The following is a 107,783-nucleotide window of genomic DNA, read 5'->3' as shown; positions in this document are numbered from 1 at the left end:
ACGTGCTGGTAACTAAGGACAAGGGTTGCGCTCGTTACGGGACTTAACCCAACATCTCACGACACGAGCTGACGACAGCCATGCAGCACCTGTCTCAATGTTCCCGAAGGCACCAATCCATCTCTGGAAAGTTCATTGGATGTCAAGGCCTGGTAAGGTTCTTCGCGTTGCTTCGAATTAAACCACATGCTCCACCGCTTGTGCGGGCCCCCGTCAATTCATTTGAGTTTTAACCTTGCGGCCGTACTCCCCAGGCGGTCAACTTAATGCGTTAGCTGCGCCACTAAGAGCTCAAGGCTCCCAACGGCTAGTTGACATCGTTTACGGCGTGGACTACCAGGGTATCTAATCCTGTTTGCTCCCCACGCTTTCGCACCTCAGTGTCAGTATCAGTCCAGGTGGTCGCCTTCGCCACTGGTGTTCCTTCCTATATCTACGCATTTCACCGCTACACAGGAAATTCCACCACCCTCTACCATACTCTAGCTTGTCAGTTTTGAATGCAGTTCCCAGGTTGAGCCCGGGGCTTTCACATCCAACTTAACAAACCACCTACGCGCGCTTTACGCCCAGTAATTCCGATTAACGCTTGCACCCTCTGTATTACCGCGGCTGCTGGCACAGAGTTAGCCGGTGCTTATTCTGTCGGTAACGTCAAAACAGCAACGTATTAAGTTACTGCCCTTCCTCCCAACTTAAAGTGCTTTACAATCCGAAGACCTTCTTCACACACGCGGCATGGCTGGATCAGGCTTTCGCCCATTGTCCAATATTCCCCACTGCTGCCTCCCGTAGGAGTCTGGACCGTGTCTCAGTTCCAGTGTGACTGATCATCCTCTCAGACCAGTTACGGATCGTCGCCTTGGTGAGCCATTACCTCACCAACTAGCTAATCCGACCTAGGCTCATCTGATAGCGCAAGGCCCGAAGGTCCCCTGCTTTCTCCCGTAGGACGTATGCGGTATTAGCGTTCCTTTCGAAACGTTGTCCCCCACTACCAGGCAGATTCCTAGGCATTACTCACCCGTCCGCCGCTGAATTCAGGAGCAAGCTCCTGTCATCCGCTCGACTTGCATGTGTTAGGCCTGCCGCCAGCGTTCAATCTGAGCCATGATCAAACTCTTCAGTTCAAACATCTTTGGGTTTTGAGAAAACCCTAAACTTGGCTCAGCAATCGTTGGTTACATCTTTGATTTCTCGCGGAGTAACTTGTGATGCTGATAATCTGTTGACTAGCAGTCTAACTCCACAAGCACCCACACGAATTGCTTGATTCAGTTGTTAAAGAGCGGTTGGTTAAGATCTTTCGTCTCAACCGAGGCGCGCATTCTACAGCAGCCTCATTTGCTGTCAAGTGATTATTTTCAGAAGCTTTCAAAGTTTCCTTTGTAACTTCAACCACTTGCGCTTCAGATCTCTCGTCAGCGGGAGGCGAATTCTACAGCGTTACACGCTGCTGTCAACACCTCTTTTTCAACTCCCTTTGTGCTTCGATGAACTGAAGCAACCTGCTGCCGAAAACTGCGTAACTCTTTGTTTACCAAGGAGTTTTCCGTTTCGACTGCGCCGGAAGTGGGGCGAATTATAGACACCTGGAATCTGCCGTCAAGCATTGATTTAGGTTTTCTATCGACATGTGCAAAAACACTGCTTATATATAGACGCGCCTGCAAGGAATGCGCAGTATATTGCCCAACACAAATAGAAACGCCCTGATTCCTATATTTCGGACGATGCCACGTAATGAATGACCAGCCTCGCAGCCTAGCCTCTACCCTGTTCTCGGTTGGGCTGCTGCTCATAGCCATGGCATCGATCCAGTCCGGAGCCTCCCTGGCCAAAAGCATGTTCTCCGTTGTGGGCCCCCAGGGGACGACAACATTACGACTGATTTTTGCCAGTGTGATCATGATGCTGATACTGCGTCCATGGCGGGCAAAATTCACTGCAAAGTCCCTGCGCACTGTCATCGTCTACGGAATGGCGCTGGGCGGCATGAACTTCCTCTTCTATATGTCGTTGCAAACCGTCCCGCTGGGCATCGCGGTGGCGCTTGAATTCACCGGCCCACTGGCGGTGGCGATCTACGCCTCGCGTCGCGCGATCGACTTTTTGTGGATTGCCCTGGCTGCCGCAGGCTTACTGTTACTGATACCGACGGGAGAAACGACCACCGGCATCGATCTTGTAGGCGCCGGTTATGCCTTGGGCGCAGGGGTCTGCTGGGCACTGTACATTTTGTTCGGTCAAAAAGCCGGGGCCGACAATGGCGTGCAAACCGCCGCGCTGGGAGTAATGATCGCTGCGCTCTTCGTAGCCCCCATCGGTATTGTCCATGCAGGCTCGGCTCTGCTGAGCCCGTCGTTGATCCCTATAGCTCTTGGCGTCGCCATCCTGTCCACAGCCCTCCCCTACACCCTGGAGATGGTCGCGCTGACCCGCATGCCGGCCAGAACCTTCGGCACACTGATGAGTATCGAGCCAGCCTTCGGCGCGCTATCTGGCTTGCTGTTCCTTCATGAATACCTCTCGCTGTCACAATGGATGGCAATCATGTGCATCATTCTGGCATCCGTCGGTGCCACCATGACCATGAGCACTAGCACCAGACCAGCCGTAGCGGCGGATTGAAAGCAGATATGAAACGGCTCTGGTATTTGCCGTTCAATTAGGCCATGTTTAGCCCCGCACCCCAGCGTCATGACATGGACCATTTCAGATAGGGATATCGGTACGCGTCAAGCGAAAGTGAAAGCGGCCAAACCCGGGCACAAGATCCGGGGACGCTATAAGGACAGTAATGAAACGATTTTTGATGCTGATCGCCGTACTTGCAATTGCGGGCTGCGCAGCGACTTCGGAAACACAGATCAAGCACGGTAAGAAAGGGCTGCACATCAACTGTTCCGGACTGTCTTCGTCCTGGGACAAGTGCTACGCCAGCGCCGCCAACTCCTGTGCCCCCAAGGGATACAAGGTCATTGCCAAGTCGGGAGATGCAGTGGAAGAGCCCGGCGATTACCCGTTTGGCCTCAATCCTGCAGGCTATACCAGCCGCAGCATGATTGTCATCTGCAAATAGGCAGGGCCGTCGGGTCAGGTTCTCGGGCTTGCGATCTGACGGCCAATTTCCTCGTAGCTGGAGTTCAGCACTGTGCGCTGGATATCCGGGCTAGCCAGCATGCGCGCTACGACCAGCGCGCCAATACATTGCGACAGAATCGCCCACGCCAGGCTGTCGCTTTGCAGAATACCCGCCCAACTTTCCTGAAGCCGACAAATCCAGTGCTCTGCCTGTTGACGGACAGTCAGGTCGGAACGGGCAATTTCCGCCCCCAATGCCGGCAATGCACAACCGGTTTCCGGATTCTCGACGTGAGACATACTCAGGTACTGCTTCAAGCAGCGCTCAAGCTTGTCACGGTCCTGTCCCTCCCCCAATCGCGCCAGGCTTTGCCCCAACTCGCGCTCGACAATGCTGGCGAACAACTCGTCTTTCGACGAGAAATGGCTGTAGAAGGCGCCGCCACTCAAGCCAATCGCTTTCATCAGGCCGTCCACGCCCACCGTTGAAAATCCGGACTTCTTGGCCGATACCGCACTGCTTTCCAGCAGCCTTTGCCTGGTTTCCAGCTTGTGACTGGCCGAATAACGCATTGCCTTTCTCCCTAGCTTGCTCGCCTTGACGTCTGTCGAATCATAGCATAACGTTCGTTTAGTTAACGATCGTTTACCAAAAGGGATCTACCCATGAATAACAAGAAGGTCGTTCTTATCGTCGGTGCAGGTGATGCCACGGGTGGCGCCATTGCCAAGCGTTTTGCCCGGGAAGGTTTTGTCACCTGCGTTACCCGCCGCAGTGCGGACAAGCTCCAGCCATTGGTGGATGCCATAAAGGCCGATGGTGGCGAGGCCCACGGTTTCGCCTGCGACGCCCGCAAGGAAGACGACGTGGTCGCACTGGTCGAGCAGATAGAAAGCGAGATCGGCCCTATCGAGGCATTCGTGTTCAACATCGGCGCGAACGTGCCGTGCAGCATTCTCGAAGAAACCGCCCGCAAGTATTTCAAGATCTGGGAAATGGCCTGTTTTTCCGGTTTTCTCAATGCGCGTGAAGTGGCCAAACGCATGGCCAAGCGCCAACGGGGCACGATCCTGTTCACCGGCGCCACTGCAGGCCTGCGTGGCGCAGCCGGGTTCGCCGCATTTGCCGGTGCCAAGCACGGCATTCGTGCGCTGGCGCAAAGCATGGCCCGAGAGCTCGGCCCCATGAATATTCACGTTGCCCATGTCGTCGTCGACGGCGCCATCGATACCGATTTCATCCGCGACAGCTTCCCCGAGAAATACGCGACCAAGGATCAGGACGGCATCCTTAACCCCGAACACATTGCCGAGAATTACTGGTACCTGCACAGCCAGCCCCGCGACGCCTGGACTTTCGAACTGGACCTGCGCCCCTGGAGCGAACGCTGGTAATTCCCCCCACACACAACAATAAGACGAGCGCCTTGAACATGAGCAAAACCGTGGAGTTCTACTTCGACCTCGGCAGCCCCGCCACCTATCTGGCCTACACCCAGCTACCGAAGATCTGCGCGCAAACCGACACCCGGTTGATCTACATTCCGCTCTTGTTGGGCGGAGTGTTCAAAGCCACCGGTAACGCCTCTCCGGCGACTGTCCCGGCCAAAGGCCGCTACATGTTTGAGGATCTGGACCGCTACGCCAAACGCTACGGCGTGCCTCTGAAATTCAATCCCCACTTCCCGATCAACACCTTGATGCTCATGCGCGCCGTAACAGGCATGCAGTTGCGCCACCCTGAACGCTTTGCAGCTTTCATCGATTGCCTGTTCAAGGCCATATGGGTCGAGGGTCGCAGCCTGGATGAACCGGCAACCGTCGCGGCAGTGCTCAGCGAAAACGCTTTCGATCCGCAAGAGGTGCTGGCCCTGACCGCCGATGAAGAAGTAAAAGCCCTGCTCAAGGACAACACCGAAAAAGCCGTACAGCGAGGCGTATTCGGAGCCCCAAGCATGTTTGTCGACAATCAGTTGTACTTCGGCCAGGATCGACTGGACTTCGTGCTCGAAGCCTTGAGCTGAATCTCGACCACCAACCGCCCCTTCGCCGCCCTATGGCTCAGGCGCTGGATAAAGCGCCTGAGCTGCACATAAACAAATAGCTACGCCGGAACCAATAGCAGCACCCGATCAGATAGCCGCCGTGCGGGTATTGAGCCACTCCAGCGCGGCACCGTCGACCAACGGACTCAGGCGCTCGCGCACTTCGGCGTGGTAGGCGTTAAACCACTGCTTTTCCTCGTCCGACAGCAGCGAGGTTTCCAGGCAGCGCGTATCAATCGGGCACAGGGTCAGCGTTTCGAACTTGAGGAACTCGCCGAATTCGCTTTTGCCTGCCTCACGGTTCATCGCCAGGTTTTCGATACGCACACCCCAACGACCCGGACGATAGGTACCCGGTTCAATGGACGTGATCATGCCGGGTTGCATCGCGGTTTGCGGGGCAGGCGAGGCCTGATAAGCAATGACTTGCGGACCTTCGTGGACGTTCAGGAAGTAACCGACGCCATGACCGGTGCCGTGACCGTAGTCGACACTTTCCGCCCAGATGGGCGCACGGGCGATGGCATCGAGCAGCGGCGACAGAATGCCTTTCGGGAACTGCGCGCGGGACAAGGCAATCACCCCCTTGAGCACGCGGGTGCAATCGCGTTTTTGCTCATCGGTCGGTGTGCCCACAGCAACCATGCGCGTGATGTCGGTGGTGCCGCCCAGATACTGGCCGCCGGAGTCGATCAGCAGCAGGCCGTCCCCTTCGATCACCGCGTGTTCTTCTTCGGTGGCATGGTAATGCGGCATCGCGCCATTGGCGTTGAACGCGGCAATGGTGTTGAAACTCAGAGACACATAATCCGGACGACGTTCACGGGCCGCGGTGAGTTTTTCGTCGATGGTCAGTTCGGTGATGCGCTCGCGCCCCAGCGCCGAATCCAGCCAGGCAAAGAATTCGCACAGTGCTGCGCCGTCCTGTTCCATGGCCTGACGGATGTGTTCGGCATCGGCCAGGCTTTTTTGCGATTTGGCCAGGGTGGTCGGGTTCAGGCCTTCGATCAGGTTCACCCCGCTGTCGAGGTTGTCCAGCAACCCTGCCGTGACCCGCGCCGGATCGACTTGCAGGCTCGCGCCGCTCGGTACGGCACGCAATGCAGTAGCGACTTCGCTGTAATCGCGCAAGGTCACCCCGTCCCGTTCGAGGATGGCGCGCAGTTCGGCGCTGACTTTGCTCAAGGCGACAAACAGCGTGGCCTGTTGCTGATTGATCAAGGCGAAAGAAACAAACACCGGGTTGAACGACACGTCGCCGCCACGCAGGTTGAACAGCCAGGCGATATCATCCAGGGTGGCGATAAAATGCCAGTCGGCACCCCGCGCCTGCAGGGTTTCACGCAGTTTGGCGAGTTTTTCGCCACGGCTGACGGTCGCCTGTGGTGGCAAGTGCTGATAGATCGGTTCGTTCGGCAGGCCTGGGCGGTCGCTCCAGACGCCGCTCAGCAGGTCGATGTCGGTGCGCAGGCGAGCGCCACGCTCTTCCAGTTTACCGCCCAGGGTCCGTGCCGAAGCCACGGCCATGACCGCGCCATCGACCGCGACAACGCCACCCTCGGGGGTTTGCTCGGCCAGCCATTCCAGTGGTCCGGGTTGACCCGGTTGCAGCTTGACCAGATCAATGCCGCTGCCGTTGAGCTCCTTGGTCGCCTGCTCCCAATAACGGCTGTCGGCCCAGACGCCTGCAAAATCCGGAGTCACGATCAGGGTGCCGACCGAACCATGGAAACCCGACAACCACTGGCGCCCCTGCCAGTAACCCGGCAGGTATTCGGACAGGTGCGGGTCGGCCGACGGCACCAGCAAGGCGTGAATGCCCTCCCGGCTCATCAGTTCACGGGTTTGCGCCAGGCGCTGGGGCACCGATCCATTGATCGAAAGCTGCGTATTCATCGTGTCTCCTGCTAACCACTTCATCATTATTGTTGAGTGCCGATCAATGTCGGCGCTTCGTCGCCCTATTGCCAGAATGCCGGAGCACTGGCGCAGGCTGCCTTGATCAGTTGAACCGCCTGGTCGATGTCCTGCTCGGTGGTGAAACGCCCGAGGCTCAAGCGGATGGTGCGACCGGCCGAGCGGGCATCGTGCCCCAGGGCCAGCAGTACATGGGATGGGGTATTGCTCGCGGAATTGCAGGCCGAGGTCGCGGAAAAAGCGATCGAGGCCAGCAACGCCGCCGGGTTGAACTCGCCTTCGTCGAAGGTCAGGCTCAGGGTATGGGGAATGCGCCGGGTCGGGCTGCCGTTGAGACGCACGCCGGGAACGCTCTGCAATTGCTCGAGCAAGCGTTCACGCAAACGCACGATGGTGGCTTTCTCTTCATCGAACGCAGCCGCCGCCAGTGCAAAGGCCGCGCCCATGGCCGCGATCTGATGGGTCGCCAGTGTGCCGGAGCGCAAACCGCCCTCATGCCCGCCGCCATGGATCTGCGCCTGCAAACGCTGTTGTGCACGCGGACCGACGTACAACGCGCCGATGCCCTTGGGGCCGTAGAGCTTGTGCGCGGAAAACGACATCAGGTCCACCGGCCACAGTGCGAGGTCGATCGCCACTTTGCCCGCGCCCTGTGCGGCGTCGACATGGAACAACGCCCCGCGATCACGCACGACCTGACCGATGGAGGGAATGTCGTTGAGGGTGCCCAGTTCGTTGTTGACCAGCATCAGCGACACCAGGAAGGTGTCTTCACGCATGGCTTCGCTGACTGCTTGCGCCGTGATCAGGCCCTCGGCGTCCGGCACCAGGTAGGTCACCGCGACACCGGCATCCTCCAGTTGCCTGGCGGTATCGAGAATGGCCTTGTGTTCGATCTGGCTGGTGATGATATGGCCCCCGCCAATGCGGCGGGCCTGGGCCACGCCTTTGAGCGCGAGGTTGTTGGATTCGGTGGCGCCGGAGGTCCAGACGATCTGCCCGGGCGTCGCGCCGACCAGCTCGGCGACCTGGCGTCGCGCCTGTTCGACCGATTGCCGGGCCTGCTGGCCGAAAACGTGGGAACTGGAGGCAGGGTTGCCGAAATTGCCGGTAAAGCCCAGACACTCGATCATCACCTTGATGACCCGCTCATCCACCGGCGTGGTGGCGGCGTAATCGAAATACAACGGACGTTTATTCATAAAAGACTCGCAGAGCGTGTTCCGGGATCAGGAAGCTCGTGACTGCAAACGGCAAAGCGCAGCCTTGTGAGCTGCGCGCGGTTTTCAGAACGTTACCAATACCTGATCGGATGCCGTTAAAGAAGAATTACTTCATTTAAAAGTGCGTAGGAACGCTCCTGAAAAGTCAGCTTAACAGGCATCGGGCAACCGGTTGAAGCAATGCGTCAGCTAAAGCTTTCGAGTATCAGCGGATACAGCGAACCCACAAGCAGCGCGGCCATGCCCCAATTGAACAGGCGCAGCCAGCGGCGATCCTTCAGAACATTGCGCAACAGCGTGCCGCAAGCGGCCCAGACACCCACGCTCGGCAGGTTGATGATCGCAAAGACGGCCGCGATCACGATCACATTCGTGAAGTACCCCTGCATCGGCGTGTAAGTGCTGATAGCGCCGATGGCCATGATCCAGGCCTTGGGATTGACCCACTGGAACGCGGCGGCCCCCAGATAGCTGATCGGTTTCGCCTCGCCCTGCTGGCTTTCCGACATTGGCCCGGAATGGGCGATTTTCCACGCCAGATACAGCAAATACGCCGCCCCCACATAACGCAGCACGGTGTAGAGCAAAGGGTAGGTCTGGAACACCGCGCCAAGGCCAAAGCCGACCGCCACCACCAGTACGAAGAAGCCACAAGTGATGCCGAGCATGTGCGGAATCGTGCGGTTGAAGCCGAAGTTCACCCCGGAGGCCAGCAACATGGTGTTGTTCGGGCCGGGCGTGATCGAGGTGACGAGGGCAAACAGGGCGAAGCCCAGCAGCAGGTCGAGTGAGAGCGTCATGGGTGGCAGTCCGTCAGGGTCGGTCAGGTGTTGACCCTATCGCACACCTTCGGCGAAACCCATGGACAGTTACGCGAAACTTGGAGCAGTACAGTTTCGCCTCAGCTCGGACGACCGTGAAGCTGTACAGATCGCCCGACGTTCATTTCACCCTGGTTGTCGAAACCGAACAACTTTTGCGGCTGACCGAGCAGCTCGGCTTTTTTCGCGTGGTACTCGTCGAAGGACAGTCCGCGGCGGTTCAGCGCTTCCAGCGCCAGTTCCTTGCTTTCTTCCGCCGTGTAAGGCCGAAGCTCAGGGGAAACATGGCTGGCACATCCGGCGAGTACGGAGACGGCGAGCATCAGCAAAGTGGCGATCATCGGTTTCATTTCTGGCGTCCTGGCAACTGGGTTCGAGGCAATGAACACAGGCTACCCGCGCCTCCCGGGCAGCAGAAATCAACGCTTTCAATAGTGGCTATCAAGAAATGGCGATCATTGCCCTTGTCAGCGCCAGCCCACCAGGCTGCAGTGCAATGCATTGTCGTGGCTGCGCTCCAGGCTGTGCAGGACCTGGAACGAGCCGAAGGTCACGGCCTTCGCCTGATGGGCGCGGATCAACTGCCAGAAATCCTCTTCGCCGTTTTCAAAGGACCGGAACGCAGCCTCCCCGGCTTCGCGGGTTTGCCATTGCAGATAATTGAGTACCCGCCGGCCATCATCGCTGGCCTGGATGCTGGCACTGAGAAAGCCGCGGTGCTGCCGGGCCAGATGTTCGGTCTGTGCCGACAATGCCAATACCAGCGCGGGTAGTTGATGCGGCTCGATCTGGAATTCGATCAGTTGGGTAAAGCTGCGATTCTTCTCTGAGGCTTGCATGAAATGTCCCCACTCACATGTAAGGCGAATCTTGCGATCCGAAGGTGTGCAGGGTAAAACCTCTAGTTAAATAGAGGTCAAGAGGCAATTTTTAAATGATCACCCCGGAAAACCTGCACAAGGAACTTACCGTCGGCCAAGTCGCGGCACGTAGCGGTGTGGCGGTCACGGCGCTGCACTTCTATGAGTCCAAGGGGCTGATCAAGAGCAACCGCAATCAAGGCAACCAGCGCCGCTATCCCAGGGAAGTGCTGCGACGGGTGGCCTTGATCAAGGTTGCCCAGCGCCTGGGAATTCCTTTGGCGGAAATCGGCGAAGCCCTCAAGTCACTGCCCGACAACCGGGCGCCGACGGCGGCGGACTGGAAAATGCTGTCGGCGCAATGGAGCCGGGAACTGGATGAGCGCATCAACCAACTGACCCTGCTGCGCGATCGCCTCAACGGCTGCATCGGGTGTGGTTGCCTGTCGATGGAGGCTTGTCCGTTGCGCAACGCAGGCGATGTGCTGGGAGAGCGCGGGCCGGGAGCGCACTGGTTAGAGCCGACCTGATAGCACTTGAATGGCGCTGCTGCTCGTCGGGCACTCGGTGAGGCGAAAGAGGCTGGCCTATATTTATTCGGTCGTACAACGGCACAGGTACTTTCCATTCACAAAACAACAACAGGGAGTTCCATCATGAGCGTCAAACCCATTCCAGAGGGGTATCACAGCGTCACCCCCTATCTGGGCATCAACAAAGCCGCCGAAGCCATCGCCTTCTACAAAAAAGCCTTCGGCGCCATTGAAATCATGCGCCTGGACATGCCCGATGGCGGTGTCGGCCACGCGGAACTGCGCATCGGCGATTGCCCGATCATGCTGGGCACACCATGCGATCAAGGACCGTTGAGCAACCCGGACAATTCGCCGTCCGTGGGTCTGCATTTGTACGTGACGGATGTCGACAAGTCCTACAAACAGGCGATCGATGCCGGCGCAACCGTCGTATCGGAGGTCAAGGATCAGTTTTACGGCGACCGTTCAGGGACCTTGAAGGATCCCTACGGGCACCTGTGGTTCCTGGCCACGCACAAGGAAGACCTGACTCAGGAACAGATCGAACAACGGGCCAAGGAGATGTTTGCCCAGGGTTGATATCTTTGGTGCTGGAGCGGGCCTCTTCGCGAGCAGGCTCGCTCCCACAAGGGTCCCGTCTTCAGCAGCACCGCCGACATGCCAATCACTTGCGCAAGCAAGCCCGCCCGCGACCTGTCGACAATGAGAAACATTTTCTTTCATTTCCCCTTTCGGGATTTCCCCTGCTCATCCGTCCTACTTAGATGCAGTCCTTTCGCGTAGGCAAAAGCCACGACCGGACCTTCTGGGCGCTCATCCCTGCGAAGCCCGCAGCCGAGCTGCCCCTCATCCAGGCAAGACCTCCAACATGTCAAAGAAGTCCCGTTCAAAAATCTGGTTTCTGGTCCATAGCTGGCTGGCATTGCCGATCTGGTTTTTCGTGCTGATCGTCTGTGTAACCGGAACCCTGGCCGTCATCAGTCAGGAGATCGTCTGGCTGACCAACCCGCCAATGCGCGCCAGCCAGCCCTCGGACGACTCCCCGCTACTCAGTTATCAGCAGGTCATCGAGGCCATCAACAAGGCCGAACCGCAGACCGTGGTGCAGAGCATCAGCCGCCCCGACGAGTCGCATTTCGCCCTGGATGTCGAAGTCAGCTACCCCGACGGGCGCTCGGTGGTGATTTATGTCAATCCGTACAGCGGCGTGATCCAGGGTGTCGCGCCGGAGTTCAACTTCCGCGCCTTCACCCGGGCGCTGCACGGCTGGTGGCTGGTGCCGTTCACCAACGGTTACAGCTGGGGCTGGTACCTGGTGTCGTTTCTCGGCTTGCCGCTACTGGCGTCGCTGGTCACGGGGCTGGTGGTCTACAAACGCTTCTGGAAAGGCTTTTTTCGGCCAACCCTGCGTATTCGCCACGGCGCGCGGATTTTCTGGGGCGACTTTCACCGCTTGAGCGGCATCTGGTCGATCTGGTTCATCGCGGTGATTTCCATCACCGGCACCTGGTTCCTGATCCAGGCATTGCTGTTCGATAACCAGATTTCCATTTCCACGGAAAAGATCATCCCGGCGATGTCCCGCGAAGCGGTGCCGCTGTCAGCCGATGGCTCGCCCCCGCCGCGTATCGACCTCGACCGCGCGATTGAAATCGCCACGCAGAAAATCTCCGGGCTGGAGGCCAGCTTTGTCAGTTTGCCGGGCAATGCCTACAGCCACCTGGATGTCGGCGGACGCGGTTGGTATCCGTTGATGTTCCAGACCGCCACGATCAACCCGTACAACGGCGAAATCGCCGCCTCGCGCCTGATCTCGGACCGTTCGACCCTGGAGTTCGTCACCGAGTCCATGCGCCCGTTGCACACCGGCGATTTCGGTGGCCTGTGGATCAAGCTGATCTGGGCGTTCTTCGGCCTGTTGCTGAGCATGATGGTGCTCAGCGGTCTGCTGATCTGGACCAAACGCACGGCACTGGCCACGGCCAATGCCTTCAAGCGCAGCAACAAAAAACAGCGTGGCACCGCCGCGCAACCGGTCACGAACAACGAACCGTCGGAGGCCCACCTGTGAGCAAAGTCACTGCGGTCTCGCAACCCTCGCGCCTGCACGTGTTCTGGCACAAATGGCGCTTTCATCTGAACGTCCTGTTACTGCTGATTCCCCTGGGTTTCATGCCCAAGTACTTCGCCGACGAGGCATTGATGCGCGGCGACAGTGGCCTTGGCGAACGGGAGGTCGGCGAAGTCCGGGTCGGTCCCTGGAGCCTGCTCCTGGCGGAATTGCGCAACGCCGCGCCCATGCTCGACGGCCCAGCCGGTTACATGAAAGGTTTCAACGCCGCGTTGTGCGAGGCCTGTATCGGCCAGGTCAAGGCCACTTACCTGCGTATCGGCAAGCCCCGCAGCCTGCGCGCCGCCGGGGTGATTTTCTTCGGCACCCCGTACCGCATGGGTGCCTCGCTGCCCGTCCCGGAAAAGACCACGGCCGACGCCGAACTGTGGATCACCATGGAAGGCTGGGACGGCGCCATGCATCAGGCATCCATTCCTTTGAGCCAGGCCTCCCCCGCCACCATCGCCTGGCTGAACAAACAAGGAGGCAAACCATGATCACCCCTCTTCGCCCGCTCAACGCCGTGTTGCTGGTGCTCTGCGCCGGCTTCAGCGCCGCCGCCCTGGCCCACAATCCGATGTGCGAATGCAAGGCCATCGACGCGGAGCAGATCAAGTGCACCGGCGGTTTTTCCGACGGCAGCGGCGCTCCTGGCGTGACCCTCGATGTGATCGGCTACGACGAAACCATCCTGGTGCCGGGCAAGCTCGGGCCTGATTCGACCCTGACCTTCAAGAAGCCCGGCGCCGAGTTCTATGTGCTGTTCGATGCCGGCCCCGGTCACGTCGTGGAAATCGACCAAGCGGACATCGAGGCACCATGAGCACTCCAACGACCCAAGTCGTGCGCCCGGCCGGGGCCGGTCACGAAACCCTCTATGTTCTGCTGCTGTGCCTGATGATCCTCGCGGTGGCCGGCTCGGTGGTGCTCTGGCGCGGTGAATCCCATGAGGTGAGCAGCGTCAGCAGCCATCAACTGGATGCGCGCCGTGACCTCAGTGCATCCGAGCAAGGTATCTACGCCGATTTGCGGGTGACGCTGGACGAGATCCATTTGCTGCGCCAGGAACAGCAAGCGCTGCCGACACCCGAGTTGCTGGCCGAGGAAGGGTTTGCCCCGTTTGCCCGGGACGCCAGCTCCGTCAGCCGGGGTGGCCATGCCTGGCAAATGCTCGACGCCAAGGCCTATTTCGGCCGGAGCCAGATGCCGACGGTCGCCGGTTCGTTTCTGCTGCGTCTGAGCGCAACCGCCGACGCTGCACCGGACATCTGGCTCAACCGCACCAGCACGCTCACGGCACCGACCGACCTCAGCGATGCCGCGCTCGAAAGCGCCGGCTGGCAGCAGGTCATCGCGCAATTCGATGCCGGTGTGACCCGCCAGCACCGGCACTGAACCCTCGCCTTTTTCCGAGAGAAGACCGCTTTCCCATGCCCAATTCATCTCAATGTTCTTTTTTGCGCCTGCTGCTGGTCGGCTTGCTCGCCTGCCTGCTGCCATCCCTGGCCAGCGCCGACGAAGCCAAGCGCCTGCGCATCGGCATCACCCTGCATCCCTACTACAGCTACGTGGCGAACATCGTCGGCGACAAGGCCGAGGTGGTGCCGCTGATTCCAGCCGGTTTCAACCCGCATGCCTACGAGCCCCGCGCCGAAGACATCAAGCGCATCAGCGGGCTGGACGTGATTGTGCTCAACGGTGTCGGCCATGACGACTTCGCCGACCGCATGATCGCCGCCAGCGAAACCCCGAACGTGCCGGTAATCGAAGCCAACGAGAACGTACCGCTACTGGCCGCCACCGGCGTGGCCGCACGCGGTGCCGGCAAGGTGGTGAACCCGCACACCTTCCTGTCGATCAGCGCCTCGATTGCCCAGGTCAACAACATTGCCCGGGAGCTAGGCAAGCTCGATCCCGCCAATGCCAAAACCTACACCGAGAACGCCCGCGCCTACGGCAAGCGCCTGCGCAAGATGCGCGCCGACGCCCTGGCCAAACTGACCCAGGCACCGAACGCGGAACTGCGGGTGGCCACGGTACACGCGGCCTACGACTATCTGCTGCGCGAATTCGGCCTCGAAGTGACGGCCGTGGTCGAGCCGGCCCACGGTATCGAGCCAAGCCCGAGCCAGCTGAAAAAAACCATCGATCAACTGCGTGAACTGGACGTGAAGGTGATCTTCTCGGAGATGGACTTTCCTTCCACTTACGTCGACACCATCCAGCGCGAATCCGGCGTGAAGCTGTATCCGCTGTCGCATATTTCCTACGGCGAATACACCGCCGACAAGTACGAAAAGGAAATGACCGGCAACCTCGACACCGTGGTGCGGGCAATTCAGGAGTCGGGGGCATGACATCGAAAGAAACCATCCTGGCCGATGCAGAATCCCCTGTGGGAGCGAGCTTGCTCGCGAAGGCGTCGTGTCAGTCGACCACCATGTTGCCTGATACACCGCCATCGCGAGCAAGCTCGCTCCCACAGGTTTCGGGGCCGACATTGGATTTTGCAGGTGTCAGCCTGACCCTCGGGCGCACGACGATCCTCGACAACGTGACATTTCAAGTCCGACCCGGCAGCGTGCACGCATTGGTCGGCCCCAATGGCGGCGGCAAGAGTTCGCTGATCAAGACCCTGCTCGGGCAAATGCCTCACCAGGGCCGCTTGAACCTGCATTGGCCAGCCGAGCCGGGGACCATCGGCTATGCGCCACAGGCACTGGAGTTCGACCGGGGCTTGCCAATGACCGTCGACGATTTCATGGCCGCCATGTGCCAGCGTCGCCCGGCCTTTCTCGGCTTGAGCAAACACTACGCGACGGCGATTGGCGAGGCGCTGGAGCGGGTCGGCATGCAGGACAAACGCAAGCGCCGCATGGGCGCGCTGTCCGGCGGCGAACGGCAACGGGTGTTGCTGGCCCAGGGGCTGATTCCGCCTCCGCAATTGCTGGTGCTCGACGAACCGATGTCGGCCCTCGATGAGGCCGGTATCCGGGTGTTCGAACGCTTGCTCGGCGACTGGCGAGCGGCGGGCATCACCGTACTGTGGATCGAGCACGACCTGGAAGCGGTCGGACGCCTGGCCGATCACGTCACCGGGCTCAATCGCCGGGTGCTGTTCGACGCCACGCCGCAACAGGCGCTGACACCGGAGCGTCTGTTGAACCTGTTCTCGACCCACCCACGGAGCCTTGCCTGATGAGTTACGAAGCTTTTCGCCTGATGGTCCAGGGCTGGGCGTCGTCGGGTTATCTGCCCGAGGCGCTGGCCTATGGATTCGTGGTCAACGCCCTGCTCGCCGGCCTGTTGATCGGCCCGGTACTGGGAGGCCTGGGCACGTTGGTGGTGGTCAAGCGCTTCGCGTTTTTCTCCGAGGCGGTCGGTCACGCCGCCCTGACCGGCGTGGCCATCGGCATCCTGCTCGGCGAACCCTACACCGGCCCCTACGGCAGCCTGTTCGGCTACTGCCTGCTGTTCGGCATCCTGCTCAATTACCTGCGCAACCGCACCGGTCTGGCGCCAGATACCTTGATTGGCGTGTTTCTCTCGGTGTCGCTCGCCTTGGGCGCTAGCCTGCTGCTGATTCTGGCGGGCAAGATCAACGTGCACATTCTGGAAAACGTGCTGTTCGGCTCGGTGCTGACGGTCAATGGCAATGACCTGCTGGTGCTGGCCATCGTCGGTTCGCTGGTCATGGCCCTGGCCTTGCCTTTGTACAACCGCATCATGCTCGCCAGTTTCAACCCGCAGTTGGCGGCGGTGCGCGGGGTGGCGGTGAAAACCCTGGATTATCTGTTCGTGATTCTGGTGACGCTGATCACCGTTGCCGCCGTGAAGGTCATCGGCGCGATTCTGGTGGGCGCCCTGCTGGTGATTCCGGCCGCCGCGGCACGCCTGCTCAGCCAATCGCTGAAGGGCTTTTTCTGGTGTTCGGTGCTGATCGCCACGGTCAGCACACTGTGCGGGATTCTTGCACCGATTGTCTTCGACCTGCCGATCCCGTCCGGCGCCGCGATCATCCTCGTGGCCGGTATCGCCTTCGCCCTGGCCGCCATCGCGCGCGGCGTCGTCCCCAGCCTGAAAGGGAACCTTGGATAAATGATTTTTTCACTGCGCCAACTGACCCTCGCCGTCGCCCTGTGCGGGCTGGCGACAACGACCATGGCCGCCGACAACGGCAAACCGCTGCGTGTGCTGGCCTCCTTGCCGATTACCTATGGCCTGGGTGAGGTCTTGCTCAAGGGCACCGATGTCAGCCTCGAACGCGCGACCCCGGCCAACCTGCCCGGCAGCCGCCAGACCGCCTACTTCACCGGCCGTGGCGCCCCGGCGCTGGCCAAACTGGCAAGCGACGCCGATGCGGTGATCGGCCTGCGCTCACTGTGGCCGGATGACCCGCTGTACCCGATCGCCCGGCGCAGCAATATCCGCATCGTCGAAGTCGACGCCGCTCGCCCCGTGGACGGCGCCCTGCCCGGCATAGCCGTACAGCCCGACAACAAGGTCGACGGGCTGAACAGTCAGCCGTGGTTCTCCAGCAATAACATGGGGCGCATGGCCGATGTGATGGCGGCGGACCTGGTGCGTCTGGCCCCCAAGGCCAAGCCGAAGATCGACGCCAACCTGGCATCGCTCAAGCAGCGTTTGCTCAAGCTCAGTGCCGACAGCGAAGCGCGGTTGGCCAATGTGGACAACCTCTGTGTGATGAGTCTCAGCGATCACTTCGGCTACCTGATCGGCGGTCTCAATCTGGAATTGATCGGCCAGGATGCACGCGCCGATGCCGAGTGGACACCGGAGGCGCTGAAGCAATTGGGCGCAACGCTCAAGGATAATGACGTGACGGTGGTGCTGCATCACCGGCAGCCGTCGGATGCGCTGAAAGCGGTGATTGCCGGGTCGGGTAGCCGGTTACTGGTGCTGAGTACCGATGCCGAGGATCCGGTCGCGGAACTGGAGGGGAATGTGGATTTGGTCATCAAGGGGCTTAGTGGCGTGTAACCTCGGTTGGACCGCGTTATCGTTCTTCGCGAGCAGGCTCGCTCCCACAGGGGATTTGTGGCGCGCCATGAATCCAATGTGGGAGCGAGCCTGCTCGCGAAGGCGGCCGGACAGACAACACAAATGCACGACATGAAAAAGCCCGCTGACTGTCACCAGTCCAGCGGGCTTCTTTTTGCATGACGGATCAGTGCGCCACAGCCGCCTGCTCGTCCATCTTCTGCCGCAGGCTCAATGGACGCATGTCGGTCCAGGTTTCTTCGATGTAGGCCAGGCATTCCTTTTTCAGCCCGCTTTTACCCACGGTGCGCCAGCCTTGTGGCACGGCTTTGTAGTCGGGCCAGATCGAGTATTGCTCTTCGTGGTTGACCACGACCTGAAAGAGGATGTCCTCGCGGTCGAATACTGACGTCATGCTGTCTCTCCATCGTTTTCGGGCGGGTTGCGTTGTGCACGCAACCGTTATGTAGAAGGAACGATCCGCAGGGCGGAAAATTTAAGGATGGGCCGTGGCGGCGGCCAGGGCTCGCCCGAAAATCTCGGCCACGCGATCGATTTGCGCAGCGGTAATCACCAGTGGCGGCAGGAAGCGCACCACCGCGCCGTGGCGGCCACCGAGTTCCAGGATCAAGCCACGCTTGAGGCATTCGCGCTGCACCAGGGGTGCCAGACGGGCGAAAGCCGGCGGATGGCCTTGGGCATCCAGCGCGCCCGTCGGGTCCACCAGTTCGACGCCGAGCATCAAGCCACGTCCGCGGATGTCCCCCAGTTGCGGGAAGTCCCGCTGCAGGATGCGCAGGTGCTCGGCCAGACGCTCGCCCATCGCGGCGGCATGCTCGCAGACCTTGTGTTCGACCAGATAACGCATCACCGCGCAACCGGCGGCCATGGCCATCTGGTTGCCACGGAACGTCCCGGCATGGGCGCCCGGCAGCCAGGTGTCGAGCCAGTCGCGATAGACCACCACCGCCAGCGGCAGGCTGCCACCGATGGCCTTGGACATCACCACGACATCGGGAATGATCCCGGCATGCTCGAAGGCGAACATCTTGCCGGTGCGGGCGAAGCCACTCTGGATTTCGTCGACGATCAGCGCGACACCCGCCTGTTCAGTGATCCGCCGCACACCGCGCAACCAGTCCAGATCCGCCGGAATCACCCCGCCCTCGCCCTGCACCACTTCCACGATCACCGCCGCCGGCAATTGCACACCAGCTTCGGGATCATTGAACAGGTTTTCCAGGTAACTCAGGTTGGCTTTGACCCCTTGCGCGCCGCCGAGCCCGAACGGGCAGCGGTAATCGTAGGGGTACGGCATGAACTGCACGCCGCTGCCGAGCAAGGCGCCCAAGGGCTTTTTCGGCCCCAGACTGCCCATCAGGCTCAACGCGCCCTGACTCATGCCGTGATAGCCACCCTGGAACGAGATCACGGTGCTGCGACCAGTGGCGGTACGCACCAGTTTCAGTGCCGCTTCCACGGCGTCGGTGCCGGTCGGGCCGCAAAACTGGATCTTCGCTTCAGCGGCCAGGGCAGGCGGCAGCAGCCCGAACAGATCCTGGACGAACCGGTCCTTGACCGGCGTGGTCAGGTCCAGGGTGTGCAGCGGCAGCTCATCGGCCAGCACTTGCTGGATGGCTTCGATCACCACCGGGTGGTTGTGCCCCAGGGCCAGGGTTCCGGCTCCGGCCAGGCAATCGATGAAGGTGCGGCCTTCGACATCTTCGACGTAGATGCCCTTGGCGCGCTTGAGTGCCAGGGGAATGCGTCGCGGATAGCTGCGGGCGTTGGATTCCTGCCGGCTCTGACGGGCGAGCAATGGCGATTCGTTGAATTGATAAAGCGTCTCGGCGGACGTCGCCGGCTGCTCTTCGATAAGGTTGGTAGCGACTGACATCTCTCGACCCCTCAATAAGGTTTTCCTGTTCTGGAAACGCATCAGCGCTTGAGGGATTTAGGCGGTAACCCGGAAACCTTTGCAGGAGCGAGCTCTGCTCGCGATGGACTCAAGAACAGCGCGTGCATTCAGAAAGCACGCGTTATCGTTATCGACCATCGCGAGCAAGCTCGCTGCTACAGGGGAGGTGGTGTTTTTCAGACCGGTTGCAGCGGCATCGTCAGCTCAACCCGCAAGCCGTCCGGCCGGCTATCGAAATGCAGCGTGCAACCGCAACGCTGAACGATGGCCTGCACAATCGCCAGCCCCAGACCACATCCGGTGCTCTGACCGTTGCGCCAGAAGCGCTGGGTCAGGTGTTGCAGATCTTCTTCGGCAATCCCCGGCCCATGGTCGCGCACCACAAACTGCACACGATTGCCGGTGGTTTCCAGGCTCAACTCCACCGCTTTGTCGGCGGGAGTATGGCGCAGTGCGTTGTCGAGCAAGTTGCGCAGCGCGGCAATCGACAGCACGGCGGGCATTTGTACCGGCGCGGCGGAAACCTTGCCCGGCGCCTGAAACCTGATGCGCTGGCGATCGCCGCTTGCCGCGTCCTGGATCGCCAGTTTCGCCACTTGTTCGGCGTTGCACTGCACACCGTCGTCGAATGACAGGCTGCCCTCGACGCGCGCCAACAACAGTAATTGTTCGAGGGTCCGGTGCATGCGGTCGGCGCCCTCTTCGGCCCGGGCCAGGGACTGGTCCCGGGCGCTGCCTTGCGTCATCCGCGCCACTTGCAGGTGGGTCTTGATCGCGGTCAGCGGGCTGCGCAGTTCGTGGGCCGCGTCTCCGGTCAGGCGACGTTCGCGCTCGATGGTCTTGCCGATGCGCTGGAGCAACTGGTTCTGGGTTTCCAGCAAGGGTTGCAGCTCGCTGGGCAGTGGCTGGATCTGCAAGGGTTCGAGGGAGTCGGCGCTACGGCGCATCAAGGCATCGCGCATGCGGTTGAGCGGCGCCAGCCCCTGGCCGATGCCCAGCCAGAGCAAACACAGGCAACCGAGCAGCGCCACGCCCACCGGCACCGAAGCGGCCAGCAGGATCGACATGTTCAACGCCTCACGCTCGATCTGCCGGTCAGCGGTGGTGATGCGCAGATCGCCCCGGGCCAATGTGAAACTGCGCCACGGCGCGCCGTCGATCATCTGATCGTGAAACCCGAGTTTCTCGGCCTCCAGGGTCTGCTGCGGATCGGAGTGACTGCGGGCAAGGATTTCGCCGCGCAACGAGCTGACCTGGCACGCCATGCCACCCGGAATGTTCAGCTGTTCGGCACTGAAGTGGGTGCCCTCGCCCTTGCTCGGCACGGGCGGCAGTTGCTCCATCAGGCCGGCGACCATGCGTGCCGAGGCCACCAGGCGCTGGTCGAGGGAAAACATCATTTGATTGCGCAGATCGCTGAGCATCCAGGCCGCGGCCAGGGCCCAGATCAAGGCAAATGCGGCGCCGAGCGTCAGACTCAGGCGCAAACGCAGACTCATCACTTCGATTTTTCTCCGCCATCAGCCGGCCCCAGGCGATAGCCCAGACCGCGCACGGTCTCGACAATGCCATTGCCGAGCTTGCGCCGCAGGTGATGGATATGGACGTTAAGGGCGTTGCTTTCCAGTTCGTCGTTGAAACCGTAGACGCTGTCCTTGAGTTGCTCGGTGGACAACACACGGCCACGGTTATGCAGCAAGGCTTGCAGCAATGACTGCTCACGGCGCGACAGGTCCACCGGCTGCCCCGCGAGCGTGGTTTCGCGGCTGCTCGGGTCGTAGGTCAGGGCACCATGCTCGATCAGGTTGACGCTGCGCCCCGCCACCCGCCGCAACAGCGTGTGCAAGCGTGCAGCGAGTTCGCGCAAGTCGAACGGTTTGAGCAGATAGTCGTCGGCACCGGCTTGCAGGCCATCGACGCGATCAGTAACCGAGTCCCGGGCAGTGAGGATCAAAACCGGCAACTCCAGGCCTTGATGGCGCAACTGCTGCAGCAGCTTGAGGCCATCCTCGTCCGGCAACCCAAGGTCGAGCACCATCACGTCGAACTCCGCCACCTTGAGCATCGCCCGGGCGGCGGACGCCGTGGCGACGTGTTCCACGGTCAGGCCCTGGGCGGTCAGGCCGGCGACGATACCGCTGGCGATCAATTCATCGTCTTCGCAAACCAGTACGTGCATGGGGAGCCTCGTAGAAATAAAGCCTATTAAGCCGTTGACCGATTAAGTCGACATTATGCCGCAAGCGCCACCGCCACAAGGCCGGGGCGGTTAATCATCGGTTAATCGCCACCCGCCACTGTGCACCTCATTAGCAAAGGACAAAGGCTTATCCATGCGTCGTCTGTTTTTACTTTTTACTCTCTTGATCGTGGGCCTGGCCCAGGCGGGAACCAATCCGTTCGACACCAAACCTGAATTTCTCCCGGTTGATAAAGCCTTCGCGTTCACCTCTGAACGTCTGGAATCCGGTGAAACCCAGCTCTATTGGCAGATCACCGACGGCTATTACCTGTATCAGAAACGCTTGAAGTTCGATGGATTACCTGTCGGGCAACATCCCCCGCTACCGGAAGGTGAAGCCCACAGCGACGAGTTTTTCGGTGAACAGCAAGTCTACCGTCAGGGCCTGGAACTGAAAATTCCGGCGGGTGCCAGCGGTCAGGTCAAGGTCAGTTACCAGGGCTGCGCCGATGCCGGCTTGTGTTATCCGCCACAAACCAGAGTCGTGGACCTGGGCAATACCAATGCATTGAATGCGGCCACTGAAGCGCCGGACCAGGCGCTGGCCAGCAGCCTGCAACAACGGGCGCTGGGCTGGAGCCTTGTGCTGTTCTTCGGCCTGGGCCTGTTGCTGGCCTTCACGCCTTGTTCATTGCCGATGCTGCCGATTCTGGCCGGGTTGATCGTCGGCAGTGGCGCCACGCCCAGACGCGGATTCGCCCTGGCCAGCAGTTATGTGGTCAGCATGGCGCTGGTGTATGCGGCGATGGGTGTCCTGGCCGCCTCCCTCGGGGCGAACCTGCAAGCCTGGTTGCAGAACCCCTGGCTGCTGGGCAGTTTCGCGGCGATTTTCGTGTTGCTGGCGCTGCCGATGTTCGGTTTCTTCGAACTGCAACTGCCGGTGGCCGTGCGTGATCGCCTGGAAAACGTCTCGCGCAATCAACGCGGCGGCAGTCTGATCGGCGCCGGGGTGCTGGGGGCGCTGTCCGGTCTGCTGGTTGGTCCCTGCATGACCGCGCCACTGGCCGGCGCCCTGCTCTACATCGCGCAAAGCGGTAACGCGCTGCATGGCGGATTGATTCTGTTTGCCATGGGCATCGGCATCGGTGTGCCGCTGTTGCTGCTGGTGACCGTCGGCAATCGTTTCATGCCCAAGCCAGGCGCCTGGATGAACCTGGTCAAAGGCATTTTCGGCTTCCTGTTCCTCGCCACCGCATTGTTGATGCTGCGTCCGGTGCTCGACGAATCCCTGTGGGTCGGCTTGTGCGGTGCGCTGCTGTTGATCGCGGCCTACAGCGCCTGGAAGCAGTCGGAAGGTTTTGGCCGTATCGCGCACCTGTTTGGCGCCAGTTCGTTACTGCTCGGTTTATGGGGTGGCCTGTTGGTGATCGGTGCAGCCGGTGGCGGCGATGATCCGTTCAAGCCATTGCAGGTCTACCGCGCCTCGAACCAGGCTGTGGCCGCCGTGCCGGTTGGCCACGATGCCTTCATCACCATCAAGGATCCGCAGGCACTGCAACGGGAACTCGACGCCGCACAGGCTCAGGGTCAGTGGGTGCTGCTGGACTACTACGCCGACTGGTGCGTGTCGTGCAAGGTCATGGAGAAACAGGTCTTCGGCAAAACCCGTGTCCTCGAGGCTTTGAGCGATGTGCGCTTGCTGCGACTGGACGTCACCGCCGACAATGCCGCCAGCCGTGAACTGCTCGGCCGTTACCAAGTGCCAGGGCCACCGAGCCTGCTATGGATTGGTGTGGACGGTGAAGAGCGGCGCAGCCAGCGCATCACCGGCGAGGTCGATGCCGATACATTCCTGCAACGCTGGACCACCACCCGAGACGCCCGTTAATGCTGACTTTCACCCTCGGCACCTTTGCCATCGCGCTCAATCACCTGCTGTTGATCAGTGCGCTGGCGCTGGCCACTTTTGTCGGCTGGCGGGTCGCCAAGCGTGGTAGTGAAAACCCTGAGTCGGTGCTGTTCAGCCTGTTTCTGATGGGCATGCTGGCAGCCCGAATCAGTTTCGTGGCGGCCTATTGGGTGCACTATCGCAACGATCCGTGGCAGGTCATCGACCTGCGCGATGGCGGTTTCCTCGCCTGGCCGGGGGTCGTGGTCGTTTTGCTCGCCACGCTGTATCGCGGCTGGCGTCGCCCGGGTCTGCGCCGTCCATTGGGCTTTGGCGTGGCCAGTGGCCTGGCGTTCTGGCTGTTGGCGACGTTCTCCCTGTCGATTTATGAACAAGGCACACGCCTGCCGGAAATCACCCTGCGCAACGCCGCTGGCGAAACCGTGCAACTGGCCGACTACAAGGGAGGCCCGTTGGTGATCAATCTCTGGGCCACCTGGTGCCCGCCGTGCCGCCGGGAAATGCCGGTGCTGGAAAACGCCCAGCAACAACGGCCGGACCTGACGTTCCTGTTCGTCAATCAGTCAGAAAGCATGCAAAGCGTCGCGATCTTTCTGGAAACCCAGGGCCTGAGCCTGTCCAACGTGCTGTTCGACGGCAGTGGGCGTCTGAGCCAGGCCGTCGGTTCCATGGCATTGCCGACTACGCTGTTCTACAACCCCGAGGGTCGCCTGCTGGGCAGCCATCTGGGCGAGTTGTCGGAAGCCAGCCTGGCCCGCGCGCTGGAAAACTTCGACACCGTACCCGCCACCTCTTCAAGGAAACTGCCATGCCCCGCCTCCGCCACCTGCTGACCCTGAGCCTTGGTGCTGCCCTGTTGCACCTGCCATCGGTGCAGGCCGAAGAGTTGCCCGATGCCATCAAGAAAATCGAGGCCAAAGGCGCGAAAATCGTCGGCCAGTTCGACGCCCCCGACGGCTTGCGTGGTTATGCCGCGCAATACCAGAACCGCGGCATGGCGCTGTACCTGACCCCGGATGGCAAACACGTGTTGCTGGGCAACCTGTATGACGCCGAAGGCAATGACCTGAGCAGCGCACCTTTGCAGAAACTGGTGTATGCACCGATGGCCAAGGAAGTCTGGGCCAAGTTCGAAACCAGCAACTGGATCGGCGACGGCAAGAAGGATGCGCCGCGCGTGGTGTACCTGTTCAGTGACCCGAACTGCCCGTACTGCAACATGTTCTGGGAACAGGCCCGGCCGTGGGTCAAGGCCGGCAAGGTGCAGTTGCGCCACATCATGGTGGGCATCATCCGCGAAGACAGCCCCGGAAAATCCGCCGCGCTGCTCGCCGCCAAAGACCCGGAAAAAGCCCTGCAGGATCACGAAGCCGCTGGCAAGGAGAGTTCGCTCAAGGCCTTGAAGGAAGTGCCGCCGGCGATTCAGGCAAAGTTCGCGGCCAACATGCAATTGATGGAAGAGCTGGAGTTGCAGGCGACGCCGGCGATTTTCTACATGGATGACAAGGGCAATCTGCAACAGCAGCAAGGCGCTCCGTCGCCGGACAAACTGGCGAAGATTCTCGGGCCGAAGTGACTTTTCCCCTTACAGGGTAGAGACAGCACTGACGCCATCGCGAGCAAGCTCGCTCCTACAGGGGAAGGTGATTACCTGTGGGAGCGAGCTTGCTTGCGATGGCGTCGGTAGATTCGACTAATTTCTGTCGGCCAAAAATGCCAACAAGGTTTCAGTCACAAACCCAGGGTTCTCCAGATTGGAAATATGCCCCGCCTCCGGCACCAGCACCCACGGGCAGCCAATCAACTCAGCCATTTCACGGGCTTCACCCGGTGGCCGAGGCTTGTCCTGATCGCCGCACATCACCAGTGTGGTCGCTGCGTCCAGTTCGCCCAGACGCGATAACTGGTCATCGCGCCCAAATGTAATCCGCCCCATCGGCGCGATGCTTTCACGCAGGCGATCCGCGGGTTGAGCCGCGAGGGAAGCACGAAAATCCCGGTAGAGCGCCGACTGCGGATCAATGCCCGGCCGGAAGAAAATCGGCACCACGATATCCAGCAGCGCTGGCGTGATGACACCCGCCTCTTCGATCTGCTTCAACAGTGAAAAGTAGTACTGGCGAGTCGGCTCCGGTTCGGCGCCGGCGTAGGTGTCCATCAGCACCAGTCCGTTGATCCGCTGCGCTGCCGATAAGGCCAGGCGCGCGCCCCACATGCCGCCGACCGACAGGCCGACCAGCGTGACCCGCTCGATGTCCAGATGATCGAGCAGGACCAGGGCCTGACGCGCCAGGTCATCCAGCGACGTCGTACCGACAGGCAACGGCCCGGATTGGCCGTGCCCCCACAGGTCCAGGGCTATCACACGATACTGTTGCGAGAGCGCGGCAATCTGCGGCGCCCACATGGCCTGGTCCCACAGGTAACTACCGGCCAGCAGCACCGCCGGGCCGGTACCTTGATCGATGTAGTGGAGGGCTTGTCCGTCTATCGTTACGAAGGGCATCGGCTGTCTCCGCGAGCACAAAGGGAGCCCGAAGACTGAGCGGCTGACGGATCGCAGTCAATCGCGAGAATGTATGCGTTTGTACAACCGCCATCGCGGGCAAGTCGGATCGCCGCTCCCACAGGGATTTACGCTGATCACAAATGATGTGTTCACCACCCACTGTGGGAGCGAGCTTGCTCGCGATTGGGCCAGTACTGACGCCAGGGATTCAAAGTCCCTCCAGCTCCGCCATCAGGTCATTCAAGCGATCCACTTTCTCCTCGGTGAGCTCGCTGGCCGTCAACCCGTCGATGTACCGGGCCAGTTCTTCCACCGTGCTGCATTCGAACATCGCCCGCAGCGGCACATCCCGTTGCAGGGATTTCTGCACCCGCGAGGCGATTTGCGTGGCCAGCAGCGAATGCCCGCCCAACTCGAAGAAATTGTCGCGAACGCCCACTCTCTCGACCTTCAGTACCTCGGCCCAAATGTCTGCCAGGGTCTGCTCCAGCTCATTGCGCGGCGTCTGGTAATCCTGGCTTTGCAATTGACCGATCTCCAACGTCGGCAGTGCCTTGCGGTCCAGTTTACCGTTGGCGTTGAGCGGCAGCTTGTCCAGCCATAACCAGTGCAGCGGCACCATGTATTCCGGCAGTTCGGCGCGCAGGCGTTGCTTGATGCACTCCAGGCGTTCAGCCGGATCGAGCGCAACATCCGCCGCGACCAGATAGCCCACCAGGTGCTTGCCGTTCGCCCCGTCCTGCACACCCACCGCCGCATCGCGGACTTGCGGTAGTTCGTGCAGGCGAGCTTCGATTTCACCGAGCTCGATGCGGTAACCGCGGATCTTCACCTGATGGTCGACCCGGCCGACATATTCCAGAACGCCGTCACTGCGACGGCGGGCCAGGTCGCCGGTGCGATACAGGCGCTCACCCGGTGCGCCAAACGGGTTCGGCACAAACACCGGTGCCGTGCGCAGCGGATCGCTGACATAGCCGCGACCGACCCCGGTCCCCGCCACGCACAGTTCACCCACCGCGCCCAGCGGCACCAGTTCCAGCGCTCCGTCGAGCAGGTACAATTTGTTGTTGTCAGTCGGCGTACCAATCGGCAGGTAGCTGCCGCGAGTCGAAGCCATATCGACGCGGAAGAACGCCACGTCATCCGAGCACTCCGCCGGGCCATAGGCATTCACCAGGCCGATCTGCGGATAGCGCAGCAACCATTGATGCGCCAGTTCCGGCGGCATCGCCTCCCCCGTCGGCAACATCCAGCGCAGGCCATCGAGGCTCATGCGTTCCTGGGCGAGCATGCCCTGGATCAGCGAAGGCACGCTTTCCAGCACGGTGATGCCCTGGCTTTGCACATGGGCCAGCAAACCCTGGGGATCGTGGGCAATGGTGTTCGGCACGATGTCCACCCGGGCGCCGAATAACGGCGCGGCGAGGAACTGCCACACGGAAATGTCGAAGCTTTGCGAAGCGGTTTGGGCGATCACGTCGGCGTCGCTCAGGTTCAGGTACGGCACCTTGCTCAATTGGTTGTTGAGCATGCCGCGTTGTTCGACCATCACGCCTTTGGGCAAACCGGTGGAACCAGAGGTGTAGATCACATAGGCGAGGTTGTCCGGACCACTGTAGACACCAGGATTGTCCGCCGACAGCGCAAGGGCCTGGACTTCTTCCCAGACCAGCAGCCGTGGCCGGCTGGAGCAGCCGAACTCCTCGAGCAAGGCTTGCGCCTGCTCACGACAGGCTTGCGTGCACACCAGCAATGGCGTGCGGCTCAGATCGATGATCCGGCTCAGACGCTGACTCGGCAAACCCGGATCCAGCGGCAGGTAACCCGCCCCTGCCTTGAAGCTGCCGATGATCATGCCCAGCAAGTCGAGGCTGCGTTCTGCCAGCAAGGCCACCGGTTGATCGCGCCCGACACCGGCGGCGATCAATGCATGACCGAGGCGGTTGCTGCGCTGGTTCAGCTCCAGATAACTGTATTGCCGGTCCAGACAACTGGCGGCAATTCGCAGTGGATGCCGGGCGACCTGCGTTTCGAACAATGAAACGTAGCTCTGCTCCAGCGGGTAATCGTGTTCGCTCTGGTTGCAGCCATGGATGAGGAAGTCCTGCTCCTCAGTCCCCAGCAACGGCAGGTCGGCCATGTCGCCATGGAAACCTTCCACCAATGCCAGCAGCAGACGCTTGAACTCAGCGAGCATGCGCTCGACCGTGGCCTCATCGAAGTAGCGTTGGTCGTAGGACAGGTGCAAGCCCAGGTCATCGCCCGGATAGCACACGGCCGTGAGCGGGAAGTTGGTATGGGTTCGGCCCGAGTCCGAGGTCGCGTTGAGGCTCTGCGCACGGTCGAGCACCGAGACTTCCACCGGGGCGTTTTCGAACACGAACAGGCTGTCGAACAGCGGCTGGCCTTTGGGCAGTTCGCTTTGCTCCTGGATGTTCACCAGTGGCAGGTATTCGTATTCACGCAGTTGCATATTGTTGTCGAGCAGACCGGTGAGCCACTGGCGCACGCTGCATCGCTGGCCGTCCTCAGGCATTTTCACCCGCAGCGCGATGCTGTTGATGAACAGGCCGACGGTGCGCTGCATCTGCGGCATGTCCACCGGACGCCCGGCCACGGTGACGCCGAACAGCACGTCGCGATCACCGCTCAAGCGCCGCAGCACCAGCGCCCACGCTGCCTGGGCAAAGGTGTTGATGGTCAACTGATGGGCCTGGGCCAGTTCGCGCAATTGCGCACCGTCACGGGCATCGAGCCTTGTATAGCGGTCGCCGACGATCATGCCGCCGCTGTCGCCGGCATGTTCACGCAGCAATGGCCGGTCGCTCGGGATCGGCGTGGTCCGTTCGAACCCCTGCAGGTTGGTTTTCCACCACTGCCGTGCTTCGGCCAGGCTCTGATGCTGCAGCCAACCGATGTAGTCGCGATAACGTGGTGGTACCTCCAGCTGCGCTTCCCGGCCTTCGCCGAGGGCGCTGTAGATCTCGAAGAAATCATTCATCAGCAGCGAACGGCACCAGGCATCGATGAGGATGTGGTGGTTGCTCATCATGAACCAGTAGCGCGCCGCGCCCACACGGATCAAACGCAAGTGGAACGGCGCCTGGTTGAGCAGATCGAACCCGGCCTCGCGTTCGGTCTTGAGCAAGATTTGCAGCTTCGGCTCTTGCTCGACTTCGGCGAGATTGCTCCAGTCGAGGTATTCGATCGGCGTGCTGCCCGGTTTGTGGATCACTTGCAGCATGTCTTCGCCGACGTTCCAGCAAAACGACGCGCGCAACGCTTCGTGGCGGGCGATCACCGCTTGCCAGGCCTTTGCGAAACGCTGCGGGTCGAGTTCGCTGTTGATGCGGTAGCGGTCCTGCATGTAGTACAGGCCGGTGCCCGGCTCCAGCAAGGTGTGCAGCAGCATGCCTTCCTGCATCGGGGTCAACGGGTAGACGTCTTCGATGACGGCGGCCGGGACCGGCAGCGCATCCAGTTGAGTCTGGCTGAGATTCGCCAGCGGGAAGTCCGACGGCGTCAGGCCACCCGCGTCGTCGCGCAGGCAATGCTCAATCAGGCTGTTCAACTCACCGAGGTAGGCATCGGCCAACTCGTCGATGGTTTGCCCATCGAAGCGTTCGGCGCTGAAAGTCCAGCGCAGTACCAGTTCACCGCCATACACCTGACCGTCGACGCTCAGCTCGTTGGGCAACGGGGCATTGGCATCGTGGGCCGCACCAATGGCTTCATCCAGTGGATGGAACAGCGCGTCCGCCCCGAAGCTCTGGTCGAACTGGCCGAGGTAGTTGAAGGTAATCGGCGCCACCGGCAACTGCGCCATGCGGTGGCGGCTCAGGTCATCGGCCAGGTAACGCAGCACGCCATAGCCCAGGCCTTTGTGCGGCACGGCACGCAATTGCTCCTTGATCGCCTTGATCGACACGCCCTGCCCGGCGGCTTCTTCGATGTTCAGCGGCGTCAGGCGCAGTGGGTAGGCGCTGGTGAACCAGCCGACGGTGCGGGTCAGGTCGATCTCGTCGAACAGCGCTTCGCGGCCGTGGCCTTCCAGTTGAATCAGCGCCGATGGCTGACCGCTCCAGCGGCACAGCACGCGGGCCAATGCGGTCAGCAGCAAGTCGTTGACCTGGGTGCGATAGGCACTCGGTGCCTGTTGCAGCAACTGCCGGGTACGCTCGCTGTCGAGGCGCACGCTGACGGTTTGCGCATGACGATTCTGCCGCCCGCCAGCGGGGTGATCACAGGGTAAATCGGCAGTGGGCCCGGCCAGGTGCGCCTGCCACCAGCCCAGTTCTTCGCGCAGGGACTCACTGCCGGCGTAGGCTTGCAGCCGTGCGGCCCAGTCCTTGAAGGCGCTGGTTTTCGCCGGCAGTTTCACCGACTGCTGCGCGTCCAGTTGGCGGTACACGGTTTGCAGGTCGTCCAGCAATACGCGCCATGAAACACCGTCGACGACCAAGTGGTGAATCGCGATGAACAGCCGTTGCTGGCCCTCGGGACCATCGACCAGCAACACGCGTATTAGCGGTCCCTCTTCGAGGTCGAGGCTGCGCTGGGCATCGGCGAACAAGGCCACGCATTTGTCCATCGACGAAACGCGCACCTGCCACAGCACCGGCGCCTCGGAAATCGGCTGATGCTGTGCTTGCCAATGACCGGCGACCTTGCTGAAGCGCAGACGCAAGGCGTCGTGCTGTTCGATTACCGCCAGCAGCGCTTGCTCCAGTCGATGGGGCTCCAGAGGTGCGGTCGGTTGCAGCAACAATGCCTGGTTCCAGTGCTGGCGCTGCGGGATGTCGGTGTCGAAGAACCAGTGCTGGATCGGCGTCAGTCCCGACTCGCCCATGATCAGGCCTTGTTCGGCGCTGACCTGCTCGGTGCGGCTGGCCACGGCGGCGAGGGTCTGCACGGTCTGGTGCTGGAACAGGTCGCGAGGGCTGAAGTGAATGCCCTGCTGCCGTGCCCTGCTGACCACCTGGATCGACAGGATCGAGTCACCGCCCAACTCGAAGAAGTTGTCGTTGAGGCCGACCTGTCCGACGTTCAGCACTTCGCACCAGATCTGCGCGAGGCTCACTTCAAGCTCGTTGCTCGGCGCTACGTAGTGATGGCGATTCAGCTCCGGGTCCGGCGCCGGGAGAGCGCGGCGGTCGAGTTTGCCATTGGCGGTCAGCGGCATGCTGCCCAGCAGGATCAGGTGCGTGGGCACCATGTAGTCTGGCAGTTGCGATTTCAGATGCGCCTTGAGGGCCTCGCGCAAGACCGATTGCTGTGCTTCGTTCTGTTCGGCAACGTCAGTCACCAGATAGCCGACCAGTTGCTTGCCACTCGGTGCATCGAGCGCCAGCACAACGGCTTCACGAATCGATTCGTGCTCCAGCAGACGGGTTTCGATCTCGCCCAGTTCGATGCGGAAACCACGAATCTTCACTTGATGGTCGATGCGTCCGAGGTATTCCACCAGGCCGTCGGCGCGCTGGCGCACCAGGTCGCCGGTGCGGTAGATACGTCCGCCGTTGGCGGCAAACGGATCGGCCACAAAGCGCTCCGCGGTCATGCCCGAACGCTGGTGATAACCCTGGGCCAGACCCGCGCCACCGACGTACAACTCGCCCGTCACGCCTTGCGGCACCAACGCCAGGTCGGCGTCGAGAATGTAGGCCACGCGGTCGCCGATGATGCTGCCGATCGGCACGCTGCCGGCGCCCTCTTCCAGCACTTCAGGGGCGAGACTGGCCAGCGGCATGACCACGGTTTCGGTCGGGCCGTAGGCGTTGAAGAACAGACTCGGCTTGAAGGCTGCGCGAATGCGCGCCAGGTGTTCACCGGTCAGCGCTTCGCCGCCGGTGATGATCATGCGCACCGCCAGGGTTTCATTTTGCGTTGCCAGCCATTGCGCCAACTGGCTGCCATAGCTCGGCGTGAATCCGAGGACGTTGATCTGATGACGACGGATCAGGCCACAGATTTCTTCCGCGTCCCACTGCCCTTGAGCCCGCAGCACCACTTGCGCACCGCTGAGCAGCGGCACCAGCAAACGCTCGGTCGCGGCGTCGAAGTTGATCGAATAGAAGTGCAGTTCGCAATCGTCAGGGCGCATGGTGAAACGCTCGATCACCGCGCGGCAGTGCATGGTGATTTCGCCGTGGGATACCACCACGCCTTTCGGTTTGCCGGTCGAACCCGAGGTGTAAATCAGGTAGGCCTGATGCTGCGGCAGGCTGATCAACGGCAATTCGGTGGCCGGGTAATTGGCCAGTGCAGCGGCGTCTTCTTCAAGACACCAGCGGCCAACGGTCGCCGGCAACTCGCCCAGGGCCTTGAACATCGCCGCGTCGCTGAGCAGCAAACCGATGCCGCTGTCATTAATCATGTAATGCAAGCGGTCCAGCGGGTATTCCGGATCCAGCGGCACATAGGCGCCGCCAGCCTTGAGGATCGCCAGCAGGCCGACGACCATCTCCAGCGAGCGCTCCAGTGCCAGCCCCACACGAACCTGCGGTCCGACACCACGCTCGCGCAGCATCCAGGCCAGGCGATTGGCCCGGCCGTCGAGTTCGGCATAGCTCAGGGTTTTCCCGGCGAAGGTCAGGGCCGGAGCGTCCTGGCGCATCAAGGCTTGCTCGGCGAACAGGTGATGGGTGCACTGGTCCAGCCGATGCTCGCCCGGCTCGACGCCGAGGCTGTCGAGCAGATGTTGTTGTTCGCCACACGCCAGCAGCGGCAGTTCGCTCAAGCGCTGCTGCGGATCGGCAATCAGCGCCTCCAGCAGGTTGCGCCAATGCCCGGCCATGCGCGCAATGCGCGGCTCGTCGAACAGATCGGTGCTGTAGGTCAGGCAGCAACCCAGGCGATGGTCCAGGTCGGTGACTTCCAGGTTGAGGTCGAACTTGGTCGCGCGGGCATCGTTGGCCAGGTACTCGACCGTCATGCCGGCCAGGGTGCGGCTTTGCTGGAACTCCCAGCGCTGCACGTTGCACATCACCTGGAACAATGGGTTGTAGGCCGCGCTGCGGGGTGGTTGCAAGGCTTCCACCAGATGATCGAACGGCAGGTCCTGATGGGACTGGCCTTCGATCACCGTGTGACGCACCTGCTCGAACAACTCACCGACGGACATCTGCCCGTCGAGCTGGCAGCGCAGCACCTGTGTGTTGAGGAACGCGCCGATCAGCCCTTCGCTTTCCGGGCGAATGCGGTTGGCCACCGGCGCGCCGATGCGCAGATCGGTCTGGCCGCTGTAGCGGTACAGCAGCGTAGCCAGGGCGGCGGTCATGGTCATGAACAGGGTCAGGCCGTGTCGCGCATTGAAGGCGCGGACCCGTGCCGCGAGGTCGTCGCTCAGGTCAAAGCGATACAACTCACCCTGATGGCTTTGCACCGGCGGACGCGGACGGTCGGCCGGCAACTCCAGCAGCGGGTGTTCGCGGCCCAGTTGCGTTGTCCAGTAATCGAGCTGGCGCTGACGCTCGCCGGACTCCAGCCACTGACGCTGCCACACGCTGTAATCCAGGTACTGCACCGGCAACGGCGCCAGCGGTGATTCACGGTCATCGACGAACGCTTCGTACAGCGCGCTGAGCTCCCGGGCAAAAATGTCCATCGCCCAGCCTTCGGTGACGATGTGGTGCAGGGTCAGAACGAAGTAGTGTTCCTGTTCGGCGGTCTTGACCAGGCAGGCGCGCAGCAAGGGTCCGGTCTCCAGATCGAACGGCTGGTGCGCTTCGTCGTCGGCCAGTTGCTGGACCTGCCACTCGCGGACCTCGGCATCCAGCGCGGTGAAATCCTTCCACGCCATGCGCACGCCGGTCTGCGCGTGTACTTGCTGGCGGGCGACGCCGTCGATGCTCGGGAACGTGGTGCGCAGGGTTTCGTGACGCAGGATCAGGGCTTGCAGCGCGGCCTCGAAGCGCGCCACGTCGAGCACGCCACGCAGCCGCGCCATGCCGCCGACGTTGTAGGCCGGGCTGTCGGGCTCCATCTGCCAGAGGAACCACATGCGCTGCTGGGAATAGGACAGCGGCACCGCCTGCCCGCGGTCGATTTTTTCAATCGGCGGCTGTTTGTTGGTGCTGCCACTGGCCTGGATCAGGCGAACCTGTTCGGCAAACGCACCGAGTTCGCTGTGCTCGAACAGCACCCGCAGCGGCAACTCGACGTCGCAGGCCTGGCGGGTGCGGGAGATGATTTGTGTGGCCAGCAGCGAGTGACCGCCGAGGGCAAAAAAATCATCGCGCAAACCGACTTGCGTCAAACCCAGCACTTCGCGCCAGATGCCGGCGATGCGTTGTTCCAGTTCTGTCACAGGCTCGACGTGCTCGCGAACCTGCCACTGCGGTTCCGGCAACGCGCGGCGGTCGAGCTTGCCGCTCGGGCCGAGGGGCATTTGGTCCAGGCGCATCAGTTGCGCCGGCACCATGTATTCCGGCAGTTCGGCGGCCAATGCGCTTTTCAGGCGCGCGGTTTGCTCGACCTCGTCCCCGGCATTGTCCGCAGCGGTGTAGTAACCGATCAACTGCGCCCCGGCCATGGTGTCGCGCACCAGCACCACGGCTTGCGCAACGCCGTCCTGGGCCAGCAGCCGTGCCTGGATTTCCTCCGGCTCGACCCGGAACCCGCGCAACTTGACCTGTTGATCGAGACGGCCGAGGTATTCGATCACGCCATCCGCCGTCCAGCGCGCCCGGTCGCCGGTGCGATACAGGCGTGCGCCCGGCTCGCCCAACGGATCGACCACGAATCGTTCGGCGGTCAACGCCGGGCGACCGAGGTAACCACGGGCCAAGCCAACGCCGCTGATGCACAACTCACCCGGCACACCGACCGGAACGGGATGCAGGTCGCTGTCGAGCACGCGGCAGATCACATTGCCCAGCGGTCGGCCAATCGGCGAGCGTTCGCCATCGGCGCTGGAGCATTGCCAGTGGGTGACGTTGATCGCGGTTTCGGTCGGTCCGTAGCGATTGTGCAGTTGCACCGCCGGCAGTTGCACCAGCACCCGGTTGCGCAGCTCCGCGGGCAAGGCCTCGCCCCCGGAGAACAGCCGGCGCAGGCTGGTGCATTCAGCACTGAGCGGTTCGTCGATGAACAGCGAAAGCAGCGGCGGCACGAAGTGCAACGTGGTCACGCCGTACGCTTGCACCAGCTGCGCGATGCGATGTGGATCGCGGTGTTCGCCGGGACCGGCGATCAACAGACGTGCGCCTGTGATCAGCGGCCAGAAGCACTCCCACACCGACACGTCGAAACTGATCGGCGCCTTTTGCATCAGCACGTCGGTTTCGTTCAGGCGATAAGTGTCCTGCATCCATTGCAGGCGCTCGGCCAGCGCCGCGTGGGTGTTACCGACGCCTTTGGGCTGGCCGGTGGAACCGGAGGTATAAATCACATAGGCAAGATTGTCGCCGTGCAGATGCAGCCCCGGCGCATGGCTTGGCCAACTGTCCAGGTGCAGGGTGTCCATGGCGATCACACTGACACCCTCGCTGGCCGGCAAGCGCTCGAGCAGTCGGGTATGCGTCAGCAGCAATTGAACACCGCTGTCGCTGAGCATGTAGGCCAGGCGTTCGGCGGGGTAATCCGGGTCCAGCGGCACGTAGGCGCCACCGGCCTTGATGATCGCCAGCAGGCCGATCAGCAGTTGCGGCGAACGCTCGCAGGCGATGGCCACGCAGACGTCCGGGCCGACGCCTTTGTCGCGCAGGTAATGGGCCAGACGGTTGGCCTGGGTGTGGAGTTCGGCGAAGTCCATCTGGCCGCCCTCCCAGATCAACGCCGGGCGCCCAGGTGTCAGCCGGGCTTGTTGGTTGAGCGATTCGGGCAGCCATTGACTGGCCGCTGCGCAGGGTGCGCTGGCCCAGTCCGATTGCTGATGCTGCTCGGCGGCCGTCAACAGCGGCAGGTCACCGATGGCGATGTCCGTTTGCTCGCAGACAGCCCCCAGCAGGTTGCTGAAATGGTCGGCCAGGCGCTCGATGGTCGCGGCGTCGAACAGTTCGTTGGCGTAGTCGAAGGACAAGGTCAGGCGACCGTTGCGGTCTTCTTCGCTGTGCAGCTGCACATCGAACTTGGCTTCGCGGCTATGCCACGGCAACTCTTCGGCCAACAGCCCCGGCAGGCGCTTCAAGGCGCCAAGGTCGCGTTGCTGATGGTTGAACATGACCTGGAACAGGCCCTGTTCACGGGCCTGCGGGAAGGCTTCGAGCAGTTGCTCGAACGGCAGGTCCTGATGCGCTTGCGCACCCAACGCCGCCTGACGGGTCTGCGCCAGCAACTCAACGAATGGCAGACTTGAGTCCACTTCGGCACGCAGCACCTGGGTATTGATGAAGAAGCCGATCAGACCCTGGGTTTCCAGGCGTGGACGGTTGGCATTGGGCACGCCGATGCGGATATCTCGTTGGCCGCTGTAGCGGTGCAACAAGGTCTGGAACGCAGCCAGCAACAACATGAAGACGGTCGATTCATGGGCCTGGGCGGTCTGACGAATCGCATCGCTCAGGGGAGCGCCCAGACGCACGGTGTGGCGAGCGGCGCTGTGCAGTTGTTGTGCTGAGCGTGGATGGTCGGTGGCCAGGCTCAGGGTTGGATGTTCATCACCCAAGCGGTCTTTCCAATAAGCCAGTTGCCGCTCGCCTTCCCCTTGCGCCAACCATTGCCGTTGCCAACTGCCGTAGTCGGCGTACTGCGTCGGCAATGGCGCCAGCACCGCTTGCAAGCCCTGGGAGGCGGACGCATACAGGCGCGAGAACTCGTCGATCAACACATTCAGCGACCAGCCGTCAGCGATGATGTGGTGCAGGGTCACCAACAACTGATGGTCTTCGTCGTCGAGGCGCACCAGCGTCACCCACATCAACGGGCCTTTCTCCAGATCGAACCGGGTCCGTGCTTCGTCCTCGCGGATCTGCTGCGCCCGGGCCTCACGCTCGGCGGCCGGCAGGTCGCTGATGTCGATCAGTTGCAGGTTGAACTCACCCGCCGGATCGACCTGTTGCAGCGCCACGCCATCACGCTCGAAGAATCGTGTGCGCAGGGATTCGTGGCGCTCGATCAACTGCTGGAAACTGGCGCGCAAGGCGTCCTCATCCAGCTCGCCACGCAAGCGCAAGCCGCCAGGAATGTTGTAGGCGCTGCTGTGTGGGTCGAGTTGCCAAGTGATCCACAGGCGGTTTTGTGCCAGGGATTGCGGCATCGGTTGCTGGCGCGACAGTGCCGTGATCGCGCCCTGGGCCAGACCACCGTCCTGTTGCAGACGGGTCACGACATCGGCGAATGCGCCGAGGGTCGGCGCTTCGAACAGCAGGCGCAGGCTCAACTCCAGACCCAACTCTTCCCGCAGACGCGCCACCACTTGCGTCGCTGCAATGGAGTTGCCGCCAAGCAGGAAGAAATGATCGTCGGCGCCCACCTGCGCCACTTGCAACTGCTCACACCAGATACGTGCGATCAAGCTTTGCAGCTCCGATCCCGACTCGCTATTGCCCGTGCTTTCGTTGCTGGCCGACGGGAACACCGCGTAGCTGTCGAGGCTGCCGTCCGCCAGGCGATTGCGACACGCCGAGCGCTGCAATTTACCGCTGGACGTTTTGGGCAGCGCACCCGGATTGAGCAGCACCACCACGCTCGGTGCCTCCTGATACGCCTCGGCGACGGTCTGGCGAATGGCGTTGATCAAGGATTCAGGCGGCAGGATTTTCTGCACGCTGCGGCTGATTTCAGCGGCGATGCCGATGCCTTCCTGACCGTCAACCGTGACGGTGAAGGCGGCGACGCGTCCTTTGCGCACCACTTCCACTTCACGCTCGACAGTCTGCTCGATGTCCTGCGGGTACAGGTTGTGCCCGCGCACGATCAGCATGTCCTTCAGGCGCCCGGTGATAAACAGTTCGCCGTTGCGCAGAAAACCCAGGTCACCGGTGCGCAGCCAGGTCTGCCCGGCGTGCTGGACGAAGGTCTTGGCGGACGCCTCGGGGTTGCGCCAGTAGCCTGAGGCGATGCTCGGCCCGCTGGCCCAGACTTCGCCGACGACGTTGTCGGCCTGTTCGCTGAGCGAGACAGGATCGAAGATCAACACCGCGTGCGCCGGCTGGCTGATACCGCAACTCATGATCGGGCTGCCCTCGCCCGCTTCGATGCGGTTCTGCGCCAGGGCCTGATCGTCTACCCGCAGGTTGCCGATGCCCTGGCCGCGCGCTGTGCCGGCCACGAACAAGGTGGCTTCGGCCAGACCGTAGGAGGCCATGAAACTGTCCGCGGTGAAGCCGCAGGTCGCGAACTTCCCGGCGAAGCGCTCCAGGGTGTCGAGGCGAATCGGTTCGGAACCGGAATACGCCACGCGCCAGCCACTCAGGTCGAGCCGTTCCAGGGCCGACTCGCTGACCCGCTCACTGCACAAGCGATAGGCAAAATCCGGCCCGCCGCTGATGGTGCCGCCGTATTCGCTGATCGCCTCCAGCCAGCGCAATGGCCGACCGAGAAAATACGCCGGGGACATCAACACGCAAGGCACGCCGCTGAAAATCGGCTGCAGCAAGCCGCCGATCAGGCCCATATCGTGATACAGCGGCAGCCAGCTGACGATGACGTCGTCGGGGTTCAGGTCAATGCCGAAACCGTGGCGAATCAGCAATTCGTTGGCCACCAGATTGCCGTGGCTGACTTGCACGCCTTTGGGCAGCGCGGTGGAGCCAGAGGTGTATTGCAGGAAGGCGATGTGATCGTCCTGCAAGTCCACCGCGACCCAGCGCTCGGCCAGTGCACCGTCGAGGGTATCGACACACAACAGCGGCGGCGCGCCGTCGATCTGCTGCAACCCATCGCGCAGCCCGGCGCTGGTCAACAGCAAGCGAGGCTGGGCGTCGCTGATGATCGACAACAGGCGCTCCTGGTGATGACGGCGTGTCGACTCCGGCGGGTAGGCTGGTACCGCGATCACCCCGGCGTACAGGCAACCGAAGAACGCCGCAACGTAATCCGGGCCACTGGGGAACAGCAACACCGCGCGGTCGCCAACATCCGTCCGGGCCTGCAACGCGCCGGCAATCGTCCGTGCCCGCAGATCCAGTTCGCGATAGCTGAGCACCACAGCCTGGTCCGGGGTCTCGGCGAGAAAGCGCAGGGCCACCCGATCCGGCGTCAGCGCCGCGCGGCGCTGAAGGGCTTGGACCATTGTGCTGGGGAGTTCGAACGCGTCGGTCATGAGGTTTCCTGCCTGAATTCGGCTTGGTAGGAGCGAGCCTGCTCGCGAAAATCCGAAGAACGCCGCGGGGTGTCAGGCGCCCATCGTTGACGACCATCGCGAGCGAGCTCGCTCCTACAGGGTGATGAGGGTTGCGCTGTGCAATTCACCAATGAGAACGGATGACGTCTGGAAATAATTAGTCGCCAGGCTGGAACGCAAAGCGGACTGAAGTGAGTCAGCGTGTCGCAGTTCTCACTCTTTACCTTTGTAACGCATTAGTTCTTTTTCTCATTTGACAATCATTATCATTAAGCCTAATTTGTCGCTCGATGTGTAGGACGGCCCCCCCGGCTCATTCGCCGTCCCACTAACCTTTTGGCAGCAAGGTGATTTCCATGATGGAACCAGTATCCACAAGCAGGTGCGATACACCGCTACTTCAGGCATTCGTCGACAATCGATTGATTCTGGTGAAGATCGCAGCCCGAATTACCGGTTGCCGCTCACGTGCCGAAGATGTTGTGCAGGATGCATTCTTCCGGCTGCAATCGGCCCCGCCCATCACCAGTTCGATCAAGGCTCAGCTCAGCTACCTGTTCCAGATCGTGCGCAACCTGGCGATCGACCACTACCGCAAACAGGCGCTGGAGCAGAAGTATTCCGGCCCTGAAGAGGAAGGGCTGAATGTGGTGATCCAGGGTGCGTCACCGGAAACGTCGCACATCAATTTCTCGACGCTGGAGCACATCGCCGATGCGTTGACCGAGTTGCCGAGCCGCACCCGCTACGCCTTCGAGATGTACCGCCTGCACGGCGTACCGCAAAAAGATATTGCCAAGGAACTTGGCGTCTCGCCGACCCTGGTGAACTTCATGATCCGTGATGCGCTGGTGCACTGCCGCAAGGTGTCGGGCCAGCGTGGCGATATGGCTGCTCGCCACTAAGTTCTGAAATCTGCATCGCGCCCATCGCGAGCAAGCTCGCTCCCACAGGTTCAGCGCACACAGGAAAATGTAGGAGCGAGCCTGCTCGCGATGGGGCACTCAAGAGCGCCGAAGATATTTAGCCTCAAGCCTCAGGCCAGTGCGCACCGATCAAAAAACCGCTCCCGCCCCAACACCATCAGGGCCGCGCGCTTGTGCGGAAAGTCGAACTCTTTCTCGCAGTGAAAGCGCTGCTCTTGCATGTATCCGATCATCTTCGCGTTATCGGCACGCGGCTCGGCAACCACGCGCTGCGTGCGCGGGTCATCGAGAAACAGATAATGCACCAGCGCCGATAACCAACTCGCCACCTTGTGCGGACCGCGGTGATTTTCTTCGCCCACCAGCATGTGGATGCCACGGTCGTAATCGCCGGCCTCGTAGAACGGCGCGATGCGATCTTCCCTGGCCCAGTAGGCCTCGAAATAAGCGAAGGGCTGATCGTCGAAACAACCGATCAGCGTCAGCGTGTGCGGGTCGGCTTCGAGTTTGCTCAGGTATTGGCGATGCTGTTCGAGGCTGCCCTCCTCCTGCCAGAAACTCGCGACACGCGGGCTGTTCTGCCAACGATTGAAGCGCACCAGGTCTTGCTCGATGTCCAGCGTGCGCAGGGAAACCCGAGCACCCAGCCGTGCATCGAAGCGTTGATACACTTCACCACGGGGTTTGACCGGCCGCCGTGGATGACGCTTGCCGTCGGTGATGAGCATTTGCTGCGGGTAGCTGCCGGTCAGGGAATGCCCCAGCCAAGGCTGCGGCAACTGCCAGAACAAGGTTCGCTCGCAGTGATACTGGCCGTTGACGGGAGTCGGAATCAGCAGACCGCTGAACACGGCTTCGTCCGGCACCTCCTGCAGTTGCCAGACCAGGCGCTGACAGTCGGGGTTGCGAGCGAACAGCCAGTAACAGGCCGCCCACAATGCCTGTCCTTCAGGGCGACTGAAACGCTCCTCCAGTTGCACGTGCAACTCGGGGCCACGATTCAGCCGCAGGGCAGGCAACGGTTGCCCTTCCAGACTGAGGCTCAGGCGGCAATCGGTTTCATCAGCGGCAAGACGACTGCCTGTCGGCAGACACAGGGCAGTCAGGTCATTGAGATTGGGCATGGGTCGGGCTCACGATAGTCGTCGACAGTTCAACGAAGTGACGTGAGCCAGGGCGGGAAATTTAGCCAAAGACCGTCAATTGGCAACTTGTGGCGCCGCTGCGTTGCGCCGGACCGGCACCAGGGCAATCTTGTACGGATCGAAAATCCTCAGCATCTGGCCATTGTCCCGCAAACCTTGCAGCACCTTGGCGAATGCCTCGCCGCTGATGGGAGCCGTCGGACGCAGGATGGCGTAATGGTGATAGACCTGATCGATGCGTTGGGACGCCAGCAACTCGCCGGCGACTTTTTCATTGCGCAGGAAGTAGTCGCTCAGGTACGAACGCGTGACCAGGGCGATGTCGGCCCGGCCGCGCAATACCATCAGCAGATTGCTGTCATGGGAATAGGTCAGCGTGGCGTTGTAGTTTTTCGCGAGGTACAGGGGGTCGGCATTGAAATTGGCGAACTCGTAGTGATAGCCGCTGAACAGCGCCAGGCGCTTGCCGTTCAGGTCGGCGAAATAGCTTTGCTGTCGATCGGGCAGGCGTTGCGCGACAAAAATTTCGGCGTCCTCCAGCCCCATGTCGACGGCTGTGTGGGGGATCTCTTCCCAACCCCAGGCGGGATTTTCGAAGATGGCCATGTCGACCCGGCCCTGCTTGAAATCACCGAAGCGCCGGGGAATGGAAGTGGGCACCAGGACAAACTGGTAGTCAGTTTGCGATGCGTTCAGGGCCTCGACCAGTTGCGGCAGCAACCCGGTATCGGCCCCGGATTCCGGGCGCACGGTGTAGGGCGGAAAGTGCGCGGCACCGATGCGCACCAGTTGCGCAGCCTGGGACGGCATCATCGTTGACGCCGCAAGCATCGTCAGCAAAAGCCGCGAGGCTGACCGAATTGGCGAACCCATCAAAACGTCCCCACTCCCCTAATAAAACGGTACCAATGCATTCAAGCTAGGCGGTTTTGTCCAGTTAGCCAGTTTAATGCTGGCCAACACAAGCTTATTGCCGGTCTTCCAGCACCAGAATCAACGCCTCATCGGCCAACTGATCGAGACTCATGCTGCCATCGGCGCGAAACCAGGTGGTGGTCCAGGACAATGCGCCAGTCAGGAAGCGTCGGGTGATGAACACATCGCCGCGGATAAACCCGGCGGTCTTGGCTTCGCCCAGTACTTGCAGCCAGATGTCTTCGTAGATGTCCCGCAGCGCCAGGACCTTGGCCTGGCCCTCTTCGGACAGCGAGCGCCATTCGTAGACCAGCACGGCCATGGCCTCGCCGCTACCGCCCATGATCGACTGCAATTCACACCGGATCAGCGCCAGAACCTGCTCACGCACATTGCCGGCCTCGGCGATGGCCGCACGCATCAACGCAGTGTTGTAGCGTATGGTTTCTTCCATCACGGCGCGCAGGATTTCGTCCTTGCTCTTGAAGTGATGGAAAATGCTCCCGGACTGAATGCCCACGGCGCCGGCCAGGTCGCGCACGGTCGTGCGCTCATAGCCTTTATTGCGGAACAGGTGGGCCGCCACTTGCAGCAATTTGCCACGGGCGCTGTCCGGGTCGGTCAATTGGCCGTCGTCCACCAATTGGCGCATCACCCTCAGGGCTTTTTGCTCGTCCACCCGTTCTCTCCTACAGTCGTTCAATCAATAACGCCGATCCCCCCGAAAACAACGGGGTTGCGCGGGCAATTTAAGCGCATGGATGCAACCAAGCAAGCGCTTGGGCAGAAGATAATCAAGTCATTTACAAACCAAGCGCTTGCTTGGTAATGTCGACACACTTCGGTTGGAGGTGGCTATGGAATGGACTGCGCCTGAAACAATTCGCATCGGTTGTGCCAGCGCCTTCTGGGGCGATACCTCGACCGCTGCCGCGCAACTGGTGGAACACGGGCATCTGGACTATCTGGTCTTCGATTACCTGGCCGAAATCACCCTGTCGATCATGGCCGGCGCGCGGATGAAAGATCCCCAGGCCGGCTATGCGGGCGACTTCATCGAAGTGCTCGCGCCCTTGCTGGGGCAACTCGCGCAGCAAAACATCCGGGTCATCAGTAATGCCGGCGGGGTCAACCCCCAAGCCTGCGCCGCCGCCCTGCAAGCGGCCTGCGACAAGGCTGGGGTAGCGCTGAAGATCGCCGTACTGCTGGGTGATGACCTGCAGCCGCAATTCAAAAAGCCGGGCAACCTGGGCATTCATGAAATGTTCAGCGGCGCGCCCCTGCCATCGATGTGCGTCTCGACCAACGCCTACCTCGGCGCACCCGGCATTGTCGAAGCCCTGCGCCTGGGGGCGGACATCGTGATCACCGGGCGGGTGGTCGACAGTGCGGTGGTCAGCGCCGCGCTGGTGCATGAGTTCGGTTGGTCGTGGCACGACTATGACAAGCTCGCCCAGGCGGCATTGGCCGGGCACATCATCGAATGCGGCGCCCAGTGCACGGGCGGCAACTTCACCGACTGGCGCGACGTGCCCGACTACGAACACATCGGTTTTCCCATCGTCGAAGTCAGCGCCGACAGCCAGTTCATCGTCAGCAAACCCGAAGGTACGGGCGGGCTGGTCACGCCGCTGACGGTGGGCGAACAGATGCTGTACGAAATCGGTGACCCGCGCGCGTATCTGCTGCCCGACGTGGTGTGCGATTTCACTCAGGTCAAACTGCTGCAACAAGGCAAGAACGCGGTGCAGGTGCACGGCGCCAAAGGCTTGCCGCCGACGGCTCAATACAAAGTCAGCGCCACATACCCCGATGGTTTTCGCTGCACCGCCAGTTGCCTGATCGCCGGCATCGATGCCGTCGCCAAGGCGCGGCGTGTCGGCGATGCGATCATCAACAAGACCTCGGAAATGTTCCGCCAGCGCGGCTGGGCACCGTACAGCGACGTGAGTATCGAGTTGCTGGGCAGCGAGGCCACCTACGGCCCCCATGGCCAGCGTCAGGACAGCCGCGAAGTGGTGATCAAACTCGCGGTGCGCCATCCGGACAAGCAGGCTTTGATCGTGTTCTCCCGGGAAATCGCCCAGGCCGCCACCGGCATGGCGCCGGGGCTGACCGGCATTGTCGGTGGCCGGCCGACGGTGTATCCGCTGATCCGGCTGTTCTCGTTCCTGATCGACAAAACCGCCTGCACGCTGGACATTGATTTCATGGGCCAGCGCCACCCGTGTGCCCTGCCCGCCCTCGATGTGCTCGACCCGCTGGACCTGCCAGCCCCGCTCGCCCCGCCGAAACCGCTTGGCCTGGCCGACGCCAGCGTGGCCCTGGTCAAACTGGCGGTCGCCCGCTCGGGCGACAAGGGCAACCACAGCAACATCGGCGTCATGGCCCGCGAGCCGGAGTTCCTGCCATGGATCGCCGAAGCCCTGACCCCGGAAGTGATCGTCGACTGGATGGGCCACGTCCTCGATCCAATCCACGGACGGGTTGAGCGCTGGTACTTGCCCGCCAGCCACAGCCTGAATTTCCTGCTGGAAAACGCCCTCGGCGGCGGCGGTGTCGCCAGCCTGCGAATCGATCCGCAAGGCAAGGCCTTCGCCCAGCAGCTGCTGGAAATCCAGATCCCGGTGCCGCAGCGCATCGCCGACCAGTTCAACTAGAGGATTGCCGCCATGGCCTACGATTCGATTTTCAAAGCCGATTTGTTTGCTGGCCAAAACATCATCGTCACCGGTGGCGGCAGTGGCATCGGCCGCTGTACTGCCCACGAACTGGCGGCCCTCGGCGCCCATGTGCTGCTGGTCGGGCGCAATGCCGACAAGCTGAAAACCGTTGCGGCGGAGATCGCCGACGACGGCGGCAAGGCCGACTGGAGCACCTGTGATATCCGCGAGGAAGAAGCGGTGACGCATCTGGTCAGCGAGCTTATCCGCAAGCACGGTCCGATCCACGGCCTGGTCAACAATGCTGGCGGGCAATACCCCTCGCCCCTGGCCTCGATTAATCAGAAGGGTTTCGAAACCGTGATGCGTACCAATCTGGTGGGCGGCTTCCTGATGGCCCGGGAAGTGTTCAACCAGTCCATGAGCAAGCACGGCGGGGCCATCGTCAACATGCTCGCCGACATGTGGGGCGGCATGCCCGGCATGGGCCACTCCGGCGCGGCACGTTCGGGCATGGACAACCTGACCAAGACCGCCGCGTACGAATGGGGTCATGCCGGGGTGCGGGTCAATGCCGTGGCGCCGGGCTGGATTGCCTCCAGCGGCATGGACACCTACGAAGGCGCCTTCAAGGCCGTGATCCCGACCCTGCGCGAACACGTGCCGCTCAAGCGCATCGGCACCGAATCGGAAGTCAGCGCGGCGATAGTTTTCCTGCTCAGCCCGGCAGCGGCGTTTGTCAGCGGCAGCACCTTGCGCATCGACGGCGCCGCCAGCCTCGGCGGCCGCGCCTGGCCGATCCACAAGGCGACCAACAGCGAGTCGTACAACGGTTTCCACCGCGCGTACATACCAGACGTGTTGAAGGAAAAGGAATAACCCATGCCGGTGATTCAGTCGCAACTCGACCCCCACAGCGAGTCGTTCGCCCAGAACCGTGCGGCGATGCTGAGCGCCATCGAACAAGTTCGCGTGCTCGAACAGAACCTGCTGAACAAGGCCGCCGAAGCCAGGCCAAAGTTCGAAAAACGCGGCCAATTGTTGCCTCGCGAGCGCCTCAACCTGCTGCTGGACCCCGGCGCACCGTTTCTCGAACTGGCCAGCCTGGCCGGCTACAAGCTGCACGACGACAAGGATGGCAGCTCCGCCGGTGGCGGCTTGATCGCCGGTATCGGCTACGTGTCCGGCGTGCGCGTACTGGTGGTGGCGAACAACAGCGCGATCAGGGGCGGGACCATCTCCCCCAGCGGCTTGAAGAAATCCCTGCGCCTGCAACAGATCGCCATGGAAAACAAACTGCCAGTGATCACCCTCGCCGAAAGCGGCGGCGCCAACCTCAATTACGCGGCGGAAATTTTCGTCGAAGGCGCGCGCAGCTTTGCCAATCAGGCGCGGATGTCGGCCATGGGGTTGCCGCAGGTCACCGTGGTGCACGGCTCCGCCACGGCGGGTGGTGCCTATCAGCCGGGGCTGTCGGATTACGTGGTGGTGGTGCGTGGCAAGGCCAAGCTGTTTCTCGCCGGCCCGCCACTGCTCAAAGCCGCCACCGGCGAAGTCGCCACCGATGAAGAATTGGGCGGTGCCGAGATGCACGCACAAACCGCCGGCACCGCCGAATACCTGGCTGAAAACGACGCCGATGGCGTGCGACAGGTACGCGAGATTATCAGCCTGTTGCCGTGGAACGAACAGTTGCCTCCACTCCCCGAACGTCGCTGGGAGGAGCCGCTCTACCCCATCGACGAACTGCTGGGCCTGATCCCGGATGATCCGAAAAAACCCTACGACGCGCGCGAAATCATCGCCCGCCTCGCCGACGCTTCGAACTTTCTTGAATTCAAGGGCGAATTCGATCAGCAGACTCTGTGCGGTCATCTGAAAATTCAGGGCCGCGCCTGTGGCTTCATCGGCAACAACGGCCCGATCACGCCAAAAGGCGCGAGCAAGGCCGCACAGTTCATCCAGCTGTGCGACCAGAGCCAGACGCCGCTACTGTTTTTCCACAACACCACCGGGTTCATGGTCGGCACCGAATCGGAACAGCAAGGCGTGATCAAGCACGGCGCGAAGATGATTCAGGCGGTGGCCAACGCCCGGGTGCCGAAGCTGACCATCGTGGTTGGCGGCTCCTACGGCGCGGGCAACTATGCGATGTGCGGTCGCGGTCTTGACCCGCGTTTCATCTTCGCCTGGCCCAACAGCCGTACCGCCGTGATGGGCGGCGCGCAAGCGGGCAAGGTGCTGCGCATCGTCACCGAGGCCAAACAGGCCAAGGACGGCCTGGTGCCCGATCCGAAAATGCTCGACATGCTCGAACAGGTCACCGCGCAGAAACTCGACAGCCAGTCCACGGCGCTCTATGGCAGCGCCAACCTCTGGGACGATGGTTTGATCGACCCGCGCGATACCCGGACCTTGCTGGGTTACTTGCTGGATATCTGTCACGAGGCCGAGGTGCGGCCATTGCAAGCCAACAGTTTCGGTGTGGCGCGGTTCTAAGCCGACTATCAGGAGAACAATAAAAATGATCTTCACCCAGGAACACGAAGCACTGCGCCGCACCGTTCGCCAGTTCGTCGAGCACGAGATCAACCCGCATGTCGAGGAATGGGAAAAGGCCGGGCGCTTCCCCATCCACGATATCTTCCGCAAGGCCGGCGACCTCGGATTGCTGGGTATTTCGAAGCCGGAAAAATTCGGCGGCATGGGGCTCGACTACAGCTATTCGATCGTCGCCGCCGAAGAGTTCGGCACCATCCATTGCGGTGGCATTCCGATGTCCATCGGCGTGCAGACCGACATGTGCACGCCTGCGCTGGCCCGGTTCGGTTCCGATGAACTGCGCGAGGAATTCCTGCGCCCGGCCATCAGCGGTGAGCAGGTCGGCTGCATCGGCGTCTCCGAAGTCGGCGCCGGCTCTGACGTTGCCGGGCTTAAAACCACGGCGCGCAAGGACGGCGACGACTACGTGATCAACGGCAGCAAGATGTGGATCACCAACTCGCCGAGCGCCGACTTTATCTGCCTGCTGGCCAACACCTCGGACGACAAACCGCACATCAACAAGTCGCTGATCATGGTGCCGATGAACACACCGGGCATCAGCTTGAGCTCGCACCTGGACAAGCTCGGCATGCGCAGCTCGGAAACCGCCCAGGTGTTTTTCGACAACGTGCGTGTACCGCAGCGCAACCGCATTGGTCATGAAGGCGCGGGGTTCATGATGCAGATGCTGCAGTTCCAGGAGGAACGCCTGTTCGGCGCGGCCAACATGATCAAGGGCCTGGAGTACTGCGTCGACAGCACCATCGAATACTGCAAGGAGCGCAAAACCTTCGGCAACGCGCTGATCGACAATCAGGTGATCCACTTCCGCCTGGCGGAACTGCAAACCGAAATCGAATGCCTGCGGGCGCTGGTCTATCAGGCCACCGAGCAATACATCAAAGGCCAGGACGTCACGCGCCTGGCCTCCATGGCCAAGCTCAAGGCCGGGCGGCTGGGCCGCGAAGTCAGTGACAGTTGCCTGCAATACTGGGGCGGCATGGGCTTCATGTGGGACAACCCGGTAGCCCGGGCTTACCGCGATGTACGGCTGGTGTCGATCGGCGGCGGCGCCGACGAAATCATGCTGGGAATCATCTGCAAACTCATGGGCATTCTGCCGGGGAAAAAGAAATGAACAGCCTGCCGGTTTGCCAGACTTTGCTGCTGGAGCTGCACAACGGCGTGTTGCACATCACCCTCAACCGCCCCGAAAGCCGCAATGCGATGAGCTTGCAAATGGTCGCCGAGTTGCGCTCGGTGCTGGCCGCGGTACGCGATAAACCAGGGGTTCGCGCACTGGTGATCGGCGGCGTCGGCGGGCACTTCTGTGCCGGCGGTGACATCAAGGACATGGCCAACGCCCGCGCTCAAGGCCCAACTGCGCACCGGGATCTGAACCGGGTGTTCGGCGCGCTATTGCAAGAAGTGCAACACGCTCCGCAAGTGGTGATTACCGTGCTGCAGGGCGCGGTGCTCGGCGGCGGTCTCGGCCTGGCCTGCGTCAGCGATATCGCCCTGGCCGATCACCAGGCGCAATTCGGCCTGCCGGAAACCAGCCTCGGCCTGTTGCCGGCCCAGATCGTACCGTTCGTGGTGCAACGCATCGGCTTGACCCAGACCCGGCGCCTGGCCCTGACGGCGGCGCGTTTTGATGGCCACCAGGCACGGCGCATGGGCCTGGTGCATTTTGTCGAACATGATCCGCAGGCCCTGGCCGAGCGTCTCGATGAGGTGTTGGCCCATGTGTTGTGTTGCGCGCCGGGGGCGAATGCGGCGACCAAGAAACTCTTGCTCGCAAGTGCGGGTCAGCCCTCCGATGCCCTACTGGATCAGGCTGCCGAATGGTTCAGCGAAGCGGTGACCGGAGCCGAAGGCATCGAGGGAACGATGGCCTTCGTGCAAAAACGCAAACCGGGGTGGGCCTCCTGAAAAGCATCGCGAGCAAGCTCGCTCCCACCTTGGATTTATGTCGTTTATAAACCCTGTGGGAGCGAGCTTGCTCGCGATGAGGCCCGACCAGACACCGCTAAAAATCAGAGAGCCTACCCATGCCCGGACTCAAAAAAATCCTCATCGCCAACCGCGGTGAAATCGCCTGCCGCATCCAGCGCACGGCCCAGGCGCTGGGCTATCGCACGGTCGCCGTGTTCAGCGACGCTGACGCCGATGCACTGCACGTGCGGATAGCCGACGAGGCGGTCAACATCGGTCCGGCCCCGGTGCAACAGTCTTACCTGAACATCCAGGCCATCCTCGACGCAGCCCGGCGCACGGGCGCGGATGCGATCCATCCGGGCTACGGTTTCCTCTCGGAAAACGCCGGGTTTGCCCTCGCGTGCAGGGACGCTGGGATCACCTTCATCGGCCCCAGCCCCGAGGCCATTGAACTGATGGGCAGCAAGCGCCTGTCGAAAATCGCCATGATCGAAGCCGGTGTGCCGTGCATCAACGGCTATCAAGGCGCCGGGCAGGATGATGCCACCCTGGGCCGTGAAGCCGAGCGCATCGGCTATCCGTTGATGATCAAGGCCAGCGCCGGCGGCGGGGGACGCGGTATGCGCCTGGTGCACGACGCCAGCGACTTGCTGGAACAGATTCGCACCGCGCGCTCCGAAGCCCTGAACGCTTTTGGCAGCGGTGAACTGATCCTCGAACAGGCACTGGTCGAACCCCGTCACGTCGAGGTCCAGCTGTTCGGTGACCGGCATGGCAACCTGATTTACCTCGGCGAGCGTGATTGTTCAGTGCAACGCCGGCATCAGAAAGTCATCGAGGAAGCGCCCTGCCCGGTGATGACCGCCGAGCTGCGCCAGGCCATGGGCGAAGCGGCGCTCAAGGCCGGGCGAGCGGTAAAGTACGTCGGCGCGGGCACCGTGGAGTTTCTGCTGGATGCGCGCGGGCAGTTCTACTTCCTGGAGATGAACACCCGGCTGCAAGTGGAGCACCCGGTGACCGAACTGATCACCGGGCTGGATCTGGTGGCCTGGCAGTTGAGCATCGCCGAAGGGCAACCGCTGCCTTTGCGTCAGGAACAGGTGCAACTCACGGGCCACGCCATGGAAGTGCGCCTGTATGCCGAAGACCCGGCCCAGAGTTTCCTGCCGCAAACCGGGCGCGTCGTGGCCTGGGAACCGGCATTGCAGGACGGCGTGCGGATCGACCACGGCCTGATCGAAGGCCAGGTCATCAGCCCTTTCTACGACCCGATGCTCGGCAAGCTCATCGCTCACGGTGCCACCCGCGAAGAAGCCCGTCGCAAATTGTTGCGGGCGGTCCAAGACAGCGTGCTGCTGGGGCTGAAAAGCAATCAACGCCTGCTTGCCAGCCTGCTGGAACATCCGAAGTTCGCCAGCGGTGATTTCAGTACCGGGTTCATCGCGCAGCACTTCACCGATCACACCTGCCTGCATCCCGAAACCCCTGGCGCGCACCACTTGGCCATTGCCGCCGCCCTGTTCTATCAGGCTGCGGCGCAGGCTCACCTGTCCCCGCTTGGCGGTTGGCGCAACAACGCCAGCGTGCCGCTGCACTATCGCATCGGCCTTGAGGATCAGGACTGGCCGGTAGCGTTGCAGGCGATCCCGGGCGAGCCGTTACGCATTCAAGTCGCCGAGCGCAGCCTCGAACTGAAGATCATCCACAGCGACGGACGCTGGGCCACCCTGGAAATCGAAGGCGTTCGCCAACGCCACGCTTATCGCCTGGAGGCCGGGCGTCTCTGGCTGTTTACCCGACCGGGCAGTCTGCAGTTCGTGGATCGCACCCAGGCGCAGGTTACCGGCCAGGCCAGTGTCAGCTCCGGCACCCTCAAGGCACCGATGGACGGGGCGATTGTCGACGTCCTGGTCAACGAAGGCAGCCAGGTGACCAAGGGCCAACTGCTGGTGGTACTGGAGGCGATGAAAATGGAGCACCCATTGAAATCGGGAATCGACGGTGTTCTCAAGCGCTTGCAAGTCAAAGTCGGGGATCAGGTGAAAAACCGGCAGATTCTATTGGAGGTCGAATAAGGCGCTAGGCGGAACCGCCGGGTTTGGCTACGCTCAAAGCTATCAGGACGCGGATACCAGGAACCCTGCAATGCCTCATTGGCTGGTCATTGATCTGGAGGCCACCACCGATGAGGGTGGATGGCCCGTAACAGATATGGAAATCATTGAAATCGGCGCCACTCTGGTGGACCGCAAGGGGCGTGAACTGGACCAGTTCCAGCGCTTCGTCCGCCCTGTTCGGCGGCCGTTGCTGACGCCGTTTTGCCGCGAGCTGACGCACATCACCCAAGCCAACATCGATGCCGCGCAACCGCTGGGCGAAGTCTGGCCGGCGTTCGAACGCTGGCTCGGCCAACACCACACGCGACTTGAGGGCTGGGCCAGTTGGGGCGATTACGATCGCAAACAACTGCTTCAGGATTGGCAGCAACTGGGACTCGCCAGCATGCTGGCCAACGTACCGCACATGAACCTCAAACAGCGTTTTGCCAAGGCCAGGCGCCTGGAACGTCCGTTGGGATTAAACGGCGCGTTGCAACTGGCCGGCTTGCAGTTCAACGGCCAACAACACCGGGCGCTGGAAGATGCGCGCAATACCGCACGCCTGCTGCCGCTGGTTCTGCCGCTTTAGACAGGTGACGACGCCAAGGGCCTTGTGCATACTGGCCGGCCCTTTTTAGCCCTTTTCGAGGAATCGCCCATGTTTAAAGTCAACGAGTACTTCGACGGCACCGTCAAGTCGATCGCCTTTGGCACCGCAGAAGGTCCAGCGACCATCGGCGTCATGGCTCCGGGCGAGTACGAATTCGGCACCAGCCAGCGTGAAATCATGCACGTGGTCAGCGGCGCATTGACCGTCAAACTGCCCGACAGCAGCGACTGGGAAACCTTCGCCGCCGGCAGCCAGTTCAACGTGCCGGCCAACAGCAAGTTCCAGCTGAAAGTCGCCGTCGACACCGCTTACCTGTGCGAATACCGCGGCTAAAACCCGCAGGCTTCACTGCAATAAAAAATGCCCGTGTTTTTCGACACGGGCATTTTTTATTCTGCGCAAAATTACTCGAGGATCTCCACCGGCATGCCGACTTCGAGTCGTCCGTTGCCGTCGTTGACCAGGTTCTGGCCGAACATTGCACCGTCTGCCTGCGAGCGATACTTCTGCAAGGTGGCCAAGGGTTCGCGATCATCGCTGCGCTCCCCGGTTTGCGGGTCAATGGTGGTCAGGATGCAGCGTGAACAGGACTTGACCACGCGGAACTCGACCTCGCCGATACGGATACGCTTCCAGCCGTCCTCGGCGAAGGCTGCACTGCCTTCGATCACCAGGTTCGGCCGGAAACGCAGCATCTCCAACGGACGCCCGACCCGTTGCGACAAGTCCTCGAGGGAGGCCTGACCAATCAGCAACAGCGGATAGCCGTCGGCGAACGCCACCTGGTCGTCATCCTTGCCGTAACCCGCCTCGGTAGTACGCGCACGCTCCAGTGGCACTTGCACCAGACGCGTCGGTTTACCGATGAACTCACTGACCCAGGCACCTGCCGCGTCGCCAGCATCCGGCACACGCAAGGTGTCGCGCCAGATGGTCACGCCACGCAGTTGTGCATCGCTACCGGGCAAGGCAATGTCGATCGGCGAATGGCCGGGCGCGCTGAGGGTCAAGCCACCTTCGGCATTCCACAGCGCCGACAACTGGCTCATCTGCGCCACCGCACGCTGGGTCAGGAAACGCCCGCTGGCCTCATCCACCAGCATCCAGCGTCGATCGCCGTCCAGCCCCAGCTTGTCGAGGCCGACTTGCTGCAAGACCTCGCCTTTGCCGGATTTCAACGGATAACGATACAGCGCGCTCAGACGCAACATGGCCAGCTCCCTGGTAGGTAAAAACGCCACCCTATACGAGCTTGGTCAGCGAATCAAAGTGCAAAAACCCTGCAGGAGCGAGCTCGCTCGCGAAAAACCCAAGGACGCCGCTGGGCTCCGGTTTACGCGTTATCGTTCAAGACCATCGCGAGCGAGCTCGCTCCTACATCCTACAGGTTGACCATGGCCTGATCAGGCCGGTACTTCGTCGAGCATCAAACGCTGGCGCACCACGTCGACGAGTTTGTCCGGCTGGAATTTGGAGAGGAAATTGTCGCAGCCGACCTTCTTCACCATCGAGTCGTTGAAGCTGCCGGACAGCGAGGTGTGCAGCACCACGTACAAGCCGCGCAGGCGCGGGTCGTTACGGATCTCGGTGGTCAGGCGATAGCCATCCATTTCCGGCATTTCCGCATCGGTGAAGACCATCAGCAGTTTTTCGGTCATGTCCACGCCGGTATCAGCCCAGGCCTTGAGCATGTTCAAGGCCTTCAACCCGTCGCTGGCAATATGCATCTTCACGCCCAGCTGTCCCAGGGTATCGCGCAATTGCGCCAGGGCCACGTTCGAGTCATCCACCAGCAGCACCTCACGGCCACGGGCGCGTTCCAGCACCGGATCTTCGAGCTTGTCGCGGGAGACTTTGGCGTTGTACGGGACGATTTCGGCCAGAACCTTTTCGACGTCGATGATTTCCACCAGTTGATCATCGACCTTGCTGATGGCCGTCAGGTAGTGCTGGCGGCCGGCGCTGCTCGGGGGCGGCAGGATGGCTTCCCAGTTCATGTTGACGATCCGGTCCACGCCACCGACCAGGAAGGCCTGAACCGAACGGTTGTATTCGGTGACGATAATCGTGCTGCCAGGCCCCGGCACCAGCGGGCGCATGCCAATGGCCTGGGAAAGGTCGATCACCGGCAGGGTCTGGCCACGCAGGTTGACCACGCCGCACACAAAAGGATGCCGCTGCGGCATCAGCGTCAACTTTGGCAGCTGCAGGACTTCCTGTACTTTAAAGACGTTGATCGCGAACAATTGCCGTCCGGCGAGCCGGAACATGAGAATTTCCAGGCGATTCTCACCCACCAGTTGCGTGCGTTGGTCTACCGTGTCGAGAATGCCGGCCATCAATGACTCCAGGTCTTGTTCGGATGAATTCACTCAAGGAAGGTTATCGGCTGTTTTTGCCGAAGCTTGACTCTCTCTAAAATGCCACGCCCAGCCATTGATGTCACATTAACATCATGCTTTACTGGCGCGGTGATTACATCTGCTGCACTTCTGCGCCCCGCGACCATTGTTCGAGCGAAAAGTTCCACTGCGTAAGGGATTCCCCTATCAATAATCAGGCGCAACCTGATATTCGCAATATCCGATAGCCATTAATGTGACGCCATTCTCATTGCATGAACGGAGTCAGGCTTTTGTGTGCGATCGCAAGTCAGTGGCCAACCACCCTCTCGTGTTCCCCAGCCTGCTTCCGGGCCAGCCGCTACTCGTTCATCCGACGACTCGGTAATGCCGGAGTTCCGACCGCCCTCGTCGACACACACGATATCCCCTCATTTGACATGACGTTGTGGAGATAAGTATGCCGAACGACCGTAAAGAGTGGGCCCAGCGTCTCACGGGGTTTCTTGTCGAGGCTGAAACACTCCTGGCTAAAACCGAGGAATGCCTGAGTCATCTGCAGTTGATCAGCAATGACAAGGACGCCATCGACTGTTTGCTCAGCACACTGCTCAAGCTGGCCAACAAGGCTGATGCCCTGGCGTTGGCGGCCGTGTCTGAATTTTCTCTGCATATTCATGGCCTGCTCAACCACGCACAGAACACCATGTGTCTGCACGACGAGGCGCTGAGTGCCCTGAAAGACTGCCTGACCCTGGTTGCCTGGCAACTCGAGCTCATCGACCAGACCACCGGACAGCTCAGTCTCGACGACAGCGAGCAGGTCACCCTGATCGAAGCCTTTGCCTTTCAGGTCGGGCAAAGCCGGTTTCAACCACCTGTCAACTCCAGGCCCTTCACCCTCGTATCCTATTCAGAGCGACAGGCCTGAACTTGCCAAACCATGCCGCATGGCGTGTTTTGGTTATCAATACCGCGCTGTAACTTGAGTGCGCACATGTCGCAAATGAATATTTCGTAGCTATAAGCGACGCATTTAAACAACCGGCATTTTTCGACGGTAACAACCCACTTGTTCCATTATGGAAGCATCGTCAAAACGACTGGATTCCTGACTTTTCGGACATACATACGGACGCGACCAACGGTATCTTAAGTGCTACTATGCCGCCTGTTAGTTGACGCCAATTAATGGCAGTGTGATCGCAGCCGAATACAGCTCGCTGCAGTTCGCAGCTGAACTCCTCGGCGCTCCACATTAAAAAAACAGGGGCCTGTCAGCCAGCATGACCGGTCAGCCCGCAGCGAACATCCATTGGCTCCATCCGCTATGCACGCCAGCCTCAAGTCAATCGCCACGTGGCCACCCTCCCGAGCAAATGCACGCCTATTCACGCTGTTGCTATGTGCCTGCTCGACCCTCGGCAGTTTGCTGGTCCATGGCTTGTCCATTCCGTTGCCCCTGTCATTGCTGGTGCTCAACGTTGCCGCGCTGACCAGTGTTGCCGTGCAGTACTGCCTCTCGCGCAAATCGATCAAATTCCAGCCTCAGGAACTGGCGGACCGGCTGTTGCAGGTCCAGGAAAACGAGCGTCACCGGCTGAGCCGCGAACTGCATGACGACATCGGTCAATTGCTGACCGCTGCCAAACTGCAAAGCGACTGGCTCAAACGCCGGATGCCCGAAGAGCTCCAGGGACAATGCGCGGTCCTCTGCGACACGCTGGAAGAAACCCTGGCCAAAGTTCGTGACGTATCCGCCATTCTCAATCCCCGGCAGTTGACCAGCCTTGGGCTGGAAGCCAGTCTGCGGGCACACCTGCTCAAGACCCTGGCCAACACCCCGGTGCACTGGAGCCTGGAATGCCAGCAGCGCCTGACCGGCATACCGGAGGAAATGGCCGTGGCAGCTTTCCGTATTACCCAGGAAGCGGTCACCAACATCCTGCGACATGCCCAGGCCAAGAACCTGCTGGTATGCCTGCAGCGCCTGCCTCAAGGCCTGAAGTTGCAGATCAGCGATGATGGTCAGGGTTTCGCGCCCGCAACAGACCCTGGTCGTGAAGGGCAGCGCGGTATGGCCGGGATGTCGGAACGGATCGATCAACTGGGCGGCACACTGACCGTTACCAGCGAGCCGGGCAAAGGCACTCAAATCGAAGCTCTTTTTCCCTGGGCGCCCCGTGCGCTCGAACGGGCCAGTTCGAATAAGGTTATGCATTGACTTGTAACTTACTACTGGTGGATGACCACTCGCTGATCAGGGCTGGCGTGCGCGCCCTGGTAATGGATCTGCCCGGCTATGCCGTCATCGGTGAGGCCAGTGACGGCTCGCAGCTGCTCGAAATGGTTGGGCGTCTGTCCCCGGATATTATCCTGCTGGATATTTCGATGCGCCAGACCGGCGGCCTCGAAGCCTTGCAGCAACTCAAGCGGGTGCGCCCGCAGAGCAAGGTCCTGATCCTCTCGATGCACACCGACCCTGCCCTGATCATGCAGGCGCTGGAGTCCGGAGCCCATGGCTACCTGCTCAAGGACACCACGGCGACCGAACTCGAGCACGCGCTGGAAGCCTTGCGCAACAACGAGCGCTATCTGAGCCCGGCCATTGCCCACACGGTGATCACTCAGGCACTGACCCGAAACCAGAAGCACCCACCCGAACCTGCCGACTCGCACAACCTGACGGCACGCCAACTGGAAATCCTGCGGTTGATCGTTCGCGGAAAATCCACCCGAGAGATCGCCAACGGCCTGGGGTTGAGCGTCAAGACCGTCGAAACCCACCGCTCGCAGATCATGAAGCGCTTGCAGATCTACGATGTGGCCGGCCTGGTGTTGTTTGCCGTGCGTGAACAAATCATCAGCCTCGATGACTAGGCACTTCACTGTCGCGTAACAACGGCGAATTCTCGGGTAGATGCACGAGTAAAGCCGCCGGGCGAACCGAGAAACGCAGGCTGTCCCCTTCCAGCGGTTCACCGTCAAGGTTGATGTACAACCCTTCCGAAACCTTGATCTCGACCCAGGGCAGGCGCGCCCGAACAAACATGCTGTCGATGCCAAAGCCTTCGGTCAGCAGGTTTTTCAAAGTACTGACCACCTCCTGCGGTGCCGGCAGGATGCTGATATCCAGCAAACCGTCATCAACCAGTGCCTGCGGGCACAATTCCCGCCCGCCTCCGGCCTGCCGACCATTGCCGATGCCCAGTGCCAGCAGATCGCCTCGCCAGTGAAAGTCCGGCCCCTGCAATTCACCGTACGCGGTATGCAGCTCATTGAAGCGTGACAAGCCGGTGAACAGATACGCCGCACCGCCGAGGATTTTCTTCAGATCCTCCGGGGTGTTCGCTGTGACATGACTGCCGAACCCACCGGTGGCCATGTTCAGGAATATCTGCCCATCAACCTCCCCCAGATCAATGGCAGTCGGCACGCTATCGAGCAGCTCCAGCGCCTGATCGGGTTCCAGGGACACACCCGCCGCACGCGCAAAATCATTGGCGGTACCTAGCGGCATCAATACCAGGCTGGCTTTTATCGAATGCTCCGCCATAGCCTCGGCAATATCGCGCAAGGTGCCATCGCCACCGCCGGCAATGATGTATCGATACCCGGCCGCCAACGCTTCGCCCACCAGCCTTTGCGCATCGCCGGCTTCCCAGGTCAATCGAACAGCCAGCTCCCGACCTCGCTCACGCTGGCTTTCGACGGCGGTGCGAACCGCCTCGTTGAGCGCTTGCTTGCCATGCAGAATCAATAGCGCCTTGCGATCGCTCATTACTCACTCCCGGTTTGAATGGCATCTGGGAGATGTTGACCGCGAAGGCTCCGGTAAAAGTCGCCAGAAATCGAATTATTTCCAGTCGGAAAGCCTTGGCCCCCACACGGCAGGACTTTTCTTACAAAACGTTAGGAATCGGCTCAATTGACCGAAAATCTGAATTGGTAGACTTTGAGGATCCAGCTGGACATCACAAGGACGTGCCATGCAACACCAAAACCTCGCATCACCGGCCATCCTGGTCTTGCCGCTCGCAGATAACAAAAATACAGGCCATCGAGCTGAATGCCGCAACAGCACAAAAGCCACGGGAGAAATTGATATGGAACCTCGCGTCACCGAGCTGGAAACACACCTCAAGTGCATACGCCGGGACATTGAAGAAGCCCGGGATGACGTCAAATCCATCAGGCACCGGCTTGTCTATTCCGCCTGCGGAACAGCCGTGATCCTCTGTCTCCTTGGCTGGATCGCCAATAGCCGTTTCGAGCAGGTCATTTCATTGCTTCTGGCCCATTGAGTGCCCTCCCACACAAGACCCGACTCAATCAACCGGGTCTTGTGTGACAAAGCCGCTGAAGCTATCAGCTCAGGACTTCGCTCAGCGGAATGAAGAAAACGCTATCGCCCTGAGCCAGCGTGCGCCCTTCCAGGACCTCTACCAGTCCATCAGCCCAGGCAGCGCTGCGCAGAACACCGGAACTCTGGTTTTTGTAGATCGTCGCCCTGCCGCTTTCCAGCCGTCCGCGCAAATACTCACGCCGATTGCCTGGCTGGAGCCAGTCAAACCCTGCCGGCACCTGCACCTTCAGCGGCTCAACGTCCATTACCCCCTGACGGCGCAAGAGATAGGGCCTGGTCAACAAGGCAAAGGTCACGAGGGTCGATGCGGGATTGCCCGGCAAGCCAATCACCGGCACACCGCGAAAATGCCCGAACGTCAGCGGTTTACCGGGCTTGATGGCGAGTTTCCAAAGCGTCAGTTCGCCCTCCTCGCGCAAGGCGATGCCCAGAAAATCGGCTTCCCCCACCGATACGCCACCGGTCGAGAGGATTAGGTCGACATCTTTCAACTCACCTAATCGGGTGCGAGTGGTTTCCAGATTGTCCGGCAGAATTCCCGCGTCGACGACCTCACACCCCAAACGCTGCAACCAGCTGCACAACAACACCCGGTTGCTGTTGTAGATCTGTCCTGGCCCCAGCGCCTGCCCCGGCTCAATCAACTCGTCGCCGGTAGACAGCACCGCCACGCGCACCTTTCGAACCACCTCCAGCTCAGCGCATCCCAGGGAAGCAGCCAATCCTTGCTCGATCGGCCCCATCTGCGTACCTGCTGGCAGAATCAGCTCACCGACAGTGGTTTCCTGGCCTTGCGGACGGATGTTCTGGCCTTGGGTCAAGGCTTGAGTGAAACGTACTCGCTCATCGGCCTGAACCTCGGCGTTCTCCTGCATCTCGACGCAATCGGCACCGGCGGGAACAGGCGCTCCGGTGAAAATGCGCGCACAGGTTCCTGGCTGCAACGGATCGGGGGCCTGGCCGGCAAACACCTTCTGACTGACCGGTAACGGCTCTCCCGTCCAGTCGACCGTGCGCAAGGCATAACCATCCATGGCACTGTTGGGCCAGGGCGGCAGATCAAGCGTCGATACCAGATCTTGCGCCAGTACACGCCCCTGTACCTGCGCCAACGGCAAGCGTTCACGCTCGACAATCCTTGACGCCTCGGCCATTTCCAGCAAGCGCGCCAACGCCTGCTCGACAGGCATCAGGCTGCCAGACTTGCCAGGCTTACCCACGGGATTCACAAGGCGCGGCCTGTTTCAAATGAGGCACGAAATTGCACGGCCGATGCCGCGCATCCAGCTGCTCGGCCAAAATGCCGTCCCAAGCGGTGCGCACAGCATTGGTCGAGCCCGGCAAGCAGCAAACCAGCGTGCCGTTGGCCAGACCGGCCAACGCCCGGGACTGAACGGTCGAGGTACCGATATCGGCAACCGAAATCTGGCGGAACAGCTCACCAAATCCATCGACCTGTTTGTCCAGCAGGCACGCAACGGCTTCCGGCGTGCTGTCACGTCCGGTAAAACCGGTGCCGCCGGTGATCAGCACCACCTGCACGACATCGTCGGCAATCCAGTTGGCGACTTGCGCGCGAATTTTGTACAGGTCATCTTTGAGCAACACCCGGGCCGCCAGGTAATGACCGGCAGCGGTCAAGCCGTCGACAAAGACCTGACCTGAGGTGTCGGTTTCCAGTGTGCGGGTATCGCTGACAGTCAGCACTGCAATATTCAGCGGTGCGAAAGGTACATCAGCCTTGGCTTTCATAGGCTCGTCCAGTTGTAGGAGAAACAGCCCGGTGTTATATCACAGCGCTCCGTTTTTTCGCCGCCCCCATGGAGGCTTGCCATGACCACGAATTCACAATTGCCACCCTGCTCCATTCTGCTCCTGGCGGGCGGCCGCGGCCAACGTATGGGGGGGCGGGATAAAGGGTTGCTGGACTGGCACGGCGAACCGCTGATTGTGCATCTGCATCGCAAGACCCGCCCGCTGACCGATGACCTGATCATCTCCTGCAATCGTAACCCTGAGAAGTACGCCCCCTACGCCGACCAGTTGGTCCACGATGATGAAGGTGACTTCCCCGGGCCGCTGGCCGGTATTCGCGCAGGCCTGAAAGCTGCTCGCCATACCCATCTGCTGGTCATGCCCTGTGACGTTCCGGGCATTGATGCGGCGCTGATCGGCAATATGCGCGAGGCCGCCAACCTGCATCCGGACAAGCCGCTGATGGTGCGGCATGATCACCACTGGGAGCCGTTGTTGTGTGTGATTCCCGTGCTACACAGGGCAGCATTCGAAAATGCCTGGAACGAGGGTGAGCGCAGCCCTGGCCGGTTGATGCGCAATCTCGGCGCGACCGCGCTGCAATGCCCCGACAACGACCCTCGGCTGGCAAATCTCAACACGCCGGAACTTTTAAGCGGTCATGACACTGTGTCAGACTGATATCGATCAGGAACTTGCGCGGACGCTGCACGTCTCAAGTTCAGCAACCACAGAATTCTTATTCGGAGACACAACTCATGACTCAACGGACCCTCGCCACTTTCATGCTCGCACTGGGCCTTGCCACCCTCGCCGGTTGTGCATCGCCTACAGTGATCACCTTGAATGACGGTCGCGAAATCCAGGCCGTCGACACGCCGCAATTCGACAAGGATTCCGGTTTCTACGAATTCGAACAGCTCGACGGCAAGCAGACCCGCATCAACAAAGATCAGGTTCGTACCGTCAAGGAGCTGTAATCCCGACGCCGCCGGATACACAAAAGCCCGCTTGATGCGGGCTTTTTCATGCCTGGAGAACAGCGCTTCAGGATCGCGTCCCGATCACCATTGCAGGGTGATTTCACTCTCGAACTCACGCGCCTGGCCCGTGACCGGATCGATAAACTTCAGCCCCTGAGCCAGCAACTTCAAAGGATTGGCGTAGTCATCCTGCGCATCCTTGAGCACCTCGGGGTAAAACGGGTCGTTGCAGATAGCGGCTCCCAACGCCGCCATATGTACCCGTAGCTGATGTTTCTTGCCCGTCACCGGGTAAAGACCATAACGCCAGAGCTCCCCCAGTTTCTCCCTGACTTCGACCGCCGTCTCGGTATTGCTGGCACCCGGGCCTTCCTGCATGCGGAAGAACGGTTCGCCATCGACCAGTCGGCTTTTATGCACCAACGGAAAAGCCAGGCCGGGCAGCGCCTTTGCGATGGCCTCGTAGCGCTTTTCGATCTGCCGGGTTGGAAACAACGCCTGATAAGCCGAACGGGTCTGCGGATTGGCGGAAAACAGCACCAGCCCCGCGGTGTGCCGGTCGATGCGATGCAATGGCACCAGGTGCGGATTGTCCAGGCGACGGATCAAGCGCCGGAGCAGCGTTTGTTCGACGTATTCGCCAGCCGGGGTCACCGGCAGGAAATGCGGCTTGTCGGCGACCACCAGATGCTCATCCGCGTACAGAATCGACTCGATCACCGGGATCGGTTTTTCATCCGGCACTTCGCGAAAATAATGAATCCGCAAACCTTCCCTGTAGGCCAGGTCGAGGGCAATCGGCATGCCCTGCCCATCGAGGACCCGGCCACGGGCAATTCTGTCCAGCCATTGTTCACGACCGATGGCGCTGAAATGCTCACACAGGCAATCGACAACGGTCTGCCACGGGCCAGGTGGCAAGTAGAGCGTACTGGCCTGACTGTGTGCCGCGGAAAAAGAAGAAGTGGACATACGAAAGCTCTAACCTCAGTGCAGAGCGGCATTATCCAACAGCAAAGGGTACGAACCTAGGGGGCGTTCTCAATTAGTTTTCCCGGCGCGGCGTGAAAACTAATTGAGAACGCCCCCTAAGATTCCTCAAGCCGTGATCTGCGCGCGCGCCGCCGCTTCGGTGTACTCCTTGAGCCAGCGCAGTACATCGACCGCCTCCCAGCGGGCGGGATCATACAGGGCGTACAACAATCCCTGATAACCCACGACATCGAGTTGCCGGTGATAACCCGCGCGTTGAAACAAGGCTTCGATTTCTGCGAAACAGGTATTGAAATGCGTTTTGTTGAAGGGCGTTTTCCCCTCGGTCACCAGACCATCCAGGCGCAACTCAAGGACAGCCTCGCGCACGACGTCCGCGGACATCCGGTTCACGCTATTCTTCAACTGTTCGACATTGACCACGATTCATCCCTCTCACGCCCGGGCTTGCCTGCTCACTCCCGAAAATCAGGAACGGCAAGACAGGCACTTCGAATAACTGTATACGCATACAGTACCCGATCAACACCGAATAAGCCAAGGGGATCAATCGTAAAGTTCGACAGGCGGGACATGCCACCAACGCAAAAACCGCTCAACCCAGGAACGCCACCACCTGATCGGCACTGAAAGGCCAGCCCAGTTCAGCACCGGTATCGACTCGCCGCAACACCGGAATTCGCAGGCTGTAGGCTGCGAACCATGTTTCATCGTCAGCGATATCCACCAGCTCCACCAGCAGGCCGCGCTCGACGAATTCCATCAACATGGCTTCGGCTACTTCACAGAGATGGCATCCAAGGGTGCCGAACAGCTGACATTCGGGAAGCATGAGCACTCAACCAGAAAATGAAGTGATCATTCTAGGCCTGCCCCGAAAAACCGTCGAGCCATTGCGGCCCCTGCCATGATGCCGCCGACCATGAAAAGACCTGAGTCAGTCCTGGCTCACGGCGCCGATCTTGTGGATCGACAGGTCCGCGCCGTAATACTCTTCTTCCTGACTCAGGCGCAATCCATGCAGCGCCTTGATCACGCCATACACCGCAAACCCGCCGGCCAGTGCCACAGTGATGCCCAGCGCAGTGCCGATCAACTGGCTGATCAGGCTGACCCCGCCCAACCCGCCCAAAGCGGTCTGGCCGAAAATGCCGCAGGCGATGCCCCCCCACACGCCGCACAAACCATGCAATGGCCACACACCCAACACATCGTCGATGTGCCATTTGCCTTGGGCCGCGGTAAAGCACCAGACAAACAGCGTCCCCGCGACGGCACCGGTGACCAGCGCCCCCACAGGATGCATCAGGTCGGAACCGGCACAGATTGCCACGAGCCCCGCCAACGGGCCGTTGTGCAGAAAGCCGGGGTCATTGCGCCCGACAATCAGCGCCGCCACCGTACCGCCAACCATGGCCATCAACGAATTCACCGCCACCAGTCCGCTGGCACCTTGCAGGGTTTGCGCGCTCATGACGTTGAAGCCGAACCAGCCAACAATCAGGATCCACGAGCCCAGTGCCAGAAACGGAATGCTCGATGGCGCGAACGCGACCAGCCGACCGTCGCGATAGCGGCCATTACGCGGTCCGAGCAACAACACCGCCGCCAGTGCCAGCCAACCGCCCATGGCATGCACCACCACCGATCCTGCGAAGTCATGGAAACCGGCGCCAAAGCGCTCCAGCAACCAGGCTTGCAGACCCAGGTTGCCGTTCCAGACAATGCCTTCGAAGAACGGATAGATGAACGCGACGATCAATGCGGTTGCACACAACTGGGGAACAAACCGGGCGCGCTCGGCGATGCCGCCGGAAATGATCGCCGGGATCGCCGCGGCAAAGGTCAGCAGGAAGAAAAACTTCACCAGGCCATAACCATGGTCGGCATTGAGCACCGCCGCTGGTTGCATGAACGTCACGCCATAGGAAATCCAATAGCCTATAAAGAAGTAGGCCAGTGTCGAAACGGCGAAGTCGCTGAGGATTTTCGACAACGCATTGACCTGGTTTTTCTGTCGCACGGTTCCGACTTCGAGAAAGGCGAAACCGGCGTGCATGGCCAGAACCATGACCGCACCGATCAGAATGAACAGCGTGTTGGAGCTATGGACCAGGGTGTCCACAGCGCTTTGCAGGTTTTCCATGGGATGGGCAGACCTTATGGCAGAAAAAAGCACCAAAGCAGTTCGCGATGACTGGCCATGCACCAAGTTGCAGCTTCAAGACATCAGCGCACTGATCTCGTTGAACCACTTTGGCGCACGGACGCCGTCCAGGAAAAACGCGCCCCGGACGTTTACGCGAGTTTTTGATTGTTGGTCCTACGGTTTTACTGAAATCATGCCCGGCAATAGCGCAATGGTGCGGACCGGCGCACCACGACTCAGCAAAAGTTGTACCAGTCATTTGTACTGAACCTTCGCCGAAGGCTCATACTCGAACGCATCAGAAAGCCACTTAAGGAGATCCACCATGGCCCGCCCCCAGGCAAAGACTGCTCAAGAAATCCTGATGAACGACTTTCAGACACTGGTCAGTGACACCGAACGCTTGCTGGAGCACACCGCGACCCTGGCCGGCGATCAGGCCGACGAGTTGCGCGAGCAGATCCATGAAAGTCTCTTGCGTGCCCGTGAAACCCTGAAGCTGACCGAAGACTCCCTGCGCGAACGCGGCAAGGCTGCTGTCACCGCCACGGAAGACTATGTCCAGGCCAACCCTTGGCAATCCGTCGGGATCGCGGCCGGCGTGGGTTTCCTGATCGGCCTGCTGGCCAGCCGGCGCTGATATGTCGATCGGCGAATCCGGCCCGTCCGTGACGGGAACCAGCTCCTCATCGCGGCGCCTGGGTGCTGCCTTCCTTGGGTTGCTGCACAGCCATGTCGAGCTGTTCGGCATCGAACTGCAGGAACAAAAAGCCCGCACCGTCAGCCTCTTGCTGTTTGCGGGCCTGGCGCTGGTGTTTGCGTTGCTGCTGTTGGTGGGGCTGTCGACGCTGGTGCTTATCGTGTTCTGGGACACGTATCGCCTGACCGCCATCATCGGGCTCTGTGTGTTCTACTCCCTCGCCGCCATATTCTGTGGAATGCGCTTGAGAGCGGCGATTTTCGATGAGTCCTCGCCCTTCCATGGCACCCTGGAAGAGCTGGCCAACGATCGGGAGCGCCTGCTGCCATGAACCTGCCTGAATTGCCACAAAACAGCTCACGCACGGAAATGCGCAAGGCCCTGATCCGCCTGCGCATGGAAATGCACCGCCAGGAAATCCGCCACGAATCCTCGCAACTGCTGCAGCCCTTGCAACGGGTGCGCGGGATGACGCAAAACCTGCAGGACGGCTTCGGCATCAAGCACGCTCCACTCTGGGGCGTGGCCGCCGTCACCTTGCTGGGCTTTCTGACCGGCAAGGGTGCGAAAAACGGGGGTGGCCTCAGCAGTCTGACCCGGCTGATCCGCCTCGGCACCACACTGGGGCCGCTAATCAAACTGATCATGCAAGGCTCTTCGCGCAAAGACTGATCAGTTTCTTTCTGGCTGCATGCTTGCAAAGTCGACGGGATGCGCTCCTCTATCGAGGGGTGCAATCCTGTGCGCCTACCCGGTCAACAGGCACCCTCCAGAAAATGATCTTGCAAGGAGGCCTCGATATCAACGCCGCCGGGTTGTAGTTCCGCTTGCAGGTCATGGCGCGAAACGGGAAGCTAGGCCATCAGACACCTGACGGAGTGACCCGCCTTGGATTGGCATACCCTGCTTACCCGCGAACGCCTCGGAAAACCTTTGCACAGCCCGGAAGAACTCGGCCGCAGCCCTTTTCACAAAGACCACGACCGCATCATTTTCTCGGGAGCTTTCCGCCGTCTCGGGCGCAAGACCCAGGTCCATCCGGTGTCCAGCAACGATCACATTCATACGCGCCTGACCCACTCGCTGGAAGTCAGTTGTGTGGGTCGCTCACTGGGCATGCGCGTCGGCGAAACCATCCGCAGGACCCTGCCCGAATGGTGCGAACCCAGCGATCTGGGGATGGTGGTGCAATCGGCCTGCCTGGCACACGACATCGGCAACCCGCCGTTCGGCCATTCCGGTGAAGACGCGATCCGCCATTGGTTCCAGCAAGCCGCCGGCCGTGGCTGGCTGGATGCAATGAGTGAAGCCGAGCGCAATGACTTCCTGAATTTCGAAGGCAATGCCCAAGGCTTTCGGGTACTCACCCAACTTGAGTATCACCAGTTCGACGGCGGCACCCGCCTGACCTATGCAACGCTGGGCACGTACCTGAAGTATCCATGGACAGCCAGGCACGCCGACTCGCTGGGCTACAAGAAACACAAGTTCGGCTGTTATCAGAGCGAGCTGCCACTGCTGGAGCAGATCGCCCAAAAACTCGGCCTGCCACAACTGGAGGAGCAACGCTGGGCGCGGCACCCGCTGGTGTACCTGATGGAGGCCGCCGACGACATCTGCTATGCGCTGATCGACCTGGAAGACGGCCTGGAAATGGAGTTGCTGGAATACGCCGAAGTCGAATCCCTGCTGTTGGGCCTGGTGGGCGATGACTTACCGGAGACCTATCGCCAGCTCGGTCCCGACGATTCGCGCCGACGCAAACTGGCTATCCTGCGCGGTAAAGCCATCGAGCACTTGACCAATGCTGCGGCCCGCGCCTTCGTCGAGCAACAGGATGCGCTGCTGGCCGGTACACTGCCCGGCGATCTGGTGGAACACATGCACGGTCCCGCCAAGCGTTGCGTGCTCAATGCCAAGGACATGGCCCGCAAGAAAATCTTCCAGGACAAGCGCAAGACCCTGCATGAGATCGGCGCCTACACCACGCTGGAAATCCTGCTCAACGCCTTTTGCGGTGCCGCGCTGGAGCAGCACAATGGGCGTACGCCGTCGTTCAAGAGCCGCCGCATCCTTGACCTGCTGAGCAACAATGCACCCGATCCTCACGGCCCGTTGCACACTTCGTTTTTGCGCATGATTGATTTCATCGCCGGCATGACCGACAGCTATGCCAGTGACATGGCCTTGGAAATGACCGGCCGCGCCAGGCACTGAGGTGTATCGATTGATCAGCCATTACGGCATTCGTTATGGCTGATACCCCCTTCAGCATCCAACTGCACTCAAGTTTCGTCGAATTGCCCTACAGCACATGGCGAGCAAACTGATCGCTTGCCCGGTACTCTCGCGGAACAATCGCCCTCCCTTCCGTTCGACAGATGAAGTGCGCGCCATGGCCGAAGACGATCTACGCATCCTCGTGGTGGAAGACCATCCCTTCCAACTGATAGCCACTCAATGCCTGCTGGAAAGTTATGGCTTCACCCGACTGACGACCACCGACAGCGCCAAAGGCGCCCTGCTGCAACTGCTCGGGGCCGACCAACCGTTCGACATCCTTTTATGCGATCAATGCCTGCCCGACCTGACGGGACTCGATCTGGTCCGGTTCGCCAGCCAGCGAGGGTTGATCAGGCAGGCGATCATTCTCAGTAGCCTGACGACATCTGAACTGGATGAGCTTGAAAAAACGGCCTCTGAACAGGGGCTGCCATTATTGGGTTATTTGATAAAACCACTGAAACAATCTGAATTTAGAGACTTGTTGACCTCAGCACCACTATAGAAAAAAACATATAAAAACTGACAAACATACATTGAAAAGCTTACAAACAACTTCCATTTAAAGCACACCCGCATGCTGGACTTCTTTCAGCCTTCCTAATAAGAAACCTAGTTAATACGTAGTCCCATTCTTTTTCATCTGTAGGATTTTTCCTATATTGCTGCTACAGACTGGTCAGTTCATGCGTCCCTCCAAGCATCTGAGCTATGGTGCGCGCTTTATTTGAGCTCGCATGGGACTTGATTATGAACTCCGTTTTTATTGTCGACGATCACCCGGTTATCCGCCTTGCCGTTCGAATGTTACTGGAACATGAAGGTTACAAAGTCGTCGGCGAAACTGACAATGGGGTCGATGCCATGCAGATGGTTCGCGAATGCATGCCGGACCTGGTCATTCTCGACATCAGCATTCCAAAACTGGATGGCCTGGAAGTGCTATCCCGATTCAATGCAATGAGCACCCCTCTTAAAACCCTGGTACTGACAGCACAATGCCCGACACTTTTCGGAATTCGTTGCATGCAATCGGGTGCATCGGGCTATGTCTGCAAACAGGAGGACATCAGTGAACTGGTCAGCGCCATAAAAGCGGTATTTGCAGGTTACAACTATTTTCCGAGCGAGGCTTTGAACCCCATCCGCGGAGATGAAACACGCTGCATGGAACTGGAACTGTTCAAATCCGTAAACGACCGGGAACTGATGGTCTTGCAACTTTTTGCCCAAGGCCGCACAAACAAGGAAATAGCCAAGGGCATGTTTCTGAGCAACAAGACCGTGAGCACCTACAAAAAGCGCCTCATGCAGAAACTCAAAGCCAAATCCCTGGTTGAACTGATCGAGATGGCAAAACGTAACGCACTCGTGTGAGAACCTGGATGCCCAGACGTTTGAAGGTCTATCTGATTCAATTGACCGCAGGTCTATGCGTGAGCACCTCGTTGTTCGGGGCACCGGGCAATGAAAACTACACGCTGCTCAGCCGCTCGAAGGTCGGAGCGCTGGAGGTTCGGCTGGATGAATCCCAGCGACAATGGATCAAACAAAAAAACCAACTGACGCTCGGTACGTCGGCCCCGGACTATCCCCCATTCGACCTGACCACCAGTGGTCAGGACTATGAAGGTTTTACCGCCGATTACGCCGGTCTCCTGGAAAAAGTAACCGGTCTGCCCGTCACGGTTCAGCGTTTCGATTCCCGAGGGGCCGCGATCTCTGCGCTGGAAAATGGCGAAGTCGATCTGCTCGGCACCGCCAATGGATTCGAAGCTGGCAACGCCGACATTGCACTGTCCATACCCTATGCCGTCGACCAACCCGTATTGGTCACCCGCGAAGGGGAAACACGATCCCTCACCGATGGCCTGGCCGGATTGCGCCTTAGCATGGTGTATCACTACTTGCCGCTGGCGGAAGTCAAGGCGTTGTATCCGAAGGCGATCATCACGTCTTATCCGTCCTATCAGAATGCGATCAATGCCGTTGCTTTCGATCAGGCGGACGTGTTTCTCGGTGACACCATTTCAACTCACTACATGATCAACAAGGGGTATCTGAACAACATCCGCATGGCCAACTTCGGCAAACATGAAGCCTTTGGTTTCAGCTTCGCCGTCAACCGGAACAACCCTGAGCTGCTCGGCATCATCAACTCCATGATCACGGCCATCCCCTCCAGTGAACGAGAAAACATCGCCAAACGCTGGAGCGCCGGTAGCGACATTCTGCTGACCGATCAAAAGCTGCAACTCACTGACCGCGAAGAACGCTGGCTGAGCCACCACCCGATTGTGCGCGTTGTCGTCAACGAAGCCTTTGCGCCACTGACATTTTTCGATAGCAATGGCAATTTTCGCGGGGTCACCGCAGATTTGCTTGAGCTTATCAGGCTGCGTACCGGCTTGCGCTTCGATATCCGGAGCAGTCGAAGCGATGACGAGATGATCAAACAGATCAAGGACAACAAGGTAGATGTGATCGCCGCGTTGCTCCCCAGTGCCGAACGTCAAACCCAGCTGAACTTTACCCGCCCCTTTCTGGAAAATTCCTACGTCCTGCTGACCCGCAAGGCCGCCGACAGCTCGACCAACCTCGCGCAGCTACAGGACAAGCGCCTGGCCATTGCCCGCGGCAATCCAATCATCGATTACCTGCGCAGAGAGTTTCCCCGAATCAATTTGATCGAAACCCCGGACACCTTCAGCGCCGTGGAGTTGCTCGCCGAAGGCCAGGCAGAGGGCGCGGTGAACTCACTGGTCATTGCCAATTACTTTATTTCCTCGCGGCTGTTCGAGCACACATTGCAAATCAGCACCACCATCGGCACCGAGCAGGCAGCGTTTTCCCTTGCCACCGCTCGGGGCGCCAAAGAGCTGAACGCCATTCTCGACAAGGCATTGCTGAGCATCTCGCCGGAAGAACTGGGCATCATCAACAGTCGCTGGCGCGGCTATTCAGCGTCCTCGCAAAGCACCTGGCGCAACTATCAAAGACTGTTCTACCAAATCGTCATCGGTGCCGGCGTGTTATTGCTGATTTCCATTGCGTGGAACGACTACATGCGACGCCAGATCAAGCAGCGCAAGGCCGCCGAGCGTGCGCTGAACGACCAGTTCGAGTTCATGCGATCGCTGGTCAATGGCACGCCCCATCCGATCTACGTACGTGATCGCCAGGGGCTGCTGCAAAGTTGCAACGACAGTTACCTGCAAGCGTTCTGCGCCCGGCGTGAAGATGTCATTGGCAAAAGCGTCATGCAGGGATCGATGAGCAATGTGTTCGAAGCCCGGGAGTACCAGGCCGACTACCAGCGCGTAGTGGCCGAGGGCAGACCGTTGATCGTCGATCGCGAGCTGCACATTGGTGGCCGGCGGCTGACGATCTATCACTGGATTCTTCCCTATCGGGATTCCAGCGCAAAAGTGCAAGGCATTATCGGTGGCTGGATCGACATCAGCGAACGGCGGCAACTGCTCGACGATCTGCGTTGCGCGAAAGAACGCGCCGATAACGCCAACCGGGCCAAAAGCACGTTTTTGGCCACGATGAGCCATGAGATCCGCACGCCGATGAATGCAATCATCGGCATGCTTGAACTGACACTCAAGCGTCTTGATCATCAGCACCCGGAGCGTCCGGCCATCGATGTCGCGTACAACTCGGCGAATGGGTTGCTGGAATTGATCGGCGACATTCTCGACATCGCCAGAATCGAATCAGGACGCTTGAGCCTGACTCCGGAGCGGGTTGATCCGGGTGAACTTGTGACCTCGGTCGTGCGGATTTTCGAAGGTCTGGCCCGACAGAAGGAACTCGAGCTGCTGCTGGAGTTTTCATCGGCGAACCCGACCTTCGATGTGTTGCTGGACCCATTGCGCTTCAAACAGGTGCTGTCCAACCTGATCAGCAATGCCATCAAGTTTACCGAGCAAGGCCAGGTCCGGGTCATTGTCGACCTGCACCCGGCAACGCAACCTGAGCATGTGCAGATGCGGGTGCAGGTTCACGACAGTGGTATCGGGATCAGCGAACAGGATCAACAACGCCTGTTCGAACCCTTCGCTCAGGCCGACCACGCCATGCAATCGGCCAGGGGAGGCGCAGGGCTGGGGCTGGTGATCAGTCGCAATCTCTGCGAGATGATGGGCGGCAGCCTGCAATTGCGCAGCGAGCCGGGCATCGGTACCCAAGTGGAGGTGTTGCTGCAGCTGGAAACGTTGCCGCTGCAACAGTCGGCCCGTGCGGTCGAAACCCAGGTCGTCGTCGCCACAACCCCATTGAATGTTCTGGTAGTCGACGATCACTCGGCCAATCGATTGCTCACGTGCCAGCAACTGGAGTTTCTTGGGCATCGATTTACCGTCGCGGCCGATGGACAGGAGGGATTGGAGGCATGGAAGGACCAGCCTTTTGATCTGGTGATCGCCGATTGCAACATGCCGGTCATGAACGGTTATGAGCTTGCCCGTGCCATTCGCCAGCATGAGCGACAACTCCATCGTCCTCCCTGCACCGTTCTCGGCTTTACCGCCAACGCCCAACCGGAAGAAATACAACGCTGCAAACAGGCTGGAATGGACGACTGCCTGTTCAAACCCCTCAGCCTCGGAGCCTTGAGTCAATGGGTGCAAGGCATTGAACCAACCCATGTAGCCCCGGCGTTCAGCCTTCACGGGTTGAAACTGCTGACCGGGGGCAACCCGAAATTGAACCGACGATTGCTGAACGAGTTGGTGAACAGCAACCGCCAGGATTTGCCAACGCTGCTGTCGCTATCCAGCTCTGGGGATACGCAAGCGCTGCAGGACATTGCCCACAAAATCAAAGGCGCAGCCCGGATAGTACAAGCCTCCCGACTGATCGACCGCTGCGAGGCACTCGAAGCCGCCTGTCATGAGGATTCCGATCGCGAAAAAGTGGCCGGATGCTGCAAATCCATGGAGCGCACCATGCTCGAACTGGAGGACGCGTTGCTACGTCAGATCGAGCATTACGACGAAGGCAAACTGCCAGAGCCTTAACTATGCTTGGTCCCTCAGCGGTGTGTTGACCATCATGGAGAAACCCGCAATGCCTGACCCACTGCGCACGGATCCACGTCGGTTTCCGCTGCATGTCCATATCAGCGTGATGTTCACCTTTTTGCTGTTGCTGACCGGGGCGGTGCTTGGGCTTTTCAACTACCGGCAAACCACACAGATCATCTTGTCCAGCAGCGAAAAACTCTTCAACCGCATTGAGCAGGATGTCCGCCTGGACCTGCACGCGACCTATGACCCCATTCGTCATCTGTTGAGCCTGCTGGCACTCAATCCGGCGGGCCAGTCCCCTGATCTGGAACAGCGCCTGGCACTGCTCGAACCGTTCAGCCAGTCACTCGAGGACAACCCCAACCTGGCTTCACTGTACCTGGGCTACGACAATGGTGACTTTTTCATGGTCCGCCCGCTGCGCACCCCGGAGGTCAAAGCCCTGGTCAAGGCTCCGGACACGGCGGTTTTCCAAGTCTGGAGCATCGAGCACGACAGCAACGGCCAGCCCCACTCCCAGTCGTTGTTTTTCGACCGGAGCCTGGCACTTGTCAGCCGTCAGGACAACCTGAACGACACGTACGACCCACGCAACCGCGCCTGGTTTACCAGCGCCCGCGGCGACAACGACCAGATCACGACCGAACCCTATATCTTCTTTTCCACCCACAACATCGGCACGACGCTGGCACGACGCAGCGGCGACAAGGCAATCCTGGCCGCCGACCTGACTCTGGCCGAACTCAGCGCGACCCTGGCCAAGCACGTCGTGACCCCCAGTACCGAAATCGTGCTGTTCGATGCCGAAGGCAATGCCATTGCCTACCCCGACAGCCGCAAGCTGATCATCGATGATCAGACGTCCCGCCTGGTCAAGGCGGCGGACCTGAGCCCCGGCCTGGACGCGTTGCTCAATAGTCCCCCTCAGGGCAGTCGCCTGAACGCCAACGGCCGGCAGTGGATCGTGGCCCGCAGCCGCATGCAGGAAGGCGGCCCCCAAGGCCTGCAATTGGCGCTGCTGGTACCGGAAGACGAGTTGCTCGTCGACGCTTACCGGATGCGCTGGCAGGGTGCGCTGATTACCCTGGCAACCTTGCTGTTATGCGTGCCGTTGGGTTGGCTGACATCAAGAATCCTGGTCAAACCCTTGCGCGCCCTGGTGCAGGAGGCCGATGCGATTCGCAGTTTCGATTTCAATTTTCCGCTTTCCCGTCGCTCGCCGGTGCTCGAAGTCGACCAGTTGAGTGTGTCGATGGCACGAATGAAAGACACCCTGGCGAGCTTCTTCCAGATCACTGACAGCCTCAGCGCCGAAACCCGTTTCGCCCCGCTGCTGGAACGGGTGTTGTTTGAAACCGTGAAAATCGGCCAGGCCCAGGCCGGCCTGATCTATCTGCGCGAAGGTGATGGCCAGCACATGAAACCCCACGGACTGGTCATCAATAACACCGCCGAGAACCTGCAAGACTTCGACATCCGCGGACACTCGCTCGAGAACCCGCAAAGCCCCCCATGGCTGCACCAGTTGGCCAACGTCGACAATGTCGTCAGCAACCTGGGGTTCGAGCAGGCGGGTGATCTGCAGAAAATCCTGCTCGCGCTGGAAAGTCCTCGGGTCCATCTGATCGGGATCCGCCTGCACAATCGCCACAACGAAACCGTGGGTCTGCTGGTGTTGCTCTTGGCCGACAGCGGCGAGCAGAGCGATCTGGACAAGCTGCGGCCGGACCGCATTGCGTTTCTCCAGGCGGTGTCCGGCGCGGCTGCCGTGTGCATCGAAAGCCAGCGCCTGCAAGCCCGGCAAAAACAGCTGCTGGACGCCTTCATTCAACTGCTGGCCGGCGCCATCGACGCCAAAAGCCCCTACACCGGCGGCCATTGCCAGCGCGTGCCGGAACTGACCCTGATGCTCGCCCAAGCGGCGGCAGCGAGCCAGGAGCCCGCCTTCAGCGCCTATCAGCCGACCGAAGATGAATGGGAGGCACTGCACATCGCCGCCTGGCTGCACGATTGCGGCAAGGTCACCACCCCGGAATATGTCGTCGACAAAGCCACGAAGCTGGAAACCCTGACCGATCGTATCCACGAAATCCGTACCCGCTTCGAGGTACTCAAGTGCGATGCCTGGATCAGCTACTGGCGGGGCATTGCCTTGGGCGGTGACGAGCAACCGTTGGCGGAACTGCGCAATGCCAGCCTGGCCGGACTCGATGATGATTTCGCCTTCGTTGCCCGCTGCAACCTCGGCGGCGAAGCCATGGCCGACGCTGACCTGCAACGCCTGCGCCGCCTGGCTGAACGAACCTGGACCCGGACCCTGGATGACCGGCTGGGCGTGTCCTGGGAAGAAAACCGGCGTCAGGCCCGAACGCCCGCCCCCAACCTGCCCGTCAGCGAACCGTTACTGGCGGACAAACCCGAGCACCTGTTCGAACGCAGCGAAAACGAAGTGATACCGCAAGACAATCCCCTGGGCTTCAAGCTCGACGTTCCGCCCCACAAATACAACCGGGGCGAGTTGTACAACCTGAGCATTGTCCGGGGCACCCTGACGAGCGAGGAGCGGTATGTCATCAATAACCACATCGTTCAGACGATACTGATGCTCAACCATCTGCCGTTCCCCGAGCACTTGCGCAGCGTCGCGGAAATAGCCGGCGGGCACCACGAAAAAATGGACGGCACCGGGTATCCGAAACGCTTGAAGCGAGAAGAAATGAGCTTGCCGGCGCGGATGATGGCGATTGCCGATATTTTCGAAGCGTTGACGGCCGCCGACCGCCCCTACAAAAAAGCCAAGACCTTAAGCGAGGCGCTGGGCATCATGGCGTTCATGTGCCGTGATGCCCACATCGACCCGCAGCTGTTCGGGCTGTTCATCAAGGCACAGATCTATTTGCAGTACGCCAGGCGCTTCCTCGACCCCGGGCAGATCGATACGGTGGACGCGTCGGGCCTGCTGACCAAGGCCGGCCTGGCGTCTTGATCAGCAGTCGGTCAGGCGCAGGAAAATCGCCGCCAGCTGTTCGATTCCAGCCTGGTCCTGCGCGGTGAAGCGCGCGAGTTTCGGACTGTCGAGGTCGAGCACACCGATCAATCGGCCGTCCTTGACCAACGGCACCACCAGTTCGCTGTTCGAGGCGCTGTCGCAAGCAATGTGACCGGGAAAAGCGTGCACATCTTCGACTCGTTGAGTCTGCAGGGTGGCTGCCGCCGCCCCGCAAACGCCACGACCGAACGGAATCCGCACGCAAGCGATCTGCCCCTGAAACGGGCCCAGCACCAGTTCTTCATTACGGTTGAGGTAAAAACCGGCCCAGTTCAAATCATCGAGTTGATTGAACAGAAACGCCGAGAACTGTGCGGCATTGGCGATGAAGTCCCGCTCGTCCGCCAGCAATGATTCCAGCTGCGCGTGTAGCATGCCGTAGCCTTCGAGGCCCTGGCCGCTCTTTTGTAAATCGATCATGCCTTGTGCTCCAACAGTTTCAGCCCGACCCAGTAACGGGCAAATTGATAGGCGCAACGCCCATTGCGGTTGCCTCGGCCGGTGGCCCAACGTACCGCCAGAATGTCCAGTTCTTCGGTGCGCTGCCACGCCAGTCCGGCCTTGCCGGCCAACTGGCCGATCCAGTGCTCGACGACGTCGAGGAAGTGTTCCTGGGTAAACGGATAGAACGACAGCCACAGGCCGAAGCGGTCCGACAGTGCGATCTTGTCTTCCACCGCCTCACTCGGATGCAGTTCGCCGTCGACCCGTTTCCAGTTTTCGTTGTCACTTTCCTTTTCCGGCACCAGGTGGCGACGGTTGGACGTGGCGTACAACAAAACGTTGTCCGGCGCCTGTTCCAGGGAGCCATCAAGGACGCTCTTGAGCACTCGGTAATCCCCCTCGCCCGACTCGAACGAGAGATCATCGCAAAACAGCACGAAACGCTGGGGCAGTTTGCCGATCTGTTCGACCACCCGCGGCAGGTCTGCCAGGTGATCACGTTCAATCTCGATCAAGCGCAAACCGGCGTGAGCGTGTTCGGCCAACAAGGCGCGCACCAGCGACGACTTGCCGGTGCCGCGCGAGCCCCAGAGCAAGGCATGGTTGGCTGGCATGCCGTCAAGGAATTGCCGGGTATTGCGCCCAAGCTGCTCGACTTGCCGGTCGACGCCGATCAGGTCCGACAAACGCATGTCGAGGCTGACCTCCAGCGGCATCAGATAACCGCCGCGCGACTCACGCTGCCAGCGCGCGGCCAGGCATTGCGTCCAGTCGATGGCTGGCCGTGGCGCCGGCAGCAACGGCTCGATACGGGCCAGAACGGCATCAGCGCGTTCAAGAAAAGCATTCAATCGGGAATCCACGACTTCTCCTCGGGCACGTTCACAGTAATGATGGTGATACAGCGACGAAACACAGCGTCACACAAGCGGCTACCCCCGCGGTACAGCCCTCGCTAGAACATCAGCAGGCAGGCATGATCGACTATGCTTGAGCAGCGAAAGGAAACGGAAGTGGTTCACCCCCCCATGGACATCAAATTCACCAACCGGCTGTCATTCAAGCAAGCCCGGCTTACCGTGCTGGTCGGTTTCATTCTGGGCACGCTGCTCAGCCTGCTGCAAATAGGCATCGATTATGCCAGTGAAGACGCCTCCATCAATCGTGAAATCCTTTCATTGCTGGAAATCAGCCACAACCCGGCCTCGCGAATCGCCTACAACATCGACGCCGAACTCGCCAAGGAACTGACCCTGGGCCTGCTGCGCTCGCCAGCGATCATTAGCGCAAAGCTGATCGACAACAACGGCACCGTGCTGGCCAACGTCAAGCGACCCGGTGTGGAAAACGGTTACCGGATGCTCAGTGACTTCCTGTTCGGCGCCAGCCGACAGTTCGAAGACCGGCTTTACCTGGATAATTTACCCAACGAATCCCTGGGTACGCTACGGCTGAAAGTCGATACTTACTCCTTCGGCAACCGGTTCCTGCGCCGGGCCGAAGTGACCCTGCTCAATGGCTTCGCCCGCAGCCTGCTGCTGTCCGGCATCCTGCTGGCGCTGTTCTATGTGATGCTGACCAAACCCCTGGTGAGGGTCATCCGTGAACTCAGCGGTCGCGACCCGAGCAGCACCGAGGCGACCTCGCTGGAGTGTCCCGCCGGGCACGCCAATGATGAGATCGGCGTGCTGGTCAAGGCTGCCAACCAGCAATTCAGGAACATCGCCACCGAAATCCAGCAGCGGCGCAATGCGGAAAACCGCCTGACCGAATATCTTGGCCAACTGGAAAACATCGTCTCGGCCCGCACTGCCGAACTCAAGGCGATCAACGACCGGCTGAGCCAATCCAACGAGGAACTGGAAGCCGCCCGCAGCACAGCACTGGACATGGCCGAAGCCCGCTCGGTGTTCCTGGCCAACATGAGCCATGAAATCCGCACGCCCCTCAATGGCTTGCTCGGGATGATCGCGCTATCCCTCGACGGACCGCTCAATGCCGAACAACAGCAGCAACTGTCGATCGCCCATGATTCGGGCAAAGTGCTGGTGGAATTGCTCAACGATATTCTCGATTTGTCGAAGTTCGATGCCGGCCAACTCGAACTCGAACACATCCCCTTCGACCTGGGTTCGCTGATCGAAGACACCGCCAACCTGTTGTCGCAGAACGCCGCCCCCAGCGTCGAACTGACCTGCCTGATCGATCCGCATTTCCCGGCACTGGTGCTCGGCGATCCGACCCGGGTGCGGCAGATCGTCAGTAACCTGCTGTCCAACGCCCTCAAGTTCACCCGTTTCGGGCGGGTAGACGTACGCCTGTCGACGTTTGGCGACGGCGTCAGAATCGAAGTCTGCGACACCGGCATCGGCATCCCTCAGGAGGCGCAGGTCAAGATCCTCCAGCCTTTCACCCAGGCCGGTGCCGGCATTACCCGTCAATTTGGCGGCACCGGGCTGGGCCTGGCCCTGACCTATAACCTTTGCGAAGCCATGCAGGGGCGTCTGACCATCAGCTCCGAGGCGGGTTTTGGCAGCCAGTTCTGCGCGGAGTTGCCATTACCCAGCCATACCCGTGCAATGCCAGCTGTTTCGCTCAGGGGCAAAGTCATTGCCATCACGGCCGCCAGCAGCGGACTGGGGGAACTGTTGAACAGCCTGTTGCCTGTCTGGGGGCTGGACTATGAACGGCGTTCCATGGATGACCCATTGCTTGGCCTGGCAGCCGACGTGCTCATCACCGACTGCCCCGAATGCCTGTTCAGTTTGCGCCCCACCCTCAGCGCGCCAATCCTGCTGATCACCGCGTATGGCAACTTCATGCCCAGCGAAGAGGTCAACGCACTCGCCCCCTTGCAACAGCAGGCCCGCCCTTTGGCCCGCAGTATGCTACTTCAAACGTTGCGCAGGATCCTGCAACCGCAAACCCAACCGGTCAACGAGGCTCGACTCGACACACAATGCCCGCAACGTCGCGGGCGCGTGCTGTTAGTGGAAGACAACCCGGTCAACCAGTTGGTGGCCAAGGGCATGCTCGGCAAACTCGGCTGCGAGGTCACCACCGCCGCTCATGGTGGCGAGGCACTGGATCAACTCGAGCAACGGGATTTCGACCTGGTGCTGATGGACTGCAACATGCCGGTAATGGACGGCTATGAAGCCAGCCGGCAAATCCGCCGCAGCGGACGCTGGCCCCAACTGCCCATCGTTGCCCTGACGGCCAACGCCATGTCGGAGGAGCGTGAACGCTGTCGTGCCGCGGGCATGAGCGACTACTTGGCCAAACCCTTCCGGCGCGAAGAACTGGCCGCCCTGCTGGACCTGTGGATCCCCGCTATGACAGCGCCTTGATCTGCCCCAACAGGTGATCGAGGCCATCGCGCAATTCGTTGAGACGATTCAGATCGACCCCGCTGTCGCACAACAGGCGCGCCTTGAGTGGCCCAACCTGTTCGCGCAAGGCCGTGCCGGCTGGCGACAGGCTCAGGTGCACTTCACGTTCATCGCGCGCCGAACGCTGACGCTGCACCAGTTGCAGTTGTTCCAAGCGCTTGAGCAAGGGTGTCAGCGTGCCGGAATCCAGAGCCAAACGCTCGCCCAATGCCTTGACGGTCGGTTGCTCCGGGGTCGCTTCCTGCCACTCCCATAAAACCAGCATCGCCAAGTACTGAGGGTAAGTCAGGCCCAACTGATCGAGCATTGGCTTGTAGCCGCGAATCACCGCCCGGGATGCCGCGTACAGCTTGAAGCACAACTGGCTGTCGAGCTTCAGGGAATCGACTGACAAGGTGTTCATTTGAGCAGGGCTTCGATCTCGCGGGTCAGGTCCTGCGGCTTGGTCGCCGGAGCGAAGCGCTTGACCAGTTGCCCGTCCTTGCCGATCAGGAACTTGGTGAAGTTCCACTTGATGCCCTGGGAACCCAGCACCCCCGGTGCGCGCTTTTTCAATTGCACGAACAGCGGATGGGCATCGGCACCATTGACGTCGATCTTTTTGAACAGCGGGAAGCTGACACCGAAGTTCAGCTCGCAGAACTCGGAGATCGCCCCTTCATTGCCCGGCTCTTGATTGCCGAACTGGTTGCAGGGAAAGCCGAGCACCACCAGGCCCTGGTCCTTGTAGGTCTGCCACAGCTCTTCCAGGCCTTTGTACTGCGGAGTGAAACCGCACTTGCTGGCCGTGTTGACCACCAACACGGCTTTGCCGGCGAAATCCGCCAGAGTCTTTTGCTCACCCTTGATCGTGGTGCAAGGAATGCTCAGCAGGTTGTCGCTCATGTTTGAGGTTCCGATTGAATGGAAGAGATAACAAAATAGCGAGCAATTGAATTGTGTGCAATTTAAATTATCGAACGCCAATCCACTGTAGGAGCGAGCTTGCTCGCGATGGACCAGAGAACAACTCGGGGCACCAGGCTTCCCGCGTTATCGTTGACGACCATCGCGAGCAGGCTCGCTCCTACAGGGCTCGCATTACACGCGCGGCACGAGGTCCAGGCACACTGAATTGATGCAATAGCGCAGGCCCGTTGGCGGCGGGCCGTCGGGAAAAACGTGCCCCAGGTGCGCGTCGCATTTGGCGCAGACCACTTCGGTGCGGATCATGCCGTGGCTGACATCACGGATTTCGGTCATGGCGCTGTCGCCGATCGGCGCGTAGAAGCTCGGCCAGCCGCAACCCGAGTCGAACTTGGTTTTGGAGTCGAACAGCGGCTCGTTACAGCAGATGCAGTGGTAGATACCGTCGGTCTTGGTGGCGTTGTACTTGCCGGAAAACGGTCGTTCGGTGCCTTTGAGGCGGCACACGTTGTACTGCTCCGGGTCGAGCATCGCCTTCCATTCTTCCAGGGTTTTTTCCAACTTTTCCATCATCACACCTCAGCGGCTGAAAAAGCCCGATCTGTACCTTTTCCACGGATCGGGCGGCACGTATGATTGCGCCTCGTCAAACGCCAGTCTGGCAGCCAGACCACGCGCATTCAAACGGAAATATGGGTGCTGCATCTCAAGGCGTCAGGCCTGTGTGAATACGCAGGATTCCCAGCACGGCTGCCCAAACGCCGTCTGGATCGTTCATTTTCGGGAACACATCGCCATGCAGGTCAGCAAATCGAACAAGCTCGCCAACGTCTGCTACGACATTCGCGGCCCGGTGCTCAAGCACGCCAAGCGCCTGGAAGAGGAAGGCCATCGCATCCTCAAGCTGAACATCGGCAACCCGGCGCCCTTTGGTTTCGAAGCACCGGATGAAATCCTCCAGGACGTAATCCGCAACCTGCCGACCGCCCAGGGCTACAGCGATTCCAAGGGCCTGTTCAGTGCGCGCAAGGCCGTCATGCAGTACTACCAGCAAAAGCAGGTGGAAGGCGTCGGCATTGAAGACATCTACCTGGGCAACGGCGTTTCCGAACTGATCGTGATGTCGATGCAGGCCCTGCTCAACAACGGCGACGAAGTGCTGGTGCCAGCGCCGGACTATCCGTTGTGGACCGCAGCGGTGAGCCTATCGGGCGGTAACCCGGTGCATTACCTGTGCGACGAGCAAGCCAACTGGTGGCCAGACCTGGCCGACATCAAGGCCAAGATCACCCCGAACACCAAGGCCCTGGTGATCATCAACCCGAACAACCCGACCGGCGCGGTGTACTCCAAAGAAGTCCTGCTGGGCATGCTGGAACTGGCTCGCCAGCACAATCTGGTGGTGTTCTCCGACGAGATCTACGACAAGATCCTCTACGATGACGCCGTGCACATCTGCACCGCCTCCCTGGCGCCGGACCTGCTCTGCCTGACCTTCAACGGCCTGTCCAAGTCCTATCGCGTGGCCGGTTTCCGTTCCGGCTGGATCGCCATCTCCGGCCCGAAACACCATGCCCAGAGCTACATCGAAGGCATCGACATGCTGGCGAACATGCGCCTGTGTGCCAACGTGCCGAGCCAGCATGCGATCCAGACCGCCCTGGGTGGCTATCAGAGCATCAATGACCTGGTGCTGCCCCAGGGCCGCCTGTTGGAGCAACGCAACCGCACCTGGGAGTTGCTCAACGACATTCCGGGCGTGAGCTGCGTCAAGCCGATGGGGGCGCTGTATGCATTCCCGCGGATCGACCCCAAGGTCTGCCCGATCCATAACGACGAAAAATTCGTCCTCGACCTGCTGCTCTCCGAGAAGCTGCTGGTGGTTCAAGGCACCGCTTTCAACTGGCCATGGCCAGACCACTTCCGCGTCGTGACCCTGCCCCGTGTCGATGACCTGGAGATGGCCATCGGACGCATTGGCGGCTTCCTCAAGTCCTACCGCCAGTAAGCGATCTGTCACCGTGCGACGTTCCCGAACGTCGCACGGTGATTCATCCGGCAACATTTGTTTGCATTGCGCCACTGACAGTCGCCTTGACCGCTGCCGGATCGCGCCTTGCCTGCTCGCGCCTAACAAAGGCGGGGCCTTCGACATGAATTGACTGACAAACACTTCCCGCATACTTGTCGGAAATACCCTGCAAGCAGCTAGACTGTTGCCGTAGGACACAGTTTGAAATAGTCACCCGGTTGAATACCCCGGTGCAGCACCTTATATACCCCGCAGTACGCCACATCTTTAGCATGAGGAGATTTCTACAACCATGATGCGCATCCTGCTGTTCTTGGCCACTAACCTGGCGGTCGTGCTGATTGCCAGCATCACCCTGAGCCTTTTCGGCTTCAACGGGTTCATGGCGGCCAATGGGGTTGACCTCAACCTCAATCAGCTGCTGATCTTCTGTGCGGTCTTTGGTTTCGCAGGTTCGCTGTTCTCGCTGTTCATCTCCAAGTGGATGGCGAAGATGAGCACCAGCACCCAGATCATCACCCAGCCACGCACCCGTCACGAGCAATGGCTGCTGCAAACCGTCGAGCAACTGTCTCGCGAAGCCGGGATCAAGATGCCCGAAGTCGGTATCTTCCCGGCCTACGAGGCGAACGCCTTCGCCACCGGCTGGAACAAGAACGACGCATTGGTCGCGGTCAGCCAGGGATTGCTCGAGCGCTTCTCGCCGGATGAAGTGAAAGCCGTCCTGGCCCACGAAATCGGTCACGTGGCCAATGGTGACATGGTCACCCTGGCGTTGATCCAGGGCGTGGTGAACACCTTCGTGATGTTCTTCGCACGGATCATCGGCAATTTCGTCGACAAGGTGATCTTCAAGAACGAAGAAGGCCAGGGTATTGCCTACTACGTGGCGACCATCTTCGCCGAACTGGTTCTGGGCATCCTGGCCAGCGCCATCGTCATGTGGTTCTCGCGCAAGCGTGAATTCCGTGCCGACGAAGCCGGTGCAAACCTGGCCGGCACCGCCGCGATGATTGGCGCCCTGCAACGCCTGCGGGCGGAACAAGGACTGCCGGTGCACATGCCCGACACCCTGAACGCCTTCGGCATCAACGGTGGCATCAAGCAAGGCTTCGCTCGCATGTTCATGAGCCACCCGCCGCTGGAAGAGCGCATCGACGCTCTGGCTCGTCGTCGGGGCTGATACACCCCACAGCAAAGCAAAAGGCCCGCAGCGATGCGGGCCTTTTTTTATCTGCAGATTGCCGCGGTGCTCATTCTGGCCTCATCGCGAGCAGGCTCGCTCCCACACAGGTTCTGAGTCGCACACAAATTCACTGTGGGAGCGAGCTTGCTCGCGATGAGGCCAGTACAGCCAGCCACTATTACCGACTGGAAACCCGATAAACCCGCTCCTCAAGCCGCGTGACACCCGCCTCCAGGAATTTCCCGCTCTCGCTCAACACATCCTGATCTTCCAGGATCTTCAGCGCCCATGAGTCCCCGAACAACCGCCGCACCTCATCATCGAGCACAGCAAACGGCGGGCCGGACATTTGCGCTTGGTCATAGTCCAGGGTAATCACCAGGCCGTGGGACTCCTTCGGCAATATCCGCTTCAAATGGGCGGCGTAGCGCTCTCGCATTTCCGCCGGCAGCGCGATCAACGCCGCGCGATCATAAAGCGCGGAGCAGTCGGCCACATCGCCTGCCGTCAGCTCGAAGAAATCGCCGCACCACAGCTCAATGGAACCTGCCCGATAAACCTTGAACGGCCCCTGCTCACTGATGGCCGGATCAAAGCCATGTTCGCTGAAAAACTCCTCGATGGCTTTTTCCGACAGTTCGACCCCCAAGACCTCATGGCCTTGATGGGCGAGCCATAGCAAATCCAGGCTTTTTCCACATAACGGCACCAACACGCGTGTGCCTTCTTCAAGGCTTAACGCCGGCCAGAACCGCTTCAGATGAGGGTTCACCTGCGGCAGATGAAAGCCGATCTGGTTCGCCGCCCATTTCTTGTGCCAAAACTCCGGCTGCATAAATAACCCCGAAAATTCGATCAAAACACTCTAAAACTTATATTAGATTTAGATTAATGATCTGACTGAAGATGTTGCATCTTAACTCTCAGGAGCTCATTCATGTTCCCCAGCCTGTACATATCCCACGGCTCCCCCATGCTCGCCCTGGAACCCGGCGCCAGCGGGCCGGCACTTGCCCGCCTGGCCGCCGAGATACCGAAGCCCAAGGCCATCGTGATTGTTTCCGCGCACTGGGAAAGCAATGAGCTGCTGGTCAGCGGCAATCCACAACCGGAAACCTGGCATGACTTCGGCGGCTTTCCCAAAGCCCTGTTCGAAGTCCAGTACCCGGCTCCCGGTGACCCACGACTCGCCGCCGAGGTTGCCGAACTATTGAAAACCGCTGGCTTTGCTGCACGTATCGACAGCAATCGGCCTTTCGACCATGGCGTCTGGGTGCCTTTATCGCTGATGTATCCGCTGGCAGACATCCCGATTGTCCAGGTCTCATTGCCCACCCGTGGCGGTCCCGCCCTGCAGACCCGTGTTGGCCACGCGCTGGCCAGCCTCCGCGAGCATGGCGTCCTGCTGATCGGCTCCGGCAGCATCACTCACAACCTGCGGGAACTGGACTGGCATGCCGGCCCCGAGAGCGTTGAGCCCTGGGCCCTGGCGTTTCGCGACTGGATGATCGACAAACTCGCAGCGAACGACGAAGCCGCGCTGCACGACTATCGCGCGCAGGCGCCAAACGCTGTACGCAATCATCCGAGTGATGAGCACTTGTTGCCGTTGTACTTTGCCCGCGCCGCTGGCGGGCAGTTCAGCGTTGCTCACCAAGGGTTCACCATGGGGGCGCTGGGCATGGATATTTACCGCTTCGGCTGACAGACAGACCTCGTCGCGACCTTCGTCGGAACGCCGCCCGGAGCAAGCCCGCCCCCACATTTGATCGCATTCTTTCTGAAGTAACGCGGTCGCCTGTGGGAGCGGGCTTGCTCACGAAGGGGCCACCGCCACTCTTCAGCCGGACTTGAACTGCAGGCAAAAAAAATCCCCGAACCAGTCGGGGATTTTTTATGTTCGATCAATCAGCCCGAGAGCGGATCAATCTTCGCGGTAGCGACGCAGCTTCAACTGCTTACCGGCAACGCGAGTGTCCTTCAGCTTGGTCAGCAACTTCTCCAGACCATCTTCCGGCAGCTCGACGAGGCTGAAGCTGTCACGCACCTGGATGCGACCGATCGCTTCACGCGCCAGGCCACCTTCGTTGAGGATGGCGCCCAGCAGGTTCTTGGCGGCGATACCGTCACGCGCGCCCAGCGCGGTACGGCAACGTGCACGACCTTCGCCCAGTGGCATCGGAGCGCGACGCTCGCGGTCACCACGCTCAGGACGATCACCGGAACGCTCTGGACGATCGCCACGCGGTGCATTGTTCGGCACCAGTGGACGCTCTTTCTCGATAGCGGCCAGGTTCAGCGCTTGACCGTTGGTAGCCTTGCGCAGCAGGGCTGCGGCCAAGGCACGCGGGCTGCAACCGATGTCGGCGGTCAGGCGATCGAGCAGATCACCGTGGGTCGATTCGGCTTCAGCCACCAGCGGCGACAGGCTGTTGGTCAGCTTCTTGATGCGCGCATCCAGAACGGCTTGAGCGTCCGGCAGGCGAACTTCAGCAACCTTTTGACCGGTTACACGCTCGATCACTTGCAGCATGCGGCGCTCACGCGGAGTCACCAGCAGCAGTGCACGACCTTCGCGACCGGCACGGCCGGTACGACCGATACGGTGAACGTAGGACTCTGGATCGTACGGCATGTCAACGTTGAACACGTGAGTGATGCGCGGAACGTCCAGGCCACGAGCGGCAACGTCGGTCGCCACAACGATGTCCAGACGGCCATCCTTGAGGGAGTCGATCACGCGCTCACGCTGGTTCTGGGCGATGTCACCGTTCAGCGCAGCGGCTTTGTAGCCTTTGGCTTCCAGGGCACTGGCCAGATCCAGGGTCGCTTGCTTGGTGCGCACGAACATGATCAGGGCGTCGAAATCTTCCACTTCCAGCAAGCTGAGAACGGCCGAAGTCTTCTGGTCAGCGTGAACCAGCAGGTGAGCCTGCTCGATCGCGGTAACGGTCTGGGTCTTGCTCTGAATCTTGACGTGCTTCGGATCGCGCAGGTGGCGTTCGGCGATGGCACGGATCGACTGAGGCAAGGTAGCCGAGAACAGTACGGTCTGACGGGTTTCCGGCATGGCCTTGAAGATAACTTCCAGGTCGTCCATGAAGCCCAGCTTGAGCATTTCGTCGGCTTCGTCGAGAACCAGGTGGTTCACGGTCGCCAGTACTTTTTCGTCACGACGCAGGTGGTCGCACAGACGGCCCGGAGTGGCGACAACGATTTGTGCGCCATTACGGATTGCTTTCAGTTGTGGGCCCATCGGCGCGCCGCCGTAGACAGCCACAACAGTCACGCCCGGCATTTGCTTGGCGTAGGTTTCGAAAGCGGTTGCAACTTGTAGCGCCAACTCACGAGTTGGGGCCAGGATCAGAGCTTGCGGCTCGCGCTTGGACGGATCAATGCGGTGCAGAATTGGCAGGGCAAAGGCAGCGGTTTTACCGGTACCGGTTTGCGCCTGACCAATCATATCGTGACCGGCGAGAATGATCGGGATCGACTGCTGCTGAATGGCCGAAGGCTCTTCATAGCCGGTAGCGACTACTGCAGCGACAATATTTGGATGAAGTTCAAGAGCGGCGAAGCCGCCGATTTCCTGGGTCATGGGTCTGCCTCTAAGTGCATCCGCAAAGACCCATGCTCCAAAGCTGCACATGCCGTGTTGAGACTCAAGAGTCGCCCTGGCAGCTTTGTCGGCGGGGATTTGCGAAAACGAATGAATGAAAAGAATCGTCAAGGAAGAGTCCGCTGGGCGGACGTGCAGCCGAAGCTGGCTTCGGGGAATTGCGCTACCTAAACGCGGCCCGGTTAAAGGCCGGCGCGCACTATACCGGAATTCGCCCAAAAAGGGAGCTTTTTTTATCGGAGATCCACCGGATACACCGTTGTGTAACAGGCTTTGCGAATAATCGGTCAGCCGTCTATTTTTCAAAGGCCCGGCCTTGCGGGTGATGGCGCTAAAACGGTTCACCCTTTACCGTGCAGACCGCCGGTCTGGCACGCCTTTCCCACCCCGAGGACCGCTCCATGAATCAGCCCAGCTCCAGTCGAGTCAGCCGCGAACGGCATGGTCATGTGTTCCTGATCGGTCTGGATCGGGTGGCCAAGCGCAATGCCTTCGATCTCGACCTGCTCAACGCGTTGAGCCTGGCCTATGGCGAGTTCGAAGCCGACAGCGAGGCGCGGGTGGCGGTGGTGTTCGCTCATGGCGAACACTTCACCGCCGGGCTCGACCTGGTCAATGCCAGCGTCACACTGACAGATGGCTGGCAGGTTCCACCCGGCGGCTGTGATCCGTGGGCGGTGTTCGCAGGTCCCAGGGTCAGCAAACCGGTAATCGTCGCCGCCCAGGGCTACTGCCTGACCATCGGCATCGAATTGATGCTGGCCGCCGACATCAACCTGTGCGCCAGCAACACCCGGTTCGCGCAGATGGAAGTGCAACGCGGAATCTTCCCGTTCGGCGGTGCGACCCTGCGCCTGCATCAAGTGGCCGGCTGGGGCAATGCCATGCGCTGGTTGTTGACCGGTGATGAATTCGACGCCCGTGATGCCTTGCACTTGGGTCTGGTGCAGGAGGTCATGGCCAGTGAGGACTTGCTGCCCCGGGCGATTGAACTGGCCGAACGGATCGCCCGTCAGGCACCGCTTGGGGTGCAGGCGACGCTGATGTCTGCGCGACAGGCCCGGTATGAAGGGGAAACCGCGGCGGCACAGGCGTTGCCGCAGCTAGTCAAGAAGTTGATGGCTACCGAGGACGTCAAGGAAGGTGTGCGGTCGATGGTGGAGCGGCGGCCGGGCGTGTTCAAAGGGGTTTAGCCTTGTATTGCCAGTAAGAAAGCTATCGCGAGCAAGCTCGCTCCCACAGGGGATCGCGGTCAAATGTGGGAGCGAGCCTGCTCGCGATGGGGCCATCGATGACAACTCAGGTAGCCGGGCGAATCGCCTTGATCAACGAATCCAGCGAGTACCCCAACCGCGGCGCCAGCGCTTCGGCGCGGGCGATCAGGCCGTCCATGTCCAGATCCTGGTCCAGCTCCGACGGCACGATCAGAATCACGTTGCCCTCCTTCACCGGCAGCTCCCAGTAATGTCGGTGATACAAACCGCGCAACAAGGCGGCGCCCAGGGGTTTGCCATCGTCGGTCGCCCACTGATTGATGACCAGCCAGCCACCCGGATTCAATCGCTTCTGGCAGTTTTCCAGAAAGCTCCATGCCAGATGACCGACACCCGGACCGACATCGGTATAAAGGTCGACGAAAATCAGGTCGGCCGACTCAGCGGTGTCCAGCAGTTCCAGCGCATCGCCAACGCGGATGTACAGGCGCGGATCGTCATCCAGCCCCAGATATTCAATAGCCAGGCGCGGTACGTCCGGGCGTAGTTCGATGGCTTCGACATCTTCCAGCGGCAGGAACTTGAGGCAGGCCTGGGTCAGTGTCCCGGCGCCGAGGCCGAGAAACAGCGCACTTTCCGGTTGCTGGTGGCACAGCGCACCAATCAGCATCGCCCGGGTGTAGTCGTACTCGAGCCAGCTCGGATCGGCCGTGAACACGCAGCTTTGCTCGATGGCATCACCGAACTCGAGAAAACGGTAATCGGCCACTTCCAGCACACGAATCACGCCGAACTCGTCCTGTACCTCGGCGAGCAGATGCTCGACGCGCTCCTCAGTCATTTCATCTCCTGATCGTCACCGGGGCCGGCAACGCAATAACACCGCGTGTAGAGAGCGGCAAAGGCGAGATTGTCGGCGAAGCGACAGGAACAGGTCACGCACTAATTTGCTGATAACATGGACGTCCGAGCGAAAACACTAGAGACCGTGATGAGCCAACCCTGGAGCCCTGACAGCTGGCGCGCCCTGCCGATCCAGCAACAACCCCGATACCCCGACGCCGCGCATCTGCAGCAGGTCGAGCAGACCCTGGCCAGCTATCCGCCACTGGTGTTTGCCGGTGAAGCCCGGGAGTTGCGCCGTCAGTTTGCCGAGGTGACCCAGGGTCGCGCGTTTCTGTTGCAAGGTGGCGACTGCGCCGAAAGCTTCGCCGAATTCTCCGCGGCGAAAATCCGCGACACCTTCAAGGTGTTGTTGCAGATGGCGATCGTGATGACCTTTGCCGCCGGCTGTCCGGTGGTCAAGGTCGGGCGCATGGCCGGGCAGTTCGCCAAGCCCCGTTCGGCCAATGACGAAACCATCGATGGCGTGACCTTGCCCGCCTACCGTGGCGACATCGTCAACGGTATCGGTTTCGACGAAAAAAGCCGCGTGCCGGACCCGGAACGCCTGCTGCAGTCCTATCACCAGTCCACCGCCACCCTGAACCTGTTGCGTGCATTTGCCCAGGGCGGTTTTGCCGATCTGCACCAGGTGCACAAGTGGAACCTGGACTTCATTGCCAACTCGGCGCTGGCGGAAAAGTACAGCCACCTGGCCGACCGTATCGATGAAACCCTGGCATTCATGCGCGCCTGCGGCATGGACAGTTCGCCGCAGTTGCGCGAAACCAGTTTCTTCACCGCCCACGAAGCGCTGCTGCTGAACTACGAAGAAGCCTTCGTGCGTCGCGACAGCCTGACCAACGACTACTACGACTGCTCGGCCCACATGCTGTGGATCGGCGATCGCACCCGTCAGCTGGACGGCGCCCACGTCGAATTCCTGCGCGGGGTGAACAACCCGATCGGGGTCAAGGTCGGCCCGAGCATGAACCCGGACGACCTGATTCGCTTGATCGACGTGCTCAACCCGCAGAACGATCCGGGTCGCCTGAACCTGATCGCGCGTATGGGCGCGAACAAGGTCGGCGATCACTTGCCTCAGCTGATCCGCGCCGTCCAGCGCGAAGGCAAGCAGGTGCTGTGGAGTTCCGACCCGATGCACGGCAACACGATCAAGGCCAGCAGCGGCTACAAGACCCGCGACTTTGCGCAGATCCTTGGCGAGGTGAAGCAGTTCTTCCAGGTACACGAAGCCGAAGGCAGTTATGCCGGGGGTATCCACATTGAAATGACCGGGCAGAACGTGACCGAGTGCATCGGTGGAGCGCGCCCGATCACCGAAGATGGCTTGTCGGATCGCTACCACACCCACTGCGACCCGCGGATGAATGCCGATCAGTCGCTGGAGCTGGCGTTTTTGATTGCTGAAACCTTGAAGCAGGTTCGGCGCTAGATTTTGCTTCTCTGATAGACCGCCATCGCGAGCAAGCTCGCTCCCACATTGGACCGCGCTCCCCTGTGGGAGCGAGCTTGCTCGCGAAGAGGCCAGCTCAGCCACCCTCAATCTGTGCCAGTGCCACCCGCAACCTCGCCGCACTCGCCCGCGGGCAATTCAGCTGAACCTGTGCCAGCCCCAGCCAATCCGCCATCTGCCGCAGATTGACCGCCAACGCCACCATCCCCTCGTCATCCAGCCCTGCCTCCTCCTCATGCACCGCATGCACCGCCAAACGGCCCGCCCCCCGTTCGGCGCGCAGATCGACTCGTGCGGCAATCTGCTCGTTGTGCAAAAACGGCAGGACGTAATAGCCGTACACCCGTTTGTCCGGCGGCGTGTAGATCTCCAGCCGATAGCGGAAATCAAACAGGCGCTCGGTCCGGCTGCGTTCCCAGATCAGCGAATCGAACGGCGAAAGCAAGGCACTGGCCACGACTTTACGCGGCACTTTCGGCTCGGGCAGACAATAGGCCGGTTGTCGCCAACCCTGCACTTCGCAGGTCAGCAATTCCCCGGCCTCGACCAACTCGGCCAAACGTGGACGACTGTCCGCAGGGTTCAAGCGGAAATAGTCACGCAAATCCTTCTCCGTACCGACCCCCAAGGCCATCGCCGCATGCCGCAACAGGCCGCGCTGGGCCTCGTCTTCACTCAGGACGGGGTGCGCAAGCACCGCCGAGGGAATCACCCGCTCCGGCAGATCGTAGAGCCTTTCGAATCCGCGCCGTCCGGCAACGGTCACTTCACCGGCAGCGAACAACCATTCCAGCGCATGCTTTTCCGCGCTCCAGTCCCACCAGGGGCCGGCCCGTTCCTGACGGGTCGACAGGCTGCCGGCCCCCAGCGCGCCCTGCTCCTCGACCGAGGCCAGCACCCGGCGAATTGTGTCCTGTTGCTCACGACCGAAGCGCGCCAGCTGCTGATAAATGTCTTCGCCACGGCTCGCACGCTGCATGCGCCAACGCATCAACGGGTACATGGAAAGTGGCAACAACGAGGCTTCATGGCCCCAATACTCGAACAACGTGCGGCGCCGGCCCTGACTCCAGGCAGCCTGGTCGAGCAAATCGGAGGAGTAGTTACCGAGGCGGGAAAACAGCGGAAGGTAGTGCGAGCGCACCAATGCATTGACCGAATCTATCTGCAAAATGCCCAGCCGTTCGATCAGGCGATTGAGCGCAACAGCCTTGATCGCCGCTGGCGGCGACCGCCCGTTGAACCCTTGGGCGGCCAGCGCCAGACGCCGAGCCTGTTTGAGGGTAAAGGACAACGTTGCGGGCATGGGTGCCTCCTTGTCTGCTCGCAACCTACCTCACCGGTAAGGGGTTTGTGTAGCGTGGCATTCATCATTTATGCATCGGGTCATTCCAGAACGGCTTGATCGACTCGTTCTCCACATCCGCACGGCTCATGCCGATGTCCTTGAGTGCTTCGTCGCTCAAGCTCGCCAGCAATTCGCGCTCGCGATGCAATTCGTACCAGCGGCCGACCTTGTGCAGCAGATCGGATATCACGTGAATCGAGTGTTTTTCTGATCCTTGGAACTCGTGTTGACCTTTCATCTTGTTGCCCTCCGTTTGGATGGCTCCAGTCTCGCGCCGGGTCTAAGATCAATCCAACGAATGTTTCTGATGTCACATATCTCGGAGATTGATGGATGTCCGCCTACCCGAGTATCGATACCGAAGTGTTGCGCACCTTCGTCGCCATCGCCGACCAGGGCGGCTTTACCCGCGCCGGCGAAATCGTCAACCGCACCCAGTCAGCCGTCAGCATGCAGATGAAACGACTGGAAGAAGATGTGCTACAGCGCCAGTTGTTCCAGCGCGACGGGCGGCAGGTGCGGCTGACGGCCGAAGGCCAGGTATTGCTCGGCTATGCGCGGCGGATCCTCAAGCTGCACAGTGAGGTCTTCAATACCTTGCGTGAGCCCGACATGGTCGGCACGGTGCGTATCGGCACGCCGGACGATTATGTGATGCGGTTCCTCCCGGGGATTCTGCGCCGGTTTGCCCAGTCTTACCCGCTGATTCAGATAGAAGTGCACTGCGAATCATCCAAACAACTGTTGATGCGCCAGGACCTCGACCTGTCCATCGTGACCCGTGAACCGGGCAGCGAAATCGGCCAGTTGTTGCGCAAGGAACGTTTTGTCTGGGCCGAAGCGCAATGCTACAGCGCTCATGAGCAGACGCCGCTGCCACTGGCAATGTTCAACAGTGATTGTTTCTGCCGCCTGTGGGCCTGCAATGCCCTGGATGCCCGGGGGCGCGATTACCGGGTGGCGTACAACAGCGACAGCCTGTCGGCGATCATGGCCGTGGTCAGCGCCGGCCTGGCCGTCACGGCGCAACTTGAAAGCCTGATCACCGCGGACATGCGCATCCTTGGTGAGGCCCAGGACCTGCCGCTGCTGCCCGAGGCCAGCATCATGCTCGTGCGCAATCTGCATAACCCGTCACCCATCACCGAGTGCCTGGCCGAGCACATCATCGAAGGCTTCAAACTTTGAAGGCGAGCATCACCGCACAGAACACCAGGAACCCGCAAAACAGCCCGCGCAGCAGCCGCTCCGGCAATGCGTGGGCAACCTTCACGCCCCAACTGATGCTCATCAGCCCACCGACCGCCAAGGGCAAGCCGATCACCCAACTGACCTGATGGTGCGCGGCGTAAGTCACCAGCGTCACCCCCGTACTCGGCAAGGCCAGCGCCAACGACAGCCCCTGCGCAACCACTTGGCTCGTGCCGAACAGGCTGGTCAGCACCGGTGTCGCCACCACCGCGCCCCCCACGCCGAACATCCCGCCCATCGTGCCGGATGCAGCGCCAAGCAGGCCCAGCCAGGGCCATGAGTAGTTCATCTGCGAAGCCGGCGGAGCGCTGGCGGCGAACATGCGAACGAGGTTGTACGCCGAGAGTGCGATCAGAAACGCAACAAAGCCTATGCGCATGGTTTGCGCATCAATGCCCACCGCCCAGATCGACCCGAGCCAGGCGAAGCAAAACCCCATGATGGCCAGCGGTAACGCGTGACGCAGTTCGATCCGGATGCGCTGATGATAGCGCCACAGCGCCAGCATCACGTTCGGCACCACCATCACCAGCGCGGTGCCTTGGGCAATCTGCTGATCGAGCCCGAACAGCACGCCCAGCAGCGGAATGGCGATCAGGCCGCCGCCGATGCCAAACAAACCGCCGAGCGTGCCCAACGCAGCGCCGAACACCAGATACATCAAGAACTCAATCACAGCATTTTCCCCGTTGCCGTCAGGCCTTTGATCCTACGCAGTTGCTTCTGGCACGGAAACGCATAGCAACGCACAATGGCTGTGCCAAATTCGCACAAGCACAAACCTGCCATGAACCCCAATCAACTGACCGACCAACTGGCCTTGTTCCTCGATGTGCTGGAAACCGGCAGTTTTTCCGCCGCCTCGCGCCGTCATCCGCTAACCCCTTCGGCCGTGGCACGGCGTATCGACAGCCTGGAAAGCGCGGTCGGCAGTCAGCTGTTCCTGCGCAGCACGCATGCGGTACGCGCCACGCCGGCAGGATTGGCCTTTGCCGAGCGCGCACGGCGGATCGTCGCCGAACTGCGCCTGGCCCGGGCCGAGGCGGTGTCCCTGAGCAGCGCGCCGGAAGGCCTGATTCGTATCGATGCGCCGGCAGCCTTTGGTCGCCGGCACCTGGCACCGGTGATTGCCGATTTCCTGATGCTCTACCCCGGGCTCGATGTGCAACTGCACTTGATCGACAGCTTCGTCGACATGCAGGGCCTGAACCTCGGCAAGGTCGATCTGGTGCTGCGCGCCGGGCAATTGGCCGATACCCGGCTGGTGGCCACGCCACTGGCGAGCATGGTGCGTATCGCCTGCGCCAGCCCTGATTATTTGCGGCGTCGCGGCGTGCCGACCGAGCCGACACAGCTGATTGGACACGACGGACTCGACTGGGATGGCCTGGCTCCGCCCTTCGCCTGGCGTTTCGAGCGCGACGGGCAAATGCAGTTGCACCGGCCGGCGCGGATCCGCATGAGCGCCAACAATGCCGAGGCGCTGGTGTGCGGTGCATTGGCCGGACTGGGTATCGCGCACCTGCCGACCTGGCTGGCCAGCGAATACCTGTTGCGGGGTGAGTTGCTGCCGCTGTTCTGCGACAGCGGTCTGCCGAAACCGGAAAGCGCCGGCATCTACGCCTTGCGCCTGGAACAGCAGCCAAACTCCCGCAGTCGCTTGTTGCTGGAGTACCTGAAAACCCGCTTCAGCCCGATTCCGCCCTGGGACCTGGTGCTGCAAACCCATTTGCAACGGCACTGATCAAAATTATCTGGCACATTAAAGACTCGCCCGCTAGATTCTTCAGATCACAGATCAAGGCTTCGACATGACCACCGAGCGCAACACCCCGGACAACTGCGACAACCTGCTGCTGGACAATCAGGCGTGCTTCGCCCTGCATTCCACTTCGCTGATGATGACCAAGGTCTACAAACCCTTGCTGCAAGCGCTGGGCCTGACCTACCCGCAATACCTGGCGATGATGGTGTTGTGGGAAAAGGACGGTTTGACCGTAGGTGAAATCAGCACGCGGTTGCTGACCGATCCTGGCTCGTTGACGCCGCTGCTCAAGCGCCTGGAAGCCGAAGGCCTGCTCAGCCGAACCCGCAGCCGCGAAGATGAGCGGGTGGTGATCGTCGAACTCACCGAACAGGGCCGGGCGTTGCGCGACAAGGCCCGGGACATTCCCCAATGCATCCTCGGCGCCAGCGGGATGACCCTGGAGCGCCTGAAAAACCTGCAGGCGGAACTGCAGGAGTTGCGTCGCCACCTGCAAGATAGCCTCTAGTCTCCAAACCACCACAAATCCCTTGTGGGAGCGAGCTTGCTCGCGATGGCGGTGTATCAGTCAGCATCATTGCTGAATGTGAGACTGCAATCGCGAGCAAGCTCGCTCCCACAGCGGCTCTGCGGCCCACCAGAAAACCGGGTTCGCCACCCTCCCCAGAAAAAAACCCGCTGAAAATCCCCCTCGATACCTCTAGCTCAATACTTTCAACCTAAACCACCTCACAGCCTTGCGTCTTTTTTCAAATTTCCTTGAAAATTTATCTTGCGCGCCAAACATTAGCGCGATACATTTATTTCGCACTTACTTAGCGCGCAAACATTTAGCGCAAAACAAACAAAACCCTGAACGAGGCTTTCACCATGCAAACTCTCTACACCGCAATCGCAACTTCCACCGGTGGCCGTGACGGTCGTGCGGTTTCCAGCGACAACATCCTCGACGTCAAGCTCGCCACGCCCAAAGAACTCGGCGGTGCCGGCGGCGCAGCCACCAACCCGGAGCAACTGTTCGCTGCCGGCTACTCCGCCTGCTTCATCGGTGCCCTGAAATTCGTGGCCAGCCAGACCAAGCGCAGCATTCCTAACGACGCTTCGATCACCGCTCATGTCGGCATCGGCCAGATCCCTGGCGGCTTCGGCCTGGACATCGACCTGCACATCAGCCTGCCGGGTCTTGAACAAGCCGATGCTCAAGCACTGGTCGATGCGGCCCACCAGGTCTGCCCGTACTCCAACGCCACCCGTGGCAACGTCGATGTGCGTCTGCACGTAACCGTCTAAGCGCTGACTACCCAGGCCCGAACAGGAAACGAACATGAACACTTTCAGCAAAGTCTTGACCGGTACCCTTCTCGCCTTGTCCATCAGCAACGCGTTCGCAGGTACCGGGGTTGAACACAACACCCAGGCGTTCCTCGACGTTCTCAACGCCGGAACCGGCAAGCCGATGGAGCAAATGACGCCCGCCGAGGCCCGCGCCGTGCTGGTGGGCGCGCAGGCCGGGGTGAAGCTGACGCTGCCAAAAGCCGATGTCAGCCAGAAGACCATTCAAGTCGACGGCCAACCGATCAGCCTGACCATCGTCCGGCCGGCCGGGGTCAAGGGCGAGCTGCCGGTGTTCATGTTCTTCCACGGCGGTGGCTGGGTGCTGGGGGACTTCCCGACCCACGAGCGGCTGGTGCGTGACCTGGTGACGGGTTCGGGTGCCGCGGCCGTATTCGTGAACTACACGCCGTCGCCGGAAGCGCATTACCCGGTGGCGATCAACCAGGCTTACGCCGCAACCCGATGGGTGGCCGAGCACGGCAAAGAGATCAACGTCGATGGCCAGCGCCTGGCGGTAGCCGGCAACAGTGTCGGCGGTAACATGGCGGCTGTGGTTGCGCTGATGGCCAAGGACAAGGGCACACCGGCGATCAGGTTCCAGGTGCTGTTGTGGCCGGTGACTGATGCCAACTTCGAAACCGCGTCCTACAACCAGTTTGCCGAAGGGCACTTCCTCACCAAAAACATGATGAAGTGGTTCTGGGACAACTACACCACCGACGCCAAGCAACGGAACGAGATCTACGCCTCGCCACTGCGCGCAACCACCGCCCAGTTGAAAGGATTGCCTCCAGCGCTGGTGCAGACCGCCGGGGCCGACGTATTGCGCGACGAAGGCGAAGCCTACGCCCGCAAGCTGGACGAGGCCGGTGTGCCGGTGACCTCGGTTCGCTACAACGGCCTGATCCACGACTACGGTTTGCTCAACGTGGTGAGCCAGGTGCCAGCGGTGCGTTCGGCGATGCTGCAGGCTTCGCAAGTGCTCAAGGAACACCTGAAATAAAAACTGTGGGAGCGAGCTTGCTCGCGATAGCGGACTGTCAGGCAACATCTTTGTTGAATGGTCGGACGCCATCGCGAGCAAGCTCGCTCCTACAGAGGGTGGAGTGTTTCAGGCAAAAAAAAAAGCCCGACTCAATGGTCGGGCTTTTTCATTCCTGAAGCTGTGCTTATTTGGCACGGCCTTTGTAGGAACCGCCTTCGCGGGTATCGATCTCGATCATGTCGCCGATTTCGATGAAGTCAGCAACCGACAGCTCGGTACCGTTCTTCAGTTTGGCAGGCTTCATCACCTTGCCGGAAGTGTCGCCGCGAGCGGAACCTTCGGTGTAGTCAACCTGACGCACGATAGTGGTCGGCAGCTCTACGGAAACCAGACGCTCTTCGAAGAAGATCGCTTCGCAAACATCGGTCATGCCTTCTTCAACGAAAGGCAGAACGGCTTCGATGTCTTCAGCGTTCAGCTCGTACATGGTGTAGTCGGTGGTGTCCATGAACGTGTAGGTGTCGCCGCTGATGAAGGACAGGGTCGCTTCTTTGCGGTCGAGGATTACGTCGTCCAGTTTGTCGTCGGCGCTGTAAACGATCTCGGTCTTGTAACCGGTCAGCAGGTTTTTCAGCTTGGTCTTCATGATCGCGCTGTTACGACCGGACTTGGTGAATTCAGCTTTCTGAACCAGCCAAGGATCGTTTTCGAGACGAATCACGGTCCCGGGTTTCAGTTCTTTACCAGTTTTCATTGCGAATATCCGAATTTGGATGGGATTTACAAAAATCTAGGCCGCGTATCATATCCAATTTCCATAAAACTGTACCAGCGCCGTGGCAAGATCGGCCTGCAATGCCTGCTCCAGACACCACGCCTCGGCGTGTTTTTCCAGCTCTGGCCAGTGTTTACGAGTGAATTGCCAGTGGTCGGCCATTTTTTCACCGGCGTTCCACGCCCGCCAGAGACCGCTGATCGCCTCCCGCGCAGGCGCAGATAACCCCTTCACATAGAGTTCGAGGAAGGCTTCGAGCTTGTCCAGGTGGATGTCTTCTTCCTGCCGGTAGATATGCCAGAGAAATGGCCGGCCAGCCCATTGCGCGCGCACAAAGGAATCTTCGCCGCGCACGGCATTGAAATCGCAGCACCACAGCAACCGGTCGTACTGGTCCTGGCGGACGAATGGCAGCACTTGCACGGTCAAGGCATCACGCACATGCACGGCACCGGCCGCCAAACCCTGTACACCGAGCCAACGCTCGACGTCGCCGAGAATCCGCCCTTCCGGCACCAGCAGATGAGTGGCAGTAGAATCGCCGGCCATTGCATCAAGCCAACTGGCCAGACCGGTGTTTTCGTAGGCAAACAATGAGATCAGCTGCGCGCCGGGCGCAGGATCAATTCCCAAGCCTTGCAGGAATTTTCTTTGAGCCTGCGGGTTTTGCTGAAATTGCCGACGCCGTTCCAGCAACCCTCGCTCACGCAGCAGTCCGCCGGTGCCCTTCTGAAATCCCGGGAAGAAGAAGAACTTCTGCACGTTTTTGTACTTCACCGAGGGCAAACCGTGGCAGCCGATGACCCAGTCCTCGGCGCTCAGGTAATCCAGGTTCATCCACAGCGGCGTCTTCTCCCGTTCGGCCATGGCGTCCATATAGGCGCTCGGCAATTGGCAGGCAAAAGCAGCAATCACCACATCGGCGGCTTCGGTCGGTTGCCACTCGGCTGGCCATTGGCGCACTTCGACGCCTTGCTGCAACTGCCTGGGAGCATGGATGTCGATTTCCGGGCACAGGCGCTCGAACGCTCGCAGGTCATCGACCCATAGACGCACCGCCAGCCCATGTTCGGCCACCAGTTGCCGGGCCAGTCGCCAGGTCACGCCGATGTCGCCGAAGTTGTCGACCACGGTGCAAAAAATATCCCAGCGGGTTTTCATTTCAGGCATTCCAGGCTCCCGTTGGCAAAGGCGCCGATTGTCCGCATAAATTACCCCGTGCAGAAGAGCCGACGGCGATTATTCTTCATGCGACAATCGCCACTCGCCAGTGACCTTTCGCCAGGAGGCAACCATGCCCCACCGCCCCACTCCGCGCCGATCCTTCCCGATCAGCCTCAGCGCCCTGCAACTGACCGGCAGTATCGCCCTCGGCATGTGGCTCGGGTTCATTGCCATTGTGTTGACCTGCTGGCTCGCGTCGCGCCTGCTTTTCAGCGAGCAACTCGCCCCGGTCGCGGCGGCGGTTGAGCAGCTGGCCCAACCACCCGCAGTGGCTCAACCGCTGCCGAACATTCCGCTACAGAGCCCGCTGTTCGAGCAATACGAAGAAAACCTGCGCAAGAACGAGCAGCAGCAACGGCTCGATCAGGCCCGCAGCAGCAGTCGCAACCTGTCCAGCCCAAGCTGTCAGTTCTGGCTGCAACAGGACCGGACTGCACCCAGCGAAAAAAGCCGCGCCAACGTCCTGCAATTCTGCGATTGATCATGAATAAACACACTGTCCACCAACTGATTCTCGACCGGCTGCGGATCGATCTCGACATCGCCGAACGGGCCGCGCAAACCGCTTACGAAACGGCGACCCTTGAAGAAAACATCGCCGAGAACAAGTACGACACCCTGGGACTGGAGGCTTCGTATCTCGCGGCCGGGCAAGCCAGGCGGGTCGAGGAAATTCGCCAGTCACTGAGCCTCTGCCAGAACCTCGCCCTGCGTCCGTATGACGATCAGCGGGGCATCGAAGTGGGCGCGCTGCTCGGGCTGGAGGACGAAAAGGGGCGCGAACAATGGCTGTTTCTGGCCCCCGATGCCGCTGGGCTGAAGGTCGACCTGGTGGGGCAACTGATCACCGTCATCACCCCGCGCTCACCGCTGGGCAAAAGCCTGCTGGGCAAGTTCGAGGGCGATGAGGTGGAGATCATGGTGGCGGGCGCTCGGCAACAGTTCGCTGTCACCGAGGTGGTTTGACCGGCAGGAAACGCTATCAGTGAACGGGTAGTTCGACGCCTTCGAACAGCTCTTCCAGTTCCTGCTTGTTGTGGCACTGAATGGCCTTGGCCATGACTTCGCGGGTCAGGTGCGGCGCGAACTTCTCGATGAAGTCGCACATGAAACCCCGCAGGAAGGTGCCGCGACGGAAGCCGATCTTGGTTACGCTGGACTCGAACAGTTCGCTGGCATCGAGTACCACCAGGTCGCTATCGAGCTTGGTGTCGACAGCCATTTTGGCCACGATGCCTACGCCCAGACCCAGGCGAACATAGGTCTTGATCACGTCGGCGTCGGCGGCGGTGAACACCACTTTCGGCGTCAGGCCGCGATGGCTGAAGGCTTCGTCAAGTTTCGAACGGCCGGTAAAACCGAACACGTACGTTACGATCGGGTATTCGGCCAGCGCTTCGAGGGTCAGTTTCGACAGCTTGGTCAGCGGGTGGCCCTGAGGCACGACCACGCAACGGTTCCAGCGGTAGCACGGCATCATCACCAGATCACCGAACAGCTCGAGCGCTTCGGTGGCAATGGCGAAATCCACGGTGCCGTCAGCGGCCATTTCGGCGATTTGCATCGGCGATCCCTGATGCATGTGCAGGGCCACGTCCGGGTATTGCTTGATGAAATTGCTGATTACCGGCGGCAACGCATAACGCGCCTGGGTATGAGTGGTGGCAATCGACAGGGTGCCTTTCTTCTCGTTGGAGAACTCCTGGGCGATCTGCTTGATGCTTTCAACCTTGCGCAGAATCTCGCCAGCGGTGGTGATGATGCGCTCGCCGGCCGGGGTGACACGGGTCAGGTGCTTGCCGCTACGGGCAAAAACCTCGACGCCCAGTTCGTCTTCCAGTAGACGGATCTGCTTGCTGATGCCCGGTTGAGAGGTGTAAAGGCTTTGGGCTGTAGCGGAAACGTTGAGGTCGTGGTGCGCCACTTCCCAGATGTAGCGCAATTGTTGAAGCTTCATATGAATCCCTCAAAGCAGGTAGACGCCACGGGCATCAGCGACGGTATATAACTATATTAATGGCTCGAAGAATAAATCTAGAACTTTTTTATCAAATTGCCATTATTCGTGTTCTAGCGATCCCCTTGACGACGACGTTGCACCAGCGGCACCAGATAGACCGGCACCTTGGACAGTTGCAACACTCGGGCGGCGGTTCGCCCCAGAGGCGTTTCCGCACCAGCACCATGGCTGTGACTACCTACGATCAACAAATCCACGGAGAGTTTCTGCGCCTGGTCCAGAATCACCTGCGACGGATCGCCCTGCAGCACCCGTACTGCCTGAATCCGCTCCAGGTCGTGCTCCCCTTCATCCCCCAACTCCTCACGAAAACTGTCGAGCACCCGCTGCTCGATACTGGCAATCACCGTATTGAGGCCCTGGCTGTGAAACTCGTTCAGCGCCTGTTCATCGAGATAACTTTGCAGCACCGATTCGGCAAACAACCCCATGGGTTCAACCGCATGCACGACATACAAACTGGCATTGAAGGTCCTGGCCAGTTCCAGGGCATGCTGCATCACCACGGGCGCGTACAGACCAAGGTCAGTGGCATACAGCATCGAACGAATCATATGACCTCCTCGACTGCCAACATGGCGGAGATTTGATTCAGCTTAGCAGTGCCTTGGCGACTACGACGTCCCGCGCAACGCATTGAACGGTGGGCTTAAACCTTTTGCTCGTTGCTTATGCCATGGGGCACATGACCGGTGGCGACGACTTCTCGGGCCAACTCGCAGTGACCGGCCTGATCGTCGAAAAACACGTCGGCCGCGAAGGCTTCGAGAAAGGCCGACTTGGTCAGGCCGCCGAGGAACAGCGACTCGTCGAGACGGATGTCCCATTCGCGCAACGTGCGAATGACCCGCTCATGGGCCGGCGCCGATCGCGCCGTGACCAGCGCGGTACGGATCGGACAGGTGTCCTCCGGGAACTCACGCTGCAGCAGGTTGAGGGCCGCGAGAAACCCTTTGAACGGCCCACCGCGCAACGGTTCGCGGGCGGCCTCACGCTCGCTGGCCTGGAACGCCTCCAGACCACCGGCCTGATAAATGCGTTCCGACTCATCGGAAAACAGTACCGCGTCTCCATCGAAGGCAATGCGTAACTCGTCGCTGGCCGCACGGCTGGCACCGCCCGACAGAATGGTCGCTGCCGCGAACCCGGCGTCCAGTGCATTGCGCACGTCTTCAGCGTGGGTCGAGAGAAACAGGTCGCAGCCAAAGGCCTTGAGGTAGGGATACGGACTGCGCCCGCCGACAAAGGCCGCACGGGAAATGGCCAGTCCGTAGTGGTCAATCGAGTTGAACACCCGCAGCCCGGTGTCGGCGCTGTTGCGCGACACCAGAATCACCTCGACCCGGGCGCGGCCGAGGCTGTTGTTGAGGTTCAGGAGTTTCTGCACCAACGGGAAGGCATCGCCGGGCTCGAGGATTTCGTCTTCGTGTTCGATCTGATATTGCCGGTAGGCCTCGACACCACTCGACAGGTAGACCTTGTGGCTTTCGCTCAGGTCGAACAGCGCCCGCGAAGAAATCGCCAGCACCAGCTTGTCGTCAATTGCCTTTGGCATGCCCTTCCCCCTCAGGTCGGTCGACTCAGGTATTGCGTCGATCAATGAAACTCAAACTGCGATACAAGGCCTCGATGCGTGGCATCTCACACCCGGCTGCCTTCGCCGCCGCCAAAGGCCGGGCGTAGATCGCGGCCAGTTCAAGCGGTCGCTTGTGCAAATAATCGTGGTACATGCTCGGCCAGTAGTCGGGCATCTTTTCGGTCACCATGAACAAATGCTCGGCATAGCCTGCCGGTACGTCGTGCCCGCAGGCAACAGCGCCTTGCACCACTTCAGCCATCAGCGCCTTGACCAGCTCGCGGCTGTCGGCATCGGCCATCAACGGTGTAGTGCTCGCCCCCAGCAAAACCGAGAGACCGTTGTAAGGGATATTCCAGACCAGTTTTTGCCAACGCGCCTGATGCAGATTCGCCATGGCCTGGGAATCGAGGCCGGCACTGCGAAACAGCCCGACGCCCTCCTCGACAATTGCGCTGCGTGCCGGCCCATCGGCAGGACCGCTGTGATAACCCACATGCACCGCGCCCAGCGCCTGATGGGTAATGACACCCGGCGCCTCGCGATGGACGCAGATGTAGCAGAGCCCTCCAAGCACATGCAGCGAATCGGGGAGCAACGCGCGCAGGCTGTCTTCGACGTCCAGGCCGTTTTGCAACAGCAGTACCTTGGCGTTCGGTGCCGCCGCCTGCAGGATGGCAGGTGCCAGGTCGGCGTTGCTGGTGGTTTTCGCGCCCACCAGCAGCCAATCGCAAGGTGGCATGTCTTGCGCGTCCGAATAGGCCTGCACCGGGTTCAACATCAGTACACCGTGGGGCGCGCTATCGACTCGCAAGCCATGCTCGGCCACCGCGGAGAACTCGCTGCGCAGCAGAAAATGCACATCAAAACCGGCACGTGCCAGCATCACCCCGTAGAAACCGCCGATTGCGCCGGTCCCGATAATGCCGATCGTCGGCTTGGCAACTGTCCCCATCATGGCAACTCCTCTGCTGTTCGACTCAGCGCCTGGTGCACGGCCCGATTGAGCTCGGTGCCGGTCAGGCGCGATTTCAGTGCTCCAAAGAATTCACCGTCGCGAACGACAAACAGCGCCGGCAAGTGAAAAACCTGATAACGCTCGACCACCCCGCCGTTGTTGCCGGCATCGATCCAGCACAGTCGATCGACTGCCAGGTCGAGTGTCGGCAATTGCTCGCGGGCAAAACGGCAACTGGCGCAGCCGACACTGGTGAAAATGACCAGCGATACACCGCTCATCGCCAGCAGCCGTTGGTCGGCGTCAAAATCGGTCAGTTCCAATTCGACCACTATACTGGGAGGAACAATGTCAGATGGCCGACACATGGAGTCTGTGTTCATGGGACGATTCATTCCTCACCCTGACGATGTGCCCGTCGAATTAACGTTGCTGAAACCTGAGTGTCTTTCGCGACGACAGCTGCACACTATCAGTCTCGGGGGCATGGCTTGCAATTATCACCGTGCGTGGCGTCACGGCACGGCGCTGGAGGTACGCATGCCGACCGTGAACCCGGACATGCGCTACCTGGGCTATGTCGCCTGGTGCCTGCGACGCAAGCGCGGTTATCTGGTAGGCATCGCTTTCGTCGATGAACAAACGCTGTTCAGCGCCCGGATGGGCGAACAGGTGTGCCAGATCGAACGCTACTGCCGCCTGCATGAGGCCCACGAAGACTTGCAGGACATCCAGGCCCTGGCCCTCGAATGGGTCCAGGAGCATGCCGACGAGTTCTCTCACGATTCGGTGCGCAAGGCTTTTGCGCAACCGGTGCTGGAATAGAGGCATTCTTGATCGGTTTGCCCCTCGCGGCAGGGAAACTGACTGCGAAACCCCACCAAACCGGCGTCTGCCCATTGTCGAGCCACGGTGTAACGCGCTAAGGTTCAGCTCCCCGACGCGCTTAATTTGCTGTGCTCCGCCGCGCGGGTTCGCTGGCGGCCGGCACCCGTGACCTGACGAGTAAACGATGGCTGATTTACCGATCAACGACCTAAACGTCGCCTCCAACGAGACACTGATCACTCCCGATCAGCTCAAGCGCGATATTCCCCTGAGCGACGCCGCACTGCGCACCGTCACCAAGGGCCGCGAAGTCATTCGCAACATTCTGGATGGCACCGACCATCGCCTGTTCGTCGTCATCGGGCCTTGCTCGATCCACGACATCAAGGCCGCCCACGAATATGCCGAGCGCCTGAAAGTTCTCGCCGCCGAAGTGTCCGATACCCTGTATCTGGTCATGCGCGTGTATTTCGAGAAGCCACGTACCACCGTCGGCTGGAAAGGCTTGATCAACGACCCGTACCTGGACGACTCGTTCAAGATCCAGGACGGCTTGCACATCGGTCGCCAGTTGTTGCTGGACCTGGCCGAAAAAGGCCTGCCGACCGCCACCGAAGCCCTCGACCCGATCTCCCCGCAATACTTGCAGGACCTGATCAGCTGGTCGGCCATCGGCGCGCGCACCACCGAATCCCAGACTCACCGTGAAATGGCCTCCGGGCTGTCCTCGGCCGTCGGCTTCAAGAACGGCACAGATGGCGGCCTGACCGTGGCGATCAACGCCCTGCAATCGGTTTCCAGCCCGCACCGCTTCCTGGGTATCAACCAGGAAGGTGGCGTGTCGATCGTGACCACCAAGGGCAATGCCTACGGTCACGTGGTGCTGCGCGGCGGCAACGGCAAACCGAACTACGATTCGGTCAGCGTTGCGCTCTGCGAGCAGGCGCTGAACAAGGCGAAGATCAAGCCGAACATCATGGTCGATTGCAGCCACGCCAACTCCAACAAGGATCCGGCCCTGCAACCGCTGGTGATGGAGAACGTCGCCAACCAGATCCTCGAAGGCAACAAGTCGATCATCGGCCTGATGGTTGAAAGCCACTTGAACTGGGGCGCCCAGGCGATCCCGAAAGACCTCGCCGACCTGCAATACGGCGTGTCGATCACCGACGCCTGCATCGACTGGACCGCGACCGAAAACACCTTGCGCAGCATGCATGCCAAGCTCAAGGATGTGCTGCCTAAACGCGATCGCAGCTGATCGCCTGTTTGGCGGCACAAAAAGCACACACAAAAAAAACGCCGGGCTGGACCCGGCGTTTTTTTATGTGTTCGTTTTGTTGAAGGTCACTGACTCAGCTTGGCCGCATGCCGCTGGTGACGCTCCATGTAGCGCTCGACGTAGGAGCACGATGGAATGACGGTGTAGCCCATTTCGTCAGCGTACTCCAGCGCCTTCTCGGTCAAGGCTGCCGCAATACCGCGACCACGCAATGCGTTGGGCACGAAGGTGCGATAGATATCCAGGGTCTGTTTCCCCAGATCCATATAGGTCAGATAGGCACGATGACCGTCCACATTGGTCTCGAACTGATGACCAGCCTGGTCATGGTGGATGGACAACGCCTCGCTCATCACTACTCCTCGCGGGTCTGGAATTCCGACCCCTACCTTACCGATGTTTTTCCGGCGAAGGAACATCTACGCCACCCCGTGCCTGAGTGGGCACCGAGAAGAGCTGCACCGATCTCGCGCTACCGAGCACGTACAAATAGTAGGCACCATTGGCAGAAATGCTCAAGGTGCGCTCGTCATCGTGCGGGTTGGCGGGTGCTGCTCCGGATCACGCAGGATTGCGCTCGACCGAAGATCACTCCGGGTCGATAGCCTGAACATTGCCGGATGTTGAGACTTAAGACGAGCGCCCGCTGTTAAAGTCACCTGAACATCGAGAAAGATATTGGGAGGCGCTACGCAAAAGCCGAACAAAAGTGTAGACGAATCCATGTAGGCGGACTTTAGCCAGGCGGGAAAAAGAGCGGTGTGCCGAAGGAACTTTTTCTCTCCAGTTCGCTCAGCCACGGGCCTTGCAGCTGGATATTTTTTAAACAGTTCAGTTAAAAGTTGCTCGAAAAAGAATCAACGCCTACAATTTTTTTTGCTTCTTGCGTCACGTCAGTTTTACTTACTACAAGTAATGGGTAGTATGTACGCCGGCTCTTTCCTCAATCGGAGGAGATAGCTACTTAATAGAAAGTCCTTGAAGGGGAACACGATGAACAACGTTCTGAAATTCTCTGCTCTGGCTCTGGCCGCAGTTCTGGCTACCGGTTGCAGCAGCGCATCGAAAGAAACCGAAGCACGTCTGACCGCTACTGAAGACGCAGCTGCTCGCTCCCAGGCTCGTGCAGACGAAGCTTACCGTAAAGCTGATGAAGCTCTGGCTGCTGCTCAAAAAGCACAACAGACTGCTGACGAAGCTAACGAGCGTGCTCTGCGCATGCTGGACAAAGCTAGCCGCAAGTAATAATCCTTCGGGATTGTTATCAAGCCGACCCATTTTTTGGGTCGGCTTTTTTATTGCCTGGCGTTTCTCCAGGCAATAAAAAACCCGTCGACGCTGTCCGCGCCGACGGGCTCTTTGCCAGCGTTACTGCAGCGGGTCGATCGGCATGCTCGATACCATCGGTGCAACGCCGTTGCCCGGCACAGCGATCTCAACCG

General features: G+C 60.4%; 100 protein-coding genes and 1 rRNA gene (1 of these 101 running past the window's edge). 56 read left to right on the top strand and 45 right to left on the bottom strand.

All coding sequences use genetic code 11. The features are described from left to right. Positions 1–1,130 (bottom strand): 16S ribosomal RNA (locus ABIE16_RS04255); the annotation flags it as partial. Positions 1,131–1,743: 613 nt separating this feature from the next. Between ABIE16_RS04255 and rhtA the strand changes: the two genes are divergently transcribed. After that, a complete protein-coding gene (rhtA, locus tag ABIE16_RS04250) occupies positions 1,744–2,631 on the top strand; it encodes a threonine/homoserine exporter RhtA (RefSeq protein ID WP_057713888.1) in 888 nt (295 codons plus the stop codon). 169 nt (positions 2,632–2,800) lie between these two features. Further along, positions 2,801–3,082 (top strand): hypothetical protein, encoded by a 282-nt coding sequence (locus ABIE16_RS04245; RefSeq protein WP_057713887.1) that lies wholly within the window; start codon positions 2,801–2,803, stop codon positions 3,080–3,082. Between the two features lie 14 nt (positions 3,083–3,096). On the opposite strand, the gene ABIE16_RS04240 is transcribed toward ABIE16_RS04245, so the two are convergent. After that, entirely contained in the window at positions 3,097–3,657 is a 561-nt protein-coding gene (locus tag ABIE16_RS04240; protein ID WP_218494496.1) for a TetR/AcrR family transcriptional regulator, read from the bottom strand. 93 nt (positions 3,658–3,750) lie between these two features. Here ABIE16_RS04240 and ABIE16_RS04235 point away from each other — a divergent pair, with 93 nt between their 5' ends. Continuing rightward, entirely contained in the window at positions 3,751–4,479 is a 729-nt protein-coding gene (locus ABIE16_RS04235) for an SDR family oxidoreductase (protein ID WP_057713885.1), read from the top strand. A 38-nt stretch (positions 4,480–4,517) separates the two neighbouring features. After that, a complete protein-coding gene (locus ABIE16_RS04230) occupies positions 4,518–5,108 on the top strand; it encodes a 2-hydroxychromene-2-carboxylate isomerase (RefSeq protein ID WP_057713884.1) in 591 nt (196 codons plus the stop codon). A 108-nt stretch (positions 5,109–5,216) separates the two neighbouring features. On the opposite strand, the gene ABIE16_RS04225 is transcribed toward ABIE16_RS04230, so the two are convergent. The 5 genes from ABIE16_RS04225 to ABIE16_RS04205 form a co-directional block, all read right to left on the bottom strand. Further along, on the bottom strand, positions 5,217–7,025 hold the full coding sequence (locus ABIE16_RS04225; RefSeq protein WP_429520604.1) for a M24 family metallopeptidase: 1,809 nt from the start codon (positions 7,023–7,025) through the stop codon (positions 5,217–5,219). A 65-nt stretch (positions 7,026–7,090) separates the two neighbouring features. Further along, a complete protein-coding gene (locus ABIE16_RS04220) occupies positions 7,091–8,248 on the bottom strand; it encodes a cysteine desulfurase family protein (RefSeq protein ID WP_429520603.1) in 1,158 nt (385 codons plus the stop codon). A gap of 206 nt (positions 8,249–8,454) precedes the next feature. Continuing rightward, on the bottom strand, positions 8,455–9,069 hold the full coding sequence (locus ABIE16_RS04215) for a LysE family translocator (protein WP_057713881.1): 615 nt from the start codon (positions 9,067–9,069) through the stop codon (positions 8,455–8,457). Positions 9,070–9,170: 101 nt separating this feature from the next. Then, on the bottom strand, positions 9,171–9,440 hold the full coding sequence (locus ABIE16_RS04210; protein WP_429520602.1) for a hypothetical protein: 270 nt from the start codon (positions 9,438–9,440) through the stop codon (positions 9,171–9,173). A 117-nt stretch (positions 9,441–9,557) separates the two neighbouring features. Next, a complete protein-coding gene (locus tag ABIE16_RS04205) occupies positions 9,558–9,929 on the bottom strand; it encodes an antibiotic biosynthesis monooxygenase (RefSeq protein ID WP_218494491.1) in 372 nt (123 codons plus the stop codon). A gap of 95 nt (positions 9,930–10,024) precedes the next feature. Between ABIE16_RS04205 and soxR the strand changes: the two genes are divergently transcribed. From soxR to ABIE16_RS04155, 10 genes are all read left to right on the top strand, one after another. Beyond that, the gene (soxR, locus tag ABIE16_RS04200) at positions 10,025–10,480 is read left to right on the top strand and encodes a redox-sensitive transcriptional activator SoxR (protein ID WP_090456997.1); all 456 of its coding nucleotides are present in this window, start codon (positions 10,025–10,027) and stop codon (positions 10,478–10,480) included. A 126-nt stretch (positions 10,481–10,606) separates the two neighbouring features. Further along, the gene (locus ABIE16_RS04195; protein ID WP_057713877.1) at positions 10,607–11,065 is read left to right on the top strand and encodes a VOC family protein; all 459 of its coding nucleotides are present in this window, start codon (positions 10,607–10,609) and stop codon (positions 11,063–11,065) included. 289 nt (positions 11,066–11,354) lie between these two features. After that, positions 11,355–12,557: a PepSY-associated TM helix domain-containing protein gene (locus ABIE16_RS04190; RefSeq protein ID WP_429520601.1), complete on the top strand. Its 1,203-nt coding sequence runs from the start codon at positions 11,355–11,357 to the stop codon at positions 12,555–12,557. Continuing rightward, the gene (locus tag ABIE16_RS04185) at positions 12,554–13,096 is read left to right on the top strand and encodes a thiamine pyrophosphate-binding protein (protein ID WP_429520600.1); all 543 of its coding nucleotides are present in this window, start codon (positions 12,554–12,556) and stop codon (positions 13,094–13,096) included. Before ABIE16_RS04190 ends, ABIE16_RS04185 begins: the two co-directional genes overlap by 4 nt. After that, a complete protein-coding gene (locus ABIE16_RS04180) occupies positions 13,093–13,422 on the top strand; it encodes a hypothetical protein (protein WP_057713874.1) in 330 nt (109 codons plus the stop codon). The genes ABIE16_RS04185 and ABIE16_RS04180 overlap by 4 nt, the downstream gene beginning before the upstream one ends. After that, positions 13,419–13,994 carry a DUF6162 family protein gene (locus tag ABIE16_RS04175; RefSeq protein ID WP_429520599.1) on the top strand — a complete coding sequence of 192 codons (576 nt, stop codon included), beginning with the start codon at positions 13,419–13,421 and terminating at the stop codon, positions 13,992–13,994. Before ABIE16_RS04180 ends, ABIE16_RS04175 begins: the two co-directional genes overlap by 4 nt. A gap of 35 nt (positions 13,995–14,029) precedes the next feature. After that, positions 14,030–14,956, top strand: coding sequence for a metal ABC transporter substrate-binding protein (locus ABIE16_RS04170; RefSeq protein WP_057713872.1), 927 nt, complete (start codon positions 14,030–14,032; stop codon positions 14,954–14,956). An 83-nt stretch (positions 14,957–15,039) separates the two neighbouring features. Beyond that, positions 15,040–15,798 (top strand): metal ABC transporter ATP-binding protein, encoded by a 759-nt coding sequence (locus ABIE16_RS04165; protein ID WP_429520615.1) that lies wholly within the window; start codon positions 15,040–15,042, stop codon positions 15,796–15,798. Continuing rightward, complete coding sequence (locus ABIE16_RS04160) at positions 15,798–16,697, top strand: metal ABC transporter permease (RefSeq protein ID WP_003226663.1); 900 nt, start codon at positions 15,798–15,800, stop codon at positions 16,695–16,697. Before ABIE16_RS04165 ends, ABIE16_RS04160 begins: the two co-directional genes overlap by 1 nt. Then, positions 16,698–17,600: a metal ABC transporter substrate-binding protein gene (locus ABIE16_RS04155; RefSeq protein ID WP_429520598.1), complete on the top strand. Its 903-nt coding sequence runs from the start codon at positions 16,698–16,700 to the stop codon at positions 17,598–17,600. It abuts the gene before it with no gap. Positions 17,601–17,787: 187 nt separating this feature from the next. Here ABIE16_RS04155 and ABIE16_RS04150 read toward each other — a convergent pair whose 3' ends face one another. The 4 genes from ABIE16_RS04150 to ABIE16_RS04135 all read right to left on the bottom strand — a co-directional run bounded on the left by ABIE16_RS04150 (position 17,788) and on the right by ABIE16_RS04135 (position 21,697). Beyond that, complete coding sequence (locus ABIE16_RS04150) at positions 17,788–18,015, bottom strand: MbtH family protein (protein ID WP_057713869.1); 228 nt, start codon at positions 18,013–18,015, stop codon at positions 17,788–17,790. An 81-nt stretch (positions 18,016–18,096) separates the two neighbouring features. After that, positions 18,097–19,497, bottom strand: a complete 1,401-nt coding sequence (locus ABIE16_RS04145; protein WP_429520597.1) for an aspartate aminotransferase family protein — start codon at positions 19,495–19,497, stop codon at positions 18,097–18,099. Between the two features lie 197 nt (positions 19,498–19,694). Beyond that, positions 19,695–21,020, bottom strand: a complete 1,326-nt coding sequence (locus ABIE16_RS04140; RefSeq protein ID WP_150812323.1) for an ATP-binding protein — start codon at positions 21,018–21,020, stop codon at positions 19,695–19,697. After that, positions 21,017–21,697 carry a response regulator gene (locus ABIE16_RS04135; RefSeq protein WP_057713866.1) on the bottom strand — a complete coding sequence of 227 codons (681 nt, stop codon included), beginning with the start codon at positions 21,695–21,697 and terminating at the stop codon, positions 21,017–21,019. Before ABIE16_RS04135 ends, ABIE16_RS04140 begins: the two co-directional genes overlap by 4 nt. Before the next feature lie 154 nt (positions 21,698–21,851). Here ABIE16_RS04135 and dsbD point away from each other — a divergent pair, with 154 nt between their 5' ends. The 3 genes from dsbD to dsbG are packed head-to-tail and all read left to right on the top strand — an operon-like array spanning position 21,852 to position 25,185. Next, positions 21,852–23,588, top strand: coding sequence for a protein-disulfide reductase DsbD (dsbD, locus tag ABIE16_RS04130; protein ID WP_340313414.1), 1,737 nt, complete (start codon positions 21,852–21,854; stop codon positions 23,586–23,588). Continuing rightward, the gene (locus ABIE16_RS04125; protein ID WP_218494483.1) at positions 23,588–24,442 is read left to right on the top strand and encodes a TlpA disulfide reductase family protein; all 855 of its coding nucleotides are present in this window, start codon (positions 23,588–23,590) and stop codon (positions 24,440–24,442) included. The genes dsbD and ABIE16_RS04125 overlap by 1 nt, the downstream gene beginning before the upstream one ends. Beyond that, positions 24,418–25,185 (top strand): thiol:disulfide interchange protein DsbG, encoded by a 768-nt coding sequence (dsbG, locus tag ABIE16_RS04120; RefSeq protein ID WP_057713862.1) that lies wholly within the window; start codon positions 24,418–24,420, stop codon positions 25,183–25,185. The genes ABIE16_RS04125 and dsbG overlap by 25 nt, the downstream gene beginning before the upstream one ends. Positions 25,186–25,302: 117 nt before the next feature. On the opposite strand, the gene ABIE16_RS04115 is transcribed toward dsbG, so the two are convergent. Both ABIE16_RS04115 and ABIE16_RS04110 read right to left on the bottom strand, forming a co-directional pair. Then, on the bottom strand, positions 25,303–26,115 hold the full coding sequence (locus ABIE16_RS04115) for an alpha/beta fold hydrolase (RefSeq protein ID WP_218494482.1): 813 nt from the start codon (positions 26,113–26,115) through the stop codon (positions 25,303–25,305). A 211-nt stretch (positions 26,116–26,326) separates the two neighbouring features. Next, complete coding sequence (locus tag ABIE16_RS04110) at positions 26,327–39,325, bottom strand: non-ribosomal peptide synthetase (protein ID WP_429520596.1); 12,999 nt, start codon at positions 39,323–39,325, stop codon at positions 26,327–26,329. Positions 39,326–39,702: 377 nt separating this feature from the next. On the opposite strand from ABIE16_RS04110, the gene ABIE16_RS04105 reads away from it, so the two are divergent. Next, positions 39,703–40,251 carry an RNA polymerase factor sigma-70 gene (locus ABIE16_RS04105; protein WP_057713859.1) on the top strand — a complete coding sequence of 183 codons (549 nt, stop codon included), beginning with the start codon at positions 39,703–39,705 and terminating at the stop codon, positions 40,249–40,251. 131 nt (positions 40,252–40,382) lie between these two features. On the opposite strand, the gene ABIE16_RS04100 is transcribed toward ABIE16_RS04105, so the two are convergent. The 3 genes from ABIE16_RS04100 to ABIE16_RS04090 all read right to left on the bottom strand — a co-directional run bounded on the left by ABIE16_RS04100 (position 40,383) and on the right by ABIE16_RS04090 (position 43,011). Next, positions 40,383–41,396 (bottom strand): GNAT family N-acetyltransferase, encoded by a 1,014-nt coding sequence (locus ABIE16_RS04100; RefSeq protein WP_429520595.1) that lies wholly within the window; start codon positions 41,394–41,396, stop codon positions 40,383–40,385. Positions 41,397–41,471: 75 nt separating this feature from the next. Continuing rightward, positions 41,472–42,290, bottom strand: a complete 819-nt coding sequence (locus ABIE16_RS04095; protein WP_218494479.1) for a substrate-binding periplasmic protein — start codon at positions 42,288–42,290, stop codon at positions 41,472–41,474. A 94-nt stretch (positions 42,291–42,384) separates the two neighbouring features. Further along, positions 42,385–43,011 (bottom strand): TetR/AcrR family transcriptional regulator, encoded by a 627-nt coding sequence (locus ABIE16_RS04090; RefSeq protein WP_218494478.1) that lies wholly within the window; start codon positions 43,009–43,011, stop codon positions 42,385–42,387. A 178-nt stretch (positions 43,012–43,189) separates the two neighbouring features. On the opposite strand from ABIE16_RS04090, the gene ABIE16_RS04085 reads away from it, so the two are divergent. The 8 genes from ABIE16_RS04085 to ABIE16_RS04050 all read left to right on the top strand — a co-directional run bounded on the left by ABIE16_RS04085 (position 43,190) and on the right by ABIE16_RS04050 (position 52,519). Continuing rightward, on the top strand, positions 43,190–44,992 hold the full coding sequence (locus ABIE16_RS04085; RefSeq protein ID WP_218494477.1) for an acyclic terpene utilization AtuA family protein: 1,803 nt from the start codon (positions 43,190–43,192) through the stop codon (positions 44,990–44,992). A gap of 12 nt (positions 44,993–45,004) precedes the next feature. Next, complete coding sequence (locus ABIE16_RS04080) at positions 45,005–45,874, top strand: SDR family oxidoreductase (protein WP_218494476.1); 870 nt, start codon at positions 45,005–45,007, stop codon at positions 45,872–45,874. Between the two features lie 3 nt (positions 45,875–45,877). Then, complete coding sequence (gene atuC / locus ABIE16_RS04075; protein ID WP_057713853.1) at positions 45,878–47,494, top strand: geranyl-CoA carboxylase subunit beta; 1,617 nt, start codon at positions 45,878–45,880, stop codon at positions 47,492–47,494. 25 nt (positions 47,495–47,519) lie between these two features. Continuing rightward, positions 47,520–48,677, top strand: coding sequence for a citronellyl-CoA dehydrogenase (gene atuD, locus ABIE16_RS04070; RefSeq protein ID WP_057713852.1), 1,158 nt, complete (start codon positions 47,520–47,522; stop codon positions 48,675–48,677). After that, complete coding sequence (locus ABIE16_RS04065) at positions 48,674–49,471, top strand: enoyl-CoA hydratase/isomerase family protein (RefSeq protein ID WP_218494475.1); 798 nt, start codon at positions 48,674–48,676, stop codon at positions 49,469–49,471. Before atuD ends, ABIE16_RS04065 begins: the two co-directional genes overlap by 4 nt. Before the next feature lie 119 nt (positions 49,472–49,590). Beyond that, a complete protein-coding gene (locus ABIE16_RS04060) occupies positions 49,591–51,552 on the top strand; it encodes an acetyl-CoA carboxylase biotin carboxylase subunit (protein ID WP_218494474.1) in 1,962 nt (653 codons plus the stop codon). Between the two features lie 70 nt (positions 51,553–51,622). Then, the gene (locus tag ABIE16_RS04055) at positions 51,623–52,165 is read left to right on the top strand and encodes an exonuclease domain-containing protein (protein WP_057713849.1); all 543 of its coding nucleotides are present in this window, start codon (positions 51,623–51,625) and stop codon (positions 52,163–52,165) included. Between the two features lie 69 nt (positions 52,166–52,234). After that, on the top strand, positions 52,235–52,519 hold the full coding sequence (locus ABIE16_RS04050) for a pyrimidine/purine nucleoside phosphorylase (RefSeq protein ID WP_007940055.1): 285 nt from the start codon (positions 52,235–52,237) through the stop codon (positions 52,517–52,519). 71 nt (positions 52,520–52,590) lie between these two features. Here the strand turns inward: ABIE16_RS04050 and ABIE16_RS04045 are convergent, their stop codons facing one another. Then, a complete protein-coding gene (locus ABIE16_RS04045; RefSeq protein ID WP_218494473.1) occupies positions 52,591–53,397 on the bottom strand; it encodes an MOSC domain-containing protein in 807 nt (268 codons plus the stop codon). Between the two features lie 192 nt (positions 53,398–53,589). Next, positions 53,590–54,525: a chemotaxis protein CheV gene (locus ABIE16_RS04040; protein ID WP_007973464.1), complete on the bottom strand. Its 936-nt coding sequence runs from the start codon at positions 54,523–54,525 to the stop codon at positions 53,590–53,592. A gap of 463 nt (positions 54,526–54,988) precedes the next feature. Here ABIE16_RS04040 and ABIE16_RS04035 point away from each other — a divergent pair, with 463 nt between their 5' ends. The 3 genes from ABIE16_RS04035 to ABIE16_RS04025 all read left to right on the top strand — a co-directional run bounded on the left by ABIE16_RS04035 (position 54,989) and on the right by ABIE16_RS04025 (position 57,408). Next, positions 54,989–55,459: a hypothetical protein gene (locus tag ABIE16_RS04035; protein ID WP_057713847.1), complete on the top strand. Its 471-nt coding sequence runs from the start codon at positions 54,989–54,991 to the stop codon at positions 55,457–55,459. A gap of 399 nt (positions 55,460–55,858) precedes the next feature. After that, complete coding sequence (locus ABIE16_RS04030) at positions 55,859–56,752, top strand: sensor histidine kinase (protein WP_057713846.1); 894 nt, start codon at positions 55,859–55,861, stop codon at positions 56,750–56,752. Further along, on the top strand, positions 56,749–57,408 hold the full coding sequence (locus ABIE16_RS04025) for a response regulator (RefSeq protein WP_150812306.1): 660 nt from the start codon (positions 56,749–56,751) through the stop codon (positions 57,406–57,408). Before ABIE16_RS04030 ends, ABIE16_RS04025 begins: the two co-directional genes overlap by 4 nt. Here ABIE16_RS04025 and yegS read toward each other — a convergent pair. Beyond that, a complete protein-coding gene (yegS, locus tag ABIE16_RS04020) occupies positions 57,392–58,309 on the bottom strand; it encodes a lipid kinase YegS (RefSeq protein ID WP_218494472.1) in 918 nt (305 codons plus the stop codon). The genes ABIE16_RS04025 and yegS overlap by 17 nt on opposite strands. 208 nt (positions 58,310–58,517) lie before the next feature. Here yegS and ABIE16_RS04015 point away from each other — a divergent pair, with 208 nt between their 5' ends. Further along, positions 58,518–58,832: a hypothetical protein gene (locus ABIE16_RS04015; RefSeq protein ID WP_224795438.1), complete on the top strand. Its 315-nt coding sequence runs from the start codon at positions 58,518–58,520 to the stop codon at positions 58,830–58,832. Positions 58,833–58,896: 64 nt separating this feature from the next. Here ABIE16_RS04015 and ABIE16_RS04010 read toward each other — a convergent pair whose 3' ends face one another. Both ABIE16_RS04010 and moaB read right to left on the bottom strand, forming a co-directional pair. After that, positions 58,897–60,123 (bottom strand): molybdopterin molybdotransferase MoeA, encoded by a 1,227-nt coding sequence (locus ABIE16_RS04010; RefSeq protein ID WP_218494471.1) that lies wholly within the window; start codon positions 60,121–60,123, stop codon positions 58,897–58,899. After that, a complete protein-coding gene (moaB, locus tag ABIE16_RS04005; RefSeq protein WP_090457038.1) occupies positions 60,107–60,646 on the bottom strand; it encodes a molybdenum cofactor biosynthesis protein B in 540 nt (179 codons plus the stop codon). The genes ABIE16_RS04010 and moaB overlap by 17 nt, the downstream gene beginning before the upstream one ends. An 81-nt stretch (positions 60,647–60,727) precedes the next feature. On the opposite strand from moaB, the gene mobA reads away from it, so the two are divergent. Together mobA and ABIE16_RS03995 are read left to right on the top strand one after the other, a co-directional pair. After that, positions 60,728–61,330, top strand: a complete 603-nt coding sequence (mobA, locus tag ABIE16_RS04000) for a molybdenum cofactor guanylyltransferase MobA (RefSeq protein WP_057713841.1) — start codon at positions 60,728–60,730, stop codon at positions 61,328–61,330. A 77-nt stretch (positions 61,331–61,407) separates the two neighbouring features. After that, positions 61,408–61,629, top strand: a complete 222-nt coding sequence (locus ABIE16_RS03995) for a YgdI/YgdR family lipoprotein (protein WP_007994800.1) — start codon at positions 61,408–61,410, stop codon at positions 61,627–61,629. Between the two features lie 84 nt (positions 61,630–61,713). Here the strand turns inward: ABIE16_RS03995 and ABIE16_RS03990 are convergent, their stop codons facing one another. The 4 genes from ABIE16_RS03990 to ABIE16_RS03975 all read right to left on the bottom strand — a co-directional run bounded on the left by ABIE16_RS03990 (position 61,714) and on the right by ABIE16_RS03975 (position 64,771). After that, a complete protein-coding gene (locus ABIE16_RS03990; protein WP_218494470.1) occupies positions 61,714–62,604 on the bottom strand; it encodes a pseudouridine synthase in 891 nt (296 codons plus the stop codon). A 126-nt stretch (positions 62,605–62,730) separates the two neighbouring features. Beyond that, positions 62,731–63,048, bottom strand: a complete 318-nt coding sequence (locus ABIE16_RS03985; RefSeq protein WP_102672095.1) for a transcriptional regulator — start codon at positions 63,046–63,048, stop codon at positions 62,731–62,733. 172 nt (positions 63,049–63,220) lie between these two features. Further along, a complete protein-coding gene (locus ABIE16_RS03980; RefSeq protein WP_057713838.1) occupies positions 63,221–63,457 on the bottom strand; it encodes a glutaredoxin family protein in 237 nt (78 codons plus the stop codon). A 105-nt stretch (positions 63,458–63,562) separates the two neighbouring features. Beyond that, positions 63,563–64,771 carry an ammonium transporter gene (locus tag ABIE16_RS03975; RefSeq protein WP_429520594.1) on the bottom strand — a complete coding sequence of 403 codons (1,209 nt, stop codon included), beginning with the start codon at positions 64,769–64,771 and terminating at the stop codon, positions 63,563–63,565. A gap of 328 nt (positions 64,772–65,099) precedes the next feature. Between ABIE16_RS03975 and ABIE16_RS03970 the strand changes: the two genes are divergently transcribed. The 8 genes from ABIE16_RS03970 to ABIE16_RS03935 all read left to right on the top strand — a co-directional run bounded on the left by ABIE16_RS03970 (position 65,100) and on the right by ABIE16_RS03935 (position 75,779). Then, positions 65,100–65,414: a DUF883 family protein gene (locus ABIE16_RS03970; protein ID WP_057713836.1), complete on the top strand. Its 315-nt coding sequence runs from the start codon at positions 65,100–65,102 to the stop codon at positions 65,412–65,414. A 1-nt stretch (position 65,415) separates the two neighbouring features. Beyond that, entirely contained in the window at positions 65,416–65,805 is a 390-nt protein-coding gene (locus ABIE16_RS03965; RefSeq protein ID WP_057713835.1) for a phage holin family protein, read from the top strand. Further along, positions 65,802–66,146: a hypothetical protein gene (locus tag ABIE16_RS03960; RefSeq protein WP_057713834.1), complete on the top strand. Its 345-nt coding sequence runs from the start codon at positions 65,802–65,804 to the stop codon at positions 66,144–66,146. The genes ABIE16_RS03965 and ABIE16_RS03960 overlap by 4 nt, the downstream gene beginning before the upstream one ends. Positions 66,147–66,362: 216 nt before the next feature. Further along, the gene (locus tag ABIE16_RS03955) at positions 66,363–67,691 is read left to right on the top strand and encodes a deoxyguanosinetriphosphate triphosphohydrolase (RefSeq protein WP_218494469.1); all 1,329 of its coding nucleotides are present in this window, start codon (positions 66,363–66,365) and stop codon (positions 67,689–67,691) included. A gap of 178 nt (positions 67,692–67,869) precedes the next feature. Next, positions 67,870–68,262: a response regulator gene (locus ABIE16_RS03950; RefSeq protein WP_057713832.1), complete on the top strand. Its 393-nt coding sequence runs from the start codon at positions 67,870–67,872 to the stop codon at positions 68,260–68,262. 245 nt (positions 68,263–68,507) lie between these two features. Then, complete coding sequence (locus ABIE16_RS03945) at positions 68,508–69,134, top strand: response regulator transcription factor (protein WP_057713831.1); 627 nt, start codon at positions 68,508–68,510, stop codon at positions 69,132–69,134. Between the two features lie 8 nt (positions 69,135–69,142). Continuing rightward, positions 69,143–72,784, top strand: coding sequence for a transporter substrate-binding domain-containing protein (locus ABIE16_RS03940; RefSeq protein WP_349734919.1), 3,642 nt, complete (start codon positions 69,143–69,145; stop codon positions 72,782–72,784). A gap of 49 nt (positions 72,785–72,833) precedes the next feature. Beyond that, positions 72,834–75,779, top strand: coding sequence for an HD domain-containing phosphohydrolase (locus ABIE16_RS03935; protein ID WP_218494467.1), 2,946 nt, complete (start codon positions 72,834–72,836; stop codon positions 75,777–75,779). Here ABIE16_RS03935 and ABIE16_RS03930 read toward each other — a convergent pair whose 3' ends face one another. Together ABIE16_RS03930 and ABIE16_RS03925 are read right to left on the bottom strand one after the other, a co-directional pair. After that, positions 75,780–76,262: a GAF domain-containing protein gene (locus tag ABIE16_RS03930; RefSeq protein ID WP_057713828.1), complete on the bottom strand. Its 483-nt coding sequence runs from the start codon at positions 76,260–76,262 to the stop codon at positions 75,780–75,782. Then, a complete protein-coding gene (locus tag ABIE16_RS03925) occupies positions 76,259–77,149 on the bottom strand; it encodes an ATP-binding protein (RefSeq protein WP_057713827.1) in 891 nt (296 codons plus the stop codon). Before ABIE16_RS03925 ends, ABIE16_RS03930 begins: the two co-directional genes overlap by 4 nt. A 123-nt stretch (positions 77,150–77,272) precedes the next feature. Here ABIE16_RS03925 and ABIE16_RS03920 point away from each other — a divergent pair, with 123 nt between their 5' ends. Beyond that, the gene (locus ABIE16_RS03920; protein WP_422775620.1) at positions 77,273–79,636 is read left to right on the top strand and encodes a hybrid sensor histidine kinase/response regulator; all 2,364 of its coding nucleotides are present in this window, start codon (positions 77,273–77,275) and stop codon (positions 79,634–79,636) included. Here the strand turns inward: ABIE16_RS03920 and ABIE16_RS03915 are convergent. From ABIE16_RS03915 to msrB, 3 genes are all read right to left on the bottom strand, one after another. Continuing rightward, positions 79,620–80,081, bottom strand: coding sequence for a MarR family winged helix-turn-helix transcriptional regulator (locus ABIE16_RS03915; RefSeq protein ID WP_057713825.1), 462 nt, complete (start codon positions 80,079–80,081; stop codon positions 79,620–79,622). The genes ABIE16_RS03920 and ABIE16_RS03915 overlap by 17 nt on opposite strands. Beyond that, positions 80,078–80,563 carry a glutathione peroxidase gene (locus ABIE16_RS03910; protein WP_429520593.1) on the bottom strand — a complete coding sequence of 162 codons (486 nt, stop codon included), beginning with the start codon at positions 80,561–80,563 and terminating at the stop codon, positions 80,078–80,080. The genes ABIE16_RS03915 and ABIE16_RS03910 overlap by 4 nt, the downstream gene beginning before the upstream one ends. A 195-nt stretch (positions 80,564–80,758) precedes the next feature. Then, positions 80,759–81,154: a peptide-methionine (R)-S-oxide reductase MsrB gene (gene msrB, locus ABIE16_RS03905; protein WP_057716578.1), complete on the bottom strand. Its 396-nt coding sequence runs from the start codon at positions 81,152–81,154 to the stop codon at positions 80,759–80,761. 226 nt (positions 81,155–81,380) lie between these two features. Between msrB and ABIE16_RS03900 the strand changes: the two genes are divergently transcribed. Together ABIE16_RS03900 and htpX are read left to right on the top strand one after the other, a co-directional pair. Further along, positions 81,381–82,592, top strand: a complete 1,212-nt coding sequence (locus tag ABIE16_RS03900; protein ID WP_007973513.1) for a pyridoxal phosphate-dependent aminotransferase — start codon at positions 81,381–81,383, stop codon at positions 82,590–82,592. Between the two features lie 316 nt (positions 82,593–82,908). After that, the gene (gene htpX / locus ABIE16_RS03895) at positions 82,909–83,799 is read left to right on the top strand and encodes a protease HtpX (RefSeq protein ID WP_007973520.1); all 891 of its coding nucleotides are present in this window, start codon (positions 82,909–82,911) and stop codon (positions 83,797–83,799) included. Positions 83,800–83,980: 181 nt separating this feature from the next. Here htpX and ABIE16_RS03890 read toward each other — a convergent pair whose 3' ends face one another. After that, on the bottom strand, positions 83,981–84,637 hold the full coding sequence (locus tag ABIE16_RS03890; RefSeq protein WP_340313493.1) for a thiopurine S-methyltransferase: 657 nt from the start codon (positions 84,635–84,637) through the stop codon (positions 83,981–83,983). Between the two features lie 102 nt (positions 84,638–84,739). On the opposite strand from ABIE16_RS03890, the gene ABIE16_RS03885 reads away from it, so the two are divergent. After that, the gene (locus ABIE16_RS03885) at positions 84,740–85,507 is read left to right on the top strand and encodes a DODA-type extradiol aromatic ring-opening family dioxygenase (protein ID WP_150812295.1); all 768 of its coding nucleotides are present in this window, start codon (positions 84,740–84,742) and stop codon (positions 85,505–85,507) included. Between the two features lie 219 nt (positions 85,508–85,726). Here the strand turns inward: ABIE16_RS03885 and ABIE16_RS03880 are convergent, their stop codons facing one another. Next, positions 85,727–87,400, bottom strand: coding sequence for a DEAD/DEAH box helicase (locus ABIE16_RS03880; protein ID WP_007973525.1), 1,674 nt, complete (start codon positions 87,398–87,400; stop codon positions 85,727–85,729). A 422-nt stretch (positions 87,401–87,822) separates the two neighbouring features. Between ABIE16_RS03880 and ABIE16_RS03875 the strand changes: the two genes are divergently transcribed. Next, the gene (locus ABIE16_RS03875) at positions 87,823–88,614 is read left to right on the top strand and encodes a crotonase/enoyl-CoA hydratase family protein (RefSeq protein WP_090457063.1); all 792 of its coding nucleotides are present in this window, start codon (positions 87,823–87,825) and stop codon (positions 88,612–88,614) included. A 106-nt stretch (positions 88,615–88,720) separates the two neighbouring features. Here ABIE16_RS03875 and ABIE16_RS03870 read toward each other — a convergent pair whose 3' ends face one another. After that, positions 88,721–89,476, bottom strand: a complete 756-nt coding sequence (locus tag ABIE16_RS03870) for a spermidine synthase (protein WP_223532603.1) — start codon at positions 89,474–89,476, stop codon at positions 88,721–88,723. Positions 89,477–89,626: 150 nt separating this feature from the next. On the opposite strand from ABIE16_RS03870, the gene ABIE16_RS03865 reads away from it, so the two are divergent. Further along, positions 89,627–90,973: a class II 3-deoxy-7-phosphoheptulonate synthase gene (locus ABIE16_RS03865; protein ID WP_150759484.1), complete on the top strand. Its 1,347-nt coding sequence runs from the start codon at positions 89,627–89,629 to the stop codon at positions 90,971–90,973. Between the two features lie 97 nt (positions 90,974–91,070). Here the strand turns inward: ABIE16_RS03865 and ABIE16_RS03860 are convergent, their stop codons facing one another. Next, the gene (locus ABIE16_RS03860; protein ID WP_429520592.1) at positions 91,071–92,300 is read right to left on the bottom strand and encodes a winged helix-turn-helix domain-containing protein; all 1,230 of its coding nucleotides are present in this window, start codon (positions 92,298–92,300) and stop codon (positions 91,071–91,073) included. A gap of 64 nt (positions 92,301–92,364) precedes the next feature. Then, entirely contained in the window at positions 92,365–92,580 is a 216-nt protein-coding gene (locus ABIE16_RS03855) for a DUF1127 domain-containing protein (protein ID WP_008049076.1), read from the bottom strand. Positions 92,581–92,675: 95 nt separating this feature from the next. Between ABIE16_RS03855 and ABIE16_RS03850 the strand changes: the two genes are divergently transcribed. Then, the gene (locus ABIE16_RS03850) at positions 92,676–93,530 is read left to right on the top strand and encodes a LysR substrate-binding domain-containing protein (protein ID WP_150812291.1); all 855 of its coding nucleotides are present in this window, start codon (positions 92,676–92,678) and stop codon (positions 93,528–93,530) included. On the opposite strand, the gene ABIE16_RS03845 is transcribed toward ABIE16_RS03850, so the two are convergent. After that, the gene (locus ABIE16_RS03845) at positions 93,520–94,269 is read right to left on the bottom strand and encodes a sulfite exporter TauE/SafE family protein (RefSeq protein ID WP_429520591.1); all 750 of its coding nucleotides are present in this window, start codon (positions 94,267–94,269) and stop codon (positions 93,520–93,522) included. The genes ABIE16_RS03850 and ABIE16_RS03845 overlap by 11 nt on opposite strands. A gap of 111 nt (positions 94,270–94,380) precedes the next feature. On the opposite strand from ABIE16_RS03845, the gene ABIE16_RS03840 reads away from it, so the two are divergent. The 4 genes from ABIE16_RS03840 to ABIE16_RS03825 all read left to right on the top strand — a co-directional run bounded on the left by ABIE16_RS03840 (position 94,381) and on the right by ABIE16_RS03825 (position 97,696). After that, positions 94,381–95,337, top strand: coding sequence for a LysR family transcriptional regulator (locus ABIE16_RS03840; RefSeq protein ID WP_429520590.1), 957 nt, complete (start codon positions 94,381–94,383; stop codon positions 95,335–95,337). Positions 95,338–95,404: 67 nt separating this feature from the next. After that, positions 95,405–95,866 (top strand): MarR family winged helix-turn-helix transcriptional regulator, encoded by a 462-nt coding sequence (locus tag ABIE16_RS03835; RefSeq protein WP_150812289.1) that lies wholly within the window; start codon positions 95,405–95,407, stop codon positions 95,864–95,866. 362 nt (positions 95,867–96,228) lie between these two features. Beyond that, a complete protein-coding gene (locus tag ABIE16_RS03830) occupies positions 96,229–96,648 on the top strand; it encodes an organic hydroperoxide resistance protein (protein ID WP_046031808.1) in 420 nt (139 codons plus the stop codon). A 34-nt stretch (positions 96,649–96,682) separates the two neighbouring features. Then, on the top strand, positions 96,683–97,696 hold the full coding sequence (locus ABIE16_RS03825; RefSeq protein ID WP_429520589.1) for an alpha/beta hydrolase fold domain-containing protein: 1,014 nt from the start codon (positions 96,683–96,685) through the stop codon (positions 97,694–97,696). 166 nt (positions 97,697–97,862) lie between these two features. Here ABIE16_RS03825 and ABIE16_RS03820 read toward each other — a convergent pair whose 3' ends face one another. Beyond that, a complete protein-coding gene (locus tag ABIE16_RS03820) occupies positions 97,863–98,432 on the bottom strand; it encodes an elongation factor P (RefSeq protein ID WP_007943632.1) in 570 nt (189 codons plus the stop codon). 48 nt (positions 98,433–98,480) lie between these two features. Continuing rightward, positions 98,481–99,623, bottom strand: a complete 1,143-nt coding sequence (gene earP, locus ABIE16_RS03815; RefSeq protein ID WP_429520588.1) for an elongation factor P maturation arginine rhamnosyltransferase EarP — start codon at positions 99,621–99,623, stop codon at positions 98,481–98,483. 124 nt (positions 99,624–99,747) lie between these two features. On the opposite strand from earP, the gene ABIE16_RS03810 reads away from it, so the two are divergent. Beyond that, positions 99,748–100,158 carry a hypothetical protein gene (locus tag ABIE16_RS03810; protein WP_429520587.1) on the top strand — a complete coding sequence of 137 codons (411 nt, stop codon included), beginning with the start codon at positions 99,748–99,750 and terminating at the stop codon, positions 100,156–100,158. 2 nt (positions 100,159–100,160) lie between these two features. Further along, positions 100,161–100,643 (top strand): GreA/GreB family elongation factor, encoded by a 483-nt coding sequence (locus ABIE16_RS03805; protein WP_429520586.1) that lies wholly within the window; start codon positions 100,161–100,163, stop codon positions 100,641–100,643. Between the two features lie 16 nt (positions 100,644–100,659). Here ABIE16_RS03805 and cysB read toward each other — a convergent pair whose 3' ends face one another. The 5 genes from cysB to ABIE16_RS03780 all read right to left on the bottom strand — a co-directional run bounded on the left by cysB (position 100,660) and on the right by ABIE16_RS03780 (position 104,614). After that, a complete protein-coding gene (cysB, locus tag ABIE16_RS03800; RefSeq protein WP_015094029.1) occupies positions 100,660–101,634 on the bottom strand; it encodes an HTH-type transcriptional regulator CysB in 975 nt (324 codons plus the stop codon). Between the two features lie 113 nt (positions 101,635–101,747). After that, entirely contained in the window at positions 101,748–102,251 is a 504-nt protein-coding gene (locus tag ABIE16_RS03795; RefSeq protein WP_056727114.1) for a universal stress protein, read from the bottom strand. Between the two features lie 95 nt (positions 102,252–102,346). Then, the gene (locus tag ABIE16_RS03790) at positions 102,347–103,252 is read right to left on the bottom strand and encodes a 5'-nucleotidase (RefSeq protein ID WP_046043378.1); all 906 of its coding nucleotides are present in this window, start codon (positions 103,250–103,252) and stop codon (positions 102,347–102,349) included. A 25-nt stretch (positions 103,253–103,277) separates the two neighbouring features. Next, positions 103,278–104,231, bottom strand: coding sequence for a putative 2-dehydropantoate 2-reductase (locus ABIE16_RS03785; protein WP_429520585.1), 954 nt, complete (start codon positions 104,229–104,231; stop codon positions 103,278–103,280). Then, positions 104,228–104,614 carry a thioredoxin family protein gene (locus ABIE16_RS03780; protein ID WP_057713808.1) on the bottom strand — a complete coding sequence of 129 codons (387 nt, stop codon included), beginning with the start codon at positions 104,612–104,614 and terminating at the stop codon, positions 104,228–104,230. Before ABIE16_RS03780 ends, ABIE16_RS03785 begins: the two co-directional genes overlap by 4 nt. Between ABIE16_RS03780 and ABIE16_RS03775 the strand changes: the two genes are divergently transcribed. After that, positions 104,613–105,056, top strand: a complete 444-nt coding sequence (locus tag ABIE16_RS03775) for a PilZ domain-containing protein (RefSeq protein ID WP_079246728.1) — start codon at positions 104,613–104,615, stop codon at positions 105,054–105,056. The two genes, ABIE16_RS03780 and ABIE16_RS03775, sit on opposite strands and share 2 nt — an antisense overlap. A 187-nt stretch (positions 105,057–105,243) precedes the next feature. Continuing rightward, positions 105,244–106,320, top strand: coding sequence for a 3-deoxy-7-phosphoheptulonate synthase (locus tag ABIE16_RS03770; protein WP_007973561.1), 1,077 nt, complete (start codon positions 105,244–105,246; stop codon positions 106,318–106,320). A gap of 86 nt (positions 106,321–106,406) precedes the next feature. Here ABIE16_RS03770 and ABIE16_RS03765 read toward each other — a convergent pair whose 3' ends face one another. Beyond that, a complete protein-coding gene (locus tag ABIE16_RS03765; protein ID WP_007973562.1) occupies positions 106,407–106,694 on the bottom strand; it encodes a GNAT family N-acetyltransferase in 288 nt (95 codons plus the stop codon). A 640-nt stretch (positions 106,695–107,334) separates the two neighbouring features. On the opposite strand from ABIE16_RS03765, the gene oprI reads away from it, so the two are divergent. Then, a complete protein-coding gene (gene oprI, locus ABIE16_RS03760; protein WP_003199355.1) occupies positions 107,335–107,586 on the top strand; it encodes an outer membrane lipoprotei OprI in 252 nt (83 codons plus the stop codon). Between the two features lie 123 nt (positions 107,587–107,709). On the opposite strand, the gene ABIE16_RS03755 is transcribed toward oprI, so the two are convergent. After that, positions 107,710–107,783, bottom strand: the final stretch of a protein-coding gene (locus ABIE16_RS03755; protein WP_057713807.1) for a L,D-transpeptidase family protein. The gene runs 901 nt beyond the window's last position; only the last 74 of its 975 coding nucleotides appear in the window; its start codon lies beyond the right edge, outside the window; its stop codon occupies positions 107,710–107,712.

Origin of the sequence: Pseudomonas sp. 2725 (assembly GCF_050434585.1) — a bacterium.
Taxonomy (GTDB): Bacteria; Pseudomonadota; Gammaproteobacteria; order Pseudomonadales; family Pseudomonadaceae; genus Aquipseudomonas; species Aquipseudomonas jessenii.
The sequence above is the reverse complement of the archived record's forward strand: the minus strand, read 5'-3'. Positions and strand labels throughout refer to the sequence as shown.

Coding starts and splice junctions, on each gene's coding strand:
- rhtA (WP_057713888.1), top strand. CDS start 1,744: ATGAATGACCAGCCTCGCAGCCTAGCCTCTACCCTGTTCTCGGTTGGG.
- ABIE16_RS04245 (WP_057713887.1), top strand. CDS start 2,801: ATGAAACGATTTTTGATGCTGATCGCCGTACTTGCAATTGCGGGCTGC.
- ABIE16_RS04240 (WP_218494496.1), bottom strand. CDS start 3,657: ATGCGTTATTCGGCCAGTCACAAGCTGGAAACCAGGCAAAGGCTGCTG.
- ABIE16_RS04235 (WP_057713885.1), top strand. CDS start 3,751: ATGAATAACAAGAAGGTCGTTCTTATCGTCGGTGCAGGTGATGCCACG.
- ABIE16_RS04230 (WP_057713884.1), top strand. CDS start 4,518: ATGAGCAAAACCGTGGAGTTCTACTTCGACCTCGGCAGCCCCGCCACC.
- ABIE16_RS04225 (WP_429520604.1), bottom strand. CDS start 7,025: ATGAATACGCAGCTTTCGATCAATGGATCGGTGCCCCAGCGCCTGGCG.
- ABIE16_RS04220 (WP_429520603.1), bottom strand. CDS start 8,248: ATGAATAAACGTCCGTTGTATTTCGATTACGCCGCCACCACGCCGGTG.
- ABIE16_RS04215 (WP_057713881.1), bottom strand. CDS start 9,069: ATGACGCTCTCACTCGACCTGCTGCTGGGCTTCGCCCTGTTTGCCCTC.
- ABIE16_RS04210 (WP_429520602.1), bottom strand. CDS start 9,440: ATGAAACCGATGATCGCCACTTTGCTGATGCTCGCCGTCTCCGTACTC.
- ABIE16_RS04205 (WP_218494491.1), bottom strand. CDS start 9,929: ATGCAAGCCTCAGAGAAGAATCGCAGCTTTACCCAACTGATCGAATTC.
- soxR (WP_090456997.1), top strand. CDS start 10,025: ATGATCACCCCGGAAAACCTGCACAAGGAACTTACCGTCGGCCAAGTC.
- ABIE16_RS04195 (WP_057713877.1), top strand. CDS start 10,607: ATGAGCGTCAAACCCATTCCAGAGGGGTATCACAGCGTCACCCCCTAT.
- ABIE16_RS04190 (WP_429520601.1), top strand. CDS start 11,355: ATGTCAAAGAAGTCCCGTTCAAAAATCTGGTTTCTGGTCCATAGCTGG.
- ABIE16_RS04180 (WP_057713874.1), top strand. CDS start 13,093: ATGATCACCCCTCTTCGCCCGCTCAACGCCGTGTTGCTGGTGCTCTGC.
- ABIE16_RS04175 (WP_429520599.1), top strand. CDS start 13,419: ATGAGCACTCCAACGACCCAAGTCGTGCGCCCGGCCGGGGCCGGTCAC.
- ABIE16_RS04170 (WP_057713872.1), top strand. CDS start 14,030: ATGCCCAATTCATCTCAATGTTCTTTTTTGCGCCTGCTGCTGGTCGGC.
- ABIE16_RS04165 (WP_429520615.1), top strand. CDS start 15,040: ATGTTGCCTGATACACCGCCATCGCGAGCAAGCTCGCTCCCACAGGTT.
- ABIE16_RS04160 (WP_003226663.1), top strand. CDS start 15,798: ATGAGTTACGAAGCTTTTCGCCTGATGGTCCAGGGCTGGGCGTCGTCG.
- ABIE16_RS04155 (WP_429520598.1), top strand. CDS start 16,698: ATGATTTTTTCACTGCGCCAACTGACCCTCGCCGTCGCCCTGTGCGGG.
- ABIE16_RS04150 (WP_057713869.1), bottom strand. CDS start 18,015: ATGACGTCAGTATTCGACCGCGAGGACATCCTCTTTCAGGTCGTGGTC.
- ABIE16_RS04145 (WP_429520597.1), bottom strand. CDS start 19,497: ATGTCAGTCGCTACCAACCTTATCGAAGAGCAGCCGGCGACGTCCGCC.
- ABIE16_RS04135 (WP_057713866.1), bottom strand. CDS start 21,697: ATGCACGTACTGGTTTGCGAAGACGATGAATTGATCGCCAGCGGTATC.
- dsbD (WP_340313414.1), top strand. CDS start 21,852: ATGCGTCGTCTGTTTTTACTTTTTACTCTCTTGATCGTGGGCCTGGCC.
- ABIE16_RS04125 (WP_218494483.1), top strand. CDS start 23,588: ATGCTGACTTTCACCCTCGGCACCTTTGCCATCGCGCTCAATCACCTG.
- dsbG (WP_057713862.1), top strand. CDS start 24,418: ATGCCCCGCCTCCGCCACCTGCTGACCCTGAGCCTTGGTGCTGCCCTG.
- ABIE16_RS04115 (WP_218494482.1), bottom strand. CDS start 26,115: ATGCCCTTCGTAACGATAGACGGACAAGCCCTCCACTACATCGATCAA.
- ABIE16_RS04110 (WP_429520596.1), bottom strand. CDS start 39,325: ATGACCGACGCGTTCGAACTCCCCAGCACAATGGTCCAAGCCCTTCAG.
- ABIE16_RS04105 (WP_057713859.1), top strand. CDS start 39,703: ATGATGGAACCAGTATCCACAAGCAGGTGCGATACACCGCTACTTCAG.
- ABIE16_RS04100 (WP_429520595.1), bottom strand. CDS start 41,396: ATGCCCAATCTCAATGACCTGACTGCCCTGTGTCTGCCGACAGGCAGT.
- ABIE16_RS04095 (WP_218494479.1), bottom strand. CDS start 42,290: ATGGGTTCGCCAATTCGGTCAGCCTCGCGGCTTTTGCTGACGATGCTT.
- ABIE16_RS04085 (WP_218494477.1), top strand. CDS start 43,190: ATGGAATGGACTGCGCCTGAAACAATTCGCATCGGTTGTGCCAGCGCC.
- ABIE16_RS04080 (WP_218494476.1), top strand. CDS start 45,005: ATGGCCTACGATTCGATTTTCAAAGCCGATTTGTTTGCTGGCCAAAAC.
- atuC (WP_057713853.1), top strand. CDS start 45,878: ATGCCGGTGATTCAGTCGCAACTCGACCCCCACAGCGAGTCGTTCGCC.
- atuD (WP_057713852.1), top strand. CDS start 47,520: ATGATCTTCACCCAGGAACACGAAGCACTGCGCCGCACCGTTCGCCAG.
- ABIE16_RS04065 (WP_218494475.1), top strand. CDS start 48,674: ATGAACAGCCTGCCGGTTTGCCAGACTTTGCTGCTGGAGCTGCACAAC.
- ABIE16_RS04060 (WP_218494474.1), top strand. CDS start 49,591: ATGCCCGGACTCAAAAAAATCCTCATCGCCAACCGCGGTGAAATCGCC.
- ABIE16_RS04055 (WP_057713849.1), top strand. CDS start 51,623: ATGCCTCATTGGCTGGTCATTGATCTGGAGGCCACCACCGATGAGGGT.
- ABIE16_RS04050 (WP_007940055.1), top strand. CDS start 52,235: ATGTTTAAAGTCAACGAGTACTTCGACGGCACCGTCAAGTCGATCGCC.
- ABIE16_RS04045 (WP_218494473.1), bottom strand. CDS start 53,397: ATGTTGCGTCTGAGCGCGCTGTATCGTTATCCGTTGAAATCCGGCAAA.
- ABIE16_RS04040 (WP_007973464.1), bottom strand. CDS start 54,525: ATGGCCGGCATTCTCGACACGGTAGACCAACGCACGCAACTGGTGGGT.
- ABIE16_RS04035 (WP_057713847.1), top strand. CDS start 54,989: ATGCCGAACGACCGTAAAGAGTGGGCCCAGCGTCTCACGGGGTTTCTT.
- ABIE16_RS04030 (WP_057713846.1), top strand. CDS start 55,859: ATGCACGCCAGCCTCAAGTCAATCGCCACGTGGCCACCCTCCCGAGCA.
- yegS (WP_218494472.1), bottom strand. CDS start 58,309: ATGAGCGATCGCAAGGCGCTATTGATTCTGCATGGCAAGCAAGCGCTC.
- ABIE16_RS04015 (WP_224795438.1), top strand. CDS start 58,518: ATGCAACACCAAAACCTCGCATCACCGGCCATCCTGGTCTTGCCGCTC.
- moaB (WP_090457038.1), bottom strand. CDS start 60,646: ATGAAAGCCAAGGCTGATGTACCTTTCGCACCGCTGAATATTGCAGTG.
- mobA (WP_057713841.1), top strand. CDS start 60,728: ATGACCACGAATTCACAATTGCCACCCTGCTCCATTCTGCTCCTGGCG.
- ABIE16_RS03995 (WP_007994800.1), top strand. CDS start 61,408: ATGACTCAACGGACCCTCGCCACTTTCATGCTCGCACTGGGCCTTGCC.
- ABIE16_RS03990 (WP_218494470.1), bottom strand. CDS start 62,604: ATGTCCACTTCTTCTTTTTCCGCGGCACACAGTCAGGCCAGTACGCTC.
- ABIE16_RS03980 (WP_057713838.1), bottom strand. CDS start 63,457: ATGCTTCCCGAATGTCAGCTGTTCGGCACCCTTGGATGCCATCTCTGT.
- ABIE16_RS03975 (WP_429520594.1), bottom strand. CDS start 64,771: ATGGAAAACCTGCAAAGCGCTGTGGACACCCTGGTCCATAGCTCCAAC.
- ABIE16_RS03970 (WP_057713836.1), top strand. CDS start 65,100: ATGGCCCGCCCCCAGGCAAAGACTGCTCAAGAAATCCTGATGAACGAC.
- ABIE16_RS03965 (WP_057713835.1), top strand. CDS start 65,416: ATGTCGATCGGCGAATCCGGCCCGTCCGTGACGGGAACCAGCTCCTCA.
- ABIE16_RS03960 (WP_057713834.1), top strand. CDS start 65,802: ATGAACCTGCCTGAATTGCCACAAAACAGCTCACGCACGGAAATGCGC.
- ABIE16_RS03950 (WP_057713832.1), top strand. CDS start 67,870: ATGGCCGAAGACGATCTACGCATCCTCGTGGTGGAAGACCATCCCTTC.
- ABIE16_RS03945 (WP_057713831.1), top strand. CDS start 68,508: ATGAACTCCGTTTTTATTGTCGACGATCACCCGGTTATCCGCCTTGCC.
- ABIE16_RS03940 (WP_349734919.1), top strand. CDS start 69,143: ATGCCCAGACGTTTGAAGGTCTATCTGATTCAATTGACCGCAGGTCTA.
- ABIE16_RS03935 (WP_218494467.1), top strand. CDS start 72,834: ATGCCTGACCCACTGCGCACGGATCCACGTCGGTTTCCGCTGCATGTC.
- ABIE16_RS03930 (WP_057713828.1), bottom strand. CDS start 76,262: ATGATCGATTTACAAAAGAGCGGCCAGGGCCTCGAAGGCTACGGCATG.
- ABIE16_RS03920 (WP_422775620.1), top strand. CDS start 77,273: ATGCTTGAGCAGCGAAAGGAAACGGAAGTGGTTCACCCCCCCATGGAC.
- ABIE16_RS03915 (WP_057713825.1), bottom strand. CDS start 80,081: ATGAACACCTTGTCAGTCGATTCCCTGAAGCTCGACAGCCAGTTGTGC.
- ABIE16_RS03910 (WP_429520593.1), bottom strand. CDS start 80,563: ATGAGCGACAACCTGCTGAGCATTCCTTGCACCACGATCAAGGGTGAG.
- msrB (WP_057716578.1), bottom strand. CDS start 81,154: ATGGAAAAGTTGGAAAAAACCCTGGAAGAATGGAAGGCGATGCTCGAC.
- ABIE16_RS03900 (WP_007973513.1), top strand. CDS start 81,381: ATGCAGGTCAGCAAATCGAACAAGCTCGCCAACGTCTGCTACGACATT.
- htpX (WP_007973520.1), top strand. CDS start 82,909: ATGATGCGCATCCTGCTGTTCTTGGCCACTAACCTGGCGGTCGTGCTG.
- ABIE16_RS03890 (WP_340313493.1), bottom strand. CDS start 84,637: ATGCAGCCGGAGTTTTGGCACAAGAAATGGGCGGCGAACCAGATCGGC.
- ABIE16_RS03885 (WP_150812295.1), top strand. CDS start 84,740: ATGTTCCCCAGCCTGTACATATCCCACGGCTCCCCCATGCTCGCCCTG.
- ABIE16_RS03880 (WP_007973525.1), bottom strand. CDS start 87,400: ATGACCCAGGAAATCGGCGGCTTCGCCGCTCTTGAACTTCATCCAAAT.
- ABIE16_RS03875 (WP_090457063.1), top strand. CDS start 87,823: ATGAATCAGCCCAGCTCCAGTCGAGTCAGCCGCGAACGGCATGGTCAT.
- ABIE16_RS03870 (WP_223532603.1), bottom strand. CDS start 89,476: ATGACTGAGGAGCGCGTCGAGCATCTGCTCGCCGAGGTACAGGACGAG.
- ABIE16_RS03865 (WP_150759484.1), top strand. CDS start 89,627: ATGAGCCAACCCTGGAGCCCTGACAGCTGGCGCGCCCTGCCGATCCAG.
- ABIE16_RS03860 (WP_429520592.1), bottom strand. CDS start 92,300: ATGCCCGCAACGTTGTCCTTTACCCTCAAACAGGCTCGGCGTCTGGCG.
- ABIE16_RS03855 (WP_008049076.1), bottom strand. CDS start 92,580: ATGAAAGGTCAACACGAGTTCCAAGGATCAGAAAAACACTCGATTCAC.
- ABIE16_RS03850 (WP_150812291.1), top strand. CDS start 92,676: ATGTCCGCCTACCCGAGTATCGATACCGAAGTGTTGCGCACCTTCGTC.
- ABIE16_RS03840 (WP_429520590.1), top strand. CDS start 94,381: ATGAACCCCAATCAACTGACCGACCAACTGGCCTTGTTCCTCGATGTG.
- ABIE16_RS03835 (WP_150812289.1), top strand. CDS start 95,405: ATGACCACCGAGCGCAACACCCCGGACAACTGCGACAACCTGCTGCTG.
- ABIE16_RS03830 (WP_046031808.1), top strand. CDS start 96,229: ATGCAAACTCTCTACACCGCAATCGCAACTTCCACCGGTGGCCGTGAC.
- ABIE16_RS03825 (WP_429520589.1), top strand. CDS start 96,683: ATGAACACTTTCAGCAAAGTCTTGACCGGTACCCTTCTCGCCTTGTCC.
- ABIE16_RS03820 (WP_007943632.1), bottom strand. CDS start 98,432: ATGAAAACTGGTAAAGAACTGAAACCCGGGACCGTGATTCGTCTCGAA.
- earP (WP_429520588.1), bottom strand. CDS start 99,623: ATGCCTGAAATGAAAACCCGCTGGGATATTTTTTGCACCGTGGTCGAC.
- ABIE16_RS03810 (WP_429520587.1), top strand. CDS start 99,748: ATGCCCCACCGCCCCACTCCGCGCCGATCCTTCCCGATCAGCCTCAGC.
- ABIE16_RS03805 (WP_429520586.1), top strand. CDS start 100,161: ATGAATAAACACACTGTCCACCAACTGATTCTCGACCGGCTGCGGATC.
- cysB (WP_015094029.1), bottom strand. CDS start 101,634: ATGAAGCTTCAACAATTGCGCTACATCTGGGAAGTGGCGCACCACGAC.
- ABIE16_RS03795 (WP_056727114.1), bottom strand. CDS start 102,251: ATGATTCGTTCGATGCTGTATGCCACTGACCTTGGTCTGTACGCGCCC.
- ABIE16_RS03790 (WP_046043378.1), bottom strand. CDS start 103,252: ATGCCAAAGGCAATTGACGACAAGCTGGTGCTGGCGATTTCTTCGCGG.
- ABIE16_RS03785 (WP_429520585.1), bottom strand. CDS start 104,231: ATGATGGGGACAGTTGCCAAGCCGACGATCGGCATTATCGGGACCGGC.
- ABIE16_RS03775 (WP_079246728.1), top strand. CDS start 104,613: ATGGGACGATTCATTCCTCACCCTGACGATGTGCCCGTCGAATTAACG.
- ABIE16_RS03780 (WP_057713808.1), bottom strand. CDS start 104,614: ATGAACACAGACTCCATGTGTCGGCCATCTGACATTGTTCCTCCCAGT.
- ABIE16_RS03770 (WP_007973561.1), top strand. CDS start 105,244: ATGGCTGATTTACCGATCAACGACCTAAACGTCGCCTCCAACGAGACA.
- ABIE16_RS03765 (WP_007973562.1), bottom strand. CDS start 106,694: ATGAGCGAGGCGTTGTCCATCCACCATGACCAGGCTGGTCATCAGTTC.
- oprI (WP_003199355.1), top strand. CDS start 107,335: ATGAACAACGTTCTGAAATTCTCTGCTCTGGCTCTGGCCGCAGTTCTG.